This window comes from Bombilactobacillus mellifer, assembly GCF_000970795.1.
In the GTDB taxonomy this organism is placed as follows: domain Bacteria; phylum Bacillota; class Bacilli; order Lactobacillales; family Lactobacillaceae; genus Bombilactobacillus; species Bombilactobacillus mellifer.
The window spans coordinates 775,839-891,181 of the sequence record NZ_KQ034028.1; the positions used below are offsets into that span (position 1 = coordinate 775,839).

105 protein-coding genes and 1 other RNA gene (1 of these 106 only partly in view) are annotated in these 115,343 nt (G+C 39.7%); 78 read left to right on the plus strand and 28 right to left on the minus strand.

Annotated features, from left to right (window positions below; translation table 11 throughout):
• Positions 1–1,467 (plus strand): hypothetical protein (locus JG30_RS03815; protein ID WP_046316290.1); only part of this gene is annotated, 1,467 nt, incomplete at its 5' end.
• Positions 1,468–1,577: 110 nt separating this feature from the next.
• Here JG30_RS03815 and JG30_RS08880 read toward each other — a convergent pair.
• Both JG30_RS08880 and JG30_RS03825 read right to left on the minus strand, forming a co-directional pair.
• Complete coding sequence (locus JG30_RS08880) at positions 1,578–2,732, minus strand: hypothetical protein (protein WP_052725193.1); 1,155 nt, start codon at positions 2,730–2,732, stop codon at positions 1,578–1,580.
• Between the two features lie 309 nt (positions 2,733–3,041).
• Positions 3,042–3,809: a DeoR/GlpR family DNA-binding transcription regulator gene (locus JG30_RS03825; protein WP_046316291.1), complete on the minus strand. Its 768-nt coding sequence runs from the start codon at positions 3,807–3,809 to the stop codon at positions 3,042–3,044.
• A gap of 169 nt (positions 3,810–3,978) precedes the next feature.
• On the opposite strand from JG30_RS03825, the gene JG30_RS03830 reads away from it, so the two are divergent.
• From JG30_RS03830 to rpe, 6 genes are read left to right on the plus strand one after another with little or no spacing between them, the layout of a single operon-like run.
• The gene (locus JG30_RS03830) at positions 3,979–5,073 is read left to right on the plus strand and encodes an alcohol dehydrogenase catalytic domain-containing protein (protein ID WP_052725194.1); all 1,095 of its coding nucleotides are present in this window, start codon (positions 3,979–3,981) and stop codon (positions 5,071–5,073) included.
• Positions 5,074–5,089: 16 nt separating this feature from the next.
• Positions 5,090–5,506, plus strand: a complete 417-nt coding sequence (locus tag JG30_RS03835) for a PTS sugar transporter subunit IIA (RefSeq protein WP_046316293.1) — start codon at positions 5,090–5,092, stop codon at positions 5,504–5,506.
• Between the two features lie 20 nt (positions 5,507–5,526).
• Positions 5,527–6,003: a PTS sugar transporter subunit IIB gene (locus JG30_RS03840; RefSeq protein WP_046316296.1), complete on the plus strand. Its 477-nt coding sequence runs from the start codon at positions 5,527–5,529 to the stop codon at positions 6,001–6,003.
• A gap of 13 nt (positions 6,004–6,016) precedes the next feature.
• Positions 6,017–6,781, plus strand: a complete 765-nt coding sequence (locus JG30_RS03845) for a PTS mannose/fructose/sorbose/N-acetylgalactosamine transporter subunit IIC (RefSeq protein ID WP_046316298.1) — start codon at positions 6,017–6,019, stop codon at positions 6,779–6,781.
• Positions 6,778–7,653, plus strand: coding sequence for a PTS system mannose/fructose/sorbose family transporter subunit IID (locus JG30_RS03850; RefSeq protein ID WP_046316300.1), 876 nt, complete (start codon positions 6,778–6,780; stop codon positions 7,651–7,653). The genes JG30_RS03845 and JG30_RS03850 overlap by 4 nt, the downstream gene beginning before the upstream one ends.
• A gap of 37 nt (positions 7,654–7,690) precedes the next feature.
• The gene (rpe, locus tag JG30_RS03855) at positions 7,691–8,347 is read left to right on the plus strand and encodes a ribulose-phosphate 3-epimerase (RefSeq protein ID WP_046316301.1); all 657 of its coding nucleotides are present in this window, start codon (positions 7,691–7,693) and stop codon (positions 8,345–8,347) included.
• A 233-nt stretch (positions 8,348–8,580) separates the two neighbouring features.
• On the opposite strand, the gene dsdA is transcribed toward rpe, so the two are convergent.
• Positions 8,581–9,966 (minus strand): D-serine ammonia-lyase, encoded by a 1,386-nt coding sequence (gene dsdA, locus JG30_RS03860; protein ID WP_143443886.1) that lies wholly within the window; start codon positions 9,964–9,966, stop codon positions 8,581–8,583.
• A gap of 93 nt (positions 9,967–10,059) precedes the next feature.
• On the minus strand, positions 10,060–10,650 hold the full coding sequence (locus JG30_RS03865) for a DJ-1/PfpI family protein (RefSeq protein WP_046316305.1): 591 nt from the start codon (positions 10,648–10,650) through the stop codon (positions 10,060–10,062).
• A 655-nt stretch (positions 10,651–11,305) separates the two neighbouring features.
• Between JG30_RS03865 and JG30_RS03870 the strand changes: the two genes are divergently transcribed.
• The 3 genes from JG30_RS03870 (at position 11,306) to JG30_RS03880 (ending at position 14,343) form a co-directional block, all read left to right on the plus strand.
• Positions 11,306–12,358 (plus strand): PTS sugar transporter subunit IIC, encoded by a 1,053-nt coding sequence (locus tag JG30_RS03870; RefSeq protein ID WP_046316307.1) that lies wholly within the window; start codon positions 11,306–11,308, stop codon positions 12,356–12,358.
• 26 nt (positions 12,359–12,384) lie between these two features.
• Positions 12,385–13,371 carry a D-2-hydroxyacid dehydrogenase gene (locus tag JG30_RS03875; protein ID WP_046316309.1) on the plus strand — a complete coding sequence of 329 codons (987 nt, stop codon included), beginning with the start codon at positions 12,385–12,387 and terminating at the stop codon, positions 13,369–13,371.
• Between the two features lie 222 nt (positions 13,372–13,593).
• Positions 13,594–14,343: an IclR family transcriptional regulator gene (locus tag JG30_RS03880; RefSeq protein ID WP_046316311.1), complete on the plus strand. Its 750-nt coding sequence runs from the start codon at positions 13,594–13,596 to the stop codon at positions 14,341–14,343.
• 54 nt (positions 14,344–14,397) lie between these two features.
• Here the strand turns inward: JG30_RS03880 and JG30_RS08790 are convergent, their stop codons facing one another.
• Positions 14,398–14,724, minus strand: a complete 327-nt coding sequence (locus JG30_RS08790; protein WP_046316313.1) for a helix-turn-helix domain-containing protein — start codon at positions 14,722–14,724, stop codon at positions 14,398–14,400.
• Between the two features lie 395 nt (positions 14,725–15,119).
• Between JG30_RS08790 and JG30_RS03890 the strand changes: the two genes are divergently transcribed.
• The 6 genes from JG30_RS03890 to JG30_RS03915 are packed head-to-tail and all read left to right on the plus strand — an operon-like array spanning position 15,120 to position 20,449.
• Complete coding sequence (locus JG30_RS03890) at positions 15,120–15,614, plus strand: PTS sugar transporter subunit IIB (protein ID WP_046316315.1); 495 nt, start codon at positions 15,120–15,122, stop codon at positions 15,612–15,614.
• Between the two features lie 2 nt (positions 15,615–15,616).
• The gene (locus JG30_RS03895; protein WP_046316317.1) at positions 15,617–16,414 is read left to right on the plus strand and encodes a PTS mannose/fructose/sorbose/N-acetylgalactosamine transporter subunit IIC; all 798 of its coding nucleotides are present in this window, start codon (positions 15,617–15,619) and stop codon (positions 16,412–16,414) included.
• Positions 16,407–17,222, plus strand: coding sequence for a PTS system mannose/fructose/sorbose family transporter subunit IID (locus JG30_RS03900; RefSeq protein ID WP_046316319.1), 816 nt, complete (start codon positions 16,407–16,409; stop codon positions 17,220–17,222). The genes JG30_RS03895 and JG30_RS03900 overlap by 8 nt, the downstream gene beginning before the upstream one ends.
• A 25-nt stretch (positions 17,223–17,247) precedes the next feature.
• A complete protein-coding gene (locus tag JG30_RS03905; protein ID WP_245626288.1) occupies positions 17,248–17,679 on the plus strand; it encodes a PTS sugar transporter subunit IIA in 432 nt (143 codons plus the stop codon).
• A 2-nt stretch (positions 17,680–17,681) separates the two neighbouring features.
• Positions 17,682–19,373: a glycoside hydrolase family 13 protein gene (locus JG30_RS03910; RefSeq protein ID WP_046316321.1), complete on the plus strand. Its 1,692-nt coding sequence runs from the start codon at positions 17,682–17,684 to the stop codon at positions 19,371–19,373.
• A gap of 41 nt (positions 19,374–19,414) precedes the next feature.
• A complete protein-coding gene (locus tag JG30_RS03915) occupies positions 19,415–20,449 on the plus strand; it encodes a Gfo/Idh/MocA family protein (RefSeq protein WP_046316323.1) in 1,035 nt (344 codons plus the stop codon).
• 82 nt (positions 20,450–20,531) lie between these two features.
• On the opposite strand, the gene JG30_RS03920 is transcribed toward JG30_RS03915, so the two are convergent.
• From JG30_RS03920 to JG30_RS03930, 3 genes are all read right to left on the minus strand, one after another.
• Positions 20,532–21,713 (minus strand): metal-dependent hydrolase family protein, encoded by a 1,182-nt coding sequence (locus JG30_RS03920; protein WP_046316325.1) that lies wholly within the window; start codon positions 21,711–21,713, stop codon positions 20,532–20,534.
• Between the two features lie 134 nt (positions 21,714–21,847).
• Positions 21,848–22,912, minus strand: coding sequence for an NAD(P)-dependent alcohol dehydrogenase (locus JG30_RS03925; protein WP_046316327.1), 1,065 nt, complete (start codon positions 22,910–22,912; stop codon positions 21,848–21,850).
• A 252-nt stretch (positions 22,913–23,164) separates the two neighbouring features.
• The gene (locus JG30_RS03930) at positions 23,165–24,178 is read right to left on the minus strand and encodes an NAD(P)-dependent alcohol dehydrogenase (RefSeq protein WP_245626289.1); all 1,014 of its coding nucleotides are present in this window, start codon (positions 24,176–24,178) and stop codon (positions 23,165–23,167) included.
• Positions 24,179–24,614: 436 nt separating this feature from the next.
• Here JG30_RS03930 and JG30_RS03935 point away from each other — a divergent pair, with 436 nt between their 5' ends.
• The 5 genes from JG30_RS03935 (at position 24,615) to JG30_RS03955 (ending at position 28,500) form a co-directional block, all read left to right on the plus strand.
• Positions 24,615–25,877, plus strand: a complete 1,263-nt coding sequence (locus JG30_RS03935; RefSeq protein WP_245626290.1) for a Y-family DNA polymerase — start codon at positions 24,615–24,617, stop codon at positions 25,875–25,877.
• A complete protein-coding gene (locus JG30_RS03940) occupies positions 25,870–26,253 on the plus strand; it encodes a hypothetical protein (protein ID WP_046316332.1) in 384 nt (127 codons plus the stop codon). Before JG30_RS03935 ends, JG30_RS03940 begins: the two co-directional genes overlap by 8 nt.
• A gap of 298 nt (positions 26,254–26,551) precedes the next feature.
• A complete protein-coding gene (gene dhaK / locus JG30_RS03945) occupies positions 26,552–27,541 on the plus strand; it encodes a dihydroxyacetone kinase subunit DhaK (protein ID WP_046316335.1) in 990 nt (329 codons plus the stop codon).
• A gap of 6 nt (positions 27,542–27,547) precedes the next feature.
• Positions 27,548–28,126, plus strand: coding sequence for a dihydroxyacetone kinase subunit DhaL (dhaL, locus tag JG30_RS03950; RefSeq protein WP_046316337.1), 579 nt, complete (start codon positions 27,548–27,550; stop codon positions 28,124–28,126).
• 137 nt (positions 28,127–28,263) lie between these two features.
• Positions 28,264–28,500: a PspC domain-containing protein gene (locus JG30_RS03955; RefSeq protein WP_046316339.1), complete on the plus strand. Its 237-nt coding sequence runs from the start codon at positions 28,264–28,266 to the stop codon at positions 28,498–28,500.
• Positions 28,501–28,569: 69 nt separating this feature from the next.
• On the opposite strand, the gene JG30_RS03960 is transcribed toward JG30_RS03955, so the two are convergent.
• Positions 28,570–29,649, minus strand: a complete 1,080-nt coding sequence (locus JG30_RS03960; protein WP_046316341.1) for a GntR family transcriptional regulator — start codon at positions 29,647–29,649, stop codon at positions 28,570–28,572.
• A gap of 377 nt (positions 29,650–30,026) precedes the next feature.
• Between JG30_RS03960 and JG30_RS03965 the strand changes: the two genes are divergently transcribed.
• The 4 genes from JG30_RS03965 to JG30_RS03980 all read left to right on the plus strand — a co-directional run bounded on the left by JG30_RS03965 (position 30,027) and on the right by JG30_RS03980 (position 35,676).
• Positions 30,027–31,424 carry a sugar porter family MFS transporter gene (locus tag JG30_RS03965; protein WP_046317233.1) on the plus strand — a complete coding sequence of 466 codons (1,398 nt, stop codon included), beginning with the start codon at positions 30,027–30,029 and terminating at the stop codon, positions 31,422–31,424.
• A 2-nt stretch (positions 31,425–31,426) separates the two neighbouring features.
• Positions 31,427–33,031 (plus strand): xylulokinase, encoded by a 1,605-nt coding sequence (locus tag JG30_RS03970; RefSeq protein WP_046316342.1) that lies wholly within the window; start codon positions 31,427–31,429, stop codon positions 33,029–33,031.
• A gap of 50 nt (positions 33,032–33,081) precedes the next feature.
• The gene (araA, locus tag JG30_RS03975; protein WP_046316344.1) at positions 33,082–34,506 is read left to right on the plus strand and encodes an L-arabinose isomerase; all 1,425 of its coding nucleotides are present in this window, start codon (positions 33,082–33,084) and stop codon (positions 34,504–34,506) included.
• Between the two features lie 132 nt (positions 34,507–34,638).
• A complete protein-coding gene (locus JG30_RS03980; RefSeq protein ID WP_046316345.1) occupies positions 34,639–35,676 on the plus strand; it encodes an aldose epimerase family protein in 1,038 nt (345 codons plus the stop codon).
• 149 nt (positions 35,677–35,825) lie between these two features.
• Here JG30_RS03980 and JG30_RS03985 read toward each other — a convergent pair whose 3' ends face one another.
• Entirely contained in the window at positions 35,826–37,142 is a 1,317-nt protein-coding gene (locus tag JG30_RS03985; protein ID WP_052725195.1) for an APC family permease, read from the minus strand.
• Positions 37,143–37,541: 399 nt separating this feature from the next.
• On the opposite strand from JG30_RS03985, the gene JG30_RS03990 reads away from it, so the two are divergent.
• Entirely contained in the window at positions 37,542–38,450 is a 909-nt protein-coding gene (locus JG30_RS03990) for an L-lactate dehydrogenase (protein WP_046316349.1), read from the plus strand.
• A 615-nt stretch (positions 38,451–39,065) separates the two neighbouring features.
• On the plus strand, positions 39,066–39,953 hold the full coding sequence (locus JG30_RS03995) for an SDR family oxidoreductase (protein ID WP_046316351.1): 888 nt from the start codon (positions 39,066–39,068) through the stop codon (positions 39,951–39,953).
• Positions 39,954–40,052: 99 nt separating this feature from the next.
• Here JG30_RS03995 and JG30_RS04000 read toward each other — a convergent pair whose 3' ends face one another.
• The 3 genes from JG30_RS04000 to JG30_RS04005 form a co-directional block, all read right to left on the minus strand.
• Complete coding sequence (locus JG30_RS04000; protein WP_046316352.1) at positions 40,053–40,799, minus strand: DUF3862 domain-containing protein; 747 nt, start codon at positions 40,797–40,799, stop codon at positions 40,053–40,055.
• A gap of 274 nt (positions 40,800–41,073) precedes the next feature.
• On the minus strand, positions 41,074–41,205 hold the full coding sequence (locus tag JG30_RS09270; protein ID WP_276825564.1) for a hypothetical protein: 132 nt from the start codon (positions 41,203–41,205) through the stop codon (positions 41,074–41,076).
• A 249-nt stretch (positions 41,206–41,454) separates the two neighbouring features.
• Complete coding sequence (locus JG30_RS04005; RefSeq protein ID WP_046316354.1) at positions 41,455–41,964, minus strand: YbaK/EbsC family protein; 510 nt, start codon at positions 41,962–41,964, stop codon at positions 41,455–41,457.
• 72 nt (positions 41,965–42,036) lie between these two features.
• Between JG30_RS04005 and JG30_RS09060 the strand changes: the two genes are divergently transcribed.
• The 6 genes from JG30_RS09060 (at position 42,037) to dtd (ending at position 46,952) form a co-directional block, all read left to right on the plus strand.
• On the plus strand, positions 42,037–42,192 hold the full coding sequence (locus JG30_RS09060; protein WP_179854023.1) for a hypothetical protein: 156 nt from the start codon (positions 42,037–42,039) through the stop codon (positions 42,190–42,192).
• Between the two features lie 21 nt (positions 42,193–42,213).
• Positions 42,214–43,092 carry a 50S ribosomal protein L11 methyltransferase gene (prmA, locus tag JG30_RS04010; RefSeq protein WP_052725196.1) on the plus strand — a complete coding sequence of 293 codons (879 nt, stop codon included), beginning with the start codon at positions 42,214–42,216 and terminating at the stop codon, positions 43,090–43,092.
• Positions 43,092–43,847: an RsmE family RNA methyltransferase gene (locus tag JG30_RS04015; RefSeq protein WP_046316355.1), complete on the plus strand. Its 756-nt coding sequence runs from the start codon at positions 43,092–43,094 to the stop codon at positions 43,845–43,847. The genes prmA and JG30_RS04015 overlap by 1 nt, the downstream gene beginning before the upstream one ends.
• A gap of 2 nt (positions 43,848–43,849) precedes the next feature.
• Positions 43,850–44,203 (plus strand): hypothetical protein, encoded by a 354-nt coding sequence (locus tag JG30_RS04020; RefSeq protein ID WP_046316357.1) that lies wholly within the window; start codon positions 43,850–43,852, stop codon positions 44,201–44,203.
• An 88-nt stretch (positions 44,204–44,291) separates the two neighbouring features.
• A complete protein-coding gene (locus JG30_RS04025; RefSeq protein WP_046316358.1) occupies positions 44,292–46,505 on the plus strand; it encodes a RelA/SpoT family protein in 2,214 nt (737 codons plus the stop codon).
• A gap of 9 nt (positions 46,506–46,514) precedes the next feature.
• Positions 46,515–46,952, plus strand: coding sequence for a D-aminoacyl-tRNA deacylase (gene dtd, locus JG30_RS04030; RefSeq protein ID WP_046316359.1), 438 nt, complete (start codon positions 46,515–46,517; stop codon positions 46,950–46,952).
• 61 nt (positions 46,953–47,013) lie between these two features.
• On the opposite strand, the gene JG30_RS04035 is transcribed toward dtd, so the two are convergent.
• Positions 47,014–48,339, minus strand: coding sequence for an N-acetylmuramoyl-L-alanine amidase family protein (locus tag JG30_RS04035; protein WP_046316360.1), 1,326 nt, complete (start codon positions 48,337–48,339; stop codon positions 47,014–47,016).
• Positions 48,340–48,666: 327 nt separating this feature from the next.
• Here JG30_RS04035 and hisS point away from each other — a divergent pair, with 327 nt between their 5' ends.
• From hisS to JG30_RS04065, 6 genes are all read left to right on the plus strand, one after another.
• Complete coding sequence (gene hisS, locus JG30_RS04040) at positions 48,667–49,947, plus strand: histidine--tRNA ligase (RefSeq protein WP_046316361.1); 1,281 nt, start codon at positions 48,667–48,669, stop codon at positions 49,945–49,947.
• A 3-nt stretch (positions 49,948–49,950) separates the two neighbouring features.
• Entirely contained in the window at positions 49,951–51,708 is a 1,758-nt protein-coding gene (gene aspS, locus JG30_RS04045; RefSeq protein ID WP_046316362.1) for an aspartate--tRNA ligase, read from the plus strand.
• A gap of 57 nt (positions 51,709–51,765) precedes the next feature.
• A complete protein-coding gene (msrB, locus tag JG30_RS04050) occupies positions 51,766–52,206 on the plus strand; it encodes a peptide-methionine (R)-S-oxide reductase MsrB (RefSeq protein WP_046316363.1) in 441 nt (146 codons plus the stop codon).
• A 58-nt stretch (positions 52,207–52,264) separates the two neighbouring features.
• A complete protein-coding gene (locus JG30_RS04055) occupies positions 52,265–53,143 on the plus strand; it encodes a YitT family protein (RefSeq protein WP_046316364.1) in 879 nt (292 codons plus the stop codon).
• 12 nt (positions 53,144–53,155) lie between these two features.
• On the plus strand, positions 53,156–54,061 hold the full coding sequence (locus JG30_RS04060; protein ID WP_046316365.1) for a deoxyribonuclease IV: 906 nt from the start codon (positions 53,156–53,158) through the stop codon (positions 54,059–54,061).
• 175 nt (positions 54,062–54,236) lie between these two features.
• A complete protein-coding gene (locus JG30_RS04065; RefSeq protein WP_046316366.1) occupies positions 54,237–55,085 on the plus strand; it encodes an aldo/keto reductase in 849 nt (282 codons plus the stop codon).
• Between the two features lie 111 nt (positions 55,086–55,196).
• Here JG30_RS04065 and JG30_RS04070 read toward each other — a convergent pair whose 3' ends face one another.
• The 4 genes from JG30_RS04070 to JG30_RS04085 form a co-directional block, all read right to left on the minus strand.
• Entirely contained in the window at positions 55,197–56,159 is a 963-nt protein-coding gene (locus JG30_RS04070) for a D-2-hydroxyacid dehydrogenase (protein WP_046316367.1), read from the minus strand.
• 205 nt (positions 56,160–56,364) lie between these two features.
• Positions 56,365–56,907 (minus strand): ClbS/DfsB family four-helix bundle protein, encoded by a 543-nt coding sequence (locus tag JG30_RS04075; RefSeq protein ID WP_046316368.1) that lies wholly within the window; start codon positions 56,905–56,907, stop codon positions 56,365–56,367.
• 329 nt (positions 56,908–57,236) lie between these two features.
• Positions 57,237–58,121, minus strand: a complete 885-nt coding sequence (gene pepI, locus JG30_RS04080; protein WP_046316369.1) for a proline iminopeptidase — start codon at positions 58,119–58,121, stop codon at positions 57,237–57,239.
• Between the two features lie 3 nt (positions 58,122–58,124).
• Positions 58,125–58,937 (minus strand): pyruvate, water dikinase regulatory protein, encoded by an 813-nt coding sequence (locus JG30_RS04085; protein WP_046316370.1) that lies wholly within the window; start codon positions 58,935–58,937, stop codon positions 58,125–58,127.
• Between the two features lie 162 nt (positions 58,938–59,099).
• Between JG30_RS04085 and rpsU the strand changes: the two genes are divergently transcribed.
• From rpsU to JG30_RS04155, 14 genes are all read left to right on the plus strand, one after another.
• A complete protein-coding gene (gene rpsU, locus JG30_RS04090; protein ID WP_045922571.1) occupies positions 59,100–59,288 on the plus strand; it encodes a 30S ribosomal protein S21 in 189 nt (62 codons plus the stop codon).
• Between the two features lie 20 nt (positions 59,289–59,308).
• Positions 59,309–59,752, plus strand: coding sequence for a GatB/YqeY domain-containing protein (locus JG30_RS04095; protein ID WP_046316371.1), 444 nt, complete (start codon positions 59,309–59,311; stop codon positions 59,750–59,752).
• A gap of 95 nt (positions 59,753–59,847) precedes the next feature.
• Positions 59,848–60,810 (plus strand): PhoH family protein, encoded by a 963-nt coding sequence (locus JG30_RS04100; RefSeq protein WP_046316372.1) that lies wholly within the window; start codon positions 59,848–59,850, stop codon positions 60,808–60,810.
• Positions 60,810–61,286: an rRNA maturation RNase YbeY gene (gene ybeY / locus JG30_RS04105; RefSeq protein ID WP_046316373.1), complete on the plus strand. Its 477-nt coding sequence runs from the start codon at positions 60,810–60,812 to the stop codon at positions 61,284–61,286. Before JG30_RS04100 ends, ybeY begins: the two co-directional genes overlap by 1 nt.
• Before the next feature lie 14 nt (positions 61,287–61,300).
• A complete protein-coding gene (locus JG30_RS04110; RefSeq protein ID WP_245626291.1) occupies positions 61,301–61,699 on the plus strand; it encodes a cytidine deaminase in 399 nt (132 codons plus the stop codon).
• On the plus strand, positions 61,689–62,600 hold the full coding sequence (gene era / locus JG30_RS04115; RefSeq protein WP_046316377.1) for a GTPase Era: 912 nt from the start codon (positions 61,689–61,691) through the stop codon (positions 62,598–62,600). Before JG30_RS04110 ends, era begins: the two co-directional genes overlap by 11 nt.
• A gap of 2 nt (positions 62,601–62,602) precedes the next feature.
• Positions 62,603–63,364, plus strand: coding sequence for a DNA repair protein RecO (gene recO, locus JG30_RS04120; protein ID WP_046316379.1), 762 nt, complete (start codon positions 62,603–62,605; stop codon positions 63,362–63,364).
• A gap of 224 nt (positions 63,365–63,588) precedes the next feature.
• Complete coding sequence (gene glyQ, locus JG30_RS04125) at positions 63,589–64,503, plus strand: glycine--tRNA ligase subunit alpha (RefSeq protein ID WP_046316381.1); 915 nt, start codon at positions 63,589–63,591, stop codon at positions 64,501–64,503.
• A complete protein-coding gene (gene glyS / locus JG30_RS04130) occupies positions 64,503–66,581 on the plus strand; it encodes a glycine--tRNA ligase subunit beta (protein WP_046316383.1) in 2,079 nt (692 codons plus the stop codon). Before glyQ ends, glyS begins: the two co-directional genes overlap by 1 nt.
• 120 nt (positions 66,582–66,701) lie before the next feature.
• Entirely contained in the window at positions 66,702–68,546 is a 1,845-nt protein-coding gene (gene dnaG / locus JG30_RS04135) for a DNA primase (RefSeq protein ID WP_046316385.1), read from the plus strand.
• Between the two features lie 12 nt (positions 68,547–68,558).
• A complete protein-coding gene (gene rpoD / locus JG30_RS04140; RefSeq protein WP_046316386.1) occupies positions 68,559–69,686 on the plus strand; it encodes an RNA polymerase sigma factor RpoD in 1,128 nt (375 codons plus the stop codon).
• Between the two features lie 48 nt (positions 69,687–69,734).
• The gene (locus tag JG30_RS04145) at positions 69,735–70,424 is read left to right on the plus strand and encodes a tRNA (adenine(22)-N(1))-methyltransferase (RefSeq protein ID WP_046316388.1); all 690 of its coding nucleotides are present in this window, start codon (positions 69,735–69,737) and stop codon (positions 70,422–70,424) included.
• A gap of 3 nt (positions 70,425–70,427) precedes the next feature.
• Positions 70,428–71,225, plus strand: a complete 798-nt coding sequence (locus tag JG30_RS04150; RefSeq protein ID WP_046316389.1) for a Nif3-like dinuclear metal center hexameric protein — start codon at positions 70,428–70,430, stop codon at positions 71,223–71,225.
• Between the two features lie 248 nt (positions 71,226–71,473).
• On the plus strand, positions 71,474–71,659 hold the full coding sequence (locus tag JG30_RS04155; protein WP_046316391.1) for a 2-hydroxymuconate tautomerase: 186 nt from the start codon (positions 71,474–71,476) through the stop codon (positions 71,657–71,659).
• A 79-nt stretch (positions 71,660–71,738) separates the two neighbouring features.
• On the opposite strand, the gene JG30_RS04160 is transcribed toward JG30_RS04155, so the two are convergent.
• Both JG30_RS04160 and lepB read right to left on the minus strand, forming a co-directional pair.
• Positions 71,739–71,933: an LBP_cg2779 family protein gene (locus JG30_RS04160; protein ID WP_046316392.1), complete on the minus strand. Its 195-nt coding sequence runs from the start codon at positions 71,931–71,933 to the stop codon at positions 71,739–71,741.
• Positions 71,934–71,949: 16 nt separating this feature from the next.
• Positions 71,950–72,612 (minus strand): signal peptidase I, encoded by a 663-nt coding sequence (gene lepB / locus JG30_RS04165; RefSeq protein ID WP_046316394.1) that lies wholly within the window; start codon positions 72,610–72,612, stop codon positions 71,950–71,952.
• 183 nt (positions 72,613–72,795) lie between these two features.
• Here lepB and JG30_RS04170 point away from each other — a divergent pair, with 183 nt between their 5' ends.
• The 4 genes from JG30_RS04170 to JG30_RS04185 are packed head-to-tail and all read left to right on the plus strand — an operon-like array spanning position 72,796 to position 78,398.
• Complete coding sequence (locus JG30_RS04170; protein ID WP_052725197.1) at positions 72,796–73,494, plus strand: hypothetical protein; 699 nt, start codon at positions 72,796–72,798, stop codon at positions 73,492–73,494.
• 3 nt (positions 73,495–73,497) lie between these two features.
• Positions 73,498–74,481 (plus strand): hypothetical protein, encoded by a 984-nt coding sequence (locus tag JG30_RS04175; protein ID WP_046316396.1) that lies wholly within the window; start codon positions 73,498–73,500, stop codon positions 74,479–74,481.
• The gene (locus tag JG30_RS04180) at positions 74,478–75,824 is read left to right on the plus strand and encodes an RsmF rRNA methyltransferase first C-terminal domain-containing protein (protein WP_046316398.1); all 1,347 of its coding nucleotides are present in this window, start codon (positions 74,478–74,480) and stop codon (positions 75,822–75,824) included. Before JG30_RS04175 ends, JG30_RS04180 begins: the two co-directional genes overlap by 4 nt.
• A gap of 45 nt (positions 75,825–75,869) precedes the next feature.
• On the plus strand, positions 75,870–78,398 hold the full coding sequence (locus tag JG30_RS04185) for an ATP-binding cassette domain-containing protein (RefSeq protein ID WP_046316400.1): 2,529 nt from the start codon (positions 75,870–75,872) through the stop codon (positions 78,396–78,398).
• Between the two features lie 15 nt (positions 78,399–78,413).
• Here JG30_RS04185 and fni read toward each other — a convergent pair whose 3' ends face one another.
• Genes fni through mvk form a run of 4 tightly spaced genes read right to left on the minus strand, consistent with a single transcriptional unit; the run spans position 78,414 to position 82,510 of the window.
• On the minus strand, positions 78,414–79,451 hold the full coding sequence (gene fni, locus JG30_RS04190) for a type 2 isopentenyl-diphosphate Delta-isomerase (RefSeq protein WP_046316402.1): 1,038 nt from the start codon (positions 79,449–79,451) through the stop codon (positions 78,414–78,416).
• Positions 79,452–79,460: 9 nt separating this feature from the next.
• The gene (locus JG30_RS04195; RefSeq protein ID WP_046317239.1) at positions 79,461–80,540 is read right to left on the minus strand and encodes a phosphomevalonate kinase; all 1,080 of its coding nucleotides are present in this window, start codon (positions 80,538–80,540) and stop codon (positions 79,461–79,463) included.
• Positions 80,541–80,592: 52 nt separating this feature from the next.
• Positions 80,593–81,564, minus strand: coding sequence for a diphosphomevalonate decarboxylase (gene mvaD, locus JG30_RS04200; protein ID WP_046316405.1), 972 nt, complete (start codon positions 81,562–81,564; stop codon positions 80,593–80,595).
• A gap of 16 nt (positions 81,565–81,580) precedes the next feature.
• On the minus strand, positions 81,581–82,510 hold the full coding sequence (gene mvk / locus JG30_RS04205) for a mevalonate kinase (RefSeq protein WP_052725198.1): 930 nt from the start codon (positions 82,508–82,510) through the stop codon (positions 81,581–81,583).
• A gap of 95 nt (positions 82,511–82,605) precedes the next feature.
• Between mvk and JG30_RS04210 the strand changes: the two genes are divergently transcribed.
• The 8 genes from JG30_RS04210 to JG30_RS04245 all read left to right on the plus strand — a co-directional run bounded on the left by JG30_RS04210 (position 82,606) and on the right by JG30_RS04245 (position 98,397).
• Complete coding sequence (locus tag JG30_RS04210; protein ID WP_046316407.1) at positions 82,606–86,082, plus strand: PD-(D/E)XK nuclease family protein; 3,477 nt, start codon at positions 82,606–82,608, stop codon at positions 86,080–86,082.
• The gene (gene addA / locus JG30_RS04215; RefSeq protein WP_046316409.1) at positions 86,066–89,737 is read left to right on the plus strand and encodes a helicase-exonuclease AddAB subunit AddA; all 3,672 of its coding nucleotides are present in this window, start codon (positions 86,066–86,068) and stop codon (positions 89,735–89,737) included. The genes JG30_RS04210 and addA overlap by 17 nt, the downstream gene beginning before the upstream one ends.
• Before the next feature lie 4 nt (positions 89,738–89,741).
• On the plus strand, positions 89,742–92,516 hold the full coding sequence (locus JG30_RS04220; protein WP_046316411.1) for a helicase C-terminal domain-containing protein: 2,775 nt from the start codon (positions 89,742–89,744) through the stop codon (positions 92,514–92,516).
• Positions 92,517–92,563: 47 nt separating this feature from the next.
• Positions 92,564–93,046, plus strand: coding sequence for a cell wall elongation regulator TseB-like domain-containing protein (locus tag JG30_RS04225; RefSeq protein ID WP_046316412.1), 483 nt, complete (start codon positions 92,564–92,566; stop codon positions 93,044–93,046).
• 38 nt (positions 93,047–93,084) lie between these two features.
• Positions 93,085–94,380 carry an asparagine--tRNA ligase gene (asnS, locus tag JG30_RS04230; RefSeq protein WP_046316414.1) on the plus strand — a complete coding sequence of 432 codons (1,296 nt, stop codon included), beginning with the start codon at positions 93,085–93,087 and terminating at the stop codon, positions 94,378–94,380.
• An 85-nt stretch (positions 94,381–94,465) separates the two neighbouring features.
• On the plus strand, positions 94,466–95,077 hold the full coding sequence (locus tag JG30_RS04235; protein ID WP_046316416.1) for a DnaD domain-containing protein: 612 nt from the start codon (positions 94,466–94,468) through the stop codon (positions 95,075–95,077).
• Between the two features lies 1 nt (position 95,078).
• Positions 95,079–95,732: an endonuclease III domain-containing protein gene (locus JG30_RS04240; RefSeq protein ID WP_046316418.1), complete on the plus strand. Its 654-nt coding sequence runs from the start codon at positions 95,079–95,081 to the stop codon at positions 95,730–95,732.
• Between the two features lie 127 nt (positions 95,733–95,859).
• Positions 95,860–98,397 (plus strand): M1 family metallopeptidase, encoded by a 2,538-nt coding sequence (locus JG30_RS04245; RefSeq protein WP_046316420.1) that lies wholly within the window; start codon positions 95,860–95,862, stop codon positions 98,395–98,397.
• Positions 98,398–98,522: 125 nt separating this feature from the next.
• Here JG30_RS04245 and JG30_RS04250 read toward each other — a convergent pair whose 3' ends face one another.
• Together JG30_RS04250 and recU are read right to left on the minus strand one after the other, a co-directional pair.
• Positions 98,523–100,859 (minus strand): transglycosylase domain-containing protein, encoded by a 2,337-nt coding sequence (locus JG30_RS04250; protein WP_046316421.1) that lies wholly within the window; start codon positions 100,857–100,859, stop codon positions 98,523–98,525.
• Entirely contained in the window at positions 100,852–101,466 is a 615-nt protein-coding gene (gene recU, locus JG30_RS04255) for a Holliday junction resolvase RecU (RefSeq protein ID WP_046316423.1), read from the minus strand. The genes JG30_RS04250 and recU overlap by 8 nt, the downstream gene beginning before the upstream one ends.
• Positions 101,467–101,531: 65 nt before the next feature.
• Between recU and JG30_RS04260 the strand changes: the two genes are divergently transcribed.
• From JG30_RS04260 to JG30_RS04270, 4 genes are all read left to right on the plus strand, one after another.
• Complete coding sequence (locus JG30_RS04260) at positions 101,532–102,086, plus strand: SLOG family protein (protein WP_046316425.1); 555 nt, start codon at positions 101,532–101,534, stop codon at positions 102,084–102,086.
• A gap of 82 nt (positions 102,087–102,168) precedes the next feature.
• On the plus strand, positions 102,169–102,597 hold the full coding sequence (gene gpsB / locus JG30_RS04265; protein ID WP_071237000.1) for a cell division regulator GpsB: 429 nt from the start codon (positions 102,169–102,171) through the stop codon (positions 102,595–102,597).
• 44 nt (positions 102,598–102,641) lie between these two features.
• An RNA gene (rnpB, locus tag JG30_RS08795) (RNase P RNA component class B) lies at positions 102,642–103,011 on the plus strand.
• 55 nt (positions 103,012–103,066) lie between these two features.
• Positions 103,067–104,197 (plus strand): THUMP domain-containing class I SAM-dependent RNA methyltransferase, encoded by a 1,131-nt coding sequence (locus JG30_RS04270; protein WP_046316428.1) that lies wholly within the window; start codon positions 103,067–103,069, stop codon positions 104,195–104,197.
• On the opposite strand, the gene JG30_RS04275 is transcribed toward JG30_RS04270, so the two are convergent.
• Positions 104,185–105,111, minus strand: coding sequence for a magnesium transporter CorA family protein (locus JG30_RS04275; RefSeq protein ID WP_046316429.1), 927 nt, complete (start codon positions 105,109–105,111; stop codon positions 104,185–104,187). The genes JG30_RS04270 and JG30_RS04275 overlap by 13 nt on opposite strands.
• Before the next feature lie 117 nt (positions 105,112–105,228).
• On the opposite strand from JG30_RS04275, the gene JG30_RS04280 reads away from it, so the two are divergent.
• From JG30_RS04280 to JG30_RS04315, 8 genes are all read left to right on the plus strand, one after another.
• Complete coding sequence (locus JG30_RS04280) at positions 105,229–105,636, plus strand: EbsA family protein (RefSeq protein ID WP_046316436.1); 408 nt, start codon at positions 105,229–105,231, stop codon at positions 105,634–105,636.
• Positions 105,633–107,306 (plus strand): formate--tetrahydrofolate ligase, encoded by a 1,674-nt coding sequence (locus JG30_RS04285; protein ID WP_046316438.1) that lies wholly within the window; start codon positions 105,633–105,635, stop codon positions 107,304–107,306. The genes JG30_RS04280 and JG30_RS04285 overlap by 4 nt, the downstream gene beginning before the upstream one ends.
• Positions 107,307–107,316: 10 nt before the next feature.
• On the plus strand, positions 107,317–107,793 hold the full coding sequence (lspA, locus tag JG30_RS04290; RefSeq protein WP_046316440.1) for a signal peptidase II: 477 nt from the start codon (positions 107,317–107,319) through the stop codon (positions 107,791–107,793).
• Positions 107,789–108,682: an RluA family pseudouridine synthase gene (locus JG30_RS04295; RefSeq protein ID WP_046316442.1), complete on the plus strand. Its 894-nt coding sequence runs from the start codon at positions 107,789–107,791 to the stop codon at positions 108,680–108,682. The genes lspA and JG30_RS04295 overlap by 5 nt, the downstream gene beginning before the upstream one ends.
• Before the next feature lie 26 nt (positions 108,683–108,708).
• On the plus strand, positions 108,709–109,248 hold the full coding sequence (gene pyrR / locus JG30_RS04300) for a bifunctional pyr operon transcriptional regulator/uracil phosphoribosyltransferase PyrR (protein WP_046316444.1): 540 nt from the start codon (positions 108,709–108,711) through the stop codon (positions 109,246–109,248).
• A complete protein-coding gene (locus JG30_RS04305) occupies positions 109,245–110,324 on the plus strand; it encodes a carbamoyl phosphate synthase small subunit (RefSeq protein ID WP_046316445.1) in 1,080 nt (359 codons plus the stop codon). Before pyrR ends, JG30_RS04305 begins: the two co-directional genes overlap by 4 nt.
• Positions 110,321–112,705, plus strand: a complete 2,385-nt coding sequence (locus tag JG30_RS04310; protein WP_046316446.1) for an ATP-binding protein — start codon at positions 110,321–110,323, stop codon at positions 112,703–112,705. The genes JG30_RS04305 and JG30_RS04310 overlap by 4 nt, the downstream gene beginning before the upstream one ends.
• 74 nt (positions 112,706–112,779) lie before the next feature.
• Entirely contained in the window at positions 112,780–113,142 is a 363-nt protein-coding gene (locus tag JG30_RS04315; protein WP_046316448.1) for a hypothetical protein, read from the plus strand.
• A gap of 213 nt (positions 113,143–113,355) precedes the next feature.
• On the opposite strand, the gene JG30_RS04320 is transcribed toward JG30_RS04315, so the two are convergent.
• Positions 113,356–113,655 carry a DUF4176 domain-containing protein gene (locus tag JG30_RS04320; protein WP_046316450.1) on the minus strand — a complete coding sequence of 100 codons (300 nt, stop codon included), beginning with the start codon at positions 113,653–113,655 and terminating at the stop codon, positions 113,356–113,358.
• Between the two features lie 131 nt (positions 113,656–113,786).
• Between JG30_RS04320 and JG30_RS04325 the strand changes: the two genes are divergently transcribed.
• On the plus strand, positions 113,787–115,343 hold the 5' portion of the coding sequence (locus JG30_RS04325) for a M13 family metallopeptidase (protein WP_046316452.1). The gene runs 393 nt beyond the window's last position; 1,557 of the gene's 1,950 nt are visible here — the first part of the coding sequence; it begins with the start codon at positions 113,787–113,789; the stop codon falls past the right edge of the window.

A 115,343-nucleotide genomic window follows, 5' to 3' on the forward strand; every position in this document is an offset into this window, starting at 1 on the left:
TATGATACTAGGTTAAATGGCCAAGATCATGTTCCTATATATTTTCGGGAATGGAATGCGGCAAAGATTCCACGGGGATTATATTTTAAAAATTCTGATAGTACTCCTTACCGTTTAGATTTTCTTTTTGATATACCTAATGGACCGGATGGTTGGTCTGCGCTTGTCTACAATCAAGACATGACTAATTTTATTGGTCAGCGCACACCTACAAATCCTAAGGAGAATCATGATCCGGATCATGCAGCTCGTTCAGAAAAAGATTATGATTCAATGATTGGTATGACATGGTCTAAGAACAAGATTGGAGCCCTAGCGTTTGGTCAATCTTCACCCACCATTGGTTTTGAAACGAGCTCTGGTGCAGCAACAGCACCAACTATTAGATCAGACAAAGAAAAATTAAAATATTGTCACGATATTGATAAAGGGGAAGATCTGCCACCAGTGAAATTGAGTGGTACGGTCAATAGCACTAATAAACAAGTTAATTATGTTAAGTTATACTATTTGATTGATAATCCTACAATACCTACTGCAGATACGCAGCGAAAGTCTTTGGGTCAAGTTCAAATTAACGAACACGAACTGACTAGCTGGGCTAAATTTGATAATCTACAAATTACTGATGAAGATGATTTAAAGACTTTAGCTACTCGAGAGAGTCAAGGACATTCCATTTATATTTACGGTATTGATGATCAAGGATATCAATCAAACATTGTGGAAATTAAGGTATTGCCCAACGTTAACGTGACAATCCATTATAAATGTGGAAATGATCCGATAAAGAGTGATAATTATTTCTTGAAAGCCGAAGGGGATTCGTATAATCTGAACGACACGGATTATGCACCCAAGAGTATTGTGTCCAATGGAATTCATTATAAATTATCACCAAACCAAACTAATTTAATTGGGACAGTTACTACCGGTCTGAAAGAAATTACCATTCAGTATGATGTAGCAGACGGTATGGCTATTACCCAAGTGCCGAAATTGGATTTTGGTAAAATCCTGCTGCTACCTAAACCGAAATATTATAATATTGTCACGCAAACTGATGATTTACAGATTAAAGCTACTAATTCACTTGCCTGGAAATTATCAATGTCAGCTGACCCATTTTATCGAGTTACTGAGAATAATCAGTTAGATAAAGCAGACTCTTTGGACGGACTGTTGTATTATCACAGACTGAATAAGGATTCCGTATTGCCAAATAATCCTGTACCGATCAATACAGAACCGAAAGAGGTGAGCAACTCTGGCGATGTAGCTAGTGCTTCAGAGACACTCGGCAATACCACGACTACTAATTTTCGGAATGTTTGGTGGGAGAGGGACCAAGATAAGCATTTAAAACAAGTGAGTGGGCCGTTATTATTACCGCCTAGTAGCTTAAGGCATCCCCAGGCAACCTATCATAGTACAGTCACTTGGACTTTAGATAATGTACCAAATTAAGCGTGGAAGCAGATTCAAAGAAAAGCGTTGGTTCAAAACCAACGCTTTTTTGATATTAATTGCAATAATCTTAACTGATTTTTTGAAAATTTATATCAAAATACTAGTTTTTATTGATAAGGGGTCAGGAGCTTTTGCAGTTCATTTTGAGCCGCTTGATCAGCTGATATTTCAAAATTTTGATCGGGTTGATAATTACCTAGTTGACCATTGTCGTCATATTGACCAAAACCAGTGCTGGAAGAGACTGAAGAGCCGTTGCCTGTTTTAAGCTCATAAACAACACCGTTATCCCCTAGAAGGTATTTGCTAACGGGTTGGCCATCGTCTAGGCTAATGGAATAATTGTCTGCGAACGATCCTTTGTATAGATTTTGTTTACCTATTTGGCCGTCTTTGGATTTATAAAAGATACAACCGCCGACGGCATGAATTTTAAAAGCGGCGGCTCCAGGCTGATTTTGGTTTTGTACTTGCACTTGTCCATCAGGCGTATTAGCGTACCAATCACCCAAGCCGGCACTGCCATGATCAAAATACCAGTCACTTACGGCCATATGTTCCACAGTAGCACGTTCTGCTGCCCAATTTAAAAAATCGGCATTGATTTGCTTTTTTTGATCTATGGTTAAATGGAGCACGTTCTTGGAAGTTGATTGAGAGGAATTTGATGACTTGGCAGTAGTTGTTGGAGTCGTGCCGGTGGCAGCTGAGTTCGTCAGGGGCGTTTTTTTAGCTTTAAACACTCCGGCTTGCAAGTGCTGGCGCTGGGTAGTCAAGGGAACTAATTCATAGTGTGAATACAATTTTTTGAGCGGGAAGGCTACAGCAAAATGTGTGGTCTTGTGAGGAGCAGTTGAAATATGCGCCGCGGCAATTTCAGAGTCATAAGGGCTTTGAGCCTCAAGGTTGGAACTGATTAATTTTTGGTGCTGGGATTTGGGTAATGGATAAGCCTCTAAATACTTTTGGAAAAAATCCGCCGCCTGAGTCTTGGAGGCTGTTTTATTGGTAAAAGTGCCACGAAAAATGACCGCACAAAGTTTCTGAGTTGTACTGGGATCATTGGTAACGATTGTTGCCACATTTTTAATAACTATAGTTCCTTGTCTATTAGAAAAAACACCATTATGGAATCCCGGTTTAGTTTGGGTTGAATCAGCAGTTCGATGTGAATGCGGGTGTGACGAGCTAAGATTAGTACTACAGGCCGGCAATGTGCCAACCAGAAGGCTAATTAAACTGGCGAGTACAATTTTTTTCATTCAATAAAGCTCCCTTATAAGCGCTAAGCAACTAGTATAACTCAGCAAGCATTCAAAAGATGTCTGTTTGCAGAAATTTCTAATTAAATTAAATAAATCATAGCTGAAATCAAGTTAATTATTAATTATAAATTAATCAATTTTAGATTGCCATATTATAAGATTTAAAATGTTGAAAAATAGACGTTAGCCTCTTCCCCGGATTTTGATATTAATTTTTATCGATTGATTAAAAATGAAATTTTGATTGGCAAGTATTGGCAAATGTTGGCATTGTGCAAAAAATAACAATTTCCTGGCACAGCTTTTTTAAGCCAAAATTACTTTAACTTTTTCAGAATAAAAGGGATCAATAGTCGCTTTTTTGATTCCTTGATCGGTAATAATAATATCCAAGTTTTGAAGGCTGGCAGTTTTATAAAGCGCAGTGAATTCAAATTTACTATGATCAGCAACTAAGACGACGGTTTTACAGTGATGCATCATTCTTTTGGAAACTTCAACTTCATCGAAATAATGATTAGTAACTCCGAAAGAGGGATCAATGCCCCCACAGCCAAAAAAGCCGATATCACAATAGATATTATCCACGCTGGTGAATGTTAAGGGACCTGATAAGGAGCCTTCACTTTGTCGTAAGCCACCGCCCAATAAGATAGTCTGCACACTGGCTTTATATTCCAGCGATTTTAAAACATTGGTGGAATCCGTGACGACGGTTAAATCGTGGACTGGGGCTTTATTTAATTGATAAGCAATGCTGTTAGTAGTCGTGCCGTAATCCAAAAAGATGGATTTATTATCACGAATTAATGAAAGCGCTGTTTTCGCGATTAAAGTTTTTTCGGGAACATACATTTTTTGCCGCTTACTATAACGTGTTTCGGTAATAGTACTTGGGGGTAGAGTAGCTCCTCCGCGGACAATTTGCAGGGAATTTTTTTTCTCCAAACTGTAGATATCTTTCCGAATAGTCTCACGCGAAACGTGAAAATCTTTACTTAATTCTGAGATTTTAATCGTTCCTTGTTCATTAAGTTTGTCCATTATTAATTTTTGCCGGTTAAATAGATCCATTTATTTAACTCACTCCTCTGAAGGCTCACTAAGCTTTCCTTTAAAATTGATGAATTTTATTTTAGTTTATGTCATCTATTTTATTATAAACAATTGCAAAGTTTAAATAATGTATTATAATAAATCATGCAAACGTTTGCAAAGTGATTATTTTAATGGGGGTATTACTTTGGACGATAACAATCAAACCAGCCAAGTTGTTTCAACAGTATTAAGTTTGGATAAACCGGAACAGATCAATGCTAAAAAGGTCACACGAACACTTCAAAAAAATTGGGTGGTAGTTGAACCGACGTATGCCAGTGTCTGCCATGCTGATGAACGTTACTATTCCGGCAAACGACGTCCGGAAGCCTTGGCCAAAAAATTACCAATGGCTTTGCTGCATGAAGGTATCGGAGTAGTTAAGCAAAGTCAAAGTTCTAAATTTCAAGTAGGCCAACGGGTGGTGATTGTACCGGGGATTCCAGGTAAGGATTTACATAATGCAAATCCAGCTACCAATAGTTTACCGGCTAATTACGATAATACTGGTGTTTTCATGAGCTCAGGTTATGATGGCATTGCACAAAGTGCCGTTGTACAGCCGGCTAATGAGCTAGTAGCGATTCCTGATAATGTGCCCAATGAGTTAGCTATTCTGACGGAAGTCAGCACTATTGGCTATGAAGCCAGCACCCGCGTTAAACATATCCTCCAGAAAAAAGATATTAAAGTAGGATTATTCGGTGATGGTCCAGTTGGTTATATGGCAGCTGCAGTTTTACATTACATCTGGCATTTGGACAAAGAACATCTAGTGGTTTTCGGTGGTATGCCAGATCGCATTGAAAAGATTGATTTTGCCACGACATATCTTTCTGATCATTATGATTTTGATCAGGCCGATGCTGATTTTGATTTGATCTTTGAAGCGACTGGTGGTAATTTCAGTTCAACGGCGATTAATGAAGCCATTAAAGTTCTAAAGCCTTTGGGCAGTATAGTTTTGATGGGAGTTAGTGAGAATTTAGTGCCAATTGATACCCGTGATGTTTTAGAAAAAGGACTTACACTTTATGGAACCAGCCGTTCGGTGGCCACAGATTTTCAGGTAGTATTGAAGGCGATTAGTGAAAGTGAAGCTTATCAGCAAACTTTAAAAAAATTGTTGCCAGATCAGGTTTATGCTGTGCATGATGCTGCCGATTTAATGACCGCCTTTCAAGAGATTATTGCACGCAATGATTGGCATAAAGCAATTATTGAATTTCATTGGCATTAACTGAGGAGGTTTTTAGATGATAGGGATTGTGGTAGCTACGCATGGGACACTTGCTGCCGGTTTTGAAAACGCTTTAAATTTGATTATGGGCCAGATTGAGAATAGCAAGTTTCTGGGCTTAAACGAAGGCAATAATATTGATAATTTTGGACAAGCCATTTACCAAAGTGTGGTCCAACTAGATGAGGGGCAGGGGGTTTTGGTCTTTACCGATTTGCAAGGAGCAACACCTTTTAATCAAGCTGTTTCCAAATTGAGGAGCTTGAAGCCGACCCAATTTGAAATCATAACCGGGGTTAATTTGCCCATGTTAGTTGAGGCCATTAACGAAAGACTGTTGGGGAAAGATTTGCAGTTTATTAAAAATGCCGCTATGAAAGTCGGGCAAACTGGTATTAATGATTTAACCACACTTTTAGATCAAAAATCTTAATATGGAAGGAACAAAAAATTATGTCACAAATTGTTTTAGCTCGAGTCGATGATCGTTTAATTCATGGACAAGTGATGACCGCTTGGCTGCAATATACTGACGGCAATCATATCGTAATTATTGATAATGGCACGGCGCAAGACTCTTTCTTACAAACGGTTATGAAAATGTCTGTGCCACAAGGGATTGCTTTTTCTGTATTTGATGAAACTGCGGGCGCAGAATTTTTACAAAAAGATCATGGAAACGAAAAACTTTTATTATTGGCTAAAACGCCTGCTACTTATTTGCACTTAGTTGAGGCCGGAGTGCAATTACAAGAAATAATTATCGGGGGAATGGGCGCTGCAGCGCAACGGACCAAATTGTATAAAAATATCTCTGCTTCGGAAGAAGAGCGCCAAATTTTCAAAAAATTACTCGATCAAGGGATCCAAGTAAAAGTTCAAATTGTACCAACTGACAAAGCCACTAATGTTGCGGGTTTATTAGAATAATGGGGGGATAACTATGAAAATTCAGCTTTGGCAAGCTTTCCTCATCGGAGTTGTTTACTACTTAGGGCAAATGGGAACACCGTGGGTTTCTTTAGCAGGAACTCATACCATCATGCGGCCTTTGGTTAATGGTTTTTTGGTGGGTTTAATTCTGGGGGATCCAGTTAAAGGAACTATTTATGGTGCGGCTATTCAATTACCATTTTTGGCCTGGATTGGAGCTGGTGGTTCGGTGCCTATGGATACCGCATTGGCAGGAACCTTGGGGACAGCGTTAGGAATGGCTTCCGGAGTATCACCTGCTGTCGCTATTACGCTTGCGGTCCCTATTAGTTTAATTGGCACCATGATTTGGGTGTTGCATATGACTGTCGATATTACCTTTGTCCACATGGCTGATCAGGCTGCGGCAGAAGGTAAATTAAATCGAATTAATTTTTTACATGTTTGGCCGCCTCAAATTACCATGTTTATTTTTAGCGTTGTACCAGCAATGTTAGCTGCCTTTTATGGCGCTGCGCCTGTCAAAATTATTATTGGCAGTTTGAAAGGAACACCATTACATGTGTTAACAGTCATCGGCGGGTTATTACCAGCCTTAGGCATTGCGATGAACTTAAGAGCGATGACTGCCAAAAGCACTTTAGTATTCTTCTTATTAGGCTTTTTGATTGCTGAATACTCGAAAATGGATATTTTACCAATTGCGATTTTTGCTGGGATTATCGCCTATCTTTATACTAATATCACAGTCAAAAAGGATGGTGAAAGCGCATGAGTACCGACACAAACACAGAACAATTAGAAAAAGATACCTTACCTTCGGAACAGGCAACTGCCCGTAAAGTAACTAAAAAAGAAGTGGTGAAAGCTTTTTGGCGCTGGACTTTTTTCTCCCATGCTAATTACAACTATGAACGTTTACAGGCTACGGGGGTTATTCACGCACTATCACCTATTTTTAAAAAGTTATACGGTGATAATCAAGAAGAAATGACCAAGGCTTTGCAAAGGCATATGCAATTTTTTAATACAGAACCGCATTTTGGTGGTGCGATTTTAGGTGTTACGATTGCCATGGAAGAAGAAAAAGCGAATGGAGCACCGATTAGCGATGACATGATTAATAGTTTTAAAACCGGTTTAATGGGACCTTTGGCCGGTGTGGGGGATACTTTATGGCAAGGTACTTTAATCCCGATTTTATTGTCGTTTACAATCTCTTTTGGTGCTAAGGGTAACATCTTTATGGGCCCCATTTTATTCGCCCTTTTACACATGGGCATCATGTGGACGATTGGCTACTTTAGTTGGATGGAAGGATTTAACTTAGGTAAAGAAGGGATTGCTAAAGTGCTCTCCGGTTCTTTGCTGCCGAAAGTGATGTCTTTTGCGCAAACCTTGGGGCCTATTGCCATTGGCGCTTTGTCCGCCCAATTTGTCAAAGTCTCTTCTCCAGTGAAATTTATGCTGGGTAAATCAACCTTAAAGTTACAAAACGGAGTATTGGATAAATTAGTCCTCGGGCTTTTGCCTTTAGCTGTGACTATGTTGACTTATTATTTGTTAAAAAAGAAAATGAAACCAACTACGGTGCTAATTGTTTTAGTATTAATTGGTGTAGTTGGCGGTGCCTTTTGGATTATTTAAGGCGCGCAGTGCAATACCAAATTTGAGGAGGTAAATCATGAAAATTGCACCATCAATTTTGAATGCAGATTATTTGAATTTGGGAAAGGCAATTAAGACTGTCGAACAAGCAGGAGCAGATTTATTACACATTGATATTATGGATGGTCATTTTGTCCCGAATTTAAGTTTTAGCAGTGCCTTAGTGAAAGCAGCGAAGGAAATCACAACTTTACCTTTGGATGTCCATTTAATGGTTGCTAATCCCGCCAGTTGTATTGAAGATTTTGCCCAAAATGGAGCTGATACCCTTTTAGTTCATGCTGAAACCGATCCCCATCTTTATCGTGTAATTCAACAGATTCAGGCTTTGCACGTGCAAGCAGGTATTGTGATCAATCCTGGGACACCGTTATCGGCTATCAGTGAATATCTACCCATAGTAGATCAAGTTTTGGTCATGACGGTTAATCCGGGTTTTGGCGGACAACATTTTCTAAAAAATACCTTAACCAAAGTTCAATCTTTAGCACAACTGCGAAATGAACACAATTGGCACTATAATATTGAAGTTGACGGTGGCATTAATGAACAGACGGCACCTTTGGCTCAACAAGCAGGAGCTGATATTGCAGTCGCTGGATCTTATCTCTTTTCCAGTACGGAGATTGCCTCAAGAATACAACTTTTAAAAACTTGTGGAACCGCACAGTAACGTATATCTCCGGCTAGGATTTACAATCTCACAATTTGTTGAAAATACAAGAGCTGAACAGCTGAGGCAAGATACTAAAAGAACAGCCAGTTGGTTGTTAGTTATTGGACTAATAAGTTGATACAGTAAACAGTTAAATTTCTTGTTAGGATAACCATTGAGAGAACAAAAATTTATAAATAATCAGTAAAACACCACTCCTTTGATAGAGAGTGGTGTTTTAATTTGGCTATTTATAATAAATCTTGACCTTGTTGATAAAAAGTTTGCCAATCTGCATCTGGGACCATGTTGCCACCAGTAGCCCAAGCAATATGAGTGGCTTTGTTTAAGAGTGTTTGCGAGGCCAGTTGTGGAGTGGTAGTAGGTAAAATGGCTAACCCCGCCGCTGCCGACGGTTCAACTTTAATATTTTCGGTGTCTGCTAATAAAGTTAGAGCTTGAAAGATTTTATCATCTGCAAAAGTGGCAGCACCTAGTAACAAAGTACGCATCACTTTTCCAGCGAGAACGGATGGGCGACAAACCGCCAGGCCATCTGCTTGGGTTTGACCGGAAAGGCCGATATCATAGACCGAAATTTTTTGATTCAATTCCGTGACCATCCCCAACATCACTGAAGGCACCGTAACAGGTTCTGCAAAGATAGCATGGACATGGGGACCCAGGATTTTCTTCAAGCCGAAAGTTACCCCACCGGGACTACCGCCCACTCCGGCAGGTAGATACACTAACAATGGATGATCTGCATCGACAGTAATGTGTTGTTCTTTCAATTGTTTTTGTAAACGAACCGCAGCTACAGAATATCCTAAAAACAAATCGGGGGAACCCTCGTCGTCAATAAAGTAAGTATGTGGATCATTTTCAGCTTGTTGGCGTGCTGCTGCTACAGCCGTATTACAATCACCATCGTGTTCGACTACGTTCACACCATTAGCTCGTAATTTAGCTTTTTTCCAAGCGCGCGCATCGCGTGACATATGAATCGTGGTTTGAAAACCAAAAGTCGCCGCAGCAATTCCAATGCTTAAGCCTAAATTACCGGTGGACCCTGCAGTCACCGCATAATTGGCGAAGAGTTGCTGATATTTGGGAGTAGCCAAAACTGCGTAATTATCTAAGTAGCATAAGTCGCCTTCTTGGATTGCAATTTGTTCGGCAAATTTTAACACTTCATAAATACCACCGCGGGATTTAATGGAACCCGATATTGGTAATTGATTATCTTGTTTCATATATAAGTTACCTGGTAGTGAAAAATGATTGGCCTGTTCCCAAGCACTATGAAAGTGGGGAATTGGCGTTAGTGGGGACTCAATGATCCCCTTGGTCGCCGCTGTTTCGGGAAAAACCTGCGCCAAATAAGGAGCGAAACGATCCCATCTGGCAACTGCGTCAAAAATATCACTTTGCCGAAAAGGCACTTGATTATCGGGCTCATTATAATGCGGATTGCGCCAAAATAAGGGTTCTTGTTGGGCAATTTGCTGTACAATGGCCGGATTTTTTAAATGTTTCAGAGCTGATGAGTCGATGATAATCCCCTCCTTAAAATGCAATTTAAATAAAAAAATAATAGCACAAGTAATTCCCAGAAAACAAGAATCTTTTGACATATTTCTGAATAAAAAATTAAAAATTTTAATTTTGAAGTAGCGATCAAAGATTATAACAGTATTAAAAGTGAGCTTTTGGCGAACGTTTAGCTATCAGTCCACGGCAAAGGGGTCATTGTCGGGGTTTTTGATTCTGGAGTATTCAAGATATTGTGCCACATGCTCAGCTGCTGATGAACCCTGAATCTCTTCTAAAAAGGCAAAGGTCATATCCATCCCGGCACTAATGCCTGAAGAGGTATAACAATTGCCGTCGACCACCCAACGAGCATGTGGTTGCCAATGGACTTTTGAATTAATACTGGTTACCCAGTTAAAGGCAGCCTTATTGGAGGTGGCACGTTTACCATTTAAAAAATCTGTTGCGGCCAACAGTGCTGAACCAGTGCAAACACTTAAGCAATATTGGGCTTGATGGGCTAAATTTTGTAATTCTTGTAAAAAATCTTTATCGTGCACGTAAGTCCGGGTACCATCGCCACCGGGAATTAATAAGGTCTGGTGCGGATCAATGTCTCGCAGTGGATGAACTTGCAATTTAATTTCTCGAAAACTAGTCACTAAAGGCGAATTAGACAGTGTAAATAATCGCGGTTGGAAATCAGCTGCATTTAAGAATATTTCCATAGGTCCAAAAACATCTAGTGGTTCAAAGTTATCAAATACTAAAATATTAATTTGCAATAATATTCCTCCTTTCCGTAGAGCTAAAGCTTAAAGTAACTTTTTGTAACTTTATAATTATAAAGTTTGAAATGATTATAACAAGGAATTGATAATATTCAAATTTTTATTAAATGATCTGGCTGATAAGAATGAAAAGTCGTTAAGCTAACATTCATCGTTATCTAAAGTCCCAAATTGTCGTTCATCTCCAATCAATCATTTCGACATAATTTAGTGATTGTTTTCAAAAATAAATTTTGCGTACATGAAGAAAGCAAGAAAAAAACCGACATTTTGGTAGGCGGCTTTTTTGTTAAATATTTACTATTCTTCTGCGGTCCATAGAATGGGTTTATAAAAAGTTGAGGGGACTGCTTGTTTGATAGGACTGAAATCCAAGTTGCAACTTCTGGAGGAATAGATCCACCAAGGGAACAAAAAAATCCAGATAAAATTTCTCTAGCAGCTACTAATTTGCAAAACTTGGAGTGCTCGCTAGCTCTATTACTTAATAGAATAACAAACATTTTTCAGTATATCTTGAGTTGTCGTTACTTGTTAATCTTTAGACAAATTTCCATTTAGCCATTGCAAAACTTTTCACATGATGCTATAGTTTTTGTCGTGAATGGAACAGCGTTCCATTTATTAAATATTAACTTGGAGGCAACACATGAATGAATTGAAGCAGTATAAATTCGGTGAATTTTGGAATCTGCTCCTTTCAGGGGTAGCCATGGCTATTGTGGTGGCCGTGACTCCTGGGGCAATCATTGCACCCTTTATTGGCGGCTTGGCCAAAAGCAGTGATTTTTGGGCGGCGGTAAACACTGCCACCAATATGGGAACTTATATTGTACCTGTTGCAGCAGCTATTTTGGCTGCTAATCAATTTGGATTCAATATGATTGAAAAAGCCAGTGTATCATTAGCCGCATTAGCCGGCAGTGGTGCAGTGGATTATTCCAAAGGTACCTGGACTTTGGTGGGTATGGGCGATTTAATTAATACAATTTTGGTTATTGCGGTAGCCATTGTCGTAATTTTTCTCGTCAGAAATTATGTCGGCAGTTTTTCGATTATTTGGGAACCTATTTTATGTGGTTCTGTGGTAGGGGCCTTAGGTATGTGGTCCTATCGCTACGTGCATATGATTTCTATGGCGGTGGGAAATATCTTGAATTCCTTTACCGACTTACAGCCGATTTTATTATGTACGTTGATCGCTATGTCCTTTGCTGTGATCATTGCCACACCTTTATCGACAGTCGGTTTAGCTTATGCCATTGGCATTAACGGTATCGCCGGTGGGGCGGCTTCTGTCGGCGTAACTTCTTGTTTTATGATGGTCGCAGTGGCTACTTATAAAATGAACGGCAAAGGGGTCTCATTTGCTATGTTTTGGGGCTCCGTCAAAATGATGTTAGCCAATTTTGTTAAACATCCACGGATGTTAATTCCTATTGCCATGGTTGGTGCGCTCACAGGCTTTACAGATTCTTTCTTGAATATCAAAAATAGCGCGGCTTGCGCCGGTTTTGGTCAACCAGTCGGACCCATTAATTCCTTTACTTACATGCATGGTTCCGTAATGAGCAATATTATTATTTTAGCGTTGATTTACTTTATTATACCGATTATCTATTCACTGCTGGTTTACTTTGTGATTAAAAGATTTCCAAGTTTATATAATGAGCAAGATTGGATTGTAGATATTAGTAAATAATTAATCATTATTGGAGGAATTAGATTATGAAAATCATTTGTTTTTCAGTTTTACCAGTCGAAAAGCCTTATATTGAAGATTGGGCCCGAAAAAATCAAGTTGAAGTAAAAATCCTTTCGGAAGATTTAACCAGTGAAACTGTCGATCAAGTTAAGGGTTACGATGGTGTCTCTTCTGAAGGCATTGCACCGGTGGGTGAAGATGTCTATGCAACTTTGGAAAAAAATGGCATTCATCAGTTAGCTATTCGCCAAGTGGGATATGATAATCAAGATTTAGCTGCTGCCAAAAAGCATGGTATTGTTTTAACCAATGTTGCGGCCTATTCACCACGCGCAATTGCGGAAATGGGTGTGACTCATGCTTTATATTTATTGCGTAATGTCGGTCTTTACCAACAACGCATGGCTGCCGGTGATTTTACTTTTGATGAACAAACGATTAGTACGGAAATCTTCAATTGTACTGTCGGCTTAATTGGCGCGGGTCATATTGGCGGAGCCTCAGCACAAATATATAGTGCATTAGGGGCACGGGTTTTAACTTATGATCCATTTTATGATGCTTCTTTAGAACCATTCACTACTTATGTAGACTTAGATACTATTTTAACCGAAGCTGATATTATCTCGTTGCATACACCTTTGTTGCCATCCACTAAACATATAATTGATGCCGCTGCTTTGCATAAAATGAAATCTAATGCCTTACTGATTAACATGGCACGGGGTGAATTAGTGGATACCGCCGCTTTAATTACGGCGTTGAAAAATAAAGAAATTGCCGGTGCTGGTTTGGATACTTTAGCGGATGAAGGAGAATTCTTTGGCGAGCAACAAGATTTGTCAACTTTGCCGCAAGATTATCAAGAGTTGCAAGCTCTGCCAAATGTTTTAATTACGCCACATGTTGCATTCTTTACTAAATTAGCTGTTAAAAATAGCATGGAAATTGCTCTCAATGATGCCAAGAACTTAATTAATGGTGGCAGCAGCCGCAATATTATTCATTAGTTTTTACGATTACGTTGATTGAGAGTCAATAATAAAAAGCGCAATTCGATAATTAGTCGAGTTGCGCTTTTTAGTTAGAAACATATCCAATGATAAGTTAATTGTTCAAAGCTCGTGTTATGATAAAGATAACGATTTTTGTTTCCTAACTAAATACTTCCTATTATAAAGAATCACTCCAATGCCTAGAAATCCAAAAACTAATAATTAGGTGATGTTCAAATGACCGATGACGCAAGTTACAATAAAACAGTAATAAATACTTTTAAGATTCTAGATGCGATTAGTAATGCGCACACAGCGATAGGAGTCAGTGAGCTGGCTAAAACCACAGGTTTGCCTAAAACGACAGTGTTTCGTTTATTACGAAGTTTAGAATATGTCCGCGTAGTCGAAAAAAATGACCAGCAATGCTACCATTTTGGAGCCAAAATTATCACTTACTCCCAAAATTTCGAGCGGCAGAGTTTACTGGTACAGACAGCGCTACCGTTGATGAAACAATTCGTCAAAGAGGTTAAAGAAAACATTAGTATCGGTATTTTGTACAATAATTTAGTTTTATATTTACATTCGGAAAAAGGGGAACGCTTTCCGCTCCAAGTTAACCTATATCCCATTTCGCCTTTATATTGCAGTAGTATGGGGAAGATTTTTTTGAGTAACTTTTCGCCCGCTGCTTTAACCAATTATTTAACTGCGCAAAAGTTCACCCCGCGCACGGTCAATACGATTGTAAATCCCCAAATTTTACGCGCCGAAGTCTTGCGAGCGCAAACATCCAAAATCGCCTACGATAACGAGGAATATGAATATGGTCTCACCTGTATTGGCGTACCCTTGTATCAACAATCGAAAATGATCGCCGCTGCCAGTGTGTCCGGACCTACTTCGCGGTTGAAAGCCCGGGGCTGGGACTTCATTACGGAAAAAATCATTAATTTTGGGCATCAGGTCAGTCAACGACTCTAGTTTTTCAAAGTTAGTTTTTTGATATGTCATTTTGTCTAAAAGTGGCTCAAAAATTTATTGCGGACGACCACCTTCAATGATGCGGCGAATCATTTCGACTTCCTCCGGGGGAATGATCCGTCCTTTAAATGAAAGCGTAATGGCAGGATTGGTAATTGCCGGCGTAATGTCAATATTTTGACGACCTTGGGATTCCCGGCCTAATAAATAGTCTGTGGAGACGTGAAAATAATCGGCTAATTCTGCCAGCTTTTTTGCACTAGGATTAGTTCTTTTCAAACGGTACAGGGTATTTTGTGAGTAACCCATTTCTTTTTCAACTTCGTTAATTGATTTTAATTGTTTTTTTGCAAGTATTTTTATTTTATCAAATACTGTCATAAGTCCAGCTCCAGTTTTTGGAACAGACATTTAAAATAAATGCATAAATTCCATTGACTATTTTATGCATTTATTTTAATATAATATCTGTAAGCTAAGTTTGATATATTATTTAAAAAGGCCAGAATTTCAAACGTTCCCCAACGTTGAGCCAATTATACATGGCCTGTTTTACTGTATTTTGATGTTAAAACATTTGTATAATTGTGTCAATTTTTTTAGAACAAAACCAATAAATATTTTCAAACTAGCTTACCTACATAAAAAGGAGGGTGCATATGACATTAAACCGCATTACCTGATTTTTAACTAAGGCCAAATTGTAAACGATTGCATATTTGTGCCTTAGACTTGCATAAAACTATGTCAATAGATAGAGGGAAGGGATTAAATAAATGGGAATAGTGTTAGCACGGATTGACCAACGCTTAATTCATGGCATTGTAGTTACCCAATGGGCGGGTTACACCAAGGCTCAAAGATTGATGGTTATTGATGATGAATTAAGCCAAGATGAGCTGCGTAAAACGGCCATGCGCATGAGCAAACCAGCGGGAACCGGGATGTCAATTATTTCGATTCAAAGAGCGATTACCAATTTTCAAGCAGGTAAATATGATGATCATAATGTTTTTGTCATTGTGAAGGAACCGCAGGCTTTGATTCCTTTATTAGATGCTGGAATTGCTATTCCGGAAGTCAATGTTGGGATTTTGTTCGCAGGTACCGACAAAACCCAAATTTCTAAGATGGTGGCAGTGAACGAGGCTGAAGTAACGGCACTGCGTGAGCTGGAGCGTCGACAAGTTCCGGTTACCTTGCGATATGTGCCTTCAGATCCGAACAAACCCATTGAAGATTATTTGAAGCAGTTGAAAACAAAGGAGTAAATATGGCTTTTATTCAAGGATTATTAACAATCATCTTTTCTTTTTGGATGGTTTTGGATCACCAAGGGTTAGTTATTACGACCTGGTTTCCTATTATGGTGGCCTTCTTTATGGGGCTGATTATGGGGGACATGCAAACCGCTATGGTCATCGGGGGTACTTTTCAGTTGATGGCTTTGGGCGTAGCCAGCATTGGCGGCGCTTCTGTACCTAATTGGGGATTAGCGGCGTTAGTCGGGATCTATATTGCGATTAGAACTACGCACAGCTTATCATCGGCCAAAGCCGTCGCTTTAGCAGTGGGGGTTCCAGTCGGGATGATCGGGATTCAATTGGATGTTTTGGCGAAAGTTTTGACAACCTATGTTGCCCACCAGGCACAAAAATATTTGAATTTGGGTAAATATCGGCAAATGAATGCCACCTTATGGTTGGGACCATTGATTTTTGGTTTATCCACCTCTGTACCTACGGCTATTGTAGTTTTATTTGGAAGTAATTTAGTCAAAACAGTTCTGCACTTTATTCCTACTTGGGTAACTAACGGCTTATCTATTGCCGGTTCTTTGTTGCCGGTATTGGGAATTGGCATGTTATTGCAATTAATGCCGGCTAAAAAATATTTTTCGATGCTGCTGGTTGGTTTCTTTTTATCTGGTTATTTGCATATTCCTATGTTAGGAGTCTCAATTATCGGTTTTGCAATGGCTTACTATTTCTTTATTCAACAAGCCCATAATGCTAAATCACCAGTCAGTGATCAATCTTCAACGGATAAAGGAGAAATGTTTGATGAGTGATAATTCTCAACCTGGTAAATTAACCAAAAAAGATATTCGCAGGGCTGCTACCCGCTATATGTTTATGGCTTGTAATGATTTTAACTATGAAACGCAGCAAGGTCCGGCTGTAGTTTACAGTTTAGAAAAAGCTTTGCGCAAAGTGTATCCCAAAGATGCAGATTATCAAAAATCATTAAATAATCATTTTAATTATTTTAATACTACTACCTGGATGGCTAATATTTTAATTGGTGCTAGTTTAGCCATGGAAGAACAAGATGGCATTCAAGCCATTGATACTGTACAGAACTTTAAAACTGGGCTAATGGGGCCTTTAGCCGGAATCGGGGATACCTTAATTTGGGTCTTGTATCCTACTATTATGGGCTCGATCTCGGCTTATATGGGACTGCAAGGGAATCCCACTGGCGCAATCATTTGGTTGATTTTGAACATTTTATTTTTGTTATTTCGATATAAATTGTTTGATTTAGGCTATGCTTCGGGACTAAAATTAGTCACTAGTTTAGGGGAGAAAATTTCTGTTTTTACAGAAGCTGCTTCAATTATGGGACTGACGGTCATTGGGGCTTTGATTCCCGCTGTTGTGAAAATGAACGTGGCGTGGACCTTTAAAGTGGGTAAGGTTAACTTAGCGATTCAAAAAGGGGTGTTAGATCAAATTATGCCGGCTTTACTGCCTGCAGTTTTAGCCTACGTAGTTTATCGGGTTTTAGCTAAAAAAAGACTCAGTGTTATTTCTTTGATTTTCTTGATCATTATTTTTGCACTTGTGATGTCATTTTTGGGAATTCTAAAACCGTAATAAATTATGAAAGAGTTGAAGTTGAATGTTGAGAAAGATTATTTTGGCCAGTCATGATCGTTTAGCTGCCGGCTTTAAAAGTACGTTGAATTACTTAAATCCTAATTTGGGCACTATAGAGGTGATTAATGGTTATTTGGTCAATGTTCCAATTGATCATGAAATTGAACAGGTTTTAGCTGCAGTAGATTGGCAGCAAGATGAAGTTTTAACTTTTACAGATCTGTTGGGTGGTTCAATTAACCAGGCTTTTACTAAGTATTTAGTTTATCCGCATTTTCATTTAGTTACAGGTATGAACTTGCCCTTGGTACTGAGTTGTTTGATGAGTTTACCAGCAGCTGATCAATATTTGGATCCCCAAAAATTACGCCAGTTAATTAAAGACGCACAGCAACAAATTATTTATGTCAATGATTTGTTCGCAGCTAATTTACAAGGAACAGAAGAGGAGTAAGTATGGCAGATACAAAATGGTGGCAACATAGTGTGGTTTATCAAATATATCCGCAAACTTTTAATGATAGTAATCACGATGGAGTAGGAGATTTAGCGGGAATTGTTCCCAAAATTCCTTATCTAGTTCAATTAGGGGTAGATGTAGTCTGGCTCAATCCAATCTATCAATCCCCCTTAATCGATCAGGGTTATGATATTTCCGATTACTATCAAATCAATCCTATGTATGGTACGATGGCTGATTTTGATCAGTTGTTACAAAAATTACATGCGGCGAATTTAAAATTGATTATGGACTTGGTAGTCAATCATACAAGCTCACAACATGCTTGGTTCCAAGCAAGTAAACAAGATCGGACCAACCCTTATGCAGATTTTTATATTTGGAAGGATCCTAATCCTGATGGAACGCCGCCGACTAATTGGGGCTCAAGCTTTGGCGGTTCGACTTGGGAATATGTTCCCCAGCGCCAGCAATATTATTTACATTTGTTCGCTAAAGAACAACCGGATTTAAATTGGGAGAATCCCCGTGTACGGCAAGAAGTTTATAAAATTATGCGTTTTTGGCTAGATAAAGGCGTTGATGGTTTCCGCATGGATGTTATTAGTTTACTTTCCAAAGATCCCCAATATGCTAATAGTCCTGTATCTCCCCACCAACAATATGGCAGTTATTATCCCGGGGCTGCCAATGGGCCCAGAGAACATGAATATCTGCAAGAAATGAATCGGGAAGTTTTATCCCATTATGATGTCATGACTGTTGGGGAAACGCCGCATACATCTGTTCAAGAGGCTTTATTATATACTCAAGCTGAGCGTCATGAATTAAATATGGTGTTTCATTTTGACCACATGCATCTGGACTATGGTCCGGAAGGAAAATTCTCGACCAAACGTTTTCGCTTAACGGCTTTAAAGCAAGTCTTCACTAAGTGGCAAGAAATGATGATCCAAAATAATGGCTGGAACAGTTTGTACTGGAACAATCATGATCAAGCTCGGGCTGTTACGCGTTTTGGTAATCCTGATCCGCGTTGGCGAGAGCAGTCTGCCAAAATGTTAGCCACCATTTTGCACATGCAATGTGGAACTCCTTTTATTTATCAGGGTGAAGAAATTGGAATGGTTAATCCGCACTTTAATTCGATCAATGATTATCATGATTTAGATACCTTGAATGTCTATCATGATTTTATTCATCAGAAACATCTTGATCCGGCACAAGTTATGCAAGCGATTTATTTAAAATCTCGTGATAACGCCCGAACTCCGATTCCGTGGAATGATCAGCCTCTAACGCAGACTAATCCCAACTTACCACCACTAAATCCTGATTATCGCACAGTTAATGTAGCCCAAGCGTTAGCAGATCCGGCTTCGGTCTTTTATTATTACCAAAAACTCATTAAATTACGGCATGATTTGCCGATTATTACTACCGGCGATTATCAGTTATTAGATGCAGATGACGAATCTACCTTTAGTTATTTAAGAACTAAAGATCACCAAGTCTTATTAGTCAGTGGGAACTTTACGGATCATCTGTGCCAAGTGCAATTACCTTCCAAACTGCAATTTACTACCAGTAAGTTAATTATTAGTAATTTTGCAATAAATCAGCAGTTGACTTCGCAAGTATTTAATCTGCCGCCTTACGGGACAGTTGTTTATTTATTGGAACAATAGTTGGTACTGTCGTCATTATCATATTTGCAGAAAGGATCTAAATGAAAGAAAAAGTCAAAGTTGCAATTATTGGATGTGGGGCCATTGCACAAAAGCGCCATCTTCCTGAATATTTAGCGAATCCGGCTGTGGATGTTGTAGGCTATTTTGATAATAATTTATCGCGCGCGCAAGCCTTGGCACAGCAATACGGTGGGCATGCTTATACCACTTTAGCGGCATTATTAGCAGATCCTCAAATCACAGCGGTTAGTGTTTGTGTAGTTAATCAAGCACATGCTGCAGTTGCCATTCAAGCGTTAAAGGCCGGAAAACATGTTTTATGTGAAAAACCCATGGCGACTTCGTGGTCGGATTGTCAAAGAATGGTCCAAATAGCCCGCCAAACTGGTAAAAAACTTCTGATTGATCACAATCAACGGTTGATACCAGCTCATCAAGCAGCCTATCGATTATTGCGGCAAGGGAAGTTGGGGCATTTATTGACCTTTAAGACGACTTTTGGTCATTCGGGACCGGAAACTTGGAGTGTGGGAGGTAAAAATCCCTGGTTCTTTGATAAAAAGCTGTCACAATCCGGCGCCATTTTTGATTTAGGTATTCATAAAATTGATTTGTTACGTTATTTATTAGCCGATGAAATTCAAGCCGTCTGGGCACAGACAGCAACCCTGGATAAACATTCGCCCGATGGCCAGCTAATTGGAGTTGATGACAACGCTATTGGAGTTTATCAATTTGGTTCCGGTGTTCGGGGGACGGTCATTGCGAGTTGGACTTATTATGGCCCTCAGGAAAATTCTACCTATATTTATGGCAGTCAAGGAGTTATGAAAATCCAAGCAGATCCGCAGTTTCCTTTGCAAGTCATTTTCCGCAATGGACAGCACATGAATTACCAATGGCCCACCAGTAAAGTGCGATCATCTGGAGTGATTGCCGAATTTATTCAATCTATCCAAGAAGATCGGCCCACTATTTTGGACGCCGCACAAATTTTGGGATCTATGCAAGCACTTTTTGCCAGTTTGAAATCGGCCCGTACCGGCCAAATTGTGAGTTTGAATCCCGCCTAATCATGCACTTGTTTAGCAATCAAAAAGACTATCCACTGAAGGATAGTCTTTTTAATTGCTTCGTTATTTATCAGGGCCGTTATTAAGCAACACGGTTGCCTTTTTGATATACCTGTTTGTTAACTTGCTGTACGGCACGAATATCTTCTAAGGGATTATGCGTTAAAACCAAAAAGTCAGCAAATTTTTGCTCTTCTAGCGTACCGTAATGCTCCGCAATTTGCATTAGTTGTGCTGAATGCCAAGAAGTTTGAAGCGCGTCAAAATTACTGAAACCATGATCCACCATTAGTTCTAATTCTTTAGGAGTTTGATCAAAATAATTAAAACACGTTCCGGCGTCCGTTCCTAAAGTAATCGGTACCTGACGTTGATAAGCATGGTTGATATTTTGATATAAGTCATCTAGGGCATCGGCTGCTTTTTTAATTTCCCAATTTGGCAAAATTCCCTGACCAAAACGTGGGATGGCCCAAGCGGCAATAAAAGTCGGGGTTAAAAAAGTATGTTGCTTTAACATAAGGTCAATTTCGGCATCATTGACATAGAACCCATGCTCAATTGAATCCACCCCGGCTTCAATAGCATTTAAAATGCCCGGGTTACCTTCGGCATGCGCCGCTACCGTTTTTTGACGGTGATGTGCTTCTAAAACGGCTGCCCGCATTTCTGCAGTACTTAATTGGGGATCATTCATAAAATCGGCCGGACTCATAACGCCGCCAGTGGCCATCACCTTAATGACTTGAGCACCTTGCTTCAAAGCTTGGCGGACAGCTCGGCGCATCTCATCAGGAGAATCCACTTCTTGGGTACCATTATTTAAGCTGCCATGACCTCCAGTCATTGAAAAGGGCAAGCCTGCTGGTAAAATTTGCGGAACGTGAGTTAATTTCTGTTGCTCAATTAATTGACTCAACGTAATATCTACACCCTTAATACTGCCGCACTCGCGAACATATGTGACACCGGAGCGCAACATAGTTTGTGCATTCTGGACAGCCCGGACTGTGGCGGTCACTTTGTCGGTTCCCGTATCACCGTCAAAAGCGTCGGGATCTAAACATAAATGAGTATGGCAATTAATCAATCCAGGCATAACATACTGATTATGTAAATCGACACGATGCTCGGCAGGGGGAGTAGTTCCCTGGCCACGAGCACTAATTTGTCCTGCGGGATTTACTAAAAACCAAGAATGAGGTTGGATTTGGGGATTCTTACCATCAAATAGCTGGCAATTGTAGAATAAAGTAGTTTCCATTATGAAAACCTCCTTGGAATTATTAATAAATTTTAATGTTAATATCATAATCACTCTTGGAGGGAAAGTCAACCGAAAAAGTAGACTGCCGATGTAGACAATCTACTTTGAAAGCACTGCTTGGAAGTTGCTAATTATTGCTCGCGCAGCTTTTCGTTAGGATAAATAATAACTTTTAAAGTTTCAGACTTCGCGGTACGCGATCTTTCAAAGGCCTCTTTGGTTTCTGCCAACGTATAAAAATCGGTTAGCAATTGCCCAGCTAACTCCATATTGTCATGTAAAATATCAATAGCTAAAGGGTAGGTGTTAGCGTAACGAAAAGAGCCGTAAATTTGTGGTTCATAAGTAGTCATAAAGGAAATATTTAAAGGAGATTCATCCACGGCCCCCGGCATACCAATATAGACAATCTTACCATGCCGACGTAAAGTCATTAATGCCGCCGTTTCCGCCTGGTTATTGCCGGAAACTTCAAAAGCATAACCGACACCTGCACCATTAGTATATTTCTTAACTTCGATGACCGTATCTTGTTGGGTGACGTCAATTGTGTGAGTGGCACCGAATTTTTTAGCAGTCGCTAACCGGAAGGGTTCCGCATCACTAACAATGATATCGTGAATCCCAAAAGCCTTCACGGCAATGATCGTTAAGAGACCGACAGGCCCCGCACCTGAAATAAAAGCTGTTTCACCGGGACTGACATCCAGTAATTGTGAAGCGTGTAAGCCAACTGAAAAGGGTTCACTTAAGGTAGCAATTTCATATGACATATCATCAGGAATATGATAAACATAATCCGCGGGATACACAATGTATTGCGTTAAATCGCCATTAGTACCAGGAACTGCCATAAACCGCACTTGGGGGCAGAGATTATAGTGGCCTTGACGACAATATGTGCAATGACCACAAGGGACACCCGGTTCAATCGCGACGCGATCGCCCACTTGGAAATCATGCACATCAGAGCCCACTGCCAGAATTTGACCGGCACTCTCATGACCTAAAATTAATGGTTCTGGGACATTCCAATTTCCTACATAAAAATGAACATCGGATCCGCAAACTCCTACTGCCATTACCTTAATCAGGACCTCGTTGGGTTTCATGGGAGGTAAGGTCTCGGTTCGCATTTGGAAATCTTTAGTCTTTTCTAAATACATGCTTTGTGAGACAGTTGGTAACTTTTCCATTGTGATGTTCCTTTCTATGAGTTAATGAGTGAAGACGATTGCATTATAAAAAACAAATTAATTTTAATCAATATCAAATTAACAAAAAAAATTATTATTTTTCAGCTGATTAATGACTATTCACTTATTTACAATTGTTGCATAAGCAGAATAAACTATTATTTAATAATTTTATAATTCAGAATTAATGTTCGGCACAAAAAAAGCAGGTTAATTTTTAACCTGCTTTAATAATTAATTTTTGAATCCGAATTATTTATCACGCAGTTTTTCGTTTGGATAGATAACCACTTTCAAAGATTCGGATTTAGCTGTCCGGGTTCTTTCAAAAGCATCTTGGGTTTCTTCCAGAGTATAGAAGTCAGTGATTAATTTACCGGCCAAATCCATGTTATCATGCAAAATATCAATTGCTAAAGGATAGGTATTAGCATACCGGAAGAGACCGTAAATTTGAGGTTCATAAGTGGTCATAAAGGAAATATTTAATGGCGCTTCGTCTACTGCGGGCATTCCAATGTATGCAATCTTGCCACGCCGTCTCAGTGTCATCAAGGCTTGAGTTTCGGCCTTATTATTGCCGGAAGCCTCAAAAGCATAACCAACACCTTCGCCATTAGTATATTTTTTAACTTCTTCTACTACATCTTGTTTGGTAACGTCAATTGTATGTGTGGCTCCCAGAGCTTTGGCAGTTTCCAAGCGGAATGGTTCGGCATCACTTACGATAATGTCGTGAATACCAAAAGCTTTGACAGCCATAATTGTCATCAAACCAACAGGTCCTGAACCAGAAATGAAGACTGTTTCGCCGGGACTAACATCAAGTAATTGAGAAGCGTGGACACCAACGGAGAACGGTTCACTTAAAGCAGCAATTTCATAGGACATGTCATCCGGAATATGATAGACATAATCAGATGGATAAACGATGTATTGTGTTAAATCACCATCAGTTCCGGGGATAGCCATAAATTGGACTTGCGGACACAAGTTATAATAGCCCTTACGGCAATATTCACAATGACCACAAGGAACCCCCGGTTCGATGGCTACTCGATCTCCAGCCTTAAAATCTGTTACATCAGAACCCACAGCCAAAATTTGACCGGAGCTTTCATGACCTAAGATGAGTGGTTCTGTCACATTCCAATTGCCTAATTTACCATGTTCATAAAAATGAACATCTGAACCACAAATACCGACAGCCATTACTTTGACCAGTACGTCAGTCGGTTTCATTTTAGGCAAGGTCTTGGTTTTCATTTTAAATTCTCCGGCCTTTTCTAAATATGAGCTTTTTGATGTTGTTGGTAGATTGTCCATCATCATACTTCCCTTCTATATATTTATTTTTGAAGACGCTTACATTATAAAAAACAAATCAGTTTTATTCAATATCAAATTAATAAAAAATTACTAGTTTTCAAGTTAGTTGTTGAACATGAGCAGACTTTAATTTGTTAAATGATAATAGAAGAATAGTTTTATCCTTTTAGGAAATTTCTGTAAAAACCATAAGATAAAAAAGGGGCATGAAGAATTTCTTAGCAACCGGCAAGAATGAATTGGAGTCGAGCTAATTAATTTTATTGGCAAAAGGCGAACACTTGTTCTATAATTATTTTAGTAAACTAATGAAATAAAGGAATCAAGTATGTACGGATATGATTATAGACGCGAACCGCGGCGGGTTATTTTTATGATTGATAACAAATCGTTTTATGCCAGTGTAGAAGCTGTAGAACGGCATTTAAATCCTCTACAGGCGCTGTTAGTAGTAATGTCGGAAGCTGAAAATACTAACGGAGGTCTAGTGTTGGCAGCTAGTCCACGAGCCAAACAGTTATTTGGCATCTCCAATGTGATGCGGCGGCGGGAATTACCTCAGGATCCACGTTTGTTGATCGTGCCTCCGCGGATGAATTTGTATATTAAATATAATCTAGCCATTAATCGGATTTTTCAGCATTTTGCGGCTCCTGAGGATATTCATCCTTATTCGATTGATGAATCTCTCATTGATATGAATGATAGTTGGAAATTGTTTGGTAATAGTCCACGGGAGGTCGCCCGTAAAATTCAACTTCAAATTCGTCATGAATTAGGACTGTATGTCACTGTAGGAATTGGTGATAATCCTTTATTGGCAAAGTGGTCTATGGACCTCGATGGCAAACATGCACATAGTCTAATTGGCGAGTGGCATTACGAAGATATTCCTGACAAACTATGGCCGATAAAAGATTTGGCTTCTTTATGGTCAATCGGCCCACGGACTGAAAAAAAGCTTCATACATTGGGGATTCAACAAATGTACGATTTAGCGCACTATAATCCCTATAAATTAAAACAACAGCTGGGCGTTATCGGCAGTCAATTATTCGCGTTTGCCTGGGGGATTGATCGGGCAATTATTCGCGAAACTTATTATCCGCACAATAAATCTTACGGAAATTCACAAGTGTTGCCACGGGATTATTCTCAGCGTGGCGAAATTGAAATTGTATTGCGCGAAATTGCCGAGCAGGTAGGAGCACGACTACGTGCACACCATGTAGCTGCGCGCGTGGTGAGCTTACATATTGGTTTTGCCTGGTCCGCCAGAACAGCAGGTCAGCGCGGTGGTTTTGGACATTCTATGAAAATTGAAGCGACTAATGACAATTACTTTTTAACAACGACGGTTTTAAAGCTATTTACTGATCGCTGGCAAGGCGAAGCAGTAAGAAATATTGCGATTAGCTGTTCTGATTTAGTGGATGATCGAGTAGTCCAATTAAATATTTTCGATGCCAACAATAAGTTGCTGAAACAACGGCAATTAGATCGCACCGTTGATGCTATTCGACAGCGTTATGGCTTTCGTTCGATTGTTAAATTATCAAGCCTGATGACCGGAGCCACAGCGATTCAACGCACTGGATTAGTAGGAGGACATAATGGAGGTAACGCTTATGACTAACAATAAATTTGATGCGCAATTAGTCCAACAATTTTTAAGCGAATATCAAGATCGCGGCATGTTGAAGTGGCAAGGGTTTTATCTAAGTGATCATACGTCTAAATTGAAGCAAATGGCACAACAACAAAAAACTCAAGAACAACAGCAACATCTGCCGCAAATGACTACCGCTGCTATTGTGCAAGTGATTCAGCAAGCCTATCAAAAAAATTTACCCGTCCAAATTGATCTGGCTCAACGTGATGTTGAAGGATATATTAGTGCTCCGATTTGTGGCCAGATTCGCGGCTATTATGTGGATCAACTTGTGGTGGGTTCACAAAATTATTTAATTAACCTACAAGATATTTATGCAATTCAAATTGCTGCTTCGTAATGCTGGGTAAAGCGATGAATCAAGTAAATGCTCCAACATAAACTCCTTGAAAACGCTAGAGTTGTTTTGTTAAGAACCGACAAGTAATTTTCGGCTGTATTTGAGTGGAATTCAAAATCGTAAAGGTCCGCCGCTGAATAGTTATCAGTTAGAGAAGAGTTATTGGCGGTTTTTATTTATCGGGATTCCTAATCGCTTGTCGGTAAAGTAATTTTACGCTCCGAACAGTTACGAATAATCCGGAATAATTAGCAAAATAGTTATATAATTTATTTAGATCATTAAGGAGGTCAAGCAAATGAAAAAGTTTATTAATCAAATCGAGCAAATTGTACCAGAAATGGTTCAAGGCTTGGTTCAAACTAGTAATGGTCAATTACGCTGTTTAGAACAAACGACCGCCGTTATTCGGAATGACCCGCAATTTCAAAATCAGACTCAAGTGGGGTTAGTTTCCGGTGGAGGGAGTGGCCATGAGCCCCTTCATGCCGGTTTTGTGGGTGATGGGATGCTAAGCGCAGCTGTCTGTGGTGAAATTTTCACCTCACCAACGCCGGATCAAATCTACGCAGCAATTAATGCAGTGGATCAGGGGCAAGGCGTATTATTGATTGTTAAAAATTACTCCGGTGATGTTATGAATTTTGATATGGCTCGAGAAATGGCCGAGGCTGACAATCATCAAGTCGCTACAGTCGTTGTGGATGACGATATTGCTATTCAAGATAGTGAACAAGGCCATCGGGGCGTAGCCGGCACCGTCTTGGTTGAAAAAATACTCGGAGCAGCCGCTCGTGCGGGTTATACTTTGGAACAGTTGCAAGATTTAGGCCAACAAGTAATCAAGCAAACAAAAACTTTGGCAGTAGCTTTACATGCCGCTACTGTTCCGGGAGTAGGCCATCCAGGCTTTGAATTAGCTGACGATGAATTAGAATTTGGCGTAGGCATTCATAATGAACGTGGTCGGAATACGGAAAAGTTAGTCACGGCTCATGAATTGGCGGCGAAGATGCTGGAACAATTGCAAGGTGAGTTTACTGATTTTACTCAACAACATTATGCAATTTTAGTAAATGGCATGGGCGCCACCCCGTTGATGGAACAGTATATTTTTGCCAATGATGTAGCGGATATTTTGCAACAACAAGGCGTAGCTGTAGATTTTTGGAAAGTGGGCAATCTAGTAACTTCGATTGACATGACTGGAATTTCATTGACCCTTTTACAACTACAAGCCGGCTGGCGCGATTGGTTAACTGCAGATGTTACAACTCTAGGATGGTGATGGAATATGGAATTAACACAAACACAAGCGCAAGCCTGGTTAGCTTCTTTTGCGACAACGATTTTAGATCATAAAGCAGAATTGAATGAATTAGATACAGCCATCGGTGATGGCGATCACGGGACGAATATGACCCGCGGAGTGACGCAAATTCAAACGGTGTTGCAGACCTCCTTACCCGACTTGAGTACCTTATTAAAACAAGTAGCATTTGCCTTTATCAGTAAGGTAGGGGGAGCCTCAGGTCCTTTGTATGGTACAGCCTTTTTAGATATGTCCAATGCGGCTAAACAACAATCAGCAGAGTTAGCCGACTTGATTCAAACTGGCGCTGCTGGCATTCAGCGGCGGGGTCAAGCTCAAGTAGGTGATAAAACGATGTTGGATGTTTGGCAACCCGTAGCCCAAGCTCTTGCTGCCAACCAATTGACATCGCAAAAGATAGATACTTACTTACAAGCTACCCGCGACTTAGTAGCCAAAAAGGGACGTGCTAGTTATTTAGAAGAACGTTCCCGCGGGCATTTAGATCCTGGTGCCCAAAGCAGTGATTATTTATTCCAGACTTTGTTAACCGTGATCTAGTTAACTCCTAGATTTTATTATCGGAAATGATAACGCTAACAAATGCAGTAATTATACAATTGAGTAGAATGCTTGCCACTTTTTATATTTTGATATATAATATTATATGTAATATAACAAAAAGCGAGGCGAGTATCATGCATTTGCCAATTAAACGTTCAGGAACGGATTATGTGATTGCCGGCGTTTTAGGCGGATTGGCAGACTATCTAAATTGGAATTCCAATTTGTTACGAGTCTTTTGGCTTATCTTTTCTTTGACAGCTTTTCCAGGGATCTTGGCTTATTTAGTTTTATGGTTATTAATGAAAAAGCCGGAGGTCAAGGTTTATCGCAAATCTGATCCTACGCCCCATCAAAGGACCGGTCATTAAGCCCAAAGTAATTTTGAACTAATGATGAAAATAAAAAAGCACTGCTGATCATCTGATTAAGCAGTGCTTTTATTTTGTAAGGGAGGCTACTGAATTACGTAATTTCAATTGGGGATGGTGTTCAATTGAGGCAAACTTTTGACCATTTATTAGCGCGAGGATACCTTTACCCGCTTCTTGACCAACAGTGGTGCGTTGATAATTCATCGTGGTTAAACTGGGAGTTAAATAAGTAGCTGCCTCATAGTTATCAAACCCCACTACTGAGATATCTTGGGGAATGCGAATATGTTGTTTTTTTAGTTTGTCGATTACTAAAATAGCTAACTCATCGTGGTAACAAGCAATAGCTGTAGGTCGTTGGTTACTGTGGAGATACACGTCAATTTTATTACTAATTACCGTAAAAGCATCATGGGAACTGTACATAATTAAATTACTGTTGGCCAGATTAATATTATTGTCCTGATAGGCCTGAATGAAGCCTTTCATTCTTTCAGTACCTTGTAAATCATCAATTTGAAAAATACCCAAAATTTTTTGATGTCCTTGGTGCAGTAAATAAGTGATTAATTCTTTTTCTGCCAAACGATCAGCATTGGTAATAGCCGGAAAATCGAATTCCGGGTATTTCGCATTAATAAATAAAATGGGGATTTTACTTTTAGCAATCCGTTGGTAGATATCGGCATTTTGACAGGGCTTAGCACTCTCACTGGGTTCGACAATTAAACCGGCTACTTGTAAATCTAATAACTTAATGAGATTAGAACGTTCCTTTTGCGGATAGTTGTGTGTATTGGCGATCAACAGAGAATAACCCTTGGGATCAATGACGGCATCAATTTGCGAAATAATTTGGGGAAAAATATAATTTGCAATATGAGTACAAATCAAGCCGACAGTTTTACTACGGGGATTGACTTGCCATTTTTTGTCCCAATCCTGGATAAACATACCACTACCTTGAATTTTATAAATTAAATGTTCATTTTGAAGCTCAGTCAAAGCCTTTCGCACAGCATAGCGCGAAACTTTAAAATGTTCGATCAGTTCATTTTCAGTGGGCAACTGCTGATTAACCTTAAAATGCCCAAAAGTGATTTCTTTTTTAATAGTTTCTTTGATAATCAGATAATCACGCTTCAAAATAGAACCTCCTCAAATTTATTGGAATAAATTTATTGCTATAATGTTTCCCTAATAGGCTCTTTTAAAGCATAGCATATATTTTCTAAAAAATAAGATGAAATCTTCTTAGTTCTGTAAGAGTTGATCTTAGCATCCAAAATTAAAAAAGGATCTAACAATAAATTTAGTAAAAAAGAGGCCAATAAAAACAAATGATTATTTTGGATTATAGAAAACCTTGACTTCATCGGATCTCTGAACAGTTATATAGTGAATAAACATTCGAATGAATTTTTAGGACTATTGAATTACTCCAATAAAAAATATATTATGAAAGTGCTTTCTAGAAAGCACTTAACCTGTGTACTGGTAATTAAACAGGGGGTAATTGAGTGATAGCAGAGAAGAAAAAAATTTCCAGTGGCTTTATCTATTTCTTTGGTTCGTTCGGAGGAATCTTATTTGGCTACGATATTGGAGTTATGACAGGGGCCTTGCCTTTCTTGGAAAAGGATTGGAACCTGACTAATGCCTTGATAGTGGGCTGCATAACTTCGGCAGTTATGTTTGGTGCTATCTTTGGCGGCGCGGTTGCCGGACAACTCTCCGATCGGTTTGGTCGCCGTAAGATGATTTTGGTGTCCGCAGTGGTTTTTGCAGTGTTTGCAATCCTCTCAATGGTAGCTCCCAATAATGGTTCTATTTATTTGATTATTGTGCGGACGTTATTAGGATTAGCCGTGGGAGCTGCATCGGCTTTAGTTCCGGCTTATATGTCGGAGATGGCCCCCGCCAATGCCCGGGGTAGTCTTTCCGGTTTGAATCAAACGATGATTGTCTCAGGAATGTTGTTGTCTTATATTATGGACTTTTTATTAAAAGGCTTGCCTCAATCTTGGGGCTGGCGAATCATGTTAGGCTTAGCTGCCGTTCCGGCCTTGATTTTGCTGGGTGGTGTTTTACGCTTACCAGAATCACCGCGTTTTTTAATAAAGAATGGTAAGGAAGCAGAAGCCAAACAAGTACTTTCTTGGATTCGAAAAAATGATCAAGAAGTGGAGGCCGAAATTGACGATATAAAGTCGGCCTCCAAAAAAGAAAACATTGCAACGGAAAAAACCACCTGGGGTTCATTATTTAGCGGCAAATATCGGTATTTAGTGATTGCCGGTGTTGGTGTTGCAGCTTTTCAACAATTTCAAGGAGCTAATGCGATCTTTTATTATATTCCCCTCATTGTACAAAAGTTAACCGGCAGCGCTGCTAGTTCGGCTTTAATGTGGCCGATTGTTCAAGGGGTCATTTTAGTCATTGGATCGTTGGTATACATTGCGATTGCCGAAAAATGCAAACGGCGGACTTTGCTCATCTTGGGAGGAACTGTTATGGGTTTGTCATTTTTGCTTCCGTCCATCTTGAATGTTTTGGATCCGCAGATTAATCCCATGACAACAGTTGTGTTTTTATGTATCTATGTAGCTTTTTATTCCTTTACTTGGGCCCCCTTAACTTGGGTACTAGTAGGTGAAATATTCCCCTTAGCTATTCGGGGACGTGCTTCAGGATTAGCTTCATCGGTTAATTGGATTGGCTCTTGGGCAGTCGGGTTGCTGTTTCCGCTTATGACAGCTTCGATGCCGCAAGAGATCGTCTTTGCCATTTTTGGAGTTATTTGTATTTTAGGTGTTTTATTTGTTAAATTCTTTGTTCCAGAGACGAAAGGCTATACCTTGGAACAAATTGAAACCATTGGTATGAATCACAGTAAAAAAGTGGTTAAAGAGGTGAAGTAACAGTGGATCTAGCTCAAACAGCCAAACTCATTCAAGAAGGTCAAACAGCTCTAGGAATTGAATTTGGATCAACCCAAATTAAAGCCGTGCTCATTACTACTGATTTTCAACCCATTGCTTCAGGTAGTTATCTCTGGGAAAACAGCCTGCAAGATGGGATCTGGACTTATTCCCAAGCCGAAATTTTCACCGGTTTGAAAAAAAGCTATGCCCAATTGGCGGCTAATGTCAGCAGTAAATATCATGTCAAAATTGAAACCATTGGTTCGATCGGTATCAGTGCCATGATGCATGGCTACTTACCATTTGACCAGCACGATCAATTACTGGTTCCTTTTAGAACTTGGCGCAACACTATTACGGGTGATGCCGCTGCCAAGTTAACCAAATTATTTAATTTCAACATTCCTTTGCGGTGGAGTATTGCACATTTGTATCATGCGATTTTGCAAAAGGAAGCGCATGTCGCCGATATCAATTATTTGACTACATTAGCGGGTTACGTGCATTGGCAATTATCAGGTGAAAAAAATATTGGCGTGGGCGATGCGTCAGGAATGTTTCCCGTGGATGCCACCGGTCATTTTGACCAGAAATGTTTGCAATTATTTAATGATTTAGCTGCCGTTCAAAAATATCCTTGGCAAATTGAAAAGATCTTACCTCACGTTTTAAAAGCCGGAACTGTGGCGGGACATTTAACTACTGCAGGAGCACATTTACTAGACCCTACGGGTACTTTACAAGCTGGTAGTTTAATGGCTCCACCGGAAGGTGACGCGGGGACAGGCATGATCAGTACTAATAGTGTTCGTCTGCGAACCGGCAATATTTCCGTGGGTACTTCAGAATTTTCGATGGTGGTTTTGGACAGTCCTTTGAAAAAGGTCCATCAAGATATTGATATCGTCACCACGCCGGCAGGTTTGCCAGTAGCCATGGTGCATATTAATAATTGTTCTTCAGACATTAATGCTTGGTCGCGGGTTTTCCATGATTTTGCGGCACGTTTGGGACTAGATCTCGATGAGGATAAACTATATAGTACTTTATTTTTAGAAACTGCCAAAGCTGATCCGGATGCAGGCGGGTTAGTAAATTATAGTTATTTTTCCGGAGAACCAATTACCAAAACGCAAGCAGGCCGGCCGCTGTTAGTCAGAACACCTAATAGTAAATTTACTTTGGCGAACTTTATGTTGGCACAATTATATTCGGCCTATGCACCGCTGAAAATCGGCATGGATATTTTAACCCAGGAAGAAGGAGTAACGACTGATGTTATGATCGCCCAAGGGGGGCTATTTAAAACACCAGTAGTTGGTCAACAAATTTTAGCCAATATGTTAAATCTGCCCATTTCCGTCATGACTAATGCCAGTCTGGGTGGTCCATGGGGCATGGCTGTTTTGGCCCAATATGTAGCATCAGGTGCTCAGGAATCCCTGGAAGACTATTTAGATAAACAAGTTTTTGTGAAGGCTGAACTGATGACTTTGAGCCCTGAGCCGCAAGGCGTTCAAGGCGCGGCTCACTATCTTAAACGTTATCAGACAGCTTTGCCTTTAGAGAATCAAGCAGCAGTTTTAAAAGATGCAGTAGAGTAATCATGCAAAAGTTTTAGCATTAATTTCAAAAGTAAGGAGCGTTTGATTATATGTTAGAAGTACCTCAATATGAATTTTGGTTTGCGGTAGGCAGTCAGCATCTTTATGGTGAAGAAACTTTAAGAGAAGTGGCCGATGATGCTAAAAAGATTGTTGCCGGTTTAAACGAAAACGGAAATTTGCCTTATCCGATTGTTTTCAAACAAGTGTTGACCACCGCTGATGAGATTACAAAGTTTATGAAAGAAGTTAATTATCAAGATAAGGTTGCAGGTGTTATTACTTGGATGCATACTTTCTCACCGGCTAAAAATTGGATCCGGGGGACTAAATTACTCCAGAAACCACTTTTGCATTTTGCCACCCAATTTTTAAATTACATTCCTTACGATACCATTGATTTTGATTACATGAACCTCAATCAAAGTGCCCATGGCGATCGGGAATACGGCTATATTAATGCTCGTTTACAAAAGCATAACAAAATTATCTATGGTCATTGGCAAGATCCTGCCATTATGCAACAAATTGCAGATTGGGAAGATGTCGCCGTAGCTTATGACGAATCTTTCAAATTAAAAGTTTGTCGTTTCGGTGATACGATGCGCAATGTGGCCGTTACTGAAGGCGATAAGGTTCAAGCGCAAATTCAATTAGGCTGGACCGTAGACTATTATGGTGTGGGCGACTTAGTTGCTGAAATCAATAAAGTGCAAGAATCTGAAATTGATGAACAATATGCGGATTTAAAGTCGAAATACACATTGGTTCCCGGTGACATGGACGAAAGTGCTTATCAAAAGACTGTCCGTTATCAATTGAAACAATACATTGCCATGAAGCGCTTTTTTGAACGGGGGGGTTATAGTGCCTTTACCAGCAACTTTGAAGACTTGCATGGTCTGGAGCAATTGCAAGGTTTGTCCGCCCAATTATTAATGCGTGATGGTTACGGTTTTGCTGGTGAAGGTGACTGGAAGACTGCTGCTCTTTTACGAACCTTTAAGATTATGACTCATAATCAAAAGACCGCCTTTATGGAAGATTACACTTTGGATTTACGTCCGGGCCACGAAGCTATTTTAGGTTCCCACATGTTGGAAGTTGATCCGTCAATTGCTTCAGAGAAGCCACGGGTGGAAGTACATCCTTTAGATATTGGTAATAAAGCCGATCCCGCTAGATTAGTTTTTTCTGGTTTGGAGGGTGATGCGATTGATGTTACTTTAGCTGATTTCAGAAATAATTTTAAACTAGTTACTTATGCCGTGGATGCACATCAAGCAGAAAAAGAAACACCGCATTTACCAGTAGCTAAACAAATGTGGACCCCAAAAGTTGGCTTAAAGCAAGGAGCTACTCAATGGATTCAAGCCGGTGGTGGGCACCATACAGTATTCTCCTTTGCTGCTAGTGAAGAACAGGTTTCCGATTTAGCTAAGATGTACGGTGTAGATTTGTGCAGCATTCAATAAATCAATGCATGCTCTGAACGCCAGTCTGATTCATACAATAGCGTTCAAGTAATAATTCAATAAATACACTATTTCAATAATCCCATTGAAGTAGTGTATTTTATTAATGAGTTTAATCTCAGGGGAGAAGTCATGGAAGTTACTGTAAAACCATTTGAAAATTATCAGGGTCAAACAATTACGCAAGTGCGATTAAAGAATAATCAAGGAGTTGAAATTTCCTGCTTGTCGCAAGGTGCGACTTGGTATGAGTTTTTAGTGCCCAATAAAGCTGGTGGGCACCAAAATTTATTGATGAATTTTGATCATTGTGCGGCTTATTATACCAATGGTTTGTGTTGTTGTCAGTCCATCGGTCGAGTAGCGGGGCGGATTAAGCAAGGTCAATTTAACTTAAATAATAAATCTATTCAGTTGCCCACGAATGAAAATGGCAATACTTTGCATGGGGGTGATCAAGGCTTTCGCTTTTTAAATTGGGACTTTAGCACTGAGCAAAGCAGTCAAACCGCCAGTGTGATGTTTACTAAAAAAATTGAAGCACAAGTGGATGGTTTTCCTGGCGATTGCCTAGTGCATATCACTTACACCTTGGACAATCAAAATAAAGTGACGCTTACTTTTACAGCTGAAAACGGTCCAGAGGCAACCTTGTTCAATCCCACCTGTCATGTATATTTTAATTTCAGCGACCGTCCTGATCTGAGTACTCACGAATTAAAAATCAATAGTACACAGCATTTACAATTAGACTCCGAGTTAATTCCTACTGGCCAAATGTGCGCTAATGCGAAGACGCCCTATGATTTTAGTGATTTTCAGAATTTACAAACTGCTATTCAGGCCAATCAGGGATTTGATGATGCGTTTGTCATTGCAGGTTCGAGCCAGACACCCCAACTGGTCGCCAGTTTACGTGAGACCACTCATGGTCGCCAAGTTAATCTTTTGAGCGAGAGTAATGGTTTAATCATGTATACTATGTCCCAGCAACAACCTGGGGTCAGCTTTAAACGGGATCATGGCGCTTTGGCCCAGCCTAGTGAAGCGGTGGCGTTGGAAGCCCAGATGTTGCCCGATGCCATTAATCATCCCAACTTTGGCGACATTGTTTTACCGGCTCATGCTACGCGAAAACATCAGATAATTTTTGCCTTACAACAAAATTAGTTTTCTGGATGACTATCAGTTCAAAGACTACTTGAAGGTGGTCTTTTTTATTTACTATCAAATTAAATGGAGCTAACTATATCCATAAGAGTCTAAACAGTCATGATAATAAAACACCGGCTGTAATAATCTCAAGAACTAGAATTACATCAGGATTCAGTTTTATGTATTGATCGATGGACATATAAATAAACCGGTTCACCGCTCAACGTCAATAAAATACCAATCATGGCCAAAATAGGTTGAGTAACTGTTGTGGTAATGACAATAAATAATGCACCAACAATGGCTAGAATTGGGGGCCACGGATAACCGGGAATTTTATAGGGTCGTTTTAATTCTGGTTGTTGGCGCCGTAAAATAAAAATTCCCACAAACAATAATATCGAAAAAATCCAAGAAACATACACCAACATATCAGTTAAAGAATCAAAGGTGCCCGAAAAGATCATGATTGTGGCAATCGCACATTCAAACAACATGCTGTTAGTGGGTACAAAAGTTTTTTCGTTTAATTGCCCGAAAAAATTCGCTAAGGGTAGTTGCTTTTCTTGTCCTAGAATATAAGGCATGCGCGATCCCACTAAAAGATGACCATTCATAGCGCCGAATAAAGAAACCAAAATCCCAGCCACCACTAAATTGCCCCCGCTACCGCCGAATAATTGTTGGGCTGTTAACATAGCGGTCTTGGAATTGTTAACGATATGTGACCAAGGTAAAACCCGAATGTAACTCCAGTTTAAGAGAGTATAAATAATGGTGACACCCAAAAGTCCCCAAATAATGGCTTGTGCCAAGGTTTTAGCAGGATTTTTAATTTCACCAGCTAAATTGCCTATGCTTAACCAACCATCATAAGCAAAAAGTACCGCTAACAAAGCCTGACCAAATGTCCACGTTCCCAAACTGGTGCTCCAATGGGGAACAGGGGCTTGTTGTAACTGATTAGGACCTGGATAAAATAAAGCAAATAGAATAATCGCGGCAATCGGCAACAATTTGACAATCAGTGCCAGTTTTTGCACTTGACTGCTGAGCTTAGCCCCTAACCAATTAATGACTAAAATAAGCAGCATAACCAACAAAGCGATAAGTGTGGTTGACCAATTATTAAAAAAAGGGAGCGCTTTAAATTGCGTGGCAAAAACAATCGCTAAAGCAGCAATATTAGCGGGATAATAAATAATAATTAAAGACCAACCAAAAAGGAAGGCCACTTGCGCGCCGTAGATTTTTTCCAAATATTTAACTGGGCCACCGTTTTCGGGAAAAATGGCAGCCAATTCGGCAATACTTAGTCCGGCCATTAAGGTAATCAACCCGGCTAACGGCCACACAATAATACTCAGCCAAGCATTATGGGTAAGCGCTGAAACATTGGCAATTTTGAAAAACGCACCCCCGCCGATCATCGTGCCCATGACAGTAGCTAGAGCTGCAAAAAAATTTAATTGTCTTTTCATAAAACTCCTTATCAATCTTAATAAAGCTTAATAATGGTAATTATATGCTTTAAAAGAAAAAATAAAAAGAGAAGCTATTATAATTGGTCGGATCTTTTACTGTAGAAACTATGACCAATTCCTATGAATTCTATTGCACAATCCACAAATTGGTTCGCTATGAAGTTGCAGGTGAGTGGGCAATGTGGCTGCAATAAAGTAGGTGGCACAAGGGTTTGGATGCTAGTCTGGGATCCAACGTATAGCAAAAGCTGCAAAAATTGATTCAAAATAATTTCAAAAAACGGCAAGAGTTTTCTTAAACTTATTCATTTTAGGTTCATAAAAATTTATAATTAAACTAGTTCATTGGATACCAACGATTAGTTGGTGCGATTAACAAAGAAAGGAATTAAAAAAATGACAACTAAAATTGGAATTATTGGCGATGGACATGTGGGGTGCACTATTGCTCATGAATTAATTGTGTCCGGACTCGTTAATGACTTAGTCATGATCGATGTAAATGAAGGTAAAGTTCAGGCTGATGCTGTCGATTTTGAAGACGCCATGGCTAACTTGCCGCATCATGTAAATATTATGGTGAATGACTATGCTGCGTTGCAAGATGCGCAAATTGTCATTAGTACTTTAGGAAAAATCACCCTGGAAGGCAAAGGTGACCGTTTCGAAGAATTGGAATATAACAAAAAACAATTGCGGCCCATTACCGATTCTATTAAGCAAAGCGGTTTTAATGGCATTTTGTTGGTGATTTCTAATCCAGTGGATGCTATTACCAATTTGTACCAACAACTGACTAATTTACCTAAAAAACATGTTTTGGGAACCGGGACGCTGCTAGATACGGCACGAATGAAAAAAGTTGTTTCGCAGCAATTCCATGTTGATCCTCGATCTGTAAGCGGTTTCGCTTTAGGCGAACATGGCAATTCACAATTTATTGCCTGGTCGACGGTCAAAGTTCTAGAACAACCACTGACGGAGTTAGCACAATCCCATGGCTTAAAATTGCAAGACTTAGAAGACCAAGTAGTACGTGGTGGCGCAACCGTCTTCTTAGGAAAGCACTACACTAATTACGGAGTTTCCGCCGCGGCGGTGCGGATTGTCCGGGCGATTGTGAGCGATTCACGCACGGAAATGCCGGTTTCCAGTTATCAGGAAAAATATGGGACATATATGTCTTATCCTGTGATTGTCGGACGTGATGGCATTGTAGCACGTGTAGAATTAGCTTTGACTTCTAATGAAGAACAATTATTAGAGAAATCGGCAACAACCATCAAAGAAAAGTCCCAAGCTTAAGCTTTTACAGAGTTTTTGTATCCTGTTAATAGTAATTGTTTTGATTAATTCTATTAACAGGATTTTTTTGATGCGCTCATAAGTTGCTGGTGGCTGACGGGGTGATTGGGAATGCAAATTTAAGAAAAGGTTCTCTCCAGGGGACTGGGTCAATTACAGCACAAAGTTAATACCCTTCTTTCATCAGTTGGGTTATTTCCAATTGATAAATCTGCGTTGGTCTACGACTTGGAATCCAAAATTAAATTTGCAATTGTGCGTCTTGTCAGGACTTCGATTTTTAAAGTTTTTTGTAATAAGTAAGCGCTTATCTATACGCATAAGTCTTAAATAAACAAGGATGAATAGTGTATCTGGGAGCAAAATTATTATTTATAAAAACTACTCAATGGTCGCCATCAGCTTGCACTAATCACTTGCAAAAGAAAAATTATCAGTGAAATACCTTATAATCGAACAGCTCGTAATTGAAACTTTGAGCATAATTACAAGAGATGATCGATTACAAGTTCTGGTCATCTTCCAATTAATAATACTTATAAATGAGCAAATATTTTGTCTTATTTTAATAAAAGCGCTACCGTGAAGTTGCAATTACGGAGGGAGATTTTAAGAATGGCAAAAAATTTAACTAATCCACTGACACGTTATCAGACAGCAAAATTTCCACAACAATCCCAAGAGTATCCGGGACTGCAAAGTAAATTAGATCCCGTTCCCAATGGTGATATGCAAGATTACCAGGGGCATGATTTATTAGCTCAGCGTCATGCTTTAGTCACGGGCGGTGATTCTGGGATTGGTCGGGCTGTCGCTATTGGTTTTGCGAAAGAGGGTGCTGATGTCGCCATTCAGTATTTACCGGAAGAAGAATCTGATGCCCAAGAGGTTGGTCAACTAATTAAACAGACTGGTCATAAGGCAGTCTTAATTCCCGCTGATTTTCGTCAACGTGGACAAGCGCAGCTCGTAGTGGAGCAAGCGTTGCATGACTTGGATCAGTTGGATTTAGTTGTAATGAATGCAGCCATCCAGCAACACGCTGATAGTTTAGCGGATTTGTCTTTAGATAGTGTTCACGATACTTTTGAAGTCAATATTATTTCTATGTTTGAGATGGTTCAAGCCGCAGTTCCTCATTTACCAGCAGGCAGTTCGATTTTGACTTCTACTTCGATTCAGGCTTTTCAACCGACACCGCTTTTATTAGACTACGCTTCTACGAAAGCCGCGATTGCTAATTTTACCATGAATTTGGCCCAAGAGTTGGCGGCTCAAGGAATTCGCGTGAATGGTGTGGCTCCAGGACCAATTTGGACACCGTTGCAAGTTTGTGGTGGTCAACAACAAGCCGGGATTCCGGAGTTTGGTCATGAAGAACCGCTTCAACGTGCCGGCCAACCTGATGAACTAGCTCCCGTTTATATCTTTTTAGCTTCAGAAATGGCTAGCTACATTACTGGTCAAATTTATGGCGTAACCGGCGGACAAGCTATAAATTAAACTAGACCACAAAAAAATCTCATCTTGGTCAACACGCCAGTCAATGAGATTTTTTTATTGTCTTCAATTGGAAACTTAAAAAACAAAAGCCCCAGCAGTTTATTCCATATCGTAAATATAAGCCTTATCAAACAAACCCTTAGAAAAATACAAGGTACAAGAAGCACTGCCGGCACCATTGAGCCCAGAATTATAAGTCCATTCTTGCCTATGATTATTACCGTACTCCGTATAATCATTGGGCGGTCCCAGTTGTTGGACAATTTTTTGTTTTGAAGTGCCTTTTTTCAAATTTTTGATGTCCGTTTTACTGATTAAGTGTTTGCGGGTAACTTTTAAATCACTGATCGACTTGGAAACGGCGTGATTATTTTTGAATTGCAAATCCACACTGGCGTTAGAGCCGCCTTTTTGAACTTTATTCCAACTGGCTGATTGTTCAGATCCATAATGATGCTTATACTTCGGAGTCCCCCATAATTTTTCTAAAGTAGTCAAAGTTGTCCCGGTTTTAGAATTAATGTGAAGAGTTTGAAAAGTTTTTAAATTGGGATGATTCGATTGTGTTTTGGGCTGCGACTTTGATTTTTGTTTACGTTTAGGCTGGGATTTAGCCGGCGCACTAGAAGTAGTTTTTTCTTTAGTTTGAGTTATTGGCAAAAAATTAGTTACCCAGTGAACAATTGGTGGAACAACACCGATCAATAAAATTAGGACCAAGACGGCGATAATAAACTTACGAAGAGAGAACTTTTTTTGCCCCGCTTTGGGAGTGGTTAAGTCCTTAGTTTGGTCAGAGGTTTGATAATGTTTGGTTTGCGAATTGTATTGTTTAGGATTCGCCATGAAAGATCAACTCCGTTAAAATTGCCAAAATTGTTGCGCTTACTATGTATAAATTATTTTCTGCTAATAATTAGATTTGTAAAACTATTGTAACGCAGTTTACCCCGTCTTTAAAAGGCAATTAGTGATAAAACTGTCAAAGGCTAAATCAGTTAACACAGTAGCTCCAGATCTTGTGCCTGTATTAATAGTCACAATCGAGTCCCACGCCATATAAAAAGTGCTCCCATTCATTAGTGTGAGTGGCTAATGAAGAGAGCACGCCGAGGTAGAATTAATTTTTTTTGCTTTGGGATAAAGCACTGGCGGCTACGGATTTGGCAGTCGCACTACTATCTTTACTATGCAATTCTTGAGCTGCTTTTTTGGCAACTTCAGGTGAAGTTTTTTTATCAGATTGAGCCATCAGATCGCCTCTTTAAAGTCAGGATTATAAGAGCGAAAAACCTTCGCTACTTATGAGAATTATTGTACGCGCACTGAGGAGGCAACTACAAAGAATATACTTTATTAATTTGTGAGTAATTAAAAATGCTTTTCCAGTAAAGAAAACTGGTTGTTTATCGTGTATTTATTGTATAATATAGTTCCTTGGCAGGGGCACAGTTTTGATTAACAATGAGTCCAAACAACGCTTGACGTTGCTTCACTGGGCTCATTTTTCCTTTTCAGACTGAACAACAGCAAATTTACCAAAATGGCCGTCCACTAATTGGGCCACGGCTTGAGCATCGACGAGAACCGAACGGCCGATTTTGCCGGCTGAAATCGCTATTTGTTTATCTGAAAGCGCCTGTTGATCAAAATAAATAGGATAATTATGTTGTTCACGGATACCAATAGGACTATTTGCACCATGAACAAAGCCAGAAGTGGCTTGTAGTTTCTTCAAGGGAACTAAGGTGACTTTTTTATTACCGGATAATTTAGCTAACAGTTTATAGCTCAGATGTTTATCAAGGGGCAAAACCCCCACTAAAGGTCCAGTTTGATTGCCAGTTAGCACTAATGTTTTATATACTGGCCACGGTGTGGAAGTTGTAACGATTTGTTCGACATCGCCTACCGTTTCAGTTGGAAAACTTAATTGTTGATAGGCAATGTGTTGTTGATCTAAGATCTTTTCAACTAGAGTTTTGGTAATACGTTTTTTCTTTTTCGACATAAGTAACCTCAATTGCATGCTGTGATAGAATAATAAAATAATTTAACCTGATGTAAAACAAAGGGGATTAACATGTTTGGAATTAATAAGAAGAAATCCATCAATTTAAAACAACGGGATTTTGCGAAATTGGCCACACAAGCTCGGCAAAATAGCGCGCAGTTTGCTAAAGTGCAGCAACAATTTGCTAAACTTGTCAAACATTACTCCTCTCATCATCATAAATAATTCTTGAGGTGAAAGCAATCCGTGAACGACGGGGGTGATTTTATAAGTACTCAATGGTGGCAATTACAAATTTTAACAGATGTTCGAAATTTTGATTTGATGAGTGCCGCGCTTATTAGTTTGCAGGTCTCCGGAATTGCCAACTTGCCTGATGATCGCGGCTTGGTTGCCTTTGTGCCCGAACAGCAATTGCATTCTCACTGGTGTGATCAATTGACGACCTTATTAGAACAATGGCACTTAGCACCGGATCAATATCAGTTAACAATAAAACCCCAAGCACCAGTGAATTGGGGAAAGCAGTGGCGGCCTTATTATCACGCTGTTCAGATTACACATTTTATGAAGATTGTTCCTGCCTGGCAAACTGAGCAGACAATTGGACCGTATGATATTCTCTTAGATCCCAAAGAGTCCTTTGGTACGGGGATCCATCCCACGACTCGATTATGTTTACAATTATTAGAACAGGTCGTTGGGCAACAACAAACAATGATTGATGTGGGAACGGGTACGGGCATTTTAGCCATTGCTGCCCGTAAATTGGGCATAAAACAAATTCTAGGTGTAGATATCGATACTGCAGCCGTAACTGTAGCGCGTGAGAATTATGATCGCAACTGTCACGATAAGGCTTTCACGGTGCGACAGAATTCTTTGCTGGCCGGAATTAAGGACAAAGCAGATTTGATTACGGCTAATTTGTTAGAGGATCCAGTGCGGCAACTCTTGCCCAGTTTAGCAAGTCATTTAACCGCAACAGGACAGGTCATTATTTCGGGTATTTTAGCATCACGAATTGAGCTACTTGCTCAAGCTCTACCATCACAATTTACAGTGCAACAAATTATTACCACCCAAGAATGGGGGGCATTGTTAGCACAAAAACAGGAGAAGTAATGCAACAGATTTTTTGGCCCGATAGTTTAAGAGGGCAAACCCACTTAACTTTAGCTGGAAATGAATTTCAACATTTAATTAAGGTCTTACGCTTGAAAATTAATGATCGGTTTTGGATTGTGGATCATGAGAAACAAACTTATCAAGCTCAAATTCAAAGTGTGGGCCGACAGGACTTTACAGTCCAGTTAGTCCCGCAATTACGAATCCATAGTGAATTACCCAATTCGGTCAAGATTGCTTGTGCCTTATCGAAGAAAGATAAGGTGGAATGGATTACACAAAAAGCGACAGAATTAGGCGTGACGGAGATTATTTTTTTTAAATCACATTATGCAGTTAAAAAATGGGATAGTGCCCAAGTATCTAAAAAAGTCACACGACTGCAACAAATTGCTTTACATGCCGCACAACAATCATGGCGGCTGCAAGTACCCCAAGTTCGTTATGCTGCTTCCTTAGCGCAAGTGTTAGCCACGGCGGCTGCTGATTATCGCCTTGTAGCCTATGAAGAAGCCGCTAAAAACAATGAACAGGCGCAATTAGCGCAGATTTGCCAGCAGATGCAACCTCAACAATCATTATTGGCTTTCTTTGGACCAGAAGGTGGGTTTACAGTTGAAGAAATTAATCAAATGAGGCAAAATGGATGTATCGTTTGCGGGCTGGGACCGCGGATTTTACGTGCTGAAACGGCACCTTTATATTTTTTAAGTGCTGTATCATATCAAACCGAATTAAGTAAGGACTTTTAAACTTGAAAAAATATGTCATGAAATTTTGGCAATCTGCATACTGTAAGTTGATTTTATTATTGATCATTATTGGCATTACCCTGCCCTTAATTTTTTCTGCTTTTCACTTAGGTCGTTCATGGCGCGTGGGCATCTTATTTTTGGGGGTTAATGTGATCACTAGTGCTAGTTTAGGCATTTGGATTCAGCGAACGCAACAACCATGGTGGGTTTTTACTTTTTTTCCGGGGATCTTTTTGGTCATCGTTTTAATTCACTACTTAACCAGTATTTATGCTTACTTTTTTGTAGTTTTATATTTTTTGATTGAATATCTAGCGTTTATTTTAATGAAATCTTCACATGAAGGATTGTAATTATCCAGTAATGTCTTCATAATTAACTAGTAGAGTTAGCAAGCACACTGGAGTGTGCTTTTCTTATATTTGGAAGTCAGGTGAAGTTATGTCAAAGGAAAAAGTTTATTCCGCTGATGAGGTTTTTGAGATTTGTAAGCAATACATGAATGCGCGGCATCTCACCTATATCAAAAAGGCTTATGAAATGGCTGCTTATGTCCATCGCAATCAAACCCGTGCCTCCGGGGAACCATATATTGTGCATCCAATACAAGTAGCGGCTATTTTGGCTAACCTTAAAATGGATCCTGATACGGTTTCCGCCGGTTTCTTGCATGATGTGGTTGAAGATACCAACATAATCTCCGAAGACATTCGAGAATTATTTGGTGATGATGTCGCTAATATTGTCGAAGGAGTTACCAAAATCTCCAAGTACAAATATGAATCCCACCAAGAATTATTAGCTGCTAATCACCGGAAAATGTTATTAGCCACGGCAAAAGATATGCGCGTTATCATGGTGAAATTAGCTGATCGCTTGCACAATATGCGGACTTTACAGCATTTACGACCAGATAAGCAACGCCGAATTGCTAATGAAACTCTCGAAATCTATGCTCCTTTAGCCGACCGTTTGGGTATTAGCACTATTAAATGGGAACTAGAAGATTTGTCTTTACGTTATTTAAATCCGCAGCAATATTATCGCATTGTGCATTTAATGAATTCGAAACGAGCTCAACGTGAGGCCTATATTCAAGAAGCTGTAGCTGAAGTAAAACAAAATATTGATCAGCTGCATATTAAATATGATATTAGCGGGCGGGCCAAACATATCTATTCGATTTACAAGAAAATGGTGCAAAAACATAAACAGTTTGAAGAACTATACGATTTATTGGCGATTCGGATTATGGTGCAGTCCGTACGGGATTGTTATGGGGTCTTAGGAAATATCCATGCCAAATGGAAGCCGATCCCAGGGCGTTTTAAAGATTATATTGCGGTCCCTAAGGTTAATGGTTATCAATCACTGCATACCACCGTGGTCGGTCCCAAAGGTCGTCCCTTAGAAGTACAAATCCGGACCTATGCCATGCATGAAATCGCAGAGTATGGGGTAGCCGCCCATTGGGCATATAAGGAAGGCGTAAAAGATAAGATTAATTTAGATCAAAACGATCACCAAATTGACGTTTTCCGAGAAATTATGGAAATTCAGGAAGAATCTTCTTCCGATGCTGATTTTATGCAAAATGTCAAAGGCGATATTTTTACAGATCGAGTTTATGTTTTTACACCTAAAGGTGAAGTGATGGAATTGCCCCAAGGATCGATCCCACTTGATTTTGCTTATCAAGTGCATACAGAAGTGGGTAATCACACTATTGGAGCCAAAGTTAATGGCAAGATTGTGCCTTTAGACTATAAGTTACGTAATGGGGATTTAGTAGAGTTATTAACACAGTCTAATGCCTCTCCTAGCCGGGATTGGGAAAATATTGTATATACCACTCGCGCTCGGAATAAGATTAAACGCTATTTTAAAATTGCGGATCGGCAAAATAATATTGAATTAGGAAAAAATAAAATTGAACAAGAATTACTTGATCGCAATTTAGCACCGAAAAATTATCTAAATAAGAAAAAATTTCAGGTCGTTTTAGATCGTTATAACTTTGAAACTGAAAATGAATTATTGGCGGCAGTGGGTTATGGCGGTGTATCGGCAATTGGCGTAGTAAATCGTTTAACCGAAGCCGATCGTAAAAAAGCTGATCAACAGGCCCAAGCGGAATTAGTCCATAAGGTGTTACATGCTGATCACGAAGCTACCAATGGAGAAGCTCATCAAGCTGCAGTAGAAACTGAAGAACGCGAAATTGAAATTCAGGGCATTGAAAATCTGCTGATTCATATGGCCAAATGTTGTACGCCCATTCCTGGAGATGAAATTGTGGGTTATATTACTAAGGGTCGCGGCGTCACTATTCACCGGGTTAATTGCCCGAATATTAGTGATTCAGAGCAACGGAATCGGCTGATTGAGGCGCAATGGGGCAATGTCCATAATCATCAATACGTCGTCCGATTGGAAGTGTTCGGTTACAATCGCAATGGATTGTTAAATGATATTTTGCAAGTTGTTAATAAAGTGACTAATTCGTTAAATAACATCAATGGGCGTATGGATCAAAACGATATGGCCCATGTATCAATGTCCGTGGGCGTGCGTAATCTAACGCATTTAAAAGATATCATTAATAAAATTAACAATGTCCCCGATGTTTATAATGTCAAACGGGTAATTAATTGAGGTAGCAAAATGAAAGTAGTGTTACAACGAGTTACGCAAGCACAATTAAGCATTGATCAACAAGTTCACGCTCAAATTGGTCGCGGAGTAGTTTTACTAGTAGGCTTTGGACAAGCAGATCAGCCGGCAAATGCGGATTATCTAGCTGCCAAAATTGTTAAAAGTCGAATTTTTGAAGATAGCCAGGGTAAAACCAATCTGGCATTAGCCGATGTGCAAGGAGAGATTCTATCGGTTTCCCAATTTACTTTGTATGCTAATACGAAAAAGGGCAATCGTCCTAGTTTTGTCGAAGCCTTAAATCCTGAAGCGGCCCAAAAACTCTATGATTATTTTAATCAACGTTTGGCTGCCAGTGGCCTAAAGGTGCAAACCGGTATTTTTGGCGCTGACATGCAAGTTCAACTAACGAACGATGGTCCCATGACCATTATTTATGAAAACTAAGCAAACCAAAAAAGGATGTTTTTCTATGAAAAGCATCCTTTTTTGTGTGGTAATTTAAGGTCTATTTAAAATATTGCACTAAACCTTGATAAATAGCTTCTGCCAATTGTTCGCGATACTGTGGGCTATTGATTTTCTTAAAGTCTTTGGGATTATTAATGTACCCGCCTTCGATTAAAATTGCAGGTTGCTCATTTTCTCGAGTTACTTCATAATCCTCACTGAAAACACCCCGATCCGGCAAAGCTAATTTGTGGAGGTGCTGGTGAATGGTTTGGGCTAGACGGAAATCTTTTTTGCGAGAGTAGTAATAGGTAGTCAATCCACTAGCTTGACTTTTGTTCGAAGTAGAATCAAAGTGCAAACTAATAAAAGCATCCGCGCTGAGTTTATTCGATAAACGCGCACGCGGTGCCAGATCGACAAAGTGGTCCGCACTCCGGGTTAAAACGACGTTAGCTCCGGTTTGATGTAATTTTTGTTGTAATCGCTCCGCCACATCAAGTGTGTAATTTTTTTCAAAATGTTTACCACTAGTAGCTAAGGCTCCGGTGTCACGACCGCCATGTCCGGGATCCAGCACAATTACTGCCTCGGATAAATTTGTGGCCGCAGATTTGATTTGATGTTTTGTATCAGAAATCGACACTAAACGACTGGCAATATAGCCGGTATCCCCAGAATTTAAACGAATTTTATAAAAATCACCCTTGGTTCCCAGATATTGTAGAGTAGTTTGATCGGTAATATGCGCAGTCACTGGTGCATCGACACTGGCCCGAGCATAGATCTTGGTATTGTTTTGCAGAGTCGTCACTGATTGAATATTAAGATCTTTATGGGAATTAGGTTGTGTATTTTTAATATGACTAGGAACTTTATCGGTGATAATCATTTCTGAATTGGGAATCCAACCGACGGTATTATTGTAAAGAATCTGGCTCCATTCATTTTGTGTATACACAATATTGACCCGCTGCGATTGCGCCAAGCTGCCTAGAACTTCCGCTTGACTATCAGGATACTGGCGCACATTGGTATTGGGAGCTTTAATCACCCCTAAGCTATTTCCGGAAGCATTAGCTTCCGTATTATCTATTAACCAACTGGCTACCCAACCAATTTTGTCGCTGGCCAAGCGGACTTGATACCATTGATTTTTTTGACCAATAATTGTGAGGGTTTCACCACGTTTAACCTGAGTCATTGTGGAATAAGATAAACTCGGACCCACGCGGACATTTAAAAAATTGGCGCGGACAACAACCTGATTAGCTTGGGCCATCGCAAAAGTCGACATGCTGGAAATGATAATTAGGAGAATAATCAATAAATATAAGAAATGATGAGAGTGTTGTTGATGCCGCAGTTGCCGTGATAATTTCATTAAAAACCCACCTATTATTTTACATAATTCATCTTATAATATAGATCAAAAAATAGCTACTTAATTAATTCTTGACTTTATTGGCGATGATGGTAATTTAGAGAAGGATAATAAGTAAATTTGAGGTCTTAATAATAATTCCGCACACAGAGAAAATACACTTGCTGAAAGTATTTAGGAATTCATACTGACAATCTCAAGGAAGTTTACTCGTCTGACAGGCGTTAACTGGAGCAATTTCAAAGGTGGTACCGTGCAATTTTGCACCCTTGCGCAATGGCAAGGGTGCTTTTTTGAAATCACCACAAAATTAAGGGAGGAATGGTTTTGCGTTATCAAAAACCTAAAGGCACTGCTGATATTTTACCGGAGGAATCTTGCCATTGGCAACATATCGAGACTGTAGCGCAAGAAGTTTTTGGAAATTATCAATATCATGAAATTAGGACACCGTTATTTGAACAATATGAAGTATTTGCACGTTCTTCCGGTGATACTTCCGATGTGGTCTCCAAAGAAATGTACGATTTTCAAGATAAAGGCCAGCGGCATATGGCTTTGCGACCAGAAGGTACAGCAGGGGTCGTGCGCGCCTACGTAGAAAATAAATTATATGGTCCGGAATATGTGCGTCCATACAAAGTTTGGTATCACGGACCAATGTTTCGCTATGAACGTCCACAAGCCGGACGCCAACGAGAATTTAACCAATTAGGGGTAGAAGCATTAGGGAGTGACAGTGCGGCTTTGGATGTGGAATCCATTGCGATGGCTGTAGAATATTTACGACGTTTAGGATTAAAAAAATATCGCGTGGTATTAAATACTCTGGGTGATCAAACAACCCGCACAGCTTATCATCAAGCATTATTGACATATTTAGAACCTTTAAAGGACAAGTTGAGTTCAGATTCCCAAACCCGTCTGACTAAAAATCCTTTGCGCATTTTAGATAGTAAAGATCCGCAAGATCAAAAGATTGTAGCGCAGGCTCCTTCTATTTTAGATTATTTAAGCCCTGAAGCCCAAAGCCATTTTCAACAAGTGCAGGAGCTATTACAAGCTTTACAAATTGATTTTGAAATCGATGCACAGATGGTCCGCGGGTTAGATTATTACAACCACACTATTTTTGAAATTATGGTTCAAAGTCAGGCATTTGCTGGGCGGGAAATGACGATTGTTGCCGGCGGGCGTTATAATGGTTTGGTAGCTGAATTAGGAGGCCCCGAAGTGGCAGGCGTCGGATTTGCATTGGGTGTAGAAAGACTCTTGTTACTTTTAGAAAACGAACAAGTACCCTTACCACAAATTAGTGGTCCAGATGTTTATTTGGTTAATGCAGATGCTGCCAGTTCGGTAGAAGTAACGCGCTTATTAAATGAATTACGCCAACGGGGAATTTCGGCGGAACGCGATTATCTGGCTAAAAAAGTTAAAGGTCAATTTAAACAGGCCAATCGTTTGCAAGCACGCTACACATTGACTATTGGAACTGCAGAGCTAGCAGCACACCAAGGTCGTTTAAAGCGCATGCGCGACGGTAAAGAATTGACAGTTGATTTAACACAACTTGCAGACTTAATTGCAGAAGTTAGAAAGGGATAATTTATGCAAAGAACGAATTATTGTGGACTTATTGATGAACAGTATCTCAACCAGGAGGTCACTTTGGCCGGTTGGGTTCAAAAGAAACGTAATCTCGGTAATTTAATTTTTGTGGACTTGCGCGATCGGGAGGGCATTGTCCAATTAGTTTTCAATCAAGCTCACGATGCTGAAACTTTTCAAGTGGCAACGCAATTACATTCAGAATACGTCATTCAAGTTCAGGGCCAGGTCGTGGCTCGTGGCCAAAATGCGGTTAATCCGGCTATGAAAACAGGCCAAGTGGAAGTGGAAGTCAGCCACCTGATCATTTTAAATCAAGCCAAAAACATTCCCTTTCAAATAGCTGACGATGTCGAAGCTACCGAAGATACAAAGTTAAAATACCGCTATTTAGATCTACGGCGGCCGGAAATGCAACATAATTTGCGCCTACGTTCCCAAATTACAGCAGCGGCACATCAATATCTGAATCAACAGGGTTTCATTAATATTGAAACTCCAGATTTAGGTAAATCTACTCCTGAAGGGGCGCGGGATTATTTAGTGCCTTCGCGTGTGTATCCGGGAAGCTTTTATGCCTTGCCGCAGTCTCCGCAATTATTTAAACAATTATTGATGGGAGCTGGATTTGATAAATATTATCAAATTGCTCGTTGTTTTCGCGATGAGGATCTACGAGGCGATCGGCAGCCGGAATTTACACAAATTGATCTGGAAACCAGTTTTTTGGATGCCGAACAAATTCAAAGTTATACTGAAGGATTATTAGCCCAAGTCATGCATGATGTCTTACAAATTGATATTCAATTGCCTTTACCGCGAATTACATGGAATGAGGCGATGGAGCGGTTTGGTTCCGACAAACCAGATACACGTTTTGGAATGGAGTTGCAGGACTTAAGTGATTTATTTGCCCAAAGCGAATTTCGGGTCTTTAAACAGGCAGTAGCTACCGGTGGACAAGTGAAAGCAATCGTGGTTAAATCCGCAGCTGCAAAATATTCACGCAAGCAAATTGAGGCACTGCAACAATATATTGAGCGCTTTGGGGCACAGGGGTTAGCCTGGATCAAAGTTCAAGATGGAGAATTGCGTGGACCAATTGCTAAATTCGTCCACGAACAAGCCACAACTTTAAAACAAAGATTGGCCTTAAATAATAATGACTTAGTACTTTTGGTGGCCGATACTAAAAAAGTCTGTGCCGCGGCTTTAGGTTATTTACGTACTTATTTTGCCCATGATTTAAACTTAATAAAAACTAATGAATTTAACTTTTTATGGGTAGTAGATTGGCCGTTATTTGAGTATGATGAAGGGATTGAGCGTTGGGTCAGTGCGCATCATCCGTTTACGATGCCCAATACGGAGGATATTCCTTTATTAGATACCAATCCTTACCAAGCTCATGCTCAAAGTTACGACATTGTCTTGAATGGCTATGAATTAGGCGGAGGCTCGATTCGGATTCATACGCGCCAATTACAAGAAAAAATGTTGCAAGTGCTGGGCTTTAGTCCAGAACAGGCGCAAGCTCAGTTTGGCTTTTTGTTAGAAGCTTTAGATTACGGATTTCCACCACATGGCGGTTTAGCTATTGGCTTGGATCGTTTTGCCATGTTATTAGCCCAGCGTGAAAATATTCGAGATGTGATTGCTTTTCCGAAGAATTCCAATGCAACGGAACCAATGATGCAAGCACCTGCACCAGTAGCTACTACGCAATTAAACGATTTGGGAATTGCGGTTAAAAAGTAACCGCATATTTTGGCAAAGTAGGTAAAAATTAGTAAACTAGGGCTGGAGGTGGAAGTTATGTTTGAAAAAGAAAAACAACATTTAACCGCAAAACAATATGCGGTTACACAAGAAAATGCTACCGAAGAACCCTTTAATAATCAGTATGATGCTTTTTTTGAACCAGGAATTTATGTGGATGTTGTGAGCGGAGAGCCTCTTTTTTCTTCCAGTAAAAAATATAATTCCGGCTGTGGCTGGCCTGCTTTTACCCAGCCGATCGCGCCTTTAAAGCAAAAACGGGATCAATCATTCAACATGGAGCGAGTAGAGGTACGTAGTCCGCAGGCTGATTCACATTTGGGACATGTTTTTACAGATGGCCCCCAAGAAGCAGGGGGCTTGCGTTATTGCATTAATTCAGCAGCATTAAAATTTATTCCGGTAGATCAAATGGCGGCGGCAGGCTATCAAGACTATCTTCAATATGTAGAATTGCCACCCGAAGGAAGATCCTAACGATTGTTGTAGTTGTAAACTGCCAGAGGTATTTTTAAAAAGGGTTTTTGTTGGTTGCATGGACGAAATAGAACATATTATTAAACATTATCGAAATCTCACGAAATTATCGATTACCGTGATTTATGCTTTGTGCGTTGCAATTGCGGTGAATATTTTTTGGACGCCCGGACACATTTATGGTTCAGGAATTATGGGTCTGGCGCAATTATTATCTTCAGTAAGTCATCGTTGGTTAGGCCAAACTTTTAGTATTCCCTTGATCTATGCGATTTTGAATATACCATTATTAATTATCTCATGGCGAAAAATCGGTCATAATTTTACCTTTTTCACCATTTTAGCAGTAGCTTTTTCGACGTTACTTATGAAGTCTTTACCACCCGTTAAAGTTCAATTTGATCCGATTATCTGTGCCATTTTTGGGGGTGTTTTTAATGGCTTTGGAACAGGCTTAGCCTTAAAAAATGAAATGTCGACCGGGGGCTTAGATATTATTGGGATTATTTTACGTAAACGAACGGGTAAAAGTGTAGGTTCCATTAATATTGCGTTTAATACTTTAGTGATTATCGGCGCAGGATTTTTGTTTGGTTGGGTTTTCGCGTTATATACTTTATTAGGGATCTTTGTGAATGGACGGGTGATTGATGCTTTATATACACGGAATCAAAAATTACAGGTGATCATTGTTACTTCCCATCCGAATAAAGTCATTCAACAAATCCAAGATGAGATGCGTCGTGGCATTACGATTGTAAACGATGTAGAAGGTGCCTATGGTCGACGGCCTAAAACAATGTTATTTACAGTAATTTCCCAGTATGAATTACAAGATTTACGTAATGCAATTCATCAATCAGATCCGTATGCTTTTGTCAGCATCACGAAAGCGGAAATGATTATGGGACGGTTTTATCAAGAACATATTTATTAATGAGGTGAGCAAATGATTTTAGGATCCCATGTCAGTATGAGTAGTCCCAAAATGTTACTTGGATCAGCCGAAGAGGCTGTTAGTTATGGGGCCAATGCCATGATGATTTTTACTGGAGCACCGCAAAACACGCGGCGTAAAAAAACTACGGCCATGAACATTCCGGCAGCACAAGCTTACATGAAAGATCATGGGCCCCAATATATTATGGGGCATGCGCCGTATATTATTAATCTTGGAAATACAAAAAAACCAGATAAATACGACTTCGCCATTGAATTTATGAAAGCCGAAGTGCAACGGTGTGATGCCTTAGGGATTACAGCACTGAGTTTTCATCCGGGAGCCCATGTCGGGGCCGGAGTACCAGCAGCCTTAAAATCTATTGCGCATGGTTTAGATGAAGTTTTAAAAACCAATCCACATGTTTCAATTGCCATTGAAACCATGGCTGGTAAGGGTACTGAGGTGGGAACTTCTTTTGAACAATTAGCACAAATCATTGATTTAACACCCCACAATGATCAATTATCCATCACTTTTGATACGTGCCATACTAATGACGCCGGTTATAATATCAAGCAAGACTTTGATGGTGTCTTAAATAAATTTGATCAAATTATTGGTTTAGATCGGCTAAGTATGATTCATCTGAATGATTCCAAAAATCCGCAGGGATCGCATAAAGATCGTCATGAAAATATTGGCTTCGGAACCCTGGGCTTTGATACCTTAAATTACATTTGCCATCATCCACAATTGGAAAACATTCCGAAAATTATGGAAACACCATTTGTAACTGTCGACGCCGAGTCGAAAAAAACGGTCGCACCCTATAAAGCAGAAATTCAAATGTTAACGACGCAGCAATTTAATCCTCAAATGAAAGATGAATTGATTGCAGCTGCTCAAAAATAACCTGCTCTTAACTTAAACCTGCATGAGTTTGAACGCTGACGGCAGGTTTTTTTAATTTAAACAGAATGCCATGGGTATCTTTCAATATAAATTCCGGGAGACTTTATAATTTAATTTAATATGGGCCTGTATTATTATGAAGGTAGTTCTAGGTGTTCGTGGAAGGAGAGATTTGATGAAAACGGTAACGATTGATCAACGTCAATTGCCGGCACTTGGTATCGGTACTTGGGAAATGGGCGACGATCCAGCTGACTTCGACGCTGAAATTGCAGCTATTCGAGCTGGTTTAGACGCGGGTTTGAAAGTGATTGATACCGCAGAAATGTATGGTAGTGGTCGTTCTGAAAGCCTTATCGGCCAAGCAATTCAACCTTATAAACGTTCAGACCTATATTTAATCTCCAAAGTTTTACCAGAAAATGCTTCCGCCAAATTAATGCCGGCCAGTTTAAAAGCTAGTTTACAACGTCTACAAACGGACTATTTAGATTTATATTTATATCACTGGCGAGGTTCGATTCCCTTAGCAGAAACAGTAGCCACCTTACAGGATTTAAAGAAACAAGGTTATATTCGCGCTTGGGGTGTATCTAATTTCGATATTGATGATATGCAAGAATTGTGGCAATTGCCAGAAGGACAGAACGTTGCCGCTAATGAAGATTTATATAATCTGGAAACACGCGGTATTGAATATAGTCTCTTGCCTTGGCAACGACAACACCATCTGCCTTTAATTGCTTATAGTCCCTTAGGACGTGGGCCAAAAATGGGCAGTACTATGATGCAAAATCCGGCAGTTTTAGAAGTTGCCCAAAAACACCAGGCCAGTGCTTACCAGATTCTGTTAGCTTGGGTTACCCAACAGCAAGATGTTTTAGCTATTCCCAAAAGCAGCAGTGCAGATCATTTATTAGCTAATTTAAAATCTTTGCAGATTGAATTAACACCTTCAGATTTAGAAAAATTAGAACGAGCCTATCCTAAACCGGATCACAAAGAGCCCTTAGCTATTTATTAACGTAGGTAAAAAATTCAACAATAAGCGCTATGAACAAAATCCCCCCAAAATCGTAATGAAATTGGGGGGATTTTTATGATTTGATGATTCGGGGAATTAAATTAATTTCAGTCAATTAACAACATTCAACTTTTTCCTATTCAAAAAAGCTTTAAGATTAGCAATGACTATTCCTAATAGGCGCTCACGGGTTTCACGGGGCGCCCAGGCAATATGTGGTGTAAGATAACAATTTTTAGCCGACAGTAAAGGACTAGTGGCCGGCAGAGGTTCTATTTGCGCTACATCGAGTCCCGCGGCGGCCATTTTGCCCGCATTTAAAGCCGCCGCAACATCGTGTTCATTAATTAACCCACCGCGTGCAGTATTAATAAGAATAACTTGATCTTTCATTTGCGCCAGAGCTTGCTGATTAATCATTCCAATCGTTGTAGGTGTTTGAGGCACATGCAGACTGATAATATCAGCTTTTTGATACAACTCCGTCAAACTAATTTGTTTAACATATTCTGGAACGTTACTTTTCGGGCGATGATTATAAAAAACCACCTTCATGGAAAAAGCATGCCCAATTGCGGCAACTTTTTGGGCGATATTCCCAAATCCAATTAAACCTAAGGTTTTATCTTTGAGTTCGATCAACGGTTTGGCCCAAAAAGTAAAATCCGGATTACTACTCCAGCGCCCTTCATGGACTAAGTTATTATGTAATCCCACTTGACTAGTAATTTCCAGTAAAAGGGCAAAGGTAAATTGAGCAACGGCATCCGTACCATAAGTGGGAATATTAGTTACTATAATCCCGGCCTTTTGAGCAGCAGCGATATCAACAATATTGTAACCTGTGGCGGTAACCCCGATATATTGAATCTGAGGGGCTGCCTGGAGCACATTTTGATTCAAGGGTGTTTTGTTCGTTAAAACAATTTGGGCGTCCCCAATTCTTTTTAAAATTTCCAGATCATTATCAACGGGTGTACGATCGTAAAATTTACATTGACCTAATTTTTCCAGAGGGCTCCAATCTAAATCTCCGGGATTTAAAGCATAACTATCCAAATTAACAATTTTCATTTCTCTAACCTCAAATTTAAAGTGTTGATATTGAATAGTTTACTATATCTTAACTAGAGAAACAGACTTTCTTCGATGATCTATCTTGAAAAGCTTGAACATTAGTAGTGGATTGCAAAGCCCAACCACTTTACTAAATATAAGGTTCCCCAATTGCATCGAAAAATAATTCTAGTGTTGTAAAATTACAAGATTATTTTTGTGATTAGTTAGTGCGGGGAAGGCGGCGTTGATATTTGCGTAACTTTTTTAAGGCCCAATCATAATGACTGGTGGTGTTGGCAATAAAATAACTGCCTAAAGTATTATTGCCAGTCCAAGGGTAGATGTGTTTTTGAAAAAGTTGGTCTTCGGAAAAAGTATCTAAAATACTCATTACCTGCTGATGGGTCTGATCTAATAGCTTTTCTGCTGTTTCTAAAGAAGTAGTTTGATGTTTTTGCCAAAAAGCGAGGTTCATTTGCCCATAAGTACGCCAATTGTAACCAGCTGGTAAAAAGTCTTGCTTTTGGCCCGCCTGATTGTTTTGAATCCAAGTCAATAATAGTTTTTGCCACTCATATAAATGAATTAAAACATCACGTACATTATGATCACGTTGCCAATGAGCTTCTTTTAAAGAACTGATGTCAAAATTAAAATCTGCCGTGCGTGCTGCAGGGGGCAATGCCGCAATCAAATCTTTAATTTTTTGATAATTAGTTTGACTGGTATTGATGAGTTCAGTTTTGGTAGTTGGTCGAGCCATCGAAAAATCTCCCTCACGATTAATTTTTAGGCAATACTACAGTTGCACTAATAGATCAGCAATATGGTCAAAATCTTGTCCACTCGTTGTAATTAGAACTATTGTAACGGAAATGAGTTGTTGACAGCAAGATCAAAAATGTTTGGTTTTTAATGGTGTTTGAAAAATATCCATGTAAACTTATTTAAAAAATCAGCTAAAGACTACTGCAAACTGATCCAAAATTCAGCATGTGGGATACTTAGAGAGTGAAATGAACAAATATCATATTATTTGGCCACTTGGCTTAATAAAAAGAGAATATCCATAATCGTAAAACTGATTATGCTTTAGTCATGTTCTAAAAGCCAATTAGTTAATAAATGTTGATATTTCTGATTTTCTTCCACAAAAGATAAATGCCGACTGTGCGCAAATAATTCCCAGTGGGCATTAGGGAGTTGATCCCACATGGTTTTATTAATTAACGGAGTGGATAAATCATTTGTGCCGCTGGTAATTAATGTTGGCTGTTTGAGCTGAGCTAATTTTTGAGTATAATCATAATTTTTCAAAGTGCCACTAGGTGTATACTCATTGGGCCCCCAAGCCGTGGCATAGGCTTGAGTACCACCATGCTTTTTGCGGCGTAGCGGTTCCGGATCTGCGGCAGTAAATTTGGGTGCCGCATGTAATTGCATGTAATGGGCATTGGCGGCTTGATAGGCAGAAGCTTGATAGTTTCCAGTAGTCTGGGCTTGATTAATAGCCGTTTGTTCAGCGATTGGTAAAAATTTAATTAGCCGTTGCTGCTCTTGGGCCCACAATTGCGCGTTGGATAAGGTACTGGCCAAAATTAAGCTTTGGATACCTTGAGGGTGATAGTCACACAGATAAATTAGCGCTAACATGCCACCCCATGATTGACCTAACAAATGAATCTTGGTTAAATGTAATTTTTGGCGTAAATTAATCAACTCCTGAACCCAGGTTTCAGCCCGCCATAGCTGGGGCTGATCGGGACAAGATGAATTACCGCAGCCTAATTGATCATACATAATGAGTTGTCTGTGCGAGGTTTGGGCCACAGTATCTAAAACTTCAAAATAATTATGGGTCGAACCCGGACCGCCATGTAATAACAATAATGGGGGATGTTGTGCCGATTCTTTGCCGACAATGCGATAATAGGTCCGATATGGTCCAAAGGGAAGATAACCTTCGGTGATAAGCATTCTTTAACCTCCTAATGTATTGAGATTGAGTTTGTTGGTAATAATTGCCGCAATTTCTTCAATCGACTTATTGGCCACATTTATAACTAAGCAACCTAGTTTTTGATAAATTTGGTCAGCATATTGTAACTCTGCTCTAATTTTATGCACGTCGGAATAAGCAGTAGTCGGTTTTAGGCCATAAGCAATCATGCGTTGTTGCCGGATTTTTTGTAAAACTTCTTCATCATTGGTTAAACCAACGATTTTTTGCGGTGCTATTTGCCAAATTTCGTCTGGTAATTGTACTTGGGGCATTAACGGAATATTCGTCACTTTAATTCGTTGATTAGCGAGGAAAAAGGATAAAGGCGTTTTGGAAGTTCGTGAAATTCCTAGTAATACCACATCGGCGCGCGTAATACTATGAGGATTTTTGCCATCATCATTTTCTGCGGCAAAATCAATGGCAGCAATGCGTTCAAAATATTGGGAATTCAGTTTCCGAGCGGCGCCGATTTCATGACTGGCTTTTTGATGCGTATAGGCTTCTAATTTATCTAAATATGGATTAAGGATATCGAATGCTAAGATATTATGTTCCCAAGTAAACTTTTTAACGAGGTCATCGAACTCGCGATGAGTTAAAGTATAAAAAATAATTGCCTGGTCAGTTAATGCTTGTTGTAAAATTTGTTGAGCTTCTGCTACATTTTTAACAAAGGCAAAGCGTTTTAATTGAATCTCAATGGTCGGGAATTGTGCCAACATAGAGCGGGCAAAACCGGCTGACGTTTCGCCCGACGAATCAGACATGGCATAAATTACTTGTTTCATCACATTCACCTGCGTTATTTTTGTTCCTAAATTATCATTTTTAGGGAAAAAAAGCTAGATAATCTCAGGATTAATTGTTTTCAGTTGGAGATTCTTTTGGTATACTGTATTAGAACTGTTTCAATAAATAGTTACGTAAGTAATCGGAAGGAGGGATATCCTATGGCTAAGACAGTCGTTCGTGAAAACGAGTCTCTGGATGATGCTCTTCGTCGATTTAAACGTTCTGTTTCCAAAAGTGGTACTCTTCAAGAATATCGCAAACGTGAATTCTATGAAAAACCTAGCGTTAAGCGCAAGTTGAAATCAGAAGCTGCACGTAAGCGCAACAAGAAGAGAAAAAGACGGTAAGATTTAGGGTGTGATATTTAATGTCGCTTACTGACCAATTAATGACTGATATTAAGACGGCCATGAAAAGCCAAGATAAGACCGCCTTATCGGTTATCAGAATGCTTAAATCAGCTTTAATGAACAAAAAAATCGAGCTGGGACATGTATTAACTGACCAAGAGGAAGCTCAAGTCGTAGCTTCCCAAATGAAGCAGCAAAAAGATTCCCTAGCTGATTTTCAAAAAGGCGGCCGCGACGATTTAGTAGCGCAAACGCAGGCACAAATGAAAGTTTTGCAGCAATATTTACCGCAACAATTATCTAAGGCTGAACTACAGCAAATTGTTCAACAAAGTGCGGCCGAGATACAGGCAACTAGTGCAGCCGACTTTGGCAAGTTAATGAAAACTGTTATGCCTAAAGTGCGTGGCCGGGCTGATGGTAGTCTGGTTAATCAAATTGTAAAAGCATTTTTACAGTAACAAAAAAGGTTAAAGTGTAATTTTACTTTAACCTTTTTATTTTGGAGGATTTTGTAATAAAATAAGAATAATTAATTAAGACTGGGGTAAGGTATTTGACAGCAGAAATAACCAAAACTTTTACGATCTCTAATAATGATGATGCTTTAATTTTTGGGATTAACGATGCTAATTTAAAAATTATTGCTGAAAAATTAAACCTAAAAATTCATCCTTTTGGAGAACGAGTTGATCTAACAGGCGAGCCATCGCAGGTCCAGTTGGCGACTCAAATTCTCACTATTTTGGTTAAGCTGTTGCATTCGGGGATTCAAATTGGCGAATCGGATGTGGTAAGTGCGACGCAAATGGCTTTGGAAGGTCAGTTAGAGTATTTTGCAGATTTATATAATCAAGTGATTTTGCATAATGCTCAAGGGCACGCCATCCGAGTGCGTAATTTGGGACAAAGGCAGTATCTTCAGACTATCAAAAAGCATGATATTACTTTTGGCATTGGCCCCGCTGGGACTGGTAAGACTTATTTGGCGGTGGTGATGGCCGTGGCTGCTTTAAAAAAAGGGCAGGTGCGACGATTAGTTTTGACACGGCCAGCAGTGGAAGCTGGTGAAAATTTAGGCTTTTTACCCGGCGATTTAAAAGAAAAAGTTGATCCTTATTTGCGGCCAATCTATGATGCATTATATGATATTTTAGGAACGGAACATACGAATCACTTATTAGAACGAGGAGTCATTGAAATTGCGCCTCTAGCCTATATGCGGGGACGCACATTAGATGAGGCCTTTGTGATTTTAGACGAGGCTCAAAATACTACGCGTGAACAAATGAAAATGTTTTTAACGCGGTTGGGATTCGGATCGAAAATGGTAGTAAATGGAGATGCTACACAAATTGATTTACCGCGGCATGCCAAAAGTGGTTTAATAGAGGCTGCACAAATTTTACGGAATTTACCACGAATCGGTTTTGTCGATTTTAAAACCAGTGATGTGGTGCGTCACCCTGTAGTAGCAGAAATTATAGCTGCTTATCAACAAAAAACCGGGAGTAATTAATGGACGTTGAAATTTATGATCAAAATAATCTAATCCAACCAGTACAATTACAGTTAGTGCAGCAATTAATTGCGCAGACAGCGACGACAATTGTTCTACCAGCGGATACAGAGATGTCAATAACTTTTTGTCAACCCGATAAAATTCAGCAACTCAATCGGCAATATCGCGCCACTGATCGTCCGACGGATGTTATTAGTTTTGCTTTAGAAGACGGGGATGACGACGGAATCAGTACCACAGAATTAGAGGCTGAATTTGGGGTACCACGAAATATTGGCGACTTATTTATTTGCCCGGCAGTAGTTCGGCAACATGCCCAAGAATACGGACATTCATATGAGCGTGAATTAGGATACACTGTCGTTCATGGGATGTTGCATTTAGCCGGTTATGATCACGTACAAACAACAGCGGCTCAGGAAATGTTTGCGTTGCAGGAAAAAATTTTGACCGCATTAGGTTTAAAACGATAGGACAAGTTATGTCAATGGAAAAATTAAAAGCAGCAGCAACTAAAATGTTGTTGCAAGCTTATGCCCCGTATTCTCATTTTCCCGTTGGAGCAGCTTTACTGACCTCTGAGGGCAAAATATATTCGGGTTGTAATATTGAAAATGCTTCATACGGTTTAACCAATTGTGCGGAACGGACAGCGATGTTTACAGCGATTGCTGCTGGTGAGCGCCATTTTGCTGCCCTTTTGATAATCAATTCACGCCCCAAAATAATTACTCCTTGTGGAGCCTGTCGCCAAGTTTTATCAGAATTTTGTCCGCCGCAAATGCCGATTTATTTAACTACTAATCAAACAGAACAATTAGTTTCTACAACAGTTGCTGATATGTTGCCGGGAGCTTTTGCAGCGGAGGATTTACATGATGACTAAAGAAGAATTTCATTCAGGATTTGTAGCAGTCCTTGGTGTGCCTAATGTTGGTAAATCGACATTAGTTAATCGAATTTTACAAACGGAAATATCGATTATTTCACCGAAGGCACAAACTACCCGCAATAAGATTCAAGGTATTTACACTGATCAAGAACAGCAAATTATTTTTTTAGATACTCCGGGGTTACATCGCCCCCACAATAATTTAGATCAGTACATGGATCAAGCTGCTTGGTCGGCTGTGCAGGATGTGGATGCAATTTTATTGTTGGTAAGTGCCACTCAAGCGCTAACTGAAGATACCCGGACTATTATTACTAAATTGGCTGACATCTCTGTACCAATCTTTTTAGTAATTAATAAGATTGACTTAGTTCATCCAGATGCTCTTTTACCGCTAATTGATCAGTATCAACAGTTACATCATTTTCAAGAAATTTTCCCCATTTCGGCCACACAAGGGAATAATGTGGCCGAACTCTTAACTGCTGTAGGTCAAATTCTACCAGTAGGCCCCAAGTATTACCCTGAAGATCAAATAAGCGATCATCCAGAATATTTTGTGGTGAGCGAAATTATTCGCGAAAAGATTTTAGAATTAACACGCCAAGAGGTTCCACATGCAGTAGCCGTAGTTGTGGAGGATATGCAGCAACGGTTACAGGGTAAATTACAGGTACAAGCGACCATTTATGTGGAACGCGCTAGTCAAAAGCAAATTATAATTGGCAGTAAAGGTTCGATGTTAAAGAATATTGGCATTCGCGCTCGCAAAAAAATTGAATTATTGCTTGGGGAACGTATTAACTTACAATTATGGGTCAAAGTTCAAAAAAATTGGCGGAATGATCCGTTATTTTTAGCGCGAATGGGTTATGCTGTGAAGGACTTGAAATAGCGATGGTTTTAGCACGTAATCAGTCTTTTCGAGGACTGGTTTTACGCTTACAAGATTATCATGATAATGATCAATTGGCTTATTTGTTAACCGATCGTTATGGGTTGGTCACCTTTTTAATGCGGGGTATCAAGAAACCTAACGCTAAGCAACGTTATTTAGTGTTGCCATTTACCTATGGTCATTATCAGGGTACTTTCAATGATCATGGATTTTCTTATTTAAGTACGGCCCAAGAATTACAACAATTTGAAAATGTAGCGCAAGATATTTTTAAAAATGCTTATGTTACTTATATTTATGATTTGACAATCCGTGCTTTTACTTCACAATCATTGAGCACTGCTTGGTTTGAGCAAATTTTGTGGGCTACTAAATTAATCGACGCAGGACAAGATCCGGAGATTATCTGCAATATTCTTGAAGTGCAGCTATTACAACCATTTGGGGTTCAACCTAATTGGCAACGTTGTGTAGTGGGGGGCGAAAACCAAGGCCCGTTCGATTATTCTGTTGTTTATAGTGGAATTTTGTGCCAAAAGCATTGGCCTCAGGACAAACATCGTTTACATTTAAAACCAAAAGTGGTTGCTTATTTGCGGTTATTTGCCCAACTTCGGCTCCGTCGCATCAAGCACATTGCAGTGGATGAGTCGACCAAAGCGCAACTGCGACATACCTTAGATATCATTTATCAAGACACCGTAAGCGTTTATCCCAAAAGTAAAAAGTTTATTGATTCGATGTATCGCTGGCAAATCTAGGAGTTGACAGTATCGAGAGGAATGCTAAAATTAAACTTGATTTCCGAACAGCGAGCGTGGATGGTGGAAGCACGCCGTTAATATGGCTCTTGGAATTAATGATAAACTGAGCGCAGGTTAATTCCTGAAGTAGGGTGGAACCGCGAGTAAATTCGTCCCTATGCAATTTTTGCATAGGTTTTTTTTGTGCATAATATCTGTTTTTGTAGAAAGAGGTTAATACTTTGAAGAAAAAGCTAAATATTCAGGACATGATTTTAACCCTGCAACAATTTTGGAGTGCTAAAGGTTGTATGTTAATGCAAGCCTATGATACGGAAAAGGGTGCTGGGACAATGAGTCCTTATACCTTTTTACGTGCGATTGGGCCGGAACCTTGGAATGCTGCTTATGTAGAACCTTCACGGCGCCCTGCTGATGGTCGTTATGGTGATAATCCTAACCGACTATATCAGCATCATCAGTTTCAAGTGGTGATGAAGCCCTCACCTCTGGAGATTCAAGATTATTACTTAGATAGTTTACGCGCTTTAGGAATTGAACCTTTGGAACATGATATTCGATTCGTTGAAGACAATTGGGAGAATCCATCAATGGGTTGTGCCGGTGTCGGTTGGGAAGTTTGGTTAGACGGGATGGAAGTCACGCAATTTACTTATTTTCAACAGGTAGGCGGCTTAACCGCAGAACCGGTGACTAGTGAAATAACTTACGGAGTGGAACGCTTAGCTTCTTATATTCAAGATGTTAACTCGGTATTTGATTTAGAATGGGGCGATGGCGTCCGCTATGGTGATATTTTTAAAGAACCGGAATATGAACATTCAAAATATTCCTTTGAAGATAGTGATCCGGCAATGTTATTTAAGTTTTTTGATGCTTATGAAAAAGAAGCCAAACGTTTGATTAGTTTAAATTTAGTCCATCCGGCCTATGATTATATTTTAAAATGTAGCCATACCTTTAATTTATTAGATGCCCATAAGGCGGTTTCCGTAACGGAACGGGCCGGTTTTATGCATCGGATTCGCTCATTAGCTCATCAAGTGGCGCAAGCCTTTGTCAGTGAACGCCAAAAATTAGGTTTTCCTTTATTAGATGAAGCTACCCGTCAAAAAATTTTGCAGGAGATGAAATAATGACGCATTCATTTTTATTAGAAATTGGTTTAGAAGAAATGCCCGCGCATGTGGTGACACCCGCTATGGAACAATTAAAACAGCGCGTAATAAATTTTTTAGATGCTAATAATTTAAAGCATGGAACTGTGGAACCTTTTGCCACGCCGCGGCGTTTGGCAGTTTTGGTTCACGAATTAGCTAATCAACAACCGGATCAAGATCTTGAAGTTAAGGGTCCCGCTAAAAAAATTGCAGTGGACGAGCAAAACCATTGGACGAAAGCTGCCGAAGGCTTTGCCCGTGGTCAAGGTGTTAGCGTCCAGGATATTTTTTTCCAACCAGTCAAAGGTACTGATTATGTTTATATTAAAAAACATATTGCCGGCCAACAAGCGGCCGACATTTTACCCGGTATCAAAGATGTGATCACGGCGATGACTTTTCCTACCCGTATGCGCTGGAACAAATATAAGTTAGAATATATTCGCCCGATTCATTGGGTGGTAGCCTTGTTAGACCACGAAGTGATCAATTTTCAGCTGCTCAATATTCACACCAGTAATCAAACTTGGGGCCATCGTTTTTTGGGTAGTCAAATCACTCTAGCACAAGCAACAGACTATCAGCAAGCTCTAGCTGACGATTTTGTGATCGCCGATCCACAAGAACGTCAGCATTTAATTGAAGAGCAGTTACAGACTTTAGCACAGCAACACCATTGGCAAATTGAAATTGATCCGGAATTGTTAGAAGAAGTGACAAATCTGGTAGAGTATCCTACGGCTTTTGCCGGTCACTTCGATCCTAAATATTTACAAATACCCGAAGAAGTTTTGATTACCTCCATGAAAGATAATCAACGCTACTTTTATGTTCGGGATCAAGACGATAAGTTAGTACCTTATTTTATTGGGGTTCGCAATGGGAATCAACAGCATTTAGACCAAGTAATTGCTGGTAATGAAAAAGTATTAGTTGCCCGTTTAGAAGATGCCGCGTTCTTTTTCCAAGAAGATCAAAAACACGATATTAACTATTATGTACACCAATTAGAGAATGTTACTTTTCATGATAAAATCGGTTCCATGACCGAAAAAATGACACGTACCAAAATCATTGCGCTGCTCTTAGCTCAAAAATTTAATTTAACAGCAGAAGAACAACAAAATTTACAGCGCGCCGCGGATATTTATAAATTTGACCTCGTCACTGATATGGTTGGTGAATTTGCGGAACTGCAAGGAGTAATGGGGGAAAAATACGCCCTGAAGTTTGGTGAAACTCCCGCCGTCGCCCAAGCCATCCGCGAACATTATTTACCAACATCTGCTGAAGGGGTACTGCCACAATCTACTGTAGGGCAGGTTTTAGCATTAGCTAATAAATTAGATAGTATTATGAGTTTTTTTGCAGTGGATTTAATTCCCAATGGTTCAAATGATCCTTATAGTCTGCGCCGTCAGGCTACAGGGATTGTCCGTATTTTAGAAAAAAAGCACTGGCATCTAGATTTCAATCAATTGCAGCCGCAAATAATTGCTGCATGGCAGCAAACTGGAGCGCAAAAGCAACTGGATTATCATAAACATGTATCCGAAGTGAACGAATTTTTAACAGAACGGGTCCGTCAGTTATTGCTTCAATCTCAAGTAGCTCATGATCTGATTGCCACCGTGACGACTACGACAGTTATTGATCCGGTAGCCATGCTGCAGCATGCTCAAGTTCTCCAGGCCCATCAAGCCGATTCCCAATTTAAAGAAGATATTGAGGCCTTGACAAGGGTATTGCGCATTACTGCCAAAGCAGCACTTCCCATTACTCAAGTTGCGGTGAATCCCAAATTATTTGAAACAGCTTCCGAACAGCAACTTTATCAAGAGGTTCAACAATTAGCCGCAGATTTTGCTCAACGGGACAATGATCAGCAATTGCAAGGTCTGCTTGCGTTGCAACCAACAATTACCAAATATTTTGACGACAATATGATTAATGCTGCTGATGACCAAATTCGATACAACCGTTTGCGGCAATTGCAGCAGTTAGCCCAGATGATTCAGGTTTTTGGTGATTTAACTCAGTTAATTGTAAAATGATCTTTGGCAAAATTTTTGCATTCATCTGACAAAACGAGTAAAATAATAATTAAAATTAGGTTGAGTAGTCGCATTTTTAGTGCGGCTATCTTTTCTTTAGTGCGATTGTGAGGTGAGACAATGGCTCAAATTCCTGCTGCTTTCATTGAAGAAGTTCGCCAAAAAACGAATATTGTGGATGTGATTGAACCCTATGTCCAATTAAAAAAATCAGGACGTAATCTGTTTGGATTATGTCCCTTTCATGAGGAACGAACTCCTAGTTTTTCAGTATCTGAGGAGAAACAAATTTTTCATTGTTTTAGTTGTGGACGGGGTGGCAATGTTTTTAAATTTTTAATGGAGATTGAAAGTCTGAGTTTCCCTGAGGCGGTTATTAAGGTTGCCGAATTCAGTGGTTTATCTTTGCCCGCAGAATATCAGGCGGCTAAAGGTCCATCCGAAAACCAATCAGCTACACTCTTAAAGCAGGACTACCAAGCGGCGCAAGAACTTTATCATCATATTTTAATGCGGACACAGTTAGGGGAAACAGCGCTGAATTATTTACATCAGCGTCAACTAACTGATGCCACTTTGGAACATTTTCAAATTGGTTTTGCGCCTGATCAACAGCAAATGCTATTGAGTTTTTTTCAAGTCAAACAAAAGGAGACAAGCGAATTAGCACGTTCCGGCTTGTTTACGCAAACTGATGAAGGAAAACTATTGGATCGCTTTCGTGATCGGGTGATATTTCCCGTCCAAGATCAAAGCGGAGATGTGATTGCTTTTTCAGGACGTATTTTACAAAAACCCGATCCCCAAAGGCCCGTGGGGAAATATTTGAATAGTCCGGAAACGGAGATTTTTAATAAAAGTAAAACCCTGTTTAATCTGGCAGCCGCCAAAAAAGAAATTCGTCAACAAGGTGAAGTCATTTTATTTGAAGGATTTATGGATGTAATCAGCGCCTACCAGGCTGGTGTCAAAAATGGCGTAGCCTCCATGGGAACTAGTTTAACCGAACAACAAGTCTATTTATTGCAGCGGATAACGCAACGGTTAATTATTTGTTATGATGGTGATGCTCCCGGTCTCAAGGCTGCTTGTCGAGCTTTAGAATTATTACAGTCCACTTCTTTGGAAGTTGGTGTAGTTATTTTGCCCCAAAATCAAGATCCGGATGAATTTATTAAAAGTCAAGGAGCCCAAGCCTTTAGTCAATTAGTCCATCATAAGAGTTTATCCCCAGAAGCCTTTATGATTGAATATTTGAGTCGTCAGTATAACTTAAACAATGATTTAGAAAAAGTTGATTATTTAAATGCAGCCTTAGCATATATACTGCCCGTACAATCGCCTGTACAACAAGAATTGTATGTGGAACAATTAGCCCAACATTTAAATCTACCTTCCAGCACGATCCGACAAGAACTGCAAGAACAACAAAAAACTAAGAAAATCTTAACACCAGTGGCTGATTATGGTCAAAATCAGGCGGAAAAACGCAGTGCGCCGGATCACGATCAGGAATACGTTGGTTTAGACAGTGTTGAAAAGTCCGAACGTAATCTATTAAATATTGTTTTTCATTATCCGGAAGTATTGCAGATTATTGATCAGCATTCTGGTTTTCATTTTGTGCACCAGCAGTATCAAGATATTTTTGATTATTGGGTCCGTGAATCTTTAATGAATGAACATTTAACCGTTGCACAATTTGTAGATTTAGTACCCGCTGACTTACGTGATTTGATCGTGGCAATTGAAATGATGCCCCGTCCGGATAATTATTTACCCGAAGAAGTTCAAGATTACATCACTAATATCGAACAAAATAAGCAACGTCAACAATTGCAGAAATATCAAGTGCAAGTAAAACAAGCAAAGCAAATTGGTGATAGTCAACAAGAATTGGAACTAACCAAAAAAATGATTGTATTGAGCCAACAGATGGATCAAGCCAAGTCAGTTAACAATTAGAGGGATTTAAATATGGCAGAAGAAAAAAAGAAAAAGAGTGTCATCAAATCAAGCAAGGAATTAGAAAAAGCCACTAAAAAATTAATTCAAGACTATCATGATCAAAAAAAAGTCTCTGAACAAAAATTAAGTGAGCAAATTTTAAAACCTTTTGCACTAAAGGGTAAATCAGTAACCGAATTGATCGATCATTTACAAGATCATGGAATAAGTGTCGTCGATGCCCAAGGAGAGCCGAGCAAGTTAGCTTTGAAGAGTCAAAAAGAAGTTAACCACAAAGAATTAAGCGATATGTCGGCTCCCACGGGTGTGAAAATGAATGATCCCGTGCGAATGTATCTCAAAGAAATTGGGCGCGTACCCTTGCTCAATGCGCAACAGGAAGTAGAATTAGCCCAACGGATTGAAAAAGGTGATGAGGAAGCTAAACAACAATTAGCTGAAGCCAATTTACGTTTAGTCGTATCCATTGCTAAACGCTACGTCGGACGTGGAATGCACTTTTTGGATTTAATTCAAGAAGGTAATATGGGATTAATGAAAGCCGTGGAAAAGTTCGATTATCGCAAAGGCTTCAAGTTCTCCACTTATGCTACATGGTGGATTCGTCAGGCGATTACGCGGGCTATTGCTGATCAAGCACGGACAATTCGAATTCCGGTGCACATGGTGGAAACCATTAATAAATTAATTCGTATTCAACGTCAATTATTACAAGATTTGGGCAGAGAACCAACACCTGAAGAAATTGGTGCGGAAATGGAAATTCCGACAGCCAAAGTGCGGGATATTCTCAAAATTGCCCAGGAACCTGTCTCCTTAGAAACTCCCATTGGAGAAGAAGACGACTCGCATTTGGGTGATTTTATTGAAGATGATGACGCAACTAGTCCCGAAGATCACGCTTCTTATGAATTATTGAAAGAACAACTGGAAAGTGTCTTAGATACCTTGACGGATCGTGAAGAAAATGTATTGCGACTGCGGTTTGGATTAGATGACGGCCGCACCCGGACGTTAGAAGAAGTTGGTAAAGTTTTTGGTGTAACGCGGGAGCGTATTCGCCAAATTGAAGCAAAAGCTCTACGTAAATTGCGGCACCCATCACGTTCAAAACAATTACGGGACTTTTTGGAATAAACCGCATTCGCGGTTTTTTTCATTGTCTCAGATAATGAGGAGGTTTATGTGCACAAGTTATCTAATCGCTTACAAAAAATTGTGGATTTAGTTCCTCCCGTCACCTGTCTGGCGGATATTGGAACAGACCATGCATTTGTTCCGATTTATTTAATCCAAAAAAAAATGATTCAACACGCTGTGGCCTGTGACGTGGCTGTGGGTCCGTTATCGATTGCACGAACTAATATTCAGGCAGCGCAATTGGATACACAAATTGCAACCCGTCTAGCTGACGGTTTGCTGGGACTTCGTCCTGCCGATCAAGTAGATTTAGCAGTAATCGCGGGGATGGGTGGGCAATTGATTACGCATATTTTAAATGCCGGCTCTCAACAGTTACAGTCAATTTCTCAGTTAATTCTGGAACCTAATAACGATGAGCCGTTAGTTCGCCAATGGTTAAATGATAGTGGTTGTTGGCAGATTGTTGCTGAAGCTATCGTACAAGATGGGCGCCACAATTATGAAATCATCAGAGCCCAAAAACAAGAAGCAGTCGCTGCCTTAACCCCACAAGAAATTATGTTTGGACCATTTTTATTGCAAGAGAAAAGTCCTGTATTTCGTCATAAATGGCAACAACAACTAACACGCACGCAATTAACGTTAGCTAATTTGATTCGAGCTCAACATTTAGAACCTACGAAGATTGCCGTCGCACAACAAAAATTACAAAAAATAGAGGAGATTATTTAAATTATGGAAGTAACAGGGCAAGATATTGTCACCCAGATTGAAGCCTATGCACCGCTAATTTTAAAAATGAATCATGATCCATCTGGTTTACAATTGGGCGATTTGCGCCGACCCGTGCATCGAGTTTTGACCACTTTAGATGTTCGACCAGAGGTCGTCCAAGAAGCGATCACCAATCAAGTCGATTTTATTTTTGCGCATCATCCCTTAATCTTTCACCCAGCGGTCAATTTGGATACAACTATTCCACAAAATGCTATGTATGCTGAATTATTAAAACATGATATTACGGTTTATGCTGCGCATACCAATATGGATAAAACCTGTCCCGGAATGAACGATTGGCTGGCCCAAGCTTTAAAATTGCAACAACTAGAAAGTTTTGCCCGCGATAACGATGGTGTTGGGTTAGGGCGCGTGGGGCTTTTAGCAACTCCTATGACTTGTTTAGAATTAGCCAAATATGTTAAACAGGTGTTCCATTTAGGAGGCTTGCGTTTAATTACCCCAGATATTAACAAAGTCGTTCAACGTATCGGTATTATTGGTGGCGATGGAGGTAAATTTTACTTAGATGCGTTAGAAGATCATATTGATGTATTCATTACGGGAGATGTTTATTATCATACCGCTCATGATATGCTAAGCGCCGGCTTGAGTGTTATTGATCCGGGCCATCATATTGAATCAATTTTTAAAGTACAAACAGCTAAATTGCTTAAACATTGGGCTCATGAGAACCAGTGGGCCCTCACCGTACAATCTTCGCAACTGTCGACAGAGCCTTATCAATTTATTTAATAGCATCACTTTAGCACGTGACTGCTTTATAACTATACAAAATTAGAGCTAAAATGTTAGTTTCCTAACAATATGTCGGAGTCAAATCCAGGTGACCTAAAAAGACACTAATGGAGGAGTCTGTATGTCGAATCCGTCAGAATTAATATGGAGGAGCCTGTATGTCGAATCCGTCAGAATTAATGAAGTAAAGAATAATAAATGTTATCATTAGGGTTATTCAATTAATATGCAAAGGAGAAATTATTATGCCCTTAGTTCACATCGAATTACTCGAAGGCCGCAAGCCGGAGCAACTAAAACAACTGGTGCAAGACGTAACCGCAGCGATTACCAAAAATACAGGAGCACCTGCAGAACATGTGCATATCGTGTTAAACGAAATGCAAACTGATCATTATGCTGTTGGCGGCGTTTTAAAATCTGATCAATAAGACTCTCATTTTTGGGAAATAAAAAATATCTAGCCTGAAGTTATCCAGTGCTAGATATTTTTATTAAGTCTAACAAACTTTAATTAGAACTAGAGGGATGATCGTTAATATATTGTACTAAGCGTTTTTCTTCATCCGGAGTATAAGCCGATTTTCCAGCCTTAATATCGTGAATCTTTTCCACGCTAAAATGACTTTCAAAAGCCATCTGAGCATCATTTTTATCAGTTTTCTTCTGGTAATCAATAATTAATGCAGCTAACTTGGTATCCATTTCTTTACTCCTTTAATTAAAAGACCTTCATCTGTGTGAGGGGCCAGTAGCGGAATTTGACCACACCTTCGATTTTATTACGGGGAATACAACCGATATAGCGGCTATCTTTGGAAACGCTACGGTGATCCCCCATAACAAAGTAAGTACCATTAGGGACTTGATTCGTACGTTTCATTGCTTGTAACTGTTTTTGAGAATAAATGGCACGATAATTACTGGTTTTGGCCAAACTTTTGAGACTGAAATCATTAGTGTCTGTGTAATTAGTTCCATAAACACCATTACTACCGTCATCCACTAATTTGCTGCCAGGTTGTAAGAATTTTTGATTCAGCTTCTTACCGTTAATATAAATCTGATTGTTTTTGGCGACTATTTTTTGCTTCGGTGTAGCAATGACTCGCTTAATATAAAAAGATCCGGGCTGATCGGGGGCATCGATGACCACCACATCGCCCGTTTTGATTTTACTATGGCGCCATGCGATCGCACGGTCTTGATCTTCAAAAGTTGGTTGCATTGAAGTTCCTTGAACTAGGGTATTGTCAATTACATACCGGTTTAAAAGCCACATGATCCCCCACAAAACAACCAGCATAAGTGCCGTTTGTAAAATCCAAATGAAGCCATCACGCACGGGCGAATTTACACTCGACGGAGTCTTATTTTTACTCATACCATCTGTTCCTCACTTAAAAAATTCTACAATCATCATAATCTATGATACACTTTTGAAAAGAAGAGCAAAACAAATAATTTTAAATAATTCTTAAATCAAGGACTGTCTGCAATTAATTATTTTCAAAAACTTCAACAATATCAAACGCAACTGGCAATGGATAGACCTTGTAGCCAGCTATTGCATCAGTTACACCAAGTGATTATGGCCTATACCCAAAAACAGCTTCCAAATGTCATTTTATCAAATTTAGAAATTAACGCACAAGATTTAATTCGTTTAATTGCTAATAATGAGTTTTTGACGCAAGCTTCCATTTTTGAAAAAACCACTTATATTAATCAGTTGGCCCATTTTTTGGAAAATTTTCGCCAATATATCCAAAAAAGATTTGGGATTTGGGCAATGATTAATCAACCGATGATGGATCAATGGGTGCAACAATTCCCGCAACAAAGATACTTAGAGATTATGGCAGGAAACGCCAGTTTAAGTGCTGCGTTAGCCCAAAGAGACCAAAAAGTTATTGCCACCGACAATGGTTCCTGGGCCGCTTGGAGTCAGACTAGCCGTAACTGCTGGTTTCCTGTGCAAAAGCTAGACGCGCGCCAAGCCGTCCAAAAATATGGCGCTGAGAGTGATGTGATTTTATTAGCTTGGAGTCCTGATGGTGATCCAATCGATTGGCAAATCCTCCAATTAATTCGGCAGTTACCCAACCAGCCGCAATTTTGGATTATTGGAGAATATCAAGGAGCCACCAATAGCGCACTGTTTTGGCAACGGGCCCATTTTAAGTACGACCAGCGAATCCATAATATTAATCAGTACTATCCACATTTTGATTTGGTGAAAGATCGACTTCTGATGGTTAGGTGAACTATGAAAAAAACAATTTGGATTAATGTTTTAATTATTTTTCTCTTATTTTGTGCCGGGCGTTTAGTAGCTCAAAATGATACCCGCAATTATCAAAATTTGATGGATCGTGGGAATATTAGTAACCAAGCAATGAATTTAGTGACCCATTCTCGAAAGTCCATTCCGGGTATTTTACGGAAAATTGATCAGCAAAAAATAACTAATCTGCAACTTTATTTTGTATCCAAACATGATCCCAACTTGTCATATGTTTATATGCCTAAAAGATTAAAAAAGCTTCCAATGACTAGCGGCCGCTTTTTTGTGAAAAGCGATTTTCAATCACCGATTCCGTTTGTGGTCTTAGGACAGACTGTTGCCGCTCAAACCGCATATAAACCTCAATCGCAAAGTTATTATCAGTTACGGCAAAATTATTATTCTGTCATTGGCGTCACTGGCTTAAATAATACTAAAAATTTGAATCAGCATGTTTTTATTTCAACCTCGCCCAAACAACATGATCATACGCAATTGCGAAACTTTCAAATCATTGTTGATGGCGAGATTTTGCATTATCCTAAACAGTTACAACAATTAAAAAAGGCTTTTAAGGCCCGGCAAATTTACCGTATTAATAACCATTTAAATCCAAAATCTCAGACCTGGTGGAATCGTTGGGGGCAAACCTTAATTTATTTAGGGATTATTGCCCTGTTGGTCTTAAGCCTGACTACTTTATTACAAGTTCCCACAGTCCGAGCCGTCAAAATTTCGGCTTTACGCGGTGATTTATTAACTGACTATCAATTAGAAAATTGGTTTAAATTTTTACTGACTCAAATAGTAGTTTTTGTCGCAGCCGGCGGCCTAATTTTTTGGCGCTTACAGCTCTTAAGTTGGAATTATTTATTGTTATATTTCTTAGCTTTATTTACGCTGGTCAATCTAGGTGCGCTCATTCAAATTTTCTTTATTAATTTTCAGAAAGGTTCTCCAAAATGACATTACCGGCAATGTTTCTTAACCGATATCAACAACTAATGGCCCCAGCAGAATTTACCGCTTTTAAACAAAGTTTGACGCAGCCCGCGACTCATGGCTTTCGGATCAACCCCTTGAAGGCATCTCTGTCACAGTTACAAGAATCTGTGGCGCAGCCAGTACCAGGTATTGCGAATGGTTATTACGGTCAAATACAAGGGCAAAGTATTGATCACTTGGCAGGATGGATTTATTCACAAGATCCTAGTGCTATGAATGTTGCCCAATTAGCTGCACCACAAGCACATGAGCGTGTCCTAGATTTGTGTGCCGCACCAGGAGGCAAGACCACCCAGTTAGCAGCTTTAATGAATGATCAAGGGCTATTGGTGGCTAATGAAATCAACCATCAACGCGCATTAGTGCTTTCTTCTAATGTTGAACGGTGGGGATTAACACATACTGTAGTCACAAATAACTCCCCGGAACAATTAGCGCAAGCTTTACCGGAATTTTTTGATTGCATTGTAGTGGATGCACCTTGTTCTGGTGAAGGCTTGTTCCGCAAAGATCCTTCCGCCAGCGACTACTGGTCAGTAGCTAACATCCAATTTTGTGCCCAGCGGCAAAAAAAGATTTTAACCGCGGCTTTAACTATGTTACGTCCCGGCGGACGCTTGATTTACTCAACTTGTACTTTTGCCCCCGAAGAAGATGAACAAAATTTAAGCTGGCTGTTGGATCAACCCCAAATACAACTTTTGCCATTGCCGGCGCTATCTAAGATGGATCGGGGGCGGCCAGCGTGGGCCCAACAACGAATGGCGGTTCAAGGAGCACTGCGCTTGTTTCCGCATCACTATAGAGGTGAGGGCCATTTTATTGCTGCGGTGAGTAAGCAAGGGACGGCGCCTTCCACCAGGCCTGCGGGCAAGTCCTTAAAACGATTGTCTGCTGATCAAGTACAATTGTGGCAGCAATTTCAAACCACGACCTTGACAGGAGTTTCGTTTAAGCAGCTGCAACCTCAAGCTGAGGTATTATGGGCACCGGCTGGGATTTTTCCACAGTCGCAGCTGAAGATTATCCGAAATGGCTTACGGCTCGGGCAATTTAAGAAAAAAAGATTTGAACCGGATCATGCGTTAGTCATGGCTTTATCACCCACACAATTTCAGCAGCGGTTTGATTTAACGGCCGAGCAATTTGCCCATTTTGTGCATGGTGAAGCTCTGATATTAAAAAATAAAGCCTATGCCCCCGGTTGGGTTGCCGTCAGCTATCAACAAAAGATTTTTGCTTGGGGTAAAGTCGTTCAGGGACAATTAAAAAATTTCTTGCCTAAGGGTCTTAGAATTCAGTAGTTTCTAATAATGGTTAGTTAGTAAGTAAAAGAGGAAGATGAACTCATGGTCGCAACTAAAAATACGGTGCAGCAGATTGAAGTTATTGGCGCTCAGGTTCATAATTTAAAAAATATTAATGTACAAATTCCACTCAATCAATTTGTAGCAATCGCCGGCCTTTCGGGATCGGGCAAAAGCTCCTTAGCAATGGGAGTTTTATATGCGGAAGGCTCACGTCGCTATCTGGAAGCCTTATCTACGTATACTCGGCGGCGGATTGGTCAAAATAAACGCTCTCAAGTCCAAGAAGTAAAACATATTCCGGCAGCGATCGCCTTACATCAACGTCCTCAAGTACCCTCGCAACGGTCTACGGTAGGAACCATGAGTGAAATTTTTAATCAAATCCGCTTGATTTTTTCTCGTTTGGGCTCACCAGTGTGTCCTAATGGTCATCGCCTGGCGCCCAGTTTACAAATTGCCCAGGCTATGGATTTAAGTGGTGCTGCGATGGGGCGGCTAGAATGTCCAGTTTGTCATGTGCGTTTTTACGCGAAATCGGCGGAAGATTTTGCGTTTAACGCTGCCGGTGCTTGTCCCAAGTGTCAAGGAACTGGCCAGGTTCGGACCTTAGATCCTCAAAAATTAATTTTAGATGACAATTTATCATTACAAGAAGGCGCCGTTGCCTCTTGGCATTTACCGGGTCGTAATTTTATGCCCAGCATGGCCGAAAATTTAGGCGTGCGGATTGATGTCCCATACAAAGAATTAACTCCCCATGAAAAAGAAATCGTTTTGCACGGTGAAAAGAAACGCTATCCGTTTGATTTTCGGACTTCCACGGGACGCGTTTTTCACTCGGAAAATGCTCTATACGAGAATGCTTATGAGGCGGTTTATGAAGCGGCCAAAAATGCTAAAAGTGAGCGGTCAATAGCACAAATTAATCAGTTTTTCCGGTTTGCGGTTTGCCCTGAGTGTCATGGTTCGCGCTTAAATCCAGAATTATTAAAACAACTATGTGGTCACAAAAACATTGCGGAAGTGACAGCTTTACCTTTAGGTTCAATCAAGCCGTGGTTGACCACCTTAAAAAAGGAATTACCTGCTAATATGCAATCATTGGCGGCGGTATTAATGCAGGATTTAACTGATAGTTTACAGCCCTTATTAAAATTAGGTTTAGACTATTTAACCTTAAATCGCAGTGGCAATACTTTATCTACTGGAGAACTGCAACGCATTCAATTAGCCAAAACTTTACGGATTCAAACTACCGGAGTTTTATATGTTTTAGATGAGCCCTCTATTGGATTACACCCGGATAATGTTCATGGTTTAATTGATATCTTGCATGAATTAGTTGCTCAAGGTAATTCTTTGGTAGTCGTCGATCATGACGTGGCTTTAATCGAAGCAGCTGATTGGGTAATCGAAATGGGCCCCGGTTCCGGGATTGCCGGAGGGGAGGTCTTGACACAAGGCACCCCTCCGGATTTAGCCCAAAATCCCCAATCATTAATTGGTCCATTTTTAACGGGCAAGGCAACCATTTGGCCCCATCAGTCAGCTACTGTCTCAAACCAAGACATGACAACATTGCAAGTCCAAAATTATTTCAACTTGCACAACATTCAAGTGCAGATTCCGGAACAACAAATTACTACGATTACAGGTTTTTCGGGAGCCGGTAAAACTAGTTTGATTTTAGACAGCTTGGTCCCGGCTTTACAGCAAAGACAACAGCATTTGCCTTTACCGGCGCAGGTTTCAGCTTTACAAACGCACTTACAGCACGTGGTGGCAGTAGATGCAACACCTATTGGCAAAAATAGCCGCTCCTCGGTAGCTACGTATACCAATTTAATGGATCACTTACGGACTTTGTTTGCTCATCAACCTGCAGCCCAAGATCACAATTGGGGTCGAGCTTATTTTTCCTACAATAACAAACAGGGCGCATGTCCTTATTGTAAGGGATTAGGGACGATTACTTTAGATATTCAATATTTACCTGATATGGAAGAAATCTGTCCCGTCTGCCATGGTGAGCGCTTTAAACCCGAGATAGCTCAAATTAAGTGGCACGACTATAGCATCATTGATGTGTTAAACCTCTCGGTTACTGAAGCCCAAAAAATTTTCGTGTCGATTCCAGCAATAGCGCAGCAATTACAATTATTAGCCGCTGTCGGGTTAGGTTATTTACATTTAGGTGAAAGTACACCAACCCTATCGGGTGGAGAAGCACAGCGCTTGAAATTAGTTAAACATCTGCATCACCAACAAGCGCACACCCTGTTTGTGTTTGACGAACCATCTGTGGGCTTGCACCCTTTAGATGTTCAAACTTTATTAAAGGTCTTACAGCGCTTAAAAATTCAAGGAGCTACCATTATCATCATTACACATGATTTGGATATAATGGCGCAAGCGGACTATTTAATTGATCTCGGACCCAAAGGGGGGCAAGCTGGCGGCAAAATAGTCGCCACCGGACGGCCGTTGGAGTTAATTCAGCAAAAGCATCCCAGTCTCACGATCCAGTATTTACAACGACATTTTCAAAAATTCCATCAAAAAAACTGAGAACAGTAATTGTTCTCAGTTTTGGGTTTGGTATTGTGCTAAATGTGGTGATAAACGATAAGAAACCTGAGTTAAATCCTGGATGGACTGACAACCCAATAAAGCCACAAGTTCCCGTAATTGTTGCAACCAAGTGTGAAAGTATTGGATGGTGTGTTCCACACTGTGATGATTTAATTGATGTAAAACCGGAGCAGCCAAGCCAACTGCGCTTGCACCTAAAACTAAACATTTAACCGCATCTAAGGGCGAACGAATCCCCCCGGAAGCCCAAATTGTCGCAGAATGTTGCTTTGGGACGACATTCACCAGGGACTCTAAAGTAGTCAGGCCCCAATTTTGTAAAAAGCTATAATCTTGTTGATGATTGCGTTCATTTTCAATTTGTACAAAATTAGTCCCACCACGCCCAGCTAGGTCAATATTTTGGACCCCGAGCTGTTCCAAATGCCATACATCTTTTTGAGTCATCCCACAGCCCACTTCTTTGACAACAACGGGAACTGATACTTGCTGAACAATTTTTCGAATATTTTCCTGCCAGACAAAACCGCGGTTTCCTTCCGACATGACCATTTCTTGGGCCGCATTGACATGAATTTGCAGAGCTTGCGCTTGAATTAAATCTACACATTTTTGGGCATCTGTCGCTGAGACATGCGCCGAAACATTTGCCAAAATAAAACCATGAGGATTGGTTTGGCGCACAATTTCATATGATTCCGACACCCCGGAGATGCCCGCATACTTTAGATAGTTACTCATAGACCCAACCGCTAAGGGCAGATGTAAAGCGGCTGCGACTCGCGCTAATTTTTGATTAATCGCTGTCACTTGAGCACATCCACCAGTCATCGCGTTAATATACAGGGGAGTAGGTAGCGTTTGATTGCAAAAGGTCGTCGTCAATTGAACTTGATCAATAGTTGTTTCAGGTAAAGCCGGGGGTAAAAGTTTTAATTCCTCAAAAGTAGGATTAGTAGTCTGATAAAATTTTTCCGCTAAAAATAAATGTTCCAGCTTACGTTGTAAATCTATAGGTTGTTTGGGCATTACCGACCTCTAATCTTTCTGCAGCGAATAAACATTAAAATTCAGGGGTTGAATTTGGTGTTGCTGCCAATCAGCTAGTAAAGCTTGTCGCACTTTTGGATCTGCATTAATCACTGCGATACCACAATCTCCACCGCCAGCGCCGGAACTTTTGGCTGCTGCACCGTGGTGTAAGGCAATTTCACACAATTGGGTTAATTTTTTAGTTTCAATGGTTACTCCGCTGAAATTAGCTAAATCACGTAATAATTGGCGATTGACCGTTAATTGTTGTTTAATTACTTGGCTATTCTGCTGTTTAAAACCAGTGATCATCATTTGTAAACATTGCCGCGATGCATGCAAAAATTCTTGATAGTGTTGAGCTGCATGGGCTCGAGAAGTGGCGATTTGATCCACTAAAATCGGCGTGGAAGCTGGTTTACCACTCCAACCAATTAATAAATTTAAATCAGGTGGGAATTGCAACGGTTCCACTTTTAATTGGGGCCAAGGTAATTGAATAACTTCGACCAAAGGGCGGCTGGCTAACATATTGGTTAACCATTGACGATCGGGTGATTGATAAGCAATCCAGCCCCCGTAAACACTGGCTGCCAAATCACCAAAAGAGCCATTGTTTTGTACTTTAAAATGAGAAATAGCTGCTAATTTAAAAATTTCTTCGGCTGACAAATGTAGTTGGTAAAACTCGGATAGGGCTCTAACCGTAGCCACAGTCACTGCTGCGGAAGATCCGAGACCATATTTTTTGCCATCATCGGAATCCAGTTGACTATTGACCGTTAAATCAAATAGGGCTAGTTCATGCCGTTTTTCTAATGCATATTCTTCGGTGTACTTAATTGATGATAAAATATATTCAAAAGGATTGTCACGATTGTCAATGACCAATTGATTACCTTTACGTTGCCAAAAGACGGACGTTTCCTGGTACTGTTTTGAGTTGATCGTCCCAAATTTTTGTGCTTGTTCAATTGAAACCGTTACAAACTGGTCTACCGCGACCACAATAGCCTCATAACCAGGTTCTACTACTGCATATTCACCAGCTATGTATAGTTTGCCTGGGGCTTTAACCGTTATCACATCATCAAAACCTTTCACATAATAATTAACCGAAATAGTATTATAGCATACTTTACTGAATACCCGATCCGGGATATAAAATTGTTGTTTGGGCTTCAGGAAAAGAATGTTGGACTCGGGCTTGAATTTGTTGGACTTGATTTTTTTGAGTGATAATTTTAACATTGGGGCCTGCATCCACGGTAGCGTAGGCAACTAATTGTAATTCCTGACGCCATTGTTGAAGCAAATTAATTAATTTCCAAGTTGCATCGGTGAAATATGAAAACGCTGGACGGGCACTCCAATTTAAAGCATGCATTGCCAAGCAATTATTTTCCGCAATTTGGCCAATTTGCTGCAAATCAGCAGTAGCAATAGCTTTTTTCATAGCCGACAAATCGTTAGCTACAATGTGTGGCCAGCAACTATAAAAAGGTGAGGTAGTGCGGGCCCGTTCCATTCCTTGAGTCGAGGAGATCTTTTTAGGTTGATCGTTAAAAACCACACTGAGCAAACAAATCGGCAGCTGCGGGTGTTCATCTATAGGCACAGCCAAGGAAGTCTGATCAGATGAACCTTGTTGCCACCAAACCCAACCACCATAAATGGAACGCGCAGCTGAGCCAGAACCTCGACGCGCTAAACAAGATAGTTGTGCACGTGATAAATGCATTTGAAATAGTTTATTTAAAGACCCGGCTAAAGCTGCAAAACCTGAGGCCGAAGAAGCCAGTCCTGCTGCTGTTGGCACATGATTAGTCGTAATAATTTGAATTTTTTGCTTACAATGATTCAATTGCCGACATAAATCTAAAAATTTTTGAGTACGTTTAAAAAAACCTACTGGAGCGCGCTGACCATTCAACCAAATTTGATCTTCATTATCCGAAATAAATTTAGAAGTGGTTGTCGTAAAATAACCGTCTAAAGTAAGTGATAAACTGTCGGTACAGGGTAAATTGAGTTGCGCATCTTTTTTACCCCAATATTTAATAAAGGCAATATTCGTATGAGCAGTTGTCTGTGTATTTTGATATTCCAAGAGTTCAAATCTCCAATTAATAATTTGTCAAAGGCTGCAACCAGACTTGTTGCGCGCCGGCGGACAAAGCCGCGGTTTTAATGTGCTGGGCCGTAGTCTGATCAGCTGCTAAACTGATTAAACAGCCTCCCCGACCACCACCAGTAATTTTAGTTCCCAAACTGCCTGCAGCTTGGGTTCGTTGACACAGAATATCCAGTTGATGATTGCTGACTTGTAAGGTTTGTAAAATTTGTTGCGCACGTTGAAACAATTGTCCTAATCGTGGCAGTTGATTAGAACTAACTGCTTGTTTAGTTTGTTGCGACAAGCTTCCCAGTTCTTGAAGCAAAGGTTCCACCAATTGCGGCCGATGTTGTTTCAAAATCCGGAGATCATGCACAGCGGCCCCGGTATTACCACGCATTCCAGAATCAATAATAACTAAAATACCTTGTAAATTCATGTTAAAAGTAGAAATCCGATCTGGACGGATATAATAAATTGGTTGGCTAGCATTCACCGTAACGGCATCAACCCCACTGGGGGTTCCGTGAATAATTTTTTCGGAAAAATTTGTATAATGAAGAAGATCTTCATAAGTGAGATGGGTGTTGGCAAAGGCAAATAAGGCTTTACAAATGGCCGAACCAGTAGCCGCTGAAGACCCCATTCCTCGTTCAATTGGCAAATCACTAAGCACTTTGATCTTTAAATGAGATTCAATCGGCAAATCTTTAATTAACAGATTAATCAAAGCCGCCATGCCTTCTAAACTAGGCGGAACTTGCGCTAAAGGGCCACAATAATAAGTTGAATCCAAATAATCAGCCGCTTGCAAACTGGGTTGCACTTCAACTTGTGTATTGAGGTTCAAAAGGGGAATCGTAATTGCCGGTTGGCCATAAACCACAGCATGTTCACCCATTAAAATAATTTTACCATGTGTTTCAGAAGTAAAATTCACAATCAATCATCCTTCTATATAATAATTTATTCTACACAAACATTTTAAGTTTTACAGTTTTATTCGCAAGAGTGAGAATTGGAGCAAGGTTTTCTATGAAATTAAACTTTATTTTAGGCAAAGCCCAAAATGATAATAAAGCTCAGCTGTTGCAGCGCTTAGCTGTTCAAGCAGCTTGCTATCCAACGGATCAATTTATCTGGTTAGTTCCCAATCACATTGCTTTTGAAATGGAAGTTTCCGTTTTACAATCCTTGCAGCAGCAATCAGGTTATTTTGCTACTAATCAAATTCAAGTTTTATCTTTTTCGCGCTTAGCATGGTTTTATTTACGTGAACAACCCATTTATCAACAACCTCGATTGACATCCACGACACAAGCTATGATTTTAGCACGAATTGTTCGCGATCAAAGTAAGCAATTACGCTTATATGCGGGTGAAGCACAACGAGCCGGGTTTATTACTACGCTGCAAGAGCAAATCCAACAACTACTGCAAAATCAAATTACGCCGACGGACTTAATGCAATGGCAAAAACAAGTGCAAACTCAAGGTGATTTAAAATGGAAATTGGCGGATCTACAGTTAATTTATCAAGCTTATTTAACACAAGTTCAGGGCCGCTATAGTGATGACAATCAATTATGGCAAGCTTTAGACCAATATTTAAGCCATGATCCCCACCAGACTACAACCCATTATTTTGTCAGTGACTTTGCTTATTTTGAGGTGGCCGAACAACAACTGCTAGCCACGATGATTCGTCATAGTGCTGAAGTACAAATTAGTTTGACACTGGATCATCCTTATGATAAAAACCAGGAAAGCATTTTCTTCCATCGCCCCCGGCAAGTGTGGCAAAAATTAACACAAAGTGCGCGTCAAGCTCAAGTACCAGTGACTAATGAGGTAACCCAATCATTACGGGTTTGTCCATCTTTGGCCATGGTCGATGATTTTTGGATCCAGCAAAATACAAATTTACAGCAATTAACGCCGGTGAACTTGCCCGATCCCCAAGCTGTTCAAATTTGGGTAGCCACTTCACCACAAGCCGAAGTCGCTGCGGTTTCCACTTATATTCGGCAATTAGTGGCTACGCAGAATTATCGCTATCAAGACTTTTTAGTTTTGGCTCGGGATTTAACGGATTATCAACAATTTTTAGAACCCTATTTTACTAACCAAGGCATTAGTTATTTCTTGGATTTACAGCATTCGATGCAGAGTCATGCTTTTAAAGATTTATTGGATAGCTTGTTTGATTTATACCAAAATAATTTGCAATATAGTGATGTTTTTCGATTATTAAAAACAGAATTGATTGTCCCCGCCAATTGGCCCTTAACGGCTTATCGAGAAGCCGTAGATTTGTGTGATAATTATGTTTTAGCTCATGGCCTCCGGGCTGCTGATTGGCTACAAGAAGCTGACTTTCCCAATGATAGTCCTAGTCAAACCATCCAAAAGCAGATGGCTCAAATCAATCGGATTAAACATTTGATCATGGCAGTCTATCAAGAAGTGCAGCAAATTGTCACGACTCAGTTAAATTGTCAACAAGCCTGTACCAAATTGTACCAACTTTTAGAGGAATTTCAGGTATTCGCCAATCTGAAAAATTGGGAGCAACAAGCAGTTAAAGCGGGCGATATTGCTTTGAGCCAACAACCCCAGCAAATTGTCAATACTTTCGTTGCTATTTTGGATGATTATGTCACCATTTTTGAAACCGCACCGTTTGTAGTCGATGAATTTCGGACGGTGATGGATACAGGGTTTGAAAATGCCAATTATTCAACGATTCCCTCTGTGTTAGACTCGGTTCAGATTTCTGGTCTTAGTGCCATTCATAATAATAATCGCCGCATTACATTAATTATGGGAGCCAATGATGTCGATATGCCGCTGCAAAATCATCAAGATCGTTTATTAACCGATGATGATTTACAAACTTTACAAACTATTATTACTGAAGATGTAACTTTGCCTCAAACTAGCCAAGATATTAATAGTGCGGAGCCTTATTTACATGAATTGGCTTTTTTATCCGGTACAGAGCGTCTGATTTTTACTTATGCCACCAACAAAAATGATTCGGTGGTGCAAATGTCGCCGTATGTTAAATTACTCCAAGAGCATTTTCAAATTCCGGTACGACCATTGAATGCTGCTAATGTCACCACGGAAGATGAAATTTTGCACTTCGTCGGTAGTCCCATCATTACCGCTAACCAAGTGGTCGCAATTTATCGCCAGGCACAAGAACGCGGACAAACTGTTGCTGCTCCTTGGCAGCAATTGCGCACACTATTAAATCAGTTACCCACACACCAAACCCAACTGCAAAAGATTTGGTCTGCCTTAGATTATCATAATCAACCACAACCGCTCCAACCGCAAATTGCCCGCGCTTTGTATGGTGATCAATTAATTGTTTCTATTTCACAATTAGAAAGCTTTTATCAAAACCCTTATGAATACTTTTTGCATTATGGTTTGAATTTAAAGCCGCGTCCAGAATTTAAAATTACTCCTGCCAATCAAGGAACTTTTTACCATGAAGTACTTGATGAAACGATTAAAAATTTACAACAGCAGCAATTGTCGTTAAATCAATTGAATGAAGCACAATTAGCAGTGGTAGCACACCAAGTTATTCAACAGGTTTTACAACAAAAATCTTTCCAAGTTTTTTCATATGATGAAAAATTTGCCCGACAACGGCTCATTCAAACTATCCAACGCTCATTGGAGGCTATTCGGCGGCAGACACAATTGGTGCCTTTTTATCCATTTAAAACAGAGGTTGCATTCGGGCAGGTGGGAGCGCTTCATAATATCCGACCTTTGACCTATCAATTAAATGATCATCAAAGCGTTGTTATTCGGGGACGAATTGATCGCATCGATCGCTTGACCCAATATCCGGACAATTATTTCGTGGTAGATTATAAATCCGGCGCGCATGATTTTAAATATAGTGATTTTTATGCGGGCTTAGATTTACAAATGATGACGTATTTAGCTAGTTTACTCAACGATCCTTCACTCATGGGGGAAGCAGCCGTGCCCATTGGGGGATTTTATTTTCAATTACAAGATCCAATTGTTAAATTTGAAGATTTAAAAGGCCAACCACAAACGGCTCACCAAAAGCTGTTTAAGCAATATAGCTATAAAGGCTTGGTAATTGATAAAGGACAAACAGGGGCACAACTAGCACCAGATGCCCAACAAGCTTCTTTAATCTTTCCGGTAAATAAAAATCAACGCTTAAAACCTAATAAGACGGTGTCTTATGCCGAATTCCAGTTGATGCTGGCTTATAATCGTTATCTGATCATGTTGGCCGCTGAAAAAATTTTAGCCGGAGAAATTAGTCTGAGTCCTGTGCGGCTGGATAAACAACGTACTACTTTGCAATACAGTGATTATTTACCGATTATGCGTTTTGATGCGATGCTCGCAGAAAATAACTATCGCTTAGTGCGACCTTTAAGCAAAAAAGATTTTTTGAAACGGATTAATCAAAAATTAAAGGAGGCTGGCTATGCCGACAAAATTTAAACCGACTATTAATCAACAAAAAGCCTTAGATGCCCAGCACAGTGATATCCTGGTCTCGGCTTCTGCCGGTTCGGGGAAAACTCGGATTTTAGTCGATCGTATTATCCAACGTTTATTAGCTGGTCAGTCTATCGATCATTATTTAATTGTCACTTTTACGGAAGCGGCCGCTCGGGAAATGAAAGTACGGTTAACGCAAACTATTCGCGAACAACTGCCAAAGATCGCTGACCCCAGCTTACGCCAGCATTTATCACATCAGTTAGCCTTAATTCCGGGGGCTTATATCAGTACTTTGCATGCTTTTTGTTTACGGGTCATTCAAAAATTTTATTACTTGATTGATTTAAATCCGACTTTTCGCTTATTAAGTGATGATAATGAACGCTTTCTGTTGGAAGAACGTGCTTGGGATCAGCTGCGCAGACACTACTACCAAGCTGAGGATACAGATTTTTTTGCTTTGGAGAATAATTTTGTGACTGGCATTAATGATGACCAAATGGCGCAAGTTATTTTCCAGCTGACCAATTTTGTGTTAACTAATCAAGATTCTCAAGCATGGTTAGCGCAATTACCGCAACAATATGCAATGAATGATGAATTAACGCAAACTGATTTTTATCAAAAGCAGTTTCAACCGACTTTGACACAACAACTTGAGTTTTTATTACTGCAATTAGAGCAGGCGGAACATTATGTGCAACAACATGAACAATTAACTAGCTATCAAGCTAGTATCCAGACCTTACAACAGCAATTACAGCAATTAAAAATCCAACTATCTGCTAGTTCGTGGGATGAATTATGTCAGCAAGTACAGGCTTTATCACCAATTAAAGGTCGCGCCCGGCCGAAAACTCCCGCTGAAACTGTCGCGCCGCTGAATGATTTTAAAAAGAGTATTAATCCTACAATCGAAGATTGGCAATATAAATTTTTTGCATTAAAAAATCACGATTGGCAACTGATTTTACACAAATCACAACAATTAATTGAAAAGTTAGTGGAAGTAGAAAAACAATTTTTAAAAAAATTCCAGCAGGAAAAGCAGCGACAACATTGTTTGGACTTTAATGATTTGGAACACTATACTCTTCAAATTTTGCAAACCCAAAAAGAGGGGCACTTTTTAGCACGCGATTATTATCGTGATTTATTTGCCGAAATTTTAATTGACGAGTATCAAGATACTAATCCTTTGCAAGAGGCCATTATTCAACAATTTAAACAACAAACCCCTGGCAACTTATTTATGGTCGGTGATGTTAAGCAATCAATTTATGGTTTTCGTCAAGCAGCACCATATTTGTTTACTAATAAATATCATCAAATGCAGACTGACCCACAAGCCGGACAACTCATCAATCTCGCGGAAAATTTTCGTTCTTCTACTAATGTTATTGCGACGATTAATGCTATTTTTGAACGCATTATGGATCAAACTATTGGGGATGTTGATTATACAACCACAACTAAATTAGTGGCGGGCGGCAACTTTCCGCCAGAAATTGAAGATGGTACGGAGATTTACTTGCAACAAACGGTCGATGCCGCTCAAATAACCACTGATCAAGCAGAAATTAGGTTGGTTATTCAACGTATTCAAGAATTAATGGCTCAAAAATATGAAGTTTATGATCGCCAGACCGGCCATAAGCGGCCTATCGAATATCGGGATATTGCGATTTTAACCCGGACTAAAAGTTGGAATAATGATTTAATCAATCAAATGAGCCAAGCTCATTTGCCGGTAGTAGTCCAGGATGCAGCCAATTATTTTCAAGCTACAGAAGTTCAAGTAATGTTATCGATGCTCCAAATTATTGATAATCCACATCAAGATATTGCCTTAGTGGCTGTTCTTCGTTCGGCTTTAGTCGGTTTAAATGAAAATGAATTAGCTTATCTGCGCATTAATAATCGGACGGGTAATTATTACGAAGCGCTGATCAGTTATTTACATGATCCAGTTTATAATCAGGCTAATGCCTTCGCAAAGGCTTTGACTACCAAAGTTACCGCTTTTGTAGAGCAATTATCTGATTTTCGCAATTTAGTTTCCAAAATGAGCATTGCTGAGTTAATTTGGCAAATTTATTTAAAAACCGGGTATTTATCCTATGTTCGTGGATTGCCGAATGGGATTCAAAGAGTGGCCAATTTACATGCTTTATATCAACGAGCCGATCAATTTGAAAAAATGGAATTTAAAGGTCTTTTTCAATTTATTCGCTTTATTCAGCATATTCAGGACAATGACCATGATTTAGCCCGGCCGACAACTTTTCAACCAGATCAAAATGAAATTCAAGTTATGACGATTCATGGCAGCAAAGGTCTGGAATTTCCGGTCGTTTTTTTGTTAAATATCAATCATCACTTTAATACGGATGACTTAAAGAAAAAATATTTGTTAGACGCCCAACAGGGTATTGGTCTCAAATATTTGGATCCGCAAACAAGAATTACTTATGAAACTTTGCCGCTCACAGCAATGAAAGCCAAGCAGCAAAAAAAGATCCTTTCAGAAGAAATCCGTCTACTTTATGTAGCTTTAACCCGCGCACAGCAAAAATTAATTTTAGTGGGGGCCATCAAAGACGATTTAAAAACAGCCTGGAGTAAATGGCAAATACCTCTGCATTTACAATCCAGTGGCGTGATTAGTACAGCGATAAGACTGCAATTTAATTCTTTTCAAGCAATGCTTCAGTACGTTTGGCGGCAAAATGGACAATTGCGCGATGAGCAAACTGCAGTGGCCACGCCCCAAAGCCCATTTCACTTTACTTTGCATTTTGTCGCACAAACACAACCCACAGTAGCTGCTGTACCTGACGAACAAGCCAATCAACAGCCATCCAAATCCATCTCTCAAGTAGCTGACACTTTTTCGAACACGGCTCAAACTATTTTACAACTACAATATCCACATCAAGCAGCTACGCAAACGACCGCTTATCAAGCAGTATCAGAAATTAAACATGTCTTTGCGCAACCAGAAGATCAGCATTTACCAATAATTGACACGCAGGCTAACCAAGGTAATCGCTATATTATGAATGACTTTAATCGGCCGCGTTTTTTGACTACTGAGCAAAATAATGTCCGCCCGGCAGATATTGGAACAGCCGTCCACTTGTTATTACAACAAATTTCTTTAACGACGGTGCCAACCGCTGCGGATTTTCGTACCTTAGCCCAACAACTAATTGACCAGCATCTGTTAATGCCTGCTGTAGCTAGCCAGATTGATTATCAAAGTTTAGAAGATTTTTATGCTAGTGATTTGGGACAAACCATTTGGCAGCAACGGCATTCTTTAAAAAGAGAATGGCCGTTTTCGATGTTAATTCCGGCGCGGGATGTTTTTACAAATTTTCAGCAAACAGATTCGGAACAAGTTTTGGTGCACGGAATTGTTGATGGCTGGTTTTATGATGCTCATCAGCAAATTACAGTTTTTGATTACAAAACGGATTATCTCAATCTTAATTTAAAAGAGGGAAATCATTCATTATCACAAGCAGTGAACAACTATCGGGGCCAATTGCAATTATATCAGCAAGCGATTGAAAGTGTGACACAGCAAAACGTGGTGCACAAATATCTCTGTTTTCTCTCGATAAATCAAACAATTAGTGTAGACTAGTAATATGGATATAGAAACAAAATATTTAGTGGTGGATTTGGAGACCACAGGGACTAAGTGGAAGCAAGGCGATCGAATTATTCAATTTGCGGCTACTTTAGTTGAAAAAGATCACTTAACACAGCAGTATAATTTTTTGATCAATCCAAAACAACCGATTTCAGAACGAATTAGTGAATTAACGAATTTAACCAATGATCAATTAGCACAACAACCACCGTTTGCTTTTTATGCACCCAAAATTCAAGCGCTCTTGCAAGACGTGGTGTTTGTGGCCCATAATGTCAATTTTGATTGGCCATTTTTACAAGATGCTTTGCGCGCAGCAGGTTACGCCGTACCCAACATTGCGGCGATTGATACCGTCCAATTAGCGCAGATACTTTTACCGCAAGCTCCAAGTTTTAAATTGAGTGATTTGACCAGGTATCTCAATATCGAACACGATCAGCCGCATCAAGCCGATAGTGATGCCGCTGCCACAGCGCAATTATTTTTATATTTAAAACAGTGTCTGCAACATTTACCCGTACTGACTTTAAAAACGTTGCAACGTTTTAGTGGGGGCTTGTTGCGCCAAACGGGCGATTTTATCGATAGTATTAGTGAGCAAATGCAAAATCAGCCTGCTGTTTTAGCTGCTGATTTAGTTGAAGTTCATCATCTGATTTTAAAACGTCCCACTAGGTCTAGTCACAGTCTTCCACAAGCCAGCAAATTTCCTCTGAGTTTGGCCAAAAAGAAGCAGCTGTTGGGACCAAAAATTGAGTTACGTCCCCAACAAATGAAAATGATGAATTTTGTTTATCGCAAAACAATCACGCAGACACCGTTAGCCCTGATCGATGCGCCGACTGGGATGGGGAAGACCTTAGGTTATTTATTACCTTTATCGTATGCCGTTGATCAAGGACAAGTGGTGGTAATTGCTACTTCAACTAAGTTACTGCAGCAGCAATTGCTTCAAGAAGCTTTGCCAATACTCAATCACCTTCGCCAGCACCATTATTCGGCCGTCACTATTAGTAGTCCGTACAACTATTTGGATTTAGATAATTTTTACTTTTGGTTATTTCATGCTCCTATTCGACGCTCTACCGCCATTGTCAAAATGCGGTTATTAGTTTGGCTCACGCAAACCGAAACCGGCAACTTGAATGAACTAAATTTAACGAACTATGATAATGACTTTTTTAAACTTATTCGCAGCAATGGTCATCGACAACAAAGCCAATTTCACGAATATGAATTTTGGCAACGACGTCAACGCCAAGTTGCTCAAAGTGATTTTATTATTACTAATCAAGCTTATTTATTACGCAGTTTAAATACTAAAATTTGGTCTGACTCGGCCATTTTGGTTGTGGACGAAGCTAGCAGTTTATTGAACCACTCTTTGCAGTTGCACGCTTGTTTGACTATCGGAGTACTTAAGACGGCACTGAAAAAAACCAGTGATCTATTGTATCAAAATCGTGTAACCTTACGCGATTTTTTTGCGACCAATCAGTTAGCGGCCTGGACACATGACGATCTGAGTAGTTTACAAGCAGCTTTTGATACTTTTACGCAACAGCTGGCAATTTTTCAAGCAGACTTAAGCAGTCATTATTTAAAAAAATTAGTCCCCTTAGATCAACGACAAAAACCCATTACCTTGGCGTTGAATCCGGAACAAATTTTACCTTTGACGTTACAGCGTTTAGAAAAATTAGCTCGTAGTTTACAAAGTATTTTATTAAAATTAAGTAAATTATTTGATCTTTATGAAGCTATTCAACCTAATACCCCGATCATCATTAATCGGATCATTTACCAATTAAGAACGGAATATAGTACACTGGTTTATCAAGAACGGCAAATCGAAGACTTATTAGCCAGTGGTTCAATTTGGCGGACACATACTAGTTGGATCTTGCAGCAGACACAGTATCATAATTGGGATAGTTTAAGTTTATGCACTCAATTATTTGATCAGAGTAATTATCTAACGGCTTTGCAAGAGCAATTTTCATGCTGTTTATTTATTGGGGGAACTTTAGCATATCATCATAGTTTTCAAAATTTCCAACAGCAATTGGGGCTCACTCAGCCTTTAGATCGTCAACAAAAATTAATTTTGAAACGAGACTTTGCACTAGAGACACGTCTTCAAGTCTATGTAGCTGAGCATATACCGCCTCCTCGCGCCCAGGCGGACTATGAACAACAATTAACTCAATGTTTATGGGAAATTTTAAAATCACAGTCCGGGAAGGTTTTGATCTTATTCAATTCTTTAACCACTATCCAAACGGTGGTAAGTTACTTAGCGACCACCAACTTAGCTAATCAATGGGAATTTTTGGTGCAAGGCAACGGCTCTAATGCGCGCTTGCAAAAGCGGTTTGCGCTAGGTCGCCAAGTTGTCTTATTTGCGACGCAAAGTTTTGGTGAGGGTGTTAATCTAGCACCGCATGCTTTAAAATTAGTGATTATTACTCATTTACCTTTTGACGCCTTGGACGATCCCCTAGTTCAGGCCAAAAGTGATTTTTGGCGCCGACAACATCTCAATCCTTTCACTGTTGAAAGTTTACCCACTGCTACTCGGCGCTTAAAACAACAAGTGGGGCGGTTGATCCGAACCCCTGAAGATCGCGGTGTTCTGCTATTTTTAGATTCGCGTATTGCCAATACTCGTTATGGACAACAGATGTATCGCGAATTAGGTTTGCCCAAGTATCAAGTTTTTAATTCGAATGCCGCAATTGTTCAACAACTTAAGATGTTTTTATAAAAAGAATTTTGTTAAACTAAAGGTCGTAACCAAAAAAGGATAGGATCATGGGAAAACAGGCACACCGAACTATTATTGTGGGAATTATCGTGGTACTCATCGCTCTTGTAGTAGGGAGCTATTATTCGCTCACTGCAGCGCGGATTACTGCGCGTTCGCAAGCTGTGCGCATTGCCCGAACTCAAGGCCATATTGAGCGAGCAGATTTTTTTGCACAGTATAATCGTCAGTCAACTTATTATTGCGTTGGCGGTTATGATCAGCACCGACCTAATACTTATAAGTATGTCTTGATTAACGGGCACACTGGGCGCCTTCGCGCTATTTCGGGAGACCAGTCGTTACCCGATCAAGCCCGTTCTATTGTACAGGAAAGTCAACATCCCAAAAAAATAACGCGGGTAGCTCTTGGTTATCACCGCCATCAATTAGTTTGGGAAGTGACTTATTTTAATCGTGATCATACCGTGGGGTACTATCTATTGAATTTTAAGAATACAAAGATTATCCAAATTATTGATAACTTATAGTAAAATATTTTTTAGGATTAAATTTAGGAGGCGCTGTTATGCAGCAGATAAATATTATTGATGCTAAAAATCACGTCAATGAAGAGGTTAAAATTGGGGTGTGGTTAACTGATAAACGTTCTTCAGGAAAAATTGCTTTCCTCCAATTACGTGACGGCACGGCTTTTTTTCAAGGGGTCGTAGTAAAAAATAATGTCAGTGCCGAAGTTTTTGAATTTGCCAAAAAAATGCCTCAAGAAACCAGCTTTTATGTCACCGGCGTGATTCATCAAGATCAACGTTCCCATTTTGGCTATGAAATTGAAGTCTCGAATTTAGAGTTGGTGGGAACTAGTGAGGATTTTCCCATTACTCCTAAAGAACATGGAATTGAATTTTTACTAGATCATCGCCATTTGTGGTTGCGTTCCCGGCGCCCATATGCCATTATGCAAATTCGCGATCAAGTGATTCGTTCAACTTATGACTTTTTTCATCAGGAAGGTTTTATTAAAATGGATCCACCCATTTTAACGGGAACCGCACCGGAAGGAACGACCGAATTATTTGAAACCGATTATTTTGATACCCCGGCGTATCTTTCTCAAAGTGGTCAATTGTATGAAGAAGCAGGGGCTTTGGCTTTTGACAAAGTTTATTCTTTTGGTCCCACCTTTCGAGCTGAAAAATCTAAAACCCGGCGGCATTTAACTGAATTTTGGATGATTGAACCGGAAATGGCCTTTATGCACCAAGAAGAAAGTCTGGATATTCAAGAACGCTATATTGCGTATTTGGTGCAAGCCGTTTTAGATAACTGTCAATACCCGTTAAAATTATTGGATCGGGATCCGCAGATTTTACAAAAATTTACCAAAACTCCTTATCCCCGTATTTCTTATGATGAAGCTATTAAAATGTGTCAAAAAGGCGGCATTGATTTGCAATGGGGCGATGACTTTGGCGCGCCAGACGAAACCTATATCTCTGACCAATTTGAACAACCGGTCTTTATTTTAAATTACCCTAAAACCATTAAACCTTTTTACATGAAATCACATCCGACACGTTCGGATTTGTATATTTGTGCGGATCTATTAGCCCCGGAAGGTTATGGCGAGATCATCGGCGGTTCGGAAAGAGAAACCGATTTTGACCAACTGAAGGCTAATATGGAAGCCAGTGGATTAAATTTAGCAGATTATCAATGGTATTTAGATTTACGCAAATACGGAACTGTTCCACATTCCGGTTTTGGTCTGGGTCTTGAACGGGCGTTAACTTGGATTTGTCATTTGGACCATCTTCGGGAAGCCATTCCATTTCCGAGAATGATCAATCGTTTACGACCTTAAATTAATTGAAAATAATCAAATTCAAAGCCCGAAATTTAATGAACAATTAATTTCAGGCTTTTACTTTTTGAACGAGGTAAGAATATTGATTTCACAAAAAGATATTATAAATGCCGGAACCACCTCGATTAATAACTTAATTCTCCTACATCTTCAAGATTTAGAGATGAGTAGTGATGAATTCTTGTTATATTGCAATTTAAAAATGTTTCAAGAACAGCAAGTATTTTTTCCCAGTACACAACAATTAATAACGGATACAGGTTTTTCTGAGGGAAAAATTTACCAATTAGTTCAAAGTATGATTCAAAAACATTTTATTAAGATTGATTCACAGACGGTTAAGGGTCAAAAATACCAAGATTATTATGATCTATCTCCAATTTATCAAGTTCTCTTAGGAGAGCAGCTTAATTCTCGAACTTCTGCGAATTTAAATGATATCCAAACATTATTCCAAAAAATTGAAGTAGAATTTGGGCGCCCTTTATCTCCCATTGAGCAGCAGACAATCCAAGCTTGGATTGTGGATGATCATTATTCCGTTCCTTTGATAATGCTAGCGTTGAAGGAGGCCGTTTTGAATCAGGCCTATTCATTAAAATATATGGATCGAATCTTATTAAATTGGGAAAAAAATAACATTAAAACACCGGAACAATTACAAAATTATAATAAACGATTAGAAGGCTACTAAAATGCTATCACAGCAACAAATCAATCAAGCCATGCAGCTGATTATTAAACAATTTCCGCAAGCTGGCCCAAGTTTGCACGCGGCTTCTAACTTTCAATATTTAATTGCCGTGACCTTAAGTGCTCAAACTACTGATAAGGCGGTGAATCAAGTAACGCCGCAATTGTTTCAAAGTTTTCCCACACCCCAGGCGCTAGCCTTGGCTTCGGTACCACAAGTCGAAAACCTCATTAAATCACTGGGGCTTTATCATACTAAAGCTGTGCGGATTATTAAGTGTGCCCAACAAATTGTCACAAATTTTGACGGCCAAGTTCCGGCTAAACATCGCCAATTAGTTACGCTGGCTGGTGTTGGTAATAAAACCGCCAATGTTGTGTTGGCGGATTGTTTTGGTATTCCAGCTTTTGCAGTGGATACACACGTGAGTCAAATCGCCAAACGTTTACATTTCGTTGCTCCCAAAGCCAATGTGCAACAAATTGAAGCCACGATTACTCAAGCACTGGAGAAGCAATATTGGATTAAGGGCCATCATGCCATGATTTTCCTCGGCCGTGCCTATAATTTTCATAACGAAAAGCAAATCCACAATTTACCTATTGTGCAACAATGTGATGCCTGGGAGGCAGAACAACTAGCTCATTGCCATTAAATTGATGCGATAATGTAAACCAGGTGGTACCACGAAAATTAACTCTGAACAAGAGAACCTCAGCTGGTGATTTTCGACTATTACAAAATTAGGTATAATAATAATTAATGAAATTAGGAGGCATGTTATGAAGAATAACCCGCATTTATATCAGGTTTTTCAGCCAACAAATTATCAAATTTTTATCGACATTAACCGCCGTACCCGGCGGATTGTCGGCCGTACCATTGTTAGCGGTACAGCTTTGCAGAACCAGATTGCGTTGCATCAAAAGTATTTGGATATTAAATCGATTCAATTGCAACAACAGGATTTAAATTTTCAGCTGGATGACTCACAAGCTTTAGTGCATATTACTTTACCGCAAACCGGCCAAATCAGACTGGTAATCGATTATCAGGCCGCTTTGACTGATAGTATGATGGGGATTTATCCTTCTTACTATCAAGTCGAGGGTGTCGCCAAAGAGTTAATTGGGACGCAATTTGAAACTACGTTTGCGCGCCAGGCTTTTCCCTGTGTGGATGAACCTGAAGCCAAAGCAACTTTTGATTTAGCTTTGAAATTCGATGAGCATCCGGGAGAAATTGCATTAAGTAATATGCCCGAAGAAAAAGTCGTCGATGGCTTCCATTATTTTGCGACAACCGCTAAAATGTCCACTTACTTAGTAGCCTTTGCTTGTGGCGAATTGCAAGGTAAGCAAACAACAACCAATAGTGGTGTGCAAGTGGGCGTCTTTTCGACCAAGGCCCATGATCCTGAAAAGTTAGATTTTGCTTTAGATATTGCTAAACGCTCTATCGAATTTTATGAAAACTTTTATCAAACTCCTTATCCTTTACCACATTCTTGGCAATTGGCATTACCTGATTTTTCTGCGGGTGCCATGGAAAATTGGGGATTAGTAACTTATCGGGAAGAAGCACTATTAGTCGATCCGCATAATTCGACTTTAGATTTTAAAAAATATGTAGCGACCGTCATCGCGCATGAATTAGCTCATCAATGGTTTGGTGATTTAGTCACCATGAAGTGGTGGGATGATTTATGGCTGAACGAAAGTTTTGCGAATATGATGGAATATGTGGCAATTGATGCCTTAGAACCTGACTGGAAAATTTGGGAAACCTTTGAAACGGATGAAACACCGGCAGCGTTGCAAAGAGATGCTACAGATGGAGTACAAGCCGTCCACGTGGCTGTGGAAGATCCAGCGGAAATTGATGCTTTGTTTGATAGTGCGATTGTCTATGCTAAAGGAGCCCGCTTATTAGTAATGGTTCGGGCGCTCATTGGGGATGAAGCTTTGCGTCAAGGTTTAAAAGCATATTTCCGAAAACATCAATATGCCAATGCTACCGGCGCCGATTTATGGCAGGCGTTAGGTGCAGCATCGCAATTAGATCTTGCTCAAATTATGCAGGCCTGGTTAGAGCAGCCAGGTTATCCCGTAGTCAATGCCCAAGTCATTGCAGGCAAATTAACTCTAACGCAACATCAATTCTTTATCGGGGAGCATCAAGCTGAGCAGCGCTTGTGGCCCATTCCCTTAAATAGCAATTATTCAAACGTCCCTACTTTAATGACAACACAAGAATTAGTCGTAGGGGACTATCAAACTTTACGGCAAGCAGCAGGGCAACCCTTTCGCTTAAATGTCGGCAACCATTCTCATTTCCTAGTGCATTATGATGATCAATTATTAAATGATCTGTTACAGCAACTACCTCAACTCGATGCCATTTCTCAACGACAATTACTGCAGGAGTTGCGTTTATTAGCCCAAAGTCAGCAAATATCTTATGCCCAATTAATTCCATTATTAAAAAGTTTTGCGAATAGTCCATCGGCGATTGTTAATCAGGAATTATATCAAATTACAAAGGCTTTAAAGATTTTTATTGCTCCCGATACAACTGTTAAAGCCAATTTAGAAAATTTATTAAATCAATTAAGTCAACAACAGGTTCAACGTTTAGGGTGGCAAGCTCTGGATACTGATACTGATGATGATCAATTGATTCGTCCTATAGTTTTGCAAGCGGCTGTGGAAGGTAAAAACACGGAAGCCATTAACGCGGCCCATCAAGTATTTTTACACTATCAAGCACAAGTTGATCATTTGCCAGCAACAATTCGGCCATTAGTTTTAAGTAACGAAGTGAAAAATTTTGGAAGTTCTGAAGTCTTAGATGATTTATTATCATCATATCAACAAGCGTCTGATGCCCCGTATCGAAGTGATATCTGTCGCGCTTTAACAAGTAGTCTGGATCCAAGTTTTTTGCAAAAATTAGTTAGTTGTTTTAAAAATCCCCGAATTATTAAACCGCAAGATCTTCGCCGTTGGTTTAACTTAGTTTTAGCAAATCCTCAGGGCGAACAATTAGCATGGGATTGGATTCGCCAAGAATGGGATTGGTTAGAAGCGACCGTGGGTGGCGACATGGAATTTGTGACATTTATTACAGTAATTGCACAAGTTTTTAAAACGGCGCAACGGTTAACAGAATTTCAAGAGTTCTTTGAGCCGAAACGGCACCAGGCTGGGCTCACTCGTGAAATTACGATGGACTATAAAGTGATTGCGGGTCGGATTGATTTGATTAAGCAGCAGCAATCCGATGTTATGCAAGCTCTGTCAGACTGTACAGCGCATTAAAAATATCAAAGAATTCAAAAAGCCTAACTGAAAAGTTAGGCTTTTTTATATACTAGAAAATTGATCGATGACATCTAAAAATCAGTTGTGCAATCAATTAATTGAAAACAAGCTCGCCCGCATGATTAGGGAACCGTTGCACTCGAACCGCTATGATTTCCAGCAGGTGGACTAGAATTCGGATTATTATTGTTGGCTGGATTATTATTCATAGAAGGCTGATTGGGGGTACTGTTATTATCCGTATTCCCGCCAGAATTTTGGGAATCGTTCTTATTATTGTTGGTGGTAGTGTTATTTTGTTCATTTTGCTGACTTTGTTGATTATCATTATCTTCCGTGTCTTGATTACTATTAGATTCTTCGTCACGATTATCACCAGAAGATGGAGACGTCTGATCTTGATCTTCATTGATATTATTTTGTGACCACGTATTTTTATTATTGCTGCGGGGAGCTGGTAAATTATTGGGCTGATGGTTGCGCAAATATAAAACATCCGTCCCTTTAACGCGTACAACATTGTGGGGTTTTTTCCAATCCCGGTTCGATTTTGAAGCAGATAAGGACCGCATTAATAATTGATATATTTGACCCGCTAATTTTTGTTGGGTCATGTCTAATCCATTTTGTAATGGACTATCATATCCGGTCCAAACACCGATGGCATAGTTTTGAGTATAGCCGGCAAACAACGAATCTTTTGCCAAGCCTTTTAATGCGGGATTTTGAGCCAATTCCTGGTCACTGTAATTGGTAGTTCCGGTTTTGCCAGCTTGATATAAATGCGCGATGTAAGCTTGGGATCCTAAACCACCAGGTTTAACTACATCTTTTAAAATATCCGTGATAATGTACGCGGTAGCCGGGCTCATGGCACGTTTTCTTGAAGTAGAGTAAGAATGTTTAATTCCATCTGCGGTTTCAATTTGTGCTAGATATTCTGGTTGATAATAAGTCCCGCCATTGGCTAAAGCTGCATAGGCACTCGCCAGCTGTAAAGTAGAAACGTTAGCGCCAATCCCAGCAGATAAACCAGCATTAGCCGGAATGGTAATTCCTAGGTTATTTACAAAATCGACGGCCTTATTAAAACCTACCTCAGACAATGTCCGCACCGCCGGTACATTGCGCGATTGTGCTAAAGCCGTGCGCATGGTCATTTTGCCTTGAAAAGTATGATCCCAATTTTCTAAGGCAATTTTGGTCCCCGGGTAAGTGTATGGACTATCAACTACCGGATGATTGGTCGCCCAAGATTCATACTCTACAGCCGGGGCATAATCTAATAATGGCTTCATAGTCGATCCGTTACTACGTGAGGTTTGAATGGCACGATTCAGCCCGAGTTGCACCTGTCCTACTTTACGACCGCCAATCATTGCAATTACTCGGCCATTTTGAGGATTAACAACCGTCACGGCAGTTTGTAATTTATCGTCGGGAAAATTTAATTCATTATTATTAACGATTTGATACAGCCGTTTTTGAGCAGCAATATCCATATTAACGGTAATTTTTAAATTATCACGATAGGGATCATAGCCCTTCTTTTTGACTTCATGAATAACTTCCTTAATATAAGAGTCAACAATTAGCTTATTTTCACCGACCCCTGAATTAGGACGGTAAGCTTTCAACCCCTGATCAACGGGCGTGTTAAGCGCTGTTTGAGCTTGAGCTGCACTAATTTTATGGTTATTCAACATGGCTTTAATCACAGTATCCCGGCGATTTTTGGCCGCTTGGGGATGGCGATAAGGATCATAATTCACAGGAGCTTGCGGCATACCAGCTAATAAGGCTATTTGAGGTAAAGTTAATTGGGTTAAATTTTTACCATAGTAATAATGGGCAGCCGTCTGAAAGCCATAAGTGCCATTGGCCAAATAAACCTTGTTCAAATAAAATTCCAAGATTTGATCTTTGGAGAAAGTGCGTTCTACTTTAGCAGCCAACCAGACCTCTTGAATTTTCCGTTTGATTGTTTGATCAGATTTTTTCGTAGAAAAAACGGACAACTTAATTAATTGTTGGGTTAGAGTACTGCCACCTTGAACATTATCAGGCCCGCTTAAAATATTGTTCACAGCAGCCAAAAAAATTCGAAAGGGATTAATGCCTAAGTGTTCTTGATAAAAATGCCGATCCTCAATCGAAACAATGGCCGCTTGAACTGTTTTTGGTACATGATCAATCGTTACGTAAGTTCGATTTTCATTACCTAAGGTAGTAATTTGATGACCATTTTGATCAAAAATGGTTGAAGAACCACCACTTTGTAAAACTTCCTGGGAGATAGATGGCGCGGATAGTCCATAGTAACCAAAAACACCGATAATTGCTACAATAATAACCACAATACTTCCAACTAACCAATGCCAACCGGAGTGCTTTTTCTTGGGTGAATTAGACTTTGCTTTGGACTGAGAATGGTATTTTTGTAAACGTGATTCAGACATGATGATCTCCTAAAGTTTGAATTAAATGATCACAAGCTTCCAGGTAGGGTAAGACTGGATTATAACCAGGATGAATTTCTAAGGCATGCGTGGCAATAAAAGTACGCGACATGGATTTTTTGCCACCTTTTTGTGCTTGCTGCCAAAATTTAATTAAAACACTGGCAGGTAAAATAAAATAGCGTTTTAAAGTCACAAATTTGACAAAAGCAAAACAAATTCCTTGTTGTTGCAGGCATTGATGCAAATGATCAATTTGATGTTGATGAAAATTGCTTAATGGAAAAGAATCTTTATGCCGTGTTTCTTTAGCTTCAAAGTCAATGTAATATCCGCGGTAAACTCCATTATAATCAGTAGTGGAAGCTTGCCGAAAATAGGCTTCTTTGATTACCGCACGACTCCTTTTAGGGTAATCAACTTTAACAATTTGAATGGGAGTCGGTTTTTTATAAATCACTGCTAAATTGTGATTGCGATAATACTTGTTACTGTCATTAATTTCTTCTTCTAAAGTCATACCGCGATCACCAAAAATAGTGGGACGCTGAGGCTGCAGATTAGAAGGAAATTGGTTGGCAGTTCCTTGTGGATAATTAATTGTCAATGATCTCAACTCCTAATTTACGTATTATACCATGATGCTAATCTTTTAACTTAAAGGGGTAATCAATGAAATCCATTACAAATCTCTGGGTAACTGGGTATCGTGCTTATGAATTGGGCATTTTTACTGCTAATGATCCCAAAATTAAAATTATTACAACTTATCTGACGCGTACTTTGCAAAACTATTGTGAACATGGTTTAAAATGGGTTTTAACCGGAGGTCAATTAGGTGTGGAACAATACGTGGTCCAAGCCGTCAAACAGCCTGTGTTAGCCCCCTACCAACTACAAGTGGCAATTTTATTGCCATTTCAAAATATGCAGCAACGCTGGAATGAAAAAAATCAACAAATTTTCTTTCAGACGTTGCAGCGTGCGGATTTTTGTCAAATTTTGAGTACCCAGCCTTACCAAAATCCACGCCAATTTCAGACTTGGCAGTCCTTTATGCTACACCATACTCAAGGTAGTTTGCTAGTCTATGATCCGGAATATCCGGGTAAAACCAAATATGAATATCAGGCTATTCAACAATATCAAGCGCATGTTCCCTATGATTTGCAATTAATTGATATGTATGATTTACAAGATTTTGTCGACGATCAGCCATCCTTTTAAAACTGAAAACCTAGGGGGTTATGCTACCAGAATAAAGAAGTTTTGCTATAATTAGACTATGAAGTTAGGAGTGTCTTATATTATGGATGAAATTAAATTAAGTCCCAAGAAAATCGTCGATAAACGGTTTAAGGTTTCGATGCAGGGTTACAATCGAAAAGAAGTGGATGCCTTTTTAGATCAGGTGATTCAAGATTATGAAAATTATGAAAAAAAATTGGCCGCTTTACAAAGTGAAAATGAGCGTTTAACCAAGCAAAATCAACAAGTAGCGGCAGCCACGGCAACTCCTAAGAATGATTTTGCCAATGCTAATTTTGGTTCGGATATGCCAACACCCGGAACCACTAATTATGATATTTTAAAACGATTGTCCAATTTGGAGCGCCATGTCTTTGGTCAAACAGAAGGTAATGCTAAAGAGAGCTTAAATAAGTATCCGCAAACCAATTTTTTGGATATTAACAAACAAAATCCTCTTGATGATACCACAGAGACATCTAAATTCTAAAAATGATAGTTTTTCCGTTATTTTTGGAGTATGATATTAATGCAGGTTTTGAGTAATCGCGGTTTGTTAAAGCAAGCTGAGGAAAGTCCACGCCGGCATAAGCTGCAATGCTTATAGTGTTCGCGTTCAGCCCAATAAGCTGGAGCACTTGGAATTCCAAGTGACGGCAGTTAACGTACTAAGGTGTAATAACTAGGTACTAGTAGCTTGAAAGTGCCACAGAAACGCAGTCTTTTGGAAACAAAAGAATGGAACGGGTAAACCCCACGAGCAGGAAACCCAAACTTTGGTCGGGGAGCTTCAATACAAGGAAATAAACTTACGTTGAAGGCATTCAATAGAATGCAGATAGATGATTACTGAAGGTTAGTAGCAGAGCGCTCGCCTAACTGGAACAGAACGTGGCTTATAAAAATCTGTAGCGCTAAAGGGATGGACGATGTCCATCCCTTTTTATAAAGGAGAAATTATGAAATTACTAGCAACCATGGCCAGTGGCCTAGAAGCAGTTACTAAAAAAGAATTACAACAACTAGGTTATGCTAATCTCAAAGTGGAAACCGGCAAAGTTTATTTTACCGGAACAGCGGCGGATATTGTCCAAACCAACTTGTGGCTTCGCAGTGCCGATCGCATTAAAATTGTTCTAGCCACCTTTAAAGCGACCACTTTTACAGCTTTATTCGATCAAGTTTATAATTTAGCTTGGGATGAGTGGCTACCGTTAGATGCTGCTTTTCCGGTTAAAGGCCGCACCGTCAAATCACAATTGCATTCGACACCTGATGTTCAAGCAATTACCAAAAAGGCAATCGTCAATAAAATGGCCGCGATTTATCATCGTCGGGGGCGCTTACCCGAAACCGGATTTGAATTTCCCCTTGAAATCCGACTACTTAAAAATCAAGCCGAATTAACTTTAGATACAACCGGTAGTTCCTTGTTTAAACGCGGTTATCGCCAAGAACATGGCGTAGCCCCACTGAAAGAAAATTTAGCCGCAGCTCTTATTTTATTAACCCCTTGGCGGCCGCAAGATGCTTTTTGTGATCCGACTACCGGTTCGGGGACGATTGCGATTGAAGCCGCCATGATTGGCCGTAATATCGCCCCTGGTCTCCAACGGCACTTCGCATTTGAAAATTTTCCTTGGATATCACCTAAAATCTTGCCGGCAGCACAAGAACAAGCCCGCGCCCAAATTAAGCCACCAGAGCAATTAAACATTTGGGCGAGCGACATTGATGGTTCCATGATTGATTTAGCCCGTGCTAATGCTTATCAAGCTGGGGTCTTACATGATATTCAATTTAAGCAAATTGCAGTGAAGGATTTAGTCCTGAGCGCACAAGACGGCATTTTGATCGCTAATCCTCCTTATGGACACCGCTTACAAGAACAAGCCCAAGTTCACCATTTATATCAACAAATGGGGGCTAACTTTCAAAAGTTAACCACTTGGAGTAAATATTATTTAACCAGTGACTTAAATTTTGAAAAGTTTTACGGCTATCAGGCCACCAAACGCCGCAAATTATACAACGGTTCTTTACGAACTGATTTGTTTCAATACTGGGGACAACCTACCTATAAGAAGTGACGCCGAAGCATATCTAAAACCATAATGACAATTAAAATTACAGTAATTATAATAATTAATAGCCATGACCAAGAAGTATTAGCCAGTGGTAAGCGGACGTTCATCCCATAAAAACCGCCGACAATGGTAGGAATCGTCAAAATCAACGAGTAGACCGTTAAATAGCGCATCACATCATTAGTCTCGTTATTTAATAAATTGTTGTAGGTACCAGATAATTGTTGCACAATTTCGTTAATCAATTGGAGGTTTTTTTCGGCTTGATTGGCTTCAATTTCAGCCAGTTCTAAGCGCTTTTCTAAATTAGCCGATAATTCAAAATTATTATCATCTTCATCAATTAAACTATAAATTTCATCTATTAGATCGTCATTACCAGAAGTGGCCGCCACGCCAAAGGTAATTCGCGTTTGTAAGTCGGCGAGATCATTGATAGTTTGGGAGCGATGTTTGCGTTGGTGAAAACGTAATTCAATCCGCTCTTGTTCATCGTAAAATTGTTTTACTAATTCCAAAAAATTGTCCGAAATGATCCGAACTAATTCCGCAAAAATTTCAAAAATCGGAGATTGGGAAGCATTCCCGTTATTTTTGGAAATTTGAATAATGTGGGGCATTACGTATTGGCATTCCGGAGAGGTAAAACAAACTAGTACTTGCTTATTGACAAAAATGGTTACAGATTGAACAATACGTTCTAACGTGGTCTGCTGAAAAGGAACGGAAATCACCATTAAGTAACTTTGCGTGGCTTCATCATAGCTAATTCGGGGGCGCTCAAATTTATCTAAAGCATAGCGCATGACTTCTTGTGATACTCCATAATGTTCTATTAAGTATTTTTGTTCTGGGGGAGTAGGATTATTTGCATTAATGACAACTTGATCGATTGCAGTATCATAATAATTAAGCATTATTTTTTCCTATTTCTTTTTTTTCATCATACCATAGATTGTTTTGAGAGTTGTTCATAGTCGATTACTATTTTATGGTAAAATTTAAATAGCTTGGTTTTTTCAAAGCCGATAGGAGTGAATATTATTCAAAAAATTCACTATCAATTATTAAATCCTATTTCTTTAATCGTCTGGTGTTGGCTAGGAACGATGTTTTTTATAGGGGGTATTTGGCAGCTTGAAAGTAATCGTTTTAACTTTTGGGCAGTAATATTAATGCTTAGTGCTTTAATCCTTATGATCATCATGCGGCAACGGCATGTTTTAATCATTGATTATGAGCACCAAACATTATTATTTCGCGGAATAATCCTGCGTAATTCCCATATTTTTACACGCAAACAAATTCAACATCTCCGCCTAGCTCCCCGTCAAGCAATACTTTCGTTTGTTGATGCAAGTTATTTTCCTATGCATCTTGTTGTAAGTAAAAAAGGGCAACACCTTTTAAATAAATTTGTTACGGTAAGGGATGAATTATGAAAACTGATATTGAAATTGCTCAAACCAATGAAGCCCATCAAATGTGGCCTATTACTCAAGTAGCTCAAGGGCTGCATATTCCGCTGGATGATTTAGAACTTTATGGTAAATACAAAGCTAAAATCGCCGCTAGGGCAATCACTCGGCTTAAAAACAATCGTCCGGGCAAACTTATTTTAATTACGGCAATGAATCCCACACCAGCGGGTGAAGGTAAATCAACCGTCATGATTGGGTTAGCTGATGCTTTGCACCATTTACAACAAAACGTTATGGTTGCTATGCGGGAGCCTTCATTAGGGCCCGTCATGGGTATTAAAGGTGGGGCCGCCGGCGGCGGCTATGCTCAAGTAGTGCCCATGGAAGATATCAATCTTCACTTTACGGGTGATCTGCATGCTTTGACTTGTGCTATCAACACTTTGTCTGCCTTGATCGATAATCATATTCAACATGGTAATCAATTAAATTTAGACCCACGAAAAATTACTTGGCAGCGGGCGCTCGACGTCAATGATCGGGCCTTGCGCAATGTGGTAATCGGCCTTGGCGGTCCTAGTTCTGGGGTGGTTCGTCAAGAACATTTTCAAATTACAGTGGCCTCGGAATTAATGGCGGTTTTGTGTTTAGCTACTGATCAAACTGATTTAAAGCAGCGTATCGGTCAAATTCTGATAGGCTATACTTATGAAGACCAACCAATTTTTGTAAAAGATTTACAGGCCCAAGGGGCATTAACATTAATTTTAAAAGATGCACTCAAACCGAATCTAGTCCAGACCTTAGAACATACACCCGTTTTAATTCATGGCGGACCTTTTGCGAATATTGCTCACGGTTGTAATAGTATCATTGCCACTAACTTAGCCTTACATTTGAGTGATTATACCCTAACAGAAGCCGGCTTTGGCGCCGATTTGGGGGCAGAAAAGTTCTTAGATATTGTCACACCACACTTAGAGCAAACGCCTGAAGCGGTAGTGGTTGTTGCAACTGTGCGGGCTTTAAAATATCATGGTGGCCAACCGTTAGATCAAATTTCTCAACCCAATACCTCCGCTATCCAAAGTGGTTTTCGCAATCTACAACGGCATTTAATTAATTTACAAAAATATCAGGTACCTGTAATTGTTGCCATTAATCAATTTACTAGTGACACTCCCGCAGAAATCCAATTGGTTCAACAATTGTGTCAAGAAATGGGCATTAATGCCTATCCCGTGACGGTCCACGATGACGGGGGAGTAGGAGCTTTAAATTTGGCACAAGCTCTAATTGATCTTCCAAATAAAGCCGATTGGCAGCCTTTATATGCCCCCGAAGCGGCCATTGAAGACAAAATTAATCGTATTGCCACAGAAATTTACGGTGCCCGACGAGTTGTTTATAGTAATACAGCCCGCAAACAATTACAAAATTTACAAAAACGTCATTGGGATCAATTGCCAATCTGTATTGCCAAAACACAATATTCTTTTAGCGATGATCCTCATTTGCTGGGAGCACCAGATAATTTTGATTTGCATGTGGAAAATATCAGTCCTAATTTAGGAGCCGGTTTTTTAGTAGTCCGCACCGGTAATATTTTGACAATGCCTGGATTACCGACGCATCCTGCCGCTTTACAAATGGATATTGATGCCGCAGGTACAATTAAAGGACTATTTTAGGAGTTTTGGTATGCCATGGTATTGTTTAGCAATTATTATTTTTGGAATTTTAATTGATCAATTAACAAAATATTGGGCCGTCACTTTTTTGCCTTTAGGTCAAGTTGACGTGATTATCCCTGGTTTCATTGAATTGCAACGGTTAAACAATCATGGCGCTGCCTATAATATTTTAACCGGCAAGATAACCTTACTTTTTTTAATCAGTGTTATCGCCGTGATAATTTTGGGATATCTTTTGTACCATTATCGTTGGCACCAACCACTGCTGCTCATTGGACTGAGTTGCCTTTTAGCGGGCAGTGTAGGTAATGCTTTGGATCGAGGGATTCGTGGCTATGTAGTCGATATGATATATATTAACGTTTGGAACATACCCTTACTTAATTTTGTTTGTAATCTCGCAGACATTTTCATTAGCCTTGGGGTAATTTTGATTTTAATTTATTTATTACACAACAATGATAAAGGAGCAGTAGCACATTAACACTTTAGAATTTGAAGTCTCCCAAGCACAACGTTTGGATCTTGCTATTAATCAACAATTTGCACAGTATTCTCGTACTCAAATTCAAGATTGGATTAAGCAACAGCAAATTACAGTCAATGATCAAGTTATTACTAAACCCAGTTATCAAGTACATCCGCAAGATAAAATTAGCGTAACACCTTCGCCCCGGCCAGCTTTGCGGGCTATTGCGCAACCCATGCCATTAGATATTATTTATGAAGATCATGACGTTTTAGTAGTCAATAAGCCTCAAGGCTTAGTAGTTCATCCTTCTCCTGGCCATCCTGATCATACATTAGTAAACGGTATTTTGTATCATACCAAAATTGCCAGTTCGGATACTATTCGTCCCGGTATCGTTCATCGCATTGATAAAGATACTTCGGGTTTATTAATGATCGCTAAAACCGAATTAGCCCAAGCTTCATTGACGAAACAACTCCAACAAAAAGTTAATCTACGGCGGTATTTAGCCATCGTGCACCAGCCCTTTACGGACACTCAAGGAACTATTACGGCACCAATTGGACGAGATAGTAAAGATCGCAAACGTCAAACGGTGAGTGCTACGGGGAAACCAGCAATTACCCATTTTCAAGTACAACAAAATTTTGCGCATTATGCGCTAATTTTATGTCGTTTAGAAACTGGCCGCACTCATCAGATTCGCGTACATCTCAAATATATTGGCCATCCCGTAGCCGGAGATCCACTTTATGGTCCCCGAAAAACATTACCTGGCCCGGGGCAATTTTTGCATGCTCAAAGTTTGGGTTTTTATCATCCCCGAACGGGCAAGTGGTTAGAATTTTCAGTCGAGCCGCCGGCGATTTTTCAAACCACTTTGCAAAAATTAGCTCAATAAAAAAAGATATAAAATAATAAGGAGTCATTATGAATAAAGAAATTGTTGATGACAAAACGATGAAACGCACTTTAACGCGAATTACTTACGAAATTATTGAAAAAAATAAGGGTAATCAAAATTTGGTTTTGATTGGAATTAAAACCCGGGGAGCCTTTTTGGCAGAAAGAATTAAAATGCGCCTACAGCAACTAGAAGATATTGATGTCCCCCAATTTGCTTTAGATGTGACCAATTGGCGTGATGATCAGCAAACCGTGCAAGCGGGTGGCGAACAACCGCCTTTTAGCGCGGATCAAATTGCCGGCAAGCACGTGGTTTTGGTGGACGATGTTTTATATACGGGCAGAACCATTCGAGCCGCTTTAGATGCTATTATGAGTGTCGGCCGACCGAGCAAGATTTCTTTAGCTGTGCTAGTAGATCGTGGACATCGTGAATTACCGATTCGCGCAGATTACGTCGGCAAAAATATTCCGACCTCTCATCGGGAAGCAATTAAAGTTTCTATGGCCGAAATTGATGATGAGGATAAAATTGAAATAATTGAACCTGCTGCGGAATGAATAAATATTTAATACTGGAAGATGGCACAACTTTTCAGGGTGACGCGATCGGAGTTCCCTCTATTTCGACCGGGGAACTAGTAATTAGTAATAATCTAAGTGGGTTAGAAAATACGATCACCGATCAAACTTATAATGATCAAATTATTGTTTTTGTACGGCCTTTTGTGGATACAGGAGGTATGAATCGGGATGACTATGAAGCCATTGCTCCTAGCTGTAAAGGTGTAATTTTTAATAGTGTTCCGGCTAGTCAATTTTCCGTGCAAGATCCTCATTCTCTCAATAATTTTTTAAAAAAAAGGCACATTCCCGGCATCACTAATATCAATATTCAGCGTTTAGCGCAACATATTAAAACCCATGGGGCGATGAAGGCCAGCATTATGGATACGGCAGATGAACATGCGCGGGATCAAATTCGCGCCTTAGTCATTCCGCGCGATCGAGTCAAAACTGTTTCCACGAAACAACCTTATCCGAATCCGAATGTGGGTTTTAAAATTGCAGTCATTGATTTGGGATTAAAATATTCTATTTTACGGCAGTTATCCATCCGAAAATGCGATTCTATTGTTTTGCCTTATAATGCCACAGCTACGGATATCTTAGATTTAGATCCGGATGCGGTCGTTTTTACCAGTGGACCGGGTAATCCCCAAGAAATTCCGGAGACTTTAAAAACTTGCCAGCAACTAGAAGGGCAACTGCCAATTTTAGGAATTGGGTTGGGACATTTAGTGGTGGCTTTGGCGAATGGGGCAGAGATTTATCATATGGCTTATGGTCATCATGGCTCCAATTTGTCGACCGTGGAAATTGCGACAGAAAATATTGAATTTTCTAACCATAATCACAATTACGCCATTGAACCCCAAAGTATGAGCCAAACGAATTTTTTTATTACGCATCGTTGTTTAGCTGACAATGTGATTGAAGGTTTGCGTCATCGGAGTGATCCCACCATGACCGTCCAATTTCAGCCGGAAGCTGCACCCGGCACACACGATGCACTATATATTTTTGATGAATTTATCGAAATGATTACGTCCTTTAAGCAAGGTAAAAATCTATGACACAAAATCTACTTTTAATGGGCACGACCACTGGTTTAGCCACCAGTGAAAAGTTGGAACAAGAAAAAGCGCTGTATATTGCTTGGCAACTACTGACTAAACGTGGCTATCGTGTTATTTTTTACACCGAAAATCGCGAGGCATTTGTTAATCTGCGAATTGATCCGCAATTGTTAGTGGTGGCCGAGATTAATTTGCATAATTTGAAGAAAGTTATTCAAAAGTTTGCGATTGAGCTTATTTTGCCAACTTTTAGTAGTTTTAATACTTTACTGACCATTAAAAGCTTTATGAAAACTGATTTCTATCAACGTCATCCAGTTAAATTGATTAATCTTAATACGCAAACTTTAAAATTGACGATCAGCCACCATGCGTTGAATACTTTTTTACAAAATCAAGGCTTTCGTTTAATTGAACATCAATTGGTCCCAGACTTTTCAGCAGCTCAAAAATTTGTTATCAAACAGGGTTTTCCGGTTATTATCCGTTCCAGCAATAAAGAGATTAAAACTTACTGGAATACAATTTCTACCATTCAGCAGTTACAGGATTTTTTCGAAGCCAATCCCAGCAACGATGGCTATGAAGTCGAACGGAGTATTAATAATTTTAAAGAAATTACAATGGTCATAATTGGGGATAAATTTGCAAATCAGGCGGTAGTTTATAGTTCTGAAGATGTTGATCCCATTGGCATTCATTCGACGGATTCCATTAGTGTGACTCCGATTTTTTCCATCAGCAATACTATGTATCAACGTTTACGAGATGCCGTATTGCGGCTGTGCCATCTTTTGAAAATTGTGGGGATGTGTACCTTTCACTTAGCTGTAGATGAAGCGACGAATTCTTTTTATATTCTCGAAATTTCTCCGCTCTTTCAAAGTAAAATTTTGCCGATGATTGAAAGTTTAGGCTATCCCCTATTTGAAGTAGTTTGTGAGGTAGGCCTGGGACAGCGTTTACAAAAAGTCGAAACTTTATCAGGGGCTACGATTAATGCTGCTGTAGAATTAACTCCTAACCACATTACAGCGCGCTTTCCTATTTGGCAGACTATAACCCAAAAAGACTTAGTAAACAATTTAGGACCACGAAAAACTTCCACTGGCGCCATTATTGTGAATGGCAATAATTTAGAAACAGTAGTTATGAAAGGGCTCAAGGCCTGCAATCTTCAAGAAGCAATTTTTTTAAAACATTTAGCGGCTTCCTTGTCAGACGAAGAAATTGAAGTGCGTTTATTTACTAAGAATGTCCAAAGAATTATTGCAGTCTGTGAAGCTTTAGATCGAGGCTTTGAAATTGCCGAAGTGCAAAGCTTTACTAAATATAATTTAACATTTCTACAAACTTTACAATATCTTTTACAATTAAGTAATCAATTACAGGGTCAAAAAGGCGACTTGACACTTTTGATTCAAGCTCAAGAAGCAGGCTTTGATGATCAGTTGTTAGCTCAGCTTTGGCAAATTACTCCCCAACAAATCAAACAAATTCGCCAACAATTAAGGTTAAATCAAATCCAACAAGCAACTCCTGCGAGTTTTGATATAGATCAGGGAGCAGTATTAAATTATTATAGCTCGTATTTACAAGATCCCGCTAAACGGCCTCCTAATTATCAAATTACTTTGGCAAATGAGCAAAATGCGGATGTTCTTTCCAATTATGAAATGGTGATGTTGACACACCGGCTAATTCACCACTTTCAAGCGGATGGTTTTTCCGTGGCCGTACGCGGGAATCTCTTAAATAATCTGGATTCTTTGAATCAAACTGACTTTTATACAGATAATCTGGAAGTCAGCAATGGTTTATATAACTCCAAAAATATTCTCCGGCTTCATTTCAATACTCAAGAAAAACATAATCAGAATTATCAGTTAGCTATTTACAATTTATGGAGCTATCTCCATCTTTGGGATGCAGAACCTTTACAAGAAGTAGTTTTTATTCAAGATCAAAATCAACAGCTCTGGCTGGCATCGCCTATTAGTAGTCAATTGACGCAAATTACTCCTCAACGATGGGAATTTGTCGCACTTTCCGGCAAACATCAGTCGCAAATCGTTCAACAGGCCACCGCCTATATTCATCAAATTCTCCCCACTGTAAAATTTGGGACATTATTTCTAAAAAATGATCAAGTTATTCAATTTCTCCCTGGATTTACAACCAATATTGGCTTAACTCAAGAAGTAAATACTAATTTTATCAATGTTTTAATTCACGTGTTAATGGGAATTGATTCGAGTTTTGCCAACAACAAAGTAGGATACTTTGGCCGTAAAGTGACAATCTATCGGCAAAAAAATGGTCTCTATACTAGCCGCATTAAATATCTCACCACTCAATTATCAAATGCTTCCTTATAAAGACTTTCTAATGGGCAAAAACTAATTTTTGCGCTATGCTGTTTTGGGAATAGTAAAAAGGGGAGTATACAGAAATGTCAGCTAGTCATGCAATGACTACGAAACAATTTATTTTTTGGTTACTTTGTATCGGATTGTTAATAATCATTACTTTATTACTACGGTATTTTTATTATCGTGTGGTGGTCCTCGATGCTCAAAGTAGAGGCTTGCCACACCCGCATTTTTGGTCATTATACCTGGTCAGCAATCAAAAAAAGAAACGTAGTTTAGGTTTTTATTTATTGGCATCGGCGCAGCAATTTCAAAAACATGCCAATGCTGATTTCTACAATCAATTTCGACAATTACAACGGATTATCTGGCTGTTATTCATTTTCCAAGTGGTCATGATTGTTATTAGTCTTGGCTACTTATTTTGGGCCATTTTAACTTAAGATATTCTGATAAACCAAAACCGCTCTGTTAATCATGGCAGAGCGGTTTTGATATTAAATTTTTTATACCAGAGGCCAAGGAGGGCAATAATTGATTTGGATGACTGGAAATAACGGGTTATTTTCAATAGAAAAACTGATTTAATTAAAAAATTATCTGACCCAACTTGGAATTATTATCCCTAATTCATCCAAGAGCCGATTACCGTGCTTTTAATGTGATGGTAATTTAGGATATCCTGAATCGGCGACGATTTGATCATAATCACGAATTAATTCACGTTCAACTTGGTTGATATAACCAGTAAAAAGCACGCGGGTGATATCCTCGCGGTTAAAAAAAGTTAATTCATTGTTAGCATTTAAACCATCCGGATAAATCACAGCTGCATAATCGAAGTAACCGACTTGTTTACCTTCCTGATATAAGGCGGCACGATTCACAATCATGTAATCGGTCTGTGTATCTGTTTTAATGTGCACAATAGAACCTAAAGGTAAAATATGTTCCATGCAAAGCAGTCCTTTCTCTAAAGTGTTTGGTGGGTAACAATCGTATTCCAAAAATCAGTTACTTACGGCGTCAATGCAATGTGCTAGAATAAAAATATTAACAAGAAGAATAGGGGAGGCCACAAAAAATAATGAAAAAACAAAGCCAAGTAATTGGTGGTGCAGGTGATACTACTCAAGGAGCAACCGCGACAGTACGTGACAATTTATATCTGGCGGTCAATGGTGAATGGTTAAAAACTGCTAAAATTCCAGCCGATAAACCACGAACAGGTGGATTTTCGGATTTAGATTTAGCTATTGAAGAGCAGATGATGCACGATCTAGATCAATTTGCTCACGGAGAACAACCAATTCCAAATGATTTAATGGCGCAAGCGGTCAAATTATATCAAATTGCGGGTGATTTTGATCAACGAAATCAACAAGGTTTTAGTCCAGCCCAAGCAGGATACGAGGAAATCAAAAATCTAACTAGTTGGGCCGATTATTTAGCCAAATTACCATCTTGGATCAAACAACCTAATCGACCACTACCGTTTGGCTTTGGCGTAGATGCAGATATGAAAAATACCCAAATTAACGTTGTCTATGCCACAGCACCTAGTTTAATATTACCGGATACCACCTACTATACGCAAGACAACGCGGCGGGACAACATTTATTAACAGTCTATCAAAAGGCTGCTCAACAATTATTAATAAAGGCCGGAGAAACTCCCCAAGCGGCGGCACAGATTGTCAGCCAAGCCTTAGCTTTCGATCACTCTTTGGTGGCCCATGTTAAAAGTGCTCTAGAAAACGCAGATTACGTGAAAAGTTATAATCCGCAATCCATGGAGGAATTTACTAAGCAGGGCGGCGAAGTTAATTTTGAAAATATTATTCAAGCTGCTACCCAAACTCAAGTAGATCAGGTCATTGTCACTGAACCGAAGTTTTTCCAAGATTTTACCACCGTTGTTAATGCTCAAGTTTTTCCGCAATTGCGCTCTTGGACACTGGTGCGCTATCTGTTTAGTGTGAGTTCTTATTTGAGCCAAGAATTGCGGGAAATTGCGGGACAATATAGTTTGGCATTAAATGGTAATCAAACCTTAACGGCACCTGCCAAGCAAGCCTATCACATTACAAATACTATTTTTGATGAAGTTTTAGGCCAATATTATGGTAAGAAATATTTTGGACAACAAGCAAAAGCCGACGTAGAACAAATGGTGCGGCGGATGATTGCTATTTATGAACAACGCATTCAAAAAAATACGTGGTTAAGTCCAGATACTAAAGCGCAAGCAATTGTTAAATTGAAAAAAATGGTCTTGAAAATTGGCTATCCTGAGCAATTACGACCGTTATATCAAAAACTAGTTGTCAATGAGCAACTAGATTTATTAAGCAATATAAACCAAATCATGCAAGTAGTGCTCGATGATGCTTTTGCCCGTTTGCAGCGCCCAGTAGATCGTACCGAGTGGGCAATGCCCGGTCACTTGGTAAATGCGTGCTATGATCCCTCGCGCAATGATATTACTTTTCCAGCAGGTATTTTACAAGCGCCCTTTTATAGTCTGGAACAAACCGCGAGTCAAAATTATGGCGGGATTGGAGCCGTAATTGCTCACGAAATTTCTCATGGATTTGACAATAACGGCGCACAATTTGATGAACTGGGCAATTTGCATAATTGG

Coding starts and splice junctions, on each gene's coding strand:
- JG30_RS08880 (WP_052725193.1), bottom strand. CDS start 2,732: ATGAAAAAAATTGTACTCGCCAGTTTAATTAGCCTTCTGGTTGGCACA.
- JG30_RS03825 (WP_046316291.1), bottom strand. CDS start 3,809: ATGGATCTATTTAACCGGCAAAAATTAATAATGGACAAACTTAATGAA.
- JG30_RS03835 (WP_046316293.1), top strand. CDS start 5,090: ATGATAGGGATTGTGGTAGCTACGCATGGGACACTTGCTGCCGGTTTT.
- JG30_RS03840 (WP_046316296.1), top strand. CDS start 5,527: ATGTCACAAATTGTTTTAGCTCGAGTCGATGATCGTTTAATTCATGGA.
- JG30_RS03845 (WP_046316298.1), top strand. CDS start 6,017: ATGAAAATTCAGCTTTGGCAAGCTTTCCTCATCGGAGTTGTTTACTAC.
- JG30_RS03850 (WP_046316300.1), top strand. CDS start 6,778: ATGAGTACCGACACAAACACAGAACAATTAGAAAAAGATACCTTACCT.
- rpe (WP_046316301.1), top strand. CDS start 7,691: ATGAAAATTGCACCATCAATTTTGAATGCAGATTATTTGAATTTGGGA.
- dsdA (WP_143443886.1), bottom strand. CDS start 9,966: ATGTCAAAAGATTCTTGTTTTCTGGGAATTACTTGTGCTATTATTTTT.
- JG30_RS03870 (WP_046316307.1), top strand. CDS start 11,306: ATGAATGAATTGAAGCAGTATAAATTCGGTGAATTTTGGAATCTGCTC.
- JG30_RS03875 (WP_046316309.1), top strand. CDS start 12,385: ATGAAAATCATTTGTTTTTCAGTTTTACCAGTCGAAAAGCCTTATATT.
- JG30_RS03880 (WP_046316311.1), top strand. CDS start 13,594: ATGACCGATGACGCAAGTTACAATAAAACAGTAATAAATACTTTTAAG.
- JG30_RS08790 (WP_046316313.1), bottom strand. CDS start 14,724: ATGACAGTATTTGATAAAATAAAAATACTTGCAAAAAAACAATTAAAA.
- JG30_RS03890 (WP_046316315.1), top strand. CDS start 15,120: ATGGGAATAGTGTTAGCACGGATTGACCAACGCTTAATTCATGGCATT.
- JG30_RS03895 (WP_046316317.1), top strand. CDS start 15,617: ATGGCTTTTATTCAAGGATTATTAACAATCATCTTTTCTTTTTGGATG.
- JG30_RS03900 (WP_046316319.1), top strand. CDS start 16,407: ATGAGTGATAATTCTCAACCTGGTAAATTAACCAAAAAAGATATTCGC.
- JG30_RS03905 (WP_245626288.1), top strand. CDS start 17,248: ATGTTGAGAAAGATTATTTTGGCCAGTCATGATCGTTTAGCTGCCGGC.
- JG30_RS03910 (WP_046316321.1), top strand. CDS start 17,682: ATGGCAGATACAAAATGGTGGCAACATAGTGTGGTTTATCAAATATAT.
- JG30_RS03915 (WP_046316323.1), top strand. CDS start 19,415: ATGAAAGAAAAAGTCAAAGTTGCAATTATTGGATGTGGGGCCATTGCA.
- JG30_RS03920 (WP_046316325.1), bottom strand. CDS start 21,713: ATGGAAACTACTTTATTCTACAATTGCCAGCTATTTGATGGTAAGAAT.
- JG30_RS03925 (WP_046316327.1), bottom strand. CDS start 22,912: ATGGAAAAGTTACCAACTGTCTCACAAAGCATGTATTTAGAAAAGACT.
- JG30_RS03930 (WP_245626289.1), bottom strand. CDS start 24,178: ATGAAAACCAAGACCTTGCCTAAAATGAAACCGACTGACGTACTGGTC.
- JG30_RS03935 (WP_245626290.1), top strand. CDS start 24,615: ATGATTGATAACAAATCGTTTTATGCCAGTGTAGAAGCTGTAGAACGG.
- JG30_RS03940 (WP_046316332.1), top strand. CDS start 25,870: ATGACTAACAATAAATTTGATGCGCAATTAGTCCAACAATTTTTAAGC.
- dhaK (WP_046316335.1), top strand. CDS start 26,552: ATGAAAAAGTTTATTAATCAAATCGAGCAAATTGTACCAGAAATGGTT.
- dhaL (WP_046316337.1), top strand. CDS start 27,548: ATGGAATTAACACAAACACAAGCGCAAGCCTGGTTAGCTTCTTTTGCG.
- JG30_RS03955 (WP_046316339.1), top strand. CDS start 28,264: ATGCATTTGCCAATTAAACGTTCAGGAACGGATTATGTGATTGCCGGC.
- araA (WP_046316344.1), top strand. CDS start 33,082: ATGTTAGAAGTACCTCAATATGAATTTTGGTTTGCGGTAGGCAGTCAG.
- JG30_RS03980 (WP_046316345.1), top strand. CDS start 34,639: ATGGAAGTTACTGTAAAACCATTTGAAAATTATCAGGGTCAAACAATT.
- JG30_RS03985 (WP_052725195.1), bottom strand. CDS start 37,142: ATGAAAAGACAATTAAATTTTTTTGCAGCTCTAGCTACTGTCATGGGC.
- JG30_RS03990 (WP_046316349.1), top strand. CDS start 37,542: ATGACAACTAAAATTGGAATTATTGGCGATGGACATGTGGGGTGCACT.
- JG30_RS03995 (WP_046316351.1), top strand. CDS start 39,066: ATGGCAAAAAATTTAACTAATCCACTGACACGTTATCAGACAGCAAAA.
- JG30_RS04000 (WP_046316352.1), bottom strand. CDS start 40,799: ATGGCGAATCCTAAACAATACAATTCGCAAACCAAACATTATCAAACC.
- JG30_RS09270 (WP_276825564.1), bottom strand. CDS start 41,205: ATGGCTCAATCTGATAAAAAAACTTCACCTGAAGTTGCCAAAAAAGCA.
- JG30_RS04005 (WP_046316354.1), bottom strand. CDS start 41,964: ATGTCGAAAAAGAAAAAACGTATTACCAAAACTCTAGTTGAAAAGATC.
- JG30_RS09060 (WP_179854023.1), top strand. CDS start 42,037: ATGTTTGGAATTAATAAGAAGAAATCCATCAATTTAAAACAACGGGAT.
- JG30_RS04015 (WP_046316355.1), top strand. CDS start 43,092: ATGCAACAGATTTTTTGGCCCGATAGTTTAAGAGGGCAAACCCACTTA.
- JG30_RS04025 (WP_046316358.1), top strand. CDS start 44,292: ATGTCAAAGGAAAAAGTTTATTCCGCTGATGAGGTTTTTGAGATTTGT.
- dtd (WP_046316359.1), top strand. CDS start 46,515: ATGAAAGTAGTGTTACAACGAGTTACGCAAGCACAATTAAGCATTGAT.
- JG30_RS04035 (WP_046316360.1), bottom strand. CDS start 48,339: ATGAAATTATCACGGCAACTGCGGCATCAACAACACTCTCATCATTTC.
- aspS (WP_046316362.1), top strand. CDS start 49,951: ATGCAAAGAACGAATTATTGTGGACTTATTGATGAACAGTATCTCAAC.
- msrB (WP_046316363.1), top strand. CDS start 51,766: ATGTTTGAAAAAGAAAAACAACATTTAACCGCAAAACAATATGCGGTT.
- JG30_RS04055 (WP_046316364.1), top strand. CDS start 52,265: ATGGACGAAATAGAACATATTATTAAACATTATCGAAATCTCACGAAA.
- JG30_RS04060 (WP_046316365.1), top strand. CDS start 53,156: ATGATTTTAGGATCCCATGTCAGTATGAGTAGTCCCAAAATGTTACTT.
- JG30_RS04065 (WP_046316366.1), top strand. CDS start 54,237: ATGAAAACGGTAACGATTGATCAACGTCAATTGCCGGCACTTGGTATC.
- JG30_RS04070 (WP_046316367.1), bottom strand. CDS start 56,159: ATGAAAATTGTTAATTTGGATAGTTATGCTTTAAATCCCGGAGATTTA.
- JG30_RS04075 (WP_046316368.1), bottom strand. CDS start 56,907: ATGGCTCGACCAACTACCAAAACTGAACTCATCAATACCAGTCAAACT.
- pepI (WP_046316369.1), bottom strand. CDS start 58,121: ATGCTTATCACCGAAGGTTATCTTCCCTTTGGACCATATCGGACCTAT.
- JG30_RS04085 (WP_046316370.1), bottom strand. CDS start 58,937: ATGAAACAAGTAATTTATGCCATGTCTGATTCGTCGGGCGAAACGTCA.
- rpsU (WP_045922571.1), top strand. CDS start 59,100: ATGGCTAAGACAGTCGTTCGTGAAAACGAGTCTCTGGATGATGCTCTT.
- JG30_RS04095 (WP_046316371.1), top strand. CDS start 59,309: ATGTCGCTTACTGACCAATTAATGACTGATATTAAGACGGCCATGAAA.
- ybeY (WP_046316373.1), top strand. CDS start 60,810: ATGGACGTTGAAATTTATGATCAAAATAATCTAATCCAACCAGTACAA.
- JG30_RS04110 (WP_245626291.1), top strand. CDS start 61,301: ATGGAAAAATTAAAAGCAGCAGCAACTAAAATGTTGTTGCAAGCTTAT.
- era (WP_046316377.1), top strand. CDS start 61,689: ATGATGACTAAAGAAGAATTTCATTCAGGATTTGTAGCAGTCCTTGGT.
- recO (WP_046316379.1), top strand. CDS start 62,603: ATGGTTTTAGCACGTAATCAGTCTTTTCGAGGACTGGTTTTACGCTTA.
- glyS (WP_046316383.1), top strand. CDS start 64,503: ATGACGCATTCATTTTTATTAGAAATTGGTTTAGAAGAAATGCCCGCG.
- dnaG (WP_046316385.1), top strand. CDS start 66,702: ATGGCTCAAATTCCTGCTGCTTTCATTGAAGAAGTTCGCCAAAAAACG.
- rpoD (WP_046316386.1), top strand. CDS start 68,559: ATGGCAGAAGAAAAAAAGAAAAAGAGTGTCATCAAATCAAGCAAGGAA.
- JG30_RS04150 (WP_046316389.1), top strand. CDS start 70,428: ATGGAAGTAACAGGGCAAGATATTGTCACCCAGATTGAAGCCTATGCA.
- JG30_RS04155 (WP_046316391.1), top strand. CDS start 71,474: ATGCCCTTAGTTCACATCGAATTACTCGAAGGCCGCAAGCCGGAGCAA.
- JG30_RS04160 (WP_046316392.1), bottom strand. CDS start 71,933: ATGGATACCAAGTTAGCTGCATTAATTATTGATTACCAGAAGAAAACT.
- lepB (WP_046316394.1), bottom strand. CDS start 72,612: ATGAGTAAAAATAAGACTCCGTCGAGTGTAAATTCGCCCGTGCGTGAT.
- JG30_RS04175 (WP_046316396.1), top strand. CDS start 73,498: ATGAAAAAAACAATTTGGATTAATGTTTTAATTATTTTTCTCTTATTT.
- JG30_RS04180 (WP_046316398.1), top strand. CDS start 74,478: ATGACATTACCGGCAATGTTTCTTAACCGATATCAACAACTAATGGCC.
- JG30_RS04185 (WP_046316400.1), top strand. CDS start 75,870: ATGGTCGCAACTAAAAATACGGTGCAGCAGATTGAAGTTATTGGCGCT.
- fni (WP_046316402.1), bottom strand. CDS start 79,451: ATGCCCAAACAACCTATAGATTTACAACGTAAGCTGGAACATTTATTT.
- JG30_RS04210 (WP_046316407.1), top strand. CDS start 82,606: ATGAAATTAAACTTTATTTTAGGCAAAGCCCAAAATGATAATAAAGCT.
- addA (WP_046316409.1), top strand. CDS start 86,066: ATGCCGACAAAATTTAAACCGACTATTAATCAACAAAAAGCCTTAGAT.
- JG30_RS04220 (WP_046316411.1), top strand. CDS start 89,742: ATGGATATAGAAACAAAATATTTAGTGGTGGATTTGGAGACCACAGGG.
- JG30_RS04225 (WP_046316412.1), top strand. CDS start 92,564: ATGGGAAAACAGGCACACCGAACTATTATTGTGGGAATTATCGTGGTA.
- asnS (WP_046316414.1), top strand. CDS start 93,085: ATGCAGCAGATAAATATTATTGATGCTAAAAATCACGTCAATGAAGAG.
- JG30_RS04240 (WP_046316418.1), top strand. CDS start 95,079: ATGCTATCACAGCAACAAATCAATCAAGCCATGCAGCTGATTATTAAA.
- JG30_RS04245 (WP_046316420.1), top strand. CDS start 95,860: ATGAAGAATAACCCGCATTTATATCAGGTTTTTCAGCCAACAAATTAT.
- JG30_RS04250 (WP_046316421.1), bottom strand. CDS start 100,859: ATGTCTGAATCACGTTTACAAAAATACCATTCTCAGTCCAAAGCAAAG.
- JG30_RS04260 (WP_046316425.1), top strand. CDS start 101,532: ATGAAATCCATTACAAATCTCTGGGTAACTGGGTATCGTGCTTATGAA.
- gpsB (WP_071237000.1), top strand. CDS start 102,169: ATGGATGAAATTAAATTAAGTCCCAAGAAAATCGTCGATAAACGGTTT.
- JG30_RS04270 (WP_046316428.1), top strand. CDS start 103,067: ATGAAATTACTAGCAACCATGGCCAGTGGCCTAGAAGCAGTTACTAAA.
- JG30_RS04275 (WP_046316429.1), bottom strand. CDS start 105,111: ATGCTTAATTATTATGATACTGCAATCGATCAAGTTGTCATTAATGCA.
- JG30_RS04285 (WP_046316438.1), top strand. CDS start 105,633: ATGAAAACTGATATTGAAATTGCTCAAACCAATGAAGCCCATCAAATG.
- lspA (WP_046316440.1), top strand. CDS start 107,317: ATGCCATGGTATTGTTTAGCAATTATTATTTTTGGAATTTTAATTGAT.
- JG30_RS04305 (WP_046316445.1), top strand. CDS start 109,245: ATGAATAAATATTTAATACTGGAAGATGGCACAACTTTTCAGGGTGAC.
- JG30_RS04310 (WP_046316446.1), top strand. CDS start 110,321: ATGACACAAAATCTACTTTTAATGGGCACGACCACTGGTTTAGCCACC.
- JG30_RS04315 (WP_046316448.1), top strand. CDS start 112,780: ATGTCAGCTAGTCATGCAATGACTACGAAACAATTTATTTTTTGGTTA.
- JG30_RS04320 (WP_046316450.1), bottom strand. CDS start 113,655: ATGGAACATATTTTACCTTTAGGTTCTATTGTGCACATTAAAACAGAT.